General features: G+C 70.1%; 108 protein-coding genes and 2 pseudogenes (2 of these 110 cut by a window edge). 70 read left to right on the forward strand and 40 right to left on the reverse strand.

Annotated features, from left to right (window positions below):
- Both ACFY1U_RS08140 and ACFY1U_RS08145 read right to left on the reverse strand, forming a co-directional pair.
- Positions 1-1,492 carry the 5' portion of a DHA2 family efflux MFS transporter permease subunit gene (locus ACFY1U_RS08140; RefSeq protein ID WP_390693275.1) on the reverse strand. It extends 50 nt beyond the left edge of the window, so only the first 1,492 of its 1,542 coding nucleotides appear in the window; the start codon lies at positions 1,490-1,492; its stop codon lies beyond the left edge, outside the window.
- 101 nt (positions 1,493-1,593) lie between these two features.
- The gene (locus tag ACFY1U_RS08145) at positions 1,594-2,340 is read right to left on the reverse strand and encodes a hemolysin III family protein (RefSeq protein ID WP_390693276.1); all 747 of its coding nucleotides are present in this window, start codon (positions 2,338-2,340) and stop codon (positions 1,594-1,596) included.
- Between the two features lie 341 nt (positions 2,341-2,681).
- On the opposite strand from ACFY1U_RS08145, the gene ACFY1U_RS08150 reads away from it, so the two are divergent.
- Entirely contained in the window at positions 2,682-4,505 is a 1,824-nt protein-coding gene (locus ACFY1U_RS08150; RefSeq protein WP_390693277.1) for a phosphoenolpyruvate carboxykinase (GTP), read from the forward strand.
- A gap of 417 nt (positions 4,506-4,922) precedes the next feature.
- Here ACFY1U_RS08150 and ACFY1U_RS08155 read toward each other — a convergent pair whose 3' ends face one another.
- Both ACFY1U_RS08155 and ACFY1U_RS08160 read right to left on the reverse strand, forming a co-directional pair.
- Positions 4,923-5,339: a hypothetical protein gene (locus tag ACFY1U_RS08155; RefSeq protein ID WP_390693278.1), complete on the reverse strand. Its 417-nt coding sequence runs from the start codon at positions 5,337-5,339 to the stop codon at positions 4,923-4,925.
- Between the two features lie 47 nt (positions 5,340-5,386).
- Positions 5,387-6,598 (reverse strand): pyridoxal phosphate-dependent aminotransferase, encoded by a 1,212-nt coding sequence (locus ACFY1U_RS08160; RefSeq protein ID WP_389076436.1) that lies wholly within the window; start codon positions 6,596-6,598, stop codon positions 5,387-5,389.
- Positions 6,599-7,530: 932 nt separating this feature from the next.
- On the opposite strand from ACFY1U_RS08160, the gene ACFY1U_RS08165 reads away from it, so the two are divergent.
- Entirely contained in the window at positions 7,531-8,400 is an 870-nt protein-coding gene (locus ACFY1U_RS08165) for a serine protease (protein WP_390693279.1), read from the forward strand.
- Positions 8,401-8,409: 9 nt separating this feature from the next.
- On the opposite strand, the gene ACFY1U_RS08170 is transcribed toward ACFY1U_RS08165, so the two are convergent.
- Positions 8,410-10,041 (reverse strand): amidohydrolase family protein, encoded by a 1,632-nt coding sequence (locus ACFY1U_RS08170; protein WP_390693280.1) that lies wholly within the window; start codon positions 10,039-10,041, stop codon positions 8,410-8,412.
- Positions 10,042-10,051: 10 nt separating this feature from the next.
- Complete coding sequence (locus ACFY1U_RS08175; RefSeq protein WP_390693281.1) at positions 10,052-11,317, reverse strand: amino acid deaminase; 1,266 nt, start codon at positions 11,315-11,317, stop codon at positions 10,052-10,054.
- A 219-nt stretch (positions 11,318-11,536) separates the two neighbouring features.
- On the opposite strand from ACFY1U_RS08175, the gene ACFY1U_RS08180 reads away from it, so the two are divergent.
- The 5 genes from ACFY1U_RS08180 to ACFY1U_RS08200 all read left to right on the forward strand — a co-directional run bounded on the left by ACFY1U_RS08180 (position 11,537) and on the right by ACFY1U_RS08200 (position 16,247).
- Positions 11,537-12,763, forward strand: coding sequence for a sugar kinase (locus tag ACFY1U_RS08180; protein WP_390693674.1), 1,227 nt, complete (start codon positions 11,537-11,539; stop codon positions 12,761-12,763).
- Positions 12,760-13,521, forward strand: a complete 762-nt coding sequence (locus tag ACFY1U_RS08185) for an IclR family transcriptional regulator (RefSeq protein ID WP_390693282.1) — start codon at positions 12,760-12,762, stop codon at positions 13,519-13,521. Before ACFY1U_RS08180 ends, ACFY1U_RS08185 begins: the two co-directional genes overlap by 4 nt.
- 33 nt (positions 13,522-13,554) lie before the next feature.
- Positions 13,555-13,965, forward strand: a complete 411-nt coding sequence (locus ACFY1U_RS08190; RefSeq protein ID WP_351462226.1) for a RidA family protein — start codon at positions 13,555-13,557, stop codon at positions 13,963-13,965.
- Between the two features lie 151 nt (positions 13,966-14,116).
- Positions 14,117-15,598, forward strand: a complete 1,482-nt coding sequence (locus ACFY1U_RS08195; protein WP_390693283.1) for a GntP family permease — start codon at positions 14,117-14,119, stop codon at positions 15,596-15,598.
- Positions 15,599-15,662: 64 nt separating this feature from the next.
- Positions 15,663-16,247, forward strand: coding sequence for a hypothetical protein (locus ACFY1U_RS08200; protein WP_390693284.1), 585 nt, complete (start codon positions 15,663-15,665; stop codon positions 16,245-16,247).
- On the opposite strand, the pseudogene ACFY1U_RS08205 reads toward ACFY1U_RS08200, so the two are convergent.
- Positions 16,244-16,402: pseudogene (locus ACFY1U_RS08205) on the reverse strand (zinc carboxypeptidase); the annotation flags it as partial. The gene ACFY1U_RS08200 and the pseudogene ACFY1U_RS08205 overlap by 4 nt on opposite strands.
- A 171-nt stretch (positions 16,403-16,573) precedes the next feature.
- On the opposite strand from ACFY1U_RS08205, the gene ACFY1U_RS08210 reads away from it, so the two are divergent.
- From ACFY1U_RS08210 to ACFY1U_RS08220, 3 genes are all read left to right on the forward strand, one after another.
- The gene (locus ACFY1U_RS08210; protein WP_390693285.1) at positions 16,574-18,958 is read left to right on the forward strand and encodes an ATP-binding protein; all 2,385 of its coding nucleotides are present in this window, start codon (positions 16,574-16,576) and stop codon (positions 18,956-18,958) included.
- A 51-nt stretch (positions 18,959-19,009) separates the two neighbouring features.
- The gene (locus ACFY1U_RS08215) at positions 19,010-19,915 is read left to right on the forward strand and encodes an anti-sigma factor RsbA family regulatory protein (protein WP_390693286.1); all 906 of its coding nucleotides are present in this window, start codon (positions 19,010-19,012) and stop codon (positions 19,913-19,915) included.
- A 77-nt stretch (positions 19,916-19,992) separates the two neighbouring features.
- Positions 19,993-20,466, forward strand: a complete 474-nt coding sequence (locus ACFY1U_RS08220) for an ATP-binding protein (RefSeq protein WP_390693287.1) — start codon at positions 19,993-19,995, stop codon at positions 20,464-20,466.
- A 51-nt stretch (positions 20,467-20,517) separates the two neighbouring features.
- Here ACFY1U_RS08220 and ACFY1U_RS08225 read toward each other — a convergent pair whose 3' ends face one another.
- The 3 genes from ACFY1U_RS08225 to ACFY1U_RS08235 form a co-directional block, all read right to left on the reverse strand.
- A complete protein-coding gene (locus tag ACFY1U_RS08225) occupies positions 20,518-21,762 on the reverse strand; it encodes a hypothetical protein (RefSeq protein ID WP_390693288.1) in 1,245 nt (414 codons plus the stop codon).
- A 55-nt stretch (positions 21,763-21,817) separates the two neighbouring features.
- The gene (locus ACFY1U_RS08230; protein ID WP_390693289.1) at positions 21,818-22,324 is read right to left on the reverse strand and encodes a SigE family RNA polymerase sigma factor; all 507 of its coding nucleotides are present in this window, start codon (positions 22,322-22,324) and stop codon (positions 21,818-21,820) included.
- A gap of 82 nt (positions 22,325-22,406) precedes the next feature.
- Positions 22,407-24,119, reverse strand: a complete 1,713-nt coding sequence (locus ACFY1U_RS08235) for a chitinase (RefSeq protein ID WP_390693290.1) — start codon at positions 24,117-24,119, stop codon at positions 22,407-22,409.
- A 297-nt stretch (positions 24,120-24,416) separates the two neighbouring features.
- On the opposite strand from ACFY1U_RS08235, the gene ACFY1U_RS08240 reads away from it, so the two are divergent.
- The 14 genes from ACFY1U_RS08240 to ACFY1U_RS08305 all read left to right on the forward strand — a co-directional run bounded on the left by ACFY1U_RS08240 (position 24,417) and on the right by ACFY1U_RS08305 (position 36,119).
- Positions 24,417-25,238, forward strand: coding sequence for a hypothetical protein (locus tag ACFY1U_RS08240; RefSeq protein ID WP_390693675.1), 822 nt, complete (start codon positions 24,417-24,419; stop codon positions 25,236-25,238).
- An 84-nt stretch (positions 25,239-25,322) separates the two neighbouring features.
- On the forward strand, positions 25,323-26,030 hold the full coding sequence (gene cpaB, locus ACFY1U_RS08245) for a Flp pilus assembly protein CpaB (protein ID WP_390693291.1): 708 nt from the start codon (positions 25,323-25,325) through the stop codon (positions 26,028-26,030).
- A gap of 9 nt (positions 26,031-26,039) precedes the next feature.
- Positions 26,040-27,284, forward strand: a complete 1,245-nt coding sequence (locus ACFY1U_RS08250; RefSeq protein WP_390693292.1) for a CpaE family protein — start codon at positions 26,040-26,042, stop codon at positions 27,282-27,284.
- 5 nt (positions 27,285-27,289) lie between these two features.
- Positions 27,290-27,691, forward strand: a complete 402-nt coding sequence (locus ACFY1U_RS08255) for a pilus assembly protein (RefSeq protein WP_390693293.1) — start codon at positions 27,290-27,292, stop codon at positions 27,689-27,691.
- Position 27,692: 1 nt separating this feature from the next.
- Positions 27,693-28,064 (forward strand): TadE/TadG family type IV pilus assembly protein, encoded by a 372-nt coding sequence (locus ACFY1U_RS08260; protein WP_390693294.1) that lies wholly within the window; start codon positions 27,693-27,695, stop codon positions 28,062-28,064.
- A gap of 23 nt (positions 28,065-28,087) precedes the next feature.
- Positions 28,088-29,425: a CpaF family protein gene (locus ACFY1U_RS08265; protein ID WP_390693295.1), complete on the forward strand. Its 1,338-nt coding sequence runs from the start codon at positions 28,088-28,090 to the stop codon at positions 29,423-29,425.
- A gap of 10 nt (positions 29,426-29,435) precedes the next feature.
- Positions 29,436-30,380 (forward strand): type II secretion system F family protein, encoded by a 945-nt coding sequence (locus ACFY1U_RS08270; RefSeq protein WP_390693296.1) that lies wholly within the window; start codon positions 29,436-29,438, stop codon positions 30,378-30,380.
- 46 nt (positions 30,381-30,426) lie between these two features.
- On the forward strand, positions 30,427-31,314 hold the full coding sequence (locus tag ACFY1U_RS08275) for a DUF5936 domain-containing protein (protein WP_390693676.1): 888 nt from the start codon (positions 30,427-30,429) through the stop codon (positions 31,312-31,314).
- Positions 31,315-31,333: 19 nt separating this feature from the next.
- Positions 31,334-32,887, forward strand: coding sequence for a histidine kinase (locus ACFY1U_RS08280; RefSeq protein ID WP_390693297.1), 1,554 nt, complete (start codon positions 31,334-31,336; stop codon positions 32,885-32,887).
- Between the two features lie 49 nt (positions 32,888-32,936).
- Positions 32,937-33,878: a response regulator gene (locus ACFY1U_RS08285; RefSeq protein WP_390693298.1), complete on the forward strand. Its 942-nt coding sequence runs from the start codon at positions 32,937-32,939 to the stop codon at positions 33,876-33,878.
- A 160-nt stretch (positions 33,879-34,038) separates the two neighbouring features.
- Positions 34,039-34,236 carry a Flp family type IVb pilin gene (locus ACFY1U_RS08290; RefSeq protein ID WP_390693299.1) on the forward strand — a complete coding sequence of 66 codons (198 nt, stop codon included), beginning with the start codon at positions 34,039-34,041 and terminating at the stop codon, positions 34,234-34,236.
- The gene (locus ACFY1U_RS08295) at positions 34,236-34,835 is read left to right on the forward strand and encodes a pilus assembly protein TadG-related protein (RefSeq protein WP_390693300.1); all 600 of its coding nucleotides are present in this window, start codon (positions 34,236-34,238) and stop codon (positions 34,833-34,835) included. Before ACFY1U_RS08290 ends, ACFY1U_RS08295 begins: the two co-directional genes overlap by 1 nt.
- Before the next feature lie 34 nt (positions 34,836-34,869).
- Positions 34,870-35,451: a hypothetical protein gene (locus tag ACFY1U_RS08300; RefSeq protein ID WP_390693301.1), complete on the forward strand. Its 582-nt coding sequence runs from the start codon at positions 34,870-34,872 to the stop codon at positions 35,449-35,451.
- Positions 35,452-35,459: 8 nt separating this feature from the next.
- Positions 35,460-36,119, forward strand: a complete 660-nt coding sequence (locus ACFY1U_RS08305) for an OmpA family protein (protein ID WP_390693302.1) — start codon at positions 35,460-35,462, stop codon at positions 36,117-36,119.
- A gap of 95 nt (positions 36,120-36,214) precedes the next feature.
- Here ACFY1U_RS08305 and ACFY1U_RS08310 read toward each other — a convergent pair whose 3' ends face one another.
- Positions 36,215-36,493, reverse strand: a complete 279-nt coding sequence (locus ACFY1U_RS08310; protein ID WP_390693303.1) for a GntR family transcriptional regulator — start codon at positions 36,491-36,493, stop codon at positions 36,215-36,217.
- 193 nt (positions 36,494-36,686) lie between these two features.
- Between ACFY1U_RS08310 and ACFY1U_RS08315 the strand changes: the two genes are divergently transcribed.
- The 5 genes from ACFY1U_RS08315 (at position 36,687) to ACFY1U_RS08335 (ending at position 38,992) form a co-directional block, all read left to right on the forward strand.
- Positions 36,687-36,983, forward strand: coding sequence for a hypothetical protein (locus ACFY1U_RS08315; RefSeq protein ID WP_390693304.1), 297 nt, complete (start codon positions 36,687-36,689; stop codon positions 36,981-36,983).
- A gap of 98 nt (positions 36,984-37,081) precedes the next feature.
- The gene (locus ACFY1U_RS08320) at positions 37,082-37,219 is read left to right on the forward strand and encodes a hypothetical protein (RefSeq protein WP_390693305.1); all 138 of its coding nucleotides are present in this window, start codon (positions 37,082-37,084) and stop codon (positions 37,217-37,219) included.
- Complete coding sequence (locus ACFY1U_RS08325) at positions 37,216-37,410, forward strand: hypothetical protein (RefSeq protein WP_390693306.1); 195 nt, start codon at positions 37,216-37,218, stop codon at positions 37,408-37,410. Before ACFY1U_RS08320 ends, ACFY1U_RS08325 begins: the two co-directional genes overlap by 4 nt.
- A gap of 162 nt (positions 37,411-37,572) precedes the next feature.
- A complete protein-coding gene (locus tag ACFY1U_RS08330) occupies positions 37,573-38,109 on the forward strand; it encodes a Uma2 family endonuclease (RefSeq protein ID WP_390693307.1) in 537 nt (178 codons plus the stop codon).
- A 292-nt stretch (positions 38,110-38,401) separates the two neighbouring features.
- Positions 38,402-38,992 carry a GNAT family N-acetyltransferase gene (locus tag ACFY1U_RS08335; protein WP_390693308.1) on the forward strand — a complete coding sequence of 197 codons (591 nt, stop codon included), beginning with the start codon at positions 38,402-38,404 and terminating at the stop codon, positions 38,990-38,992.
- A gap of 177 nt (positions 38,993-39,169) precedes the next feature.
- Here the strand turns inward: ACFY1U_RS08335 and ACFY1U_RS08340 are convergent, their stop codons facing one another.
- Positions 39,170-39,895: an SDR family oxidoreductase gene (locus ACFY1U_RS08340; protein WP_390693309.1), complete on the reverse strand. Its 726-nt coding sequence runs from the start codon at positions 39,893-39,895 to the stop codon at positions 39,170-39,172.
- Positions 39,896-39,998: 103 nt separating this feature from the next.
- Between ACFY1U_RS08340 and ACFY1U_RS08345 the strand changes: the two genes are divergently transcribed.
- Positions 39,999-40,847 (forward strand): LysR family transcriptional regulator, encoded by an 849-nt coding sequence (locus ACFY1U_RS08345; RefSeq protein WP_390693310.1) that lies wholly within the window; start codon positions 39,999-40,001, stop codon positions 40,845-40,847.
- A gap of 28 nt (positions 40,848-40,875) precedes the next feature.
- Here the strand turns inward: ACFY1U_RS08345 and ACFY1U_RS08350 are convergent, their stop codons facing one another.
- Positions 40,876-41,250, reverse strand: coding sequence for a DUF192 domain-containing protein (locus ACFY1U_RS08350; protein WP_390693311.1), 375 nt, complete (start codon positions 41,248-41,250; stop codon positions 40,876-40,878).
- Between the two features lie 136 nt (positions 41,251-41,386).
- Between ACFY1U_RS08350 and ACFY1U_RS08355 the strand changes: the two genes are divergently transcribed.
- The 3 genes from ACFY1U_RS08355 (at position 41,387) to ACFY1U_RS08365 (ending at position 44,002) form a co-directional block, all read left to right on the forward strand.
- Positions 41,387-42,148, forward strand: a complete 762-nt coding sequence (locus tag ACFY1U_RS08355; protein ID WP_390693312.1) for a prepilin peptidase — start codon at positions 41,387-41,389, stop codon at positions 42,146-42,148.
- A 101-nt stretch (positions 42,149-42,249) separates the two neighbouring features.
- On the forward strand, positions 42,250-43,122 hold the full coding sequence (locus tag ACFY1U_RS08360; protein WP_390693313.1) for an LLM class flavin-dependent oxidoreductase: 873 nt from the start codon (positions 42,250-42,252) through the stop codon (positions 43,120-43,122).
- An 88-nt stretch (positions 43,123-43,210) separates the two neighbouring features.
- Complete coding sequence (locus ACFY1U_RS08365) at positions 43,211-44,002, forward strand: methyltransferase domain-containing protein (RefSeq protein ID WP_390693314.1); 792 nt, start codon at positions 43,211-43,213, stop codon at positions 44,000-44,002.
- Positions 44,003-44,005: 3 nt separating this feature from the next.
- On the opposite strand, the gene ACFY1U_RS08370 is transcribed toward ACFY1U_RS08365, so the two are convergent.
- Positions 44,006-45,160, reverse strand: a complete 1,155-nt coding sequence (locus tag ACFY1U_RS08370) for a winged helix DNA-binding domain-containing protein (protein WP_390693315.1) — start codon at positions 45,158-45,160, stop codon at positions 44,006-44,008.
- Positions 45,161-45,808: 648 nt separating this feature from the next.
- On the opposite strand from ACFY1U_RS08370, the gene ACFY1U_RS08375 reads away from it, so the two are divergent.
- The 7 genes from ACFY1U_RS08375 (at position 45,809) to ACFY1U_RS08405 (ending at position 52,702) form a co-directional block, all read left to right on the forward strand.
- The gene (locus ACFY1U_RS08375) at positions 45,809-46,582 is read left to right on the forward strand and encodes an isoprenyl transferase (RefSeq protein WP_390693316.1); all 774 of its coding nucleotides are present in this window, start codon (positions 45,809-45,811) and stop codon (positions 46,580-46,582) included.
- A 329-nt stretch (positions 46,583-46,911) separates the two neighbouring features.
- Complete coding sequence (locus ACFY1U_RS08380; protein ID WP_390693317.1) at positions 46,912-48,237, forward strand: PhoH family protein; 1,326 nt, start codon at positions 46,912-46,914, stop codon at positions 48,235-48,237.
- Between the two features lie 419 nt (positions 48,238-48,656).
- Complete coding sequence (locus ACFY1U_RS08385; protein ID WP_390693318.1) at positions 48,657-49,340, forward strand: transglycosylase SLT domain-containing protein; 684 nt, start codon at positions 48,657-48,659, stop codon at positions 49,338-49,340.
- Between the two features lie 159 nt (positions 49,341-49,499).
- Positions 49,500-50,855, forward strand: coding sequence for an AI-2E family transporter (locus ACFY1U_RS08390; protein WP_390693319.1), 1,356 nt, complete (start codon positions 49,500-49,502; stop codon positions 50,853-50,855).
- 138 nt (positions 50,856-50,993) lie between these two features.
- The gene (locus ACFY1U_RS08395; protein ID WP_390693320.1) at positions 50,994-51,818 is read left to right on the forward strand and encodes a MarR family transcriptional regulator; all 825 of its coding nucleotides are present in this window, start codon (positions 50,994-50,996) and stop codon (positions 51,816-51,818) included.
- A 58-nt stretch (positions 51,819-51,876) separates the two neighbouring features.
- Complete coding sequence (locus tag ACFY1U_RS08400) at positions 51,877-52,269, forward strand: roadblock/LC7 domain-containing protein (protein ID WP_390693321.1); 393 nt, start codon at positions 51,877-51,879, stop codon at positions 52,267-52,269.
- Positions 52,270-52,273: 4 nt separating this feature from the next.
- A complete protein-coding gene (locus tag ACFY1U_RS08405) occupies positions 52,274-52,702 on the forward strand; it encodes a hypothetical protein (protein WP_390693322.1) in 429 nt (142 codons plus the stop codon).
- A 44-nt stretch (positions 52,703-52,746) separates the two neighbouring features.
- Here the strand turns inward: ACFY1U_RS08405 and ACFY1U_RS08410 are convergent, their stop codons facing one another.
- The 5 genes from ACFY1U_RS08410 to ACFY1U_RS08430 form a co-directional block, all read right to left on the reverse strand.
- Positions 52,747-55,074: an ABC transporter permease gene (locus tag ACFY1U_RS08410; protein ID WP_390693323.1), complete on the reverse strand. Its 2,328-nt coding sequence runs from the start codon at positions 55,072-55,074 to the stop codon at positions 52,747-52,749.
- A complete protein-coding gene (locus ACFY1U_RS08415; protein ID WP_390693324.1) occupies positions 55,071-55,757 on the reverse strand; it encodes an ABC transporter ATP-binding protein in 687 nt (228 codons plus the stop codon). Before ACFY1U_RS08415 ends, ACFY1U_RS08410 begins: the two co-directional genes overlap by 4 nt.
- Positions 55,754-56,278 carry a PadR family transcriptional regulator gene (locus ACFY1U_RS08420; RefSeq protein ID WP_390693325.1) on the reverse strand — a complete coding sequence of 175 codons (525 nt, stop codon included), beginning with the start codon at positions 56,276-56,278 and terminating at the stop codon, positions 55,754-55,756. The genes ACFY1U_RS08415 and ACFY1U_RS08420 overlap by 4 nt, the downstream gene beginning before the upstream one ends.
- A gap of 256 nt (positions 56,279-56,534) precedes the next feature.
- On the reverse strand, positions 56,535-56,792 hold the full coding sequence (locus ACFY1U_RS08425; RefSeq protein ID WP_390693326.1) for a hypothetical protein: 258 nt from the start codon (positions 56,790-56,792) through the stop codon (positions 56,535-56,537).
- Positions 56,789-57,706 carry an SPFH domain-containing protein gene (locus ACFY1U_RS08430; protein WP_390693327.1) on the reverse strand — a complete coding sequence of 306 codons (918 nt, stop codon included), beginning with the start codon at positions 57,704-57,706 and terminating at the stop codon, positions 56,789-56,791. Before ACFY1U_RS08430 ends, ACFY1U_RS08425 begins: the two co-directional genes overlap by 4 nt.
- Before the next feature lie 274 nt (positions 57,707-57,980).
- On the opposite strand from ACFY1U_RS08430, the gene ACFY1U_RS08435 reads away from it, so the two are divergent.
- A complete protein-coding gene (locus ACFY1U_RS08435) occupies positions 57,981-60,359 on the forward strand; it encodes a transglycosylase domain-containing protein (RefSeq protein ID WP_390693328.1) in 2,379 nt (792 codons plus the stop codon).
- A gap of 58 nt (positions 60,360-60,417) precedes the next feature.
- Here ACFY1U_RS08435 and ACFY1U_RS08440 read toward each other — a convergent pair whose 3' ends face one another.
- The 6 genes from ACFY1U_RS08440 to ACFY1U_RS08465 form a co-directional block, all read right to left on the reverse strand.
- On the reverse strand, positions 60,418-62,514 hold the full coding sequence (locus ACFY1U_RS08440) for a SpoIIE family protein phosphatase (RefSeq protein ID WP_390693329.1): 2,097 nt from the start codon (positions 62,512-62,514) through the stop codon (positions 60,418-60,420).
- A gap of 307 nt (positions 62,515-62,821) precedes the next feature.
- The gene (locus ACFY1U_RS08445; RefSeq protein WP_390693330.1) at positions 62,822-63,505 is read right to left on the reverse strand and encodes a DUF402 domain-containing protein; all 684 of its coding nucleotides are present in this window, start codon (positions 63,503-63,505) and stop codon (positions 62,822-62,824) included.
- Between the two features lie 90 nt (positions 63,506-63,595).
- Positions 63,596-64,984, reverse strand: a complete 1,389-nt coding sequence (locus ACFY1U_RS08450; protein ID WP_390693331.1) for a class II fumarate hydratase — start codon at positions 64,982-64,984, stop codon at positions 63,596-63,598.
- A gap of 79 nt (positions 64,985-65,063) precedes the next feature.
- Positions 65,064-65,864, reverse strand: coding sequence for a DUF2690 domain-containing protein (locus ACFY1U_RS08455; protein WP_390693332.1), 801 nt, complete (start codon positions 65,862-65,864; stop codon positions 65,064-65,066).
- 233 nt (positions 65,865-66,097) lie between these two features.
- Positions 66,098-66,646 carry an SH3 domain-containing protein gene (locus tag ACFY1U_RS08460; RefSeq protein ID WP_390693333.1) on the reverse strand — a complete coding sequence of 183 codons (549 nt, stop codon included), beginning with the start codon at positions 66,644-66,646 and terminating at the stop codon, positions 66,098-66,100.
- A 226-nt stretch (positions 66,647-66,872) separates the two neighbouring features.
- The gene (locus ACFY1U_RS08465; protein ID WP_390693334.1) at positions 66,873-68,540 is read right to left on the reverse strand and encodes a fumarate hydratase; all 1,668 of its coding nucleotides are present in this window, start codon (positions 68,538-68,540) and stop codon (positions 66,873-66,875) included.
- A 180-nt stretch (positions 68,541-68,720) separates the two neighbouring features.
- Here ACFY1U_RS08465 and ACFY1U_RS08470 point away from each other — a divergent pair, with 180 nt between their 5' ends.
- On the forward strand, positions 68,721-69,422 hold the full coding sequence (locus ACFY1U_RS08470; protein ID WP_390693335.1) for a DUF1707 domain-containing protein: 702 nt from the start codon (positions 68,721-68,723) through the stop codon (positions 69,420-69,422).
- A gap of 174 nt (positions 69,423-69,596) precedes the next feature.
- On the forward strand, positions 69,597-69,974 hold the full coding sequence (locus ACFY1U_RS08475) for a WhiB family transcriptional regulator (RefSeq protein WP_115906155.1): 378 nt from the start codon (positions 69,597-69,599) through the stop codon (positions 69,972-69,974).
- 196 nt (positions 69,975-70,170) lie between these two features.
- Here the strand turns inward: ACFY1U_RS08475 and glpX are convergent, their stop codons facing one another.
- Entirely contained in the window at positions 70,171-71,205 is a 1,035-nt protein-coding gene (gene glpX / locus ACFY1U_RS08480; protein ID WP_390693336.1) for a class II fructose-bisphosphatase, read from the reverse strand.
- Positions 71,206-71,332: 127 nt separating this feature from the next.
- Here glpX and ACFY1U_RS08485 point away from each other — a divergent pair, with 127 nt between their 5' ends.
- Complete coding sequence (locus ACFY1U_RS08485; protein WP_390693337.1) at positions 71,333-71,854, forward strand: DUF4245 domain-containing protein; 522 nt, start codon at positions 71,333-71,335, stop codon at positions 71,852-71,854.
- 106 nt (positions 71,855-71,960) lie between these two features.
- Here the strand turns inward: ACFY1U_RS08485 and ACFY1U_RS08490 are convergent, their stop codons facing one another.
- From ACFY1U_RS08490 to xseA, 3 genes are all read right to left on the reverse strand, one after another.
- Positions 71,961-72,551, reverse strand: a complete 591-nt coding sequence (locus tag ACFY1U_RS08490) for a malonic semialdehyde reductase (protein WP_390693338.1) — start codon at positions 72,549-72,551, stop codon at positions 71,961-71,963.
- A gap of 160 nt (positions 72,552-72,711) precedes the next feature.
- Positions 72,712-72,942: an exodeoxyribonuclease VII small subunit gene (locus tag ACFY1U_RS08495; protein WP_390693339.1), complete on the reverse strand. Its 231-nt coding sequence runs from the start codon at positions 72,940-72,942 to the stop codon at positions 72,712-72,714.
- A gap of 47 nt (positions 72,943-72,989) precedes the next feature.
- Entirely contained in the window at positions 72,990-74,207 is a 1,218-nt protein-coding gene (gene xseA / locus ACFY1U_RS08500; protein WP_390693340.1) for an exodeoxyribonuclease VII large subunit, read from the reverse strand.
- A 105-nt stretch (positions 74,208-74,312) separates the two neighbouring features.
- Between xseA and ACFY1U_RS08505 the strand changes: the two genes are divergently transcribed.
- Together ACFY1U_RS08505 and ppgK are read left to right on the forward strand one after the other, a co-directional pair.
- Positions 74,313-75,323, forward strand: a complete 1,011-nt coding sequence (locus tag ACFY1U_RS08505; protein ID WP_390693341.1) for a 4-hydroxy-3-methylbut-2-enyl diphosphate reductase — start codon at positions 74,313-74,315, stop codon at positions 75,321-75,323.
- 29 nt (positions 75,324-75,352) lie between these two features.
- Positions 75,353-76,120 carry a polyphosphate--glucose phosphotransferase gene (gene ppgK, locus ACFY1U_RS08510; RefSeq protein WP_390693342.1) on the forward strand — a complete coding sequence of 256 codons (768 nt, stop codon included), beginning with the start codon at positions 75,353-75,355 and terminating at the stop codon, positions 76,118-76,120.
- Here ppgK and ACFY1U_RS08515 read toward each other — a convergent pair.
- Positions 76,117-76,707 (reverse strand): DUF6542 domain-containing protein, encoded by a 591-nt coding sequence (locus ACFY1U_RS08515; RefSeq protein WP_390693343.1) that lies wholly within the window; start codon positions 76,705-76,707, stop codon positions 76,117-76,119. The two genes, ppgK and ACFY1U_RS08515, sit on opposite strands and share 4 nt — an antisense overlap.
- A 199-nt stretch (positions 76,708-76,906) precedes the next feature.
- Between ACFY1U_RS08515 and ychF the strand changes: the two genes are divergently transcribed.
- Positions 76,907-77,995 (forward strand): redox-regulated ATPase YchF, encoded by a 1,089-nt coding sequence (gene ychF, locus ACFY1U_RS08520; protein ID WP_390693344.1) that lies wholly within the window; start codon positions 76,907-76,909, stop codon positions 77,993-77,995.
- A 75-nt stretch (positions 77,996-78,070) separates the two neighbouring features.
- On the opposite strand, the gene ACFY1U_RS08525 is transcribed toward ychF, so the two are convergent.
- A complete protein-coding gene (locus ACFY1U_RS08525) occupies positions 78,071-79,030 on the reverse strand; it encodes a LysR family transcriptional regulator (protein ID WP_390693678.1) in 960 nt (319 codons plus the stop codon).
- A gap of 112 nt (positions 79,031-79,142) precedes the next feature.
- Between ACFY1U_RS08525 and ACFY1U_RS08530 the strand changes: the two genes are divergently transcribed.
- A complete protein-coding gene (locus ACFY1U_RS08530; RefSeq protein WP_266959667.1) occupies positions 79,143-79,967 on the forward strand; it encodes an SDR family NAD(P)-dependent oxidoreductase in 825 nt (274 codons plus the stop codon).
- 233 nt (positions 79,968-80,200) lie between these two features.
- Here the strand turns inward: ACFY1U_RS08530 and ACFY1U_RS08535 are convergent, their stop codons facing one another.
- Entirely contained in the window at positions 80,201-81,181 is a 981-nt protein-coding gene (locus ACFY1U_RS08535) for an SMP-30/gluconolactonase/LRE family protein (protein WP_390693345.1), read from the reverse strand.
- Between the two features lie 142 nt (positions 81,182-81,323).
- On the opposite strand from ACFY1U_RS08535, the gene ACFY1U_RS08540 reads away from it, so the two are divergent.
- From ACFY1U_RS08540 to ACFY1U_RS08570, 7 genes are all read left to right on the forward strand, one after another.
- On the forward strand, positions 81,324-81,770 hold the full coding sequence (locus ACFY1U_RS08540) for a MarR family winged helix-turn-helix transcriptional regulator (RefSeq protein WP_390693346.1): 447 nt from the start codon (positions 81,324-81,326) through the stop codon (positions 81,768-81,770).
- Positions 81,771-81,883: 113 nt separating this feature from the next.
- On the forward strand, positions 81,884-83,002 hold the full coding sequence (locus ACFY1U_RS08545; protein WP_390693347.1) for a DUF4190 domain-containing protein: 1,119 nt from the start codon (positions 81,884-81,886) through the stop codon (positions 83,000-83,002).
- 147 nt (positions 83,003-83,149) lie between these two features.
- On the forward strand, positions 83,150-83,902 hold the full coding sequence (locus ACFY1U_RS08550) for a GntR family transcriptional regulator (protein WP_390693348.1): 753 nt from the start codon (positions 83,150-83,152) through the stop codon (positions 83,900-83,902).
- A gap of 352 nt (positions 83,903-84,254) precedes the next feature.
- Complete coding sequence (locus tag ACFY1U_RS08555; RefSeq protein WP_344405510.1) at positions 84,255-84,455, forward strand: SPOR domain-containing protein; 201 nt, start codon at positions 84,255-84,257, stop codon at positions 84,453-84,455.
- A 19-nt stretch (positions 84,456-84,474) separates the two neighbouring features.
- Entirely contained in the window at positions 84,475-84,885 is a 411-nt protein-coding gene (locus tag ACFY1U_RS08560; protein ID WP_390693349.1) for a (deoxy)nucleoside triphosphate pyrophosphohydrolase, read from the forward strand.
- A 213-nt stretch (positions 84,886-85,098) separates the two neighbouring features.
- Positions 85,099-85,506 carry an ATP-binding protein gene (locus tag ACFY1U_RS08565; RefSeq protein WP_390693350.1) on the forward strand — a complete coding sequence of 136 codons (408 nt, stop codon included), beginning with the start codon at positions 85,099-85,101 and terminating at the stop codon, positions 85,504-85,506.
- 273 nt (positions 85,507-85,779) lie between these two features.
- Positions 85,780-88,500 (forward strand): SpoIIE family protein phosphatase, encoded by a 2,721-nt coding sequence (locus ACFY1U_RS08570; RefSeq protein WP_390693351.1) that lies wholly within the window; start codon positions 85,780-85,782, stop codon positions 88,498-88,500.
- A gap of 176 nt (positions 88,501-88,676) precedes the next feature.
- Here the strand turns inward: ACFY1U_RS08570 and ACFY1U_RS08575 are convergent, their stop codons facing one another.
- Positions 88,677-90,245, reverse strand: a complete 1,569-nt coding sequence (locus ACFY1U_RS08575) for a hypothetical protein (protein ID WP_390693352.1) — start codon at positions 90,243-90,245, stop codon at positions 88,677-88,679.
- Positions 90,246-90,346: 101 nt separating this feature from the next.
- Here ACFY1U_RS08575 and ACFY1U_RS08580 point away from each other — a divergent pair, with 101 nt between their 5' ends.
- Positions 90,347-91,576: a hypothetical protein gene (locus ACFY1U_RS08580; protein WP_390693353.1), complete on the forward strand. Its 1,230-nt coding sequence runs from the start codon at positions 90,347-90,349 to the stop codon at positions 91,574-91,576.
- A gap of 40 nt (positions 91,577-91,616) precedes the next feature.
- On the forward strand, positions 91,617-91,937 hold the full coding sequence (locus ACFY1U_RS08585; protein ID WP_390693354.1) for a hypothetical protein: 321 nt from the start codon (positions 91,617-91,619) through the stop codon (positions 91,935-91,937).
- Here ACFY1U_RS08585 and ACFY1U_RS08590 read toward each other — a convergent pair.
- From ACFY1U_RS08590 to ACFY1U_RS08605, 4 genes are read right to left on the reverse strand one after another with little or no spacing between them, the layout of a single operon-like run.
- Positions 91,918-92,688 carry a succinate dehydrogenase/fumarate reductase iron-sulfur subunit gene (locus ACFY1U_RS08590; RefSeq protein ID WP_344405504.1) on the reverse strand — a complete coding sequence of 257 codons (771 nt, stop codon included), beginning with the start codon at positions 92,686-92,688 and terminating at the stop codon, positions 91,918-91,920. The genes ACFY1U_RS08585 and ACFY1U_RS08590 overlap by 20 nt on opposite strands.
- Positions 92,685-94,628 carry a fumarate reductase/succinate dehydrogenase flavoprotein subunit gene (locus tag ACFY1U_RS08595; protein WP_390693355.1) on the reverse strand — a complete coding sequence of 648 codons (1,944 nt, stop codon included), beginning with the start codon at positions 94,626-94,628 and terminating at the stop codon, positions 92,685-92,687. Before ACFY1U_RS08595 ends, ACFY1U_RS08590 begins: the two co-directional genes overlap by 4 nt.
- A 16-nt stretch (positions 94,629-94,644) precedes the next feature.
- Positions 94,645-95,466, reverse strand: a complete 822-nt coding sequence (locus ACFY1U_RS08600) for a hypothetical protein (RefSeq protein WP_390693356.1) — start codon at positions 95,464-95,466, stop codon at positions 94,645-94,647.
- A gap of 19 nt (positions 95,467-95,485) precedes the next feature.
- Positions 95,486-95,776, reverse strand: a complete 291-nt coding sequence (locus ACFY1U_RS08605; protein ID WP_390693357.1) for a hypothetical protein — start codon at positions 95,774-95,776, stop codon at positions 95,486-95,488.
- 332 nt (positions 95,777-96,108) lie between these two features.
- Between ACFY1U_RS08605 and ACFY1U_RS08610 the strand changes: the two genes are divergently transcribed.
- The 3 genes from ACFY1U_RS08610 to typA all read left to right on the forward strand — a co-directional run bounded on the left by ACFY1U_RS08610 (position 96,109) and on the right by typA (position 101,094).
- On the forward strand, positions 96,109-98,256 hold the full coding sequence (locus ACFY1U_RS08610) for an ABC transporter family substrate-binding protein (RefSeq protein ID WP_390693358.1): 2,148 nt from the start codon (positions 96,109-96,111) through the stop codon (positions 98,254-98,256).
- Between the two features lie 124 nt (positions 98,257-98,380).
- The gene (locus tag ACFY1U_RS08615) at positions 98,381-99,052 is read left to right on the forward strand and encodes a hypothetical protein (RefSeq protein WP_390693359.1); all 672 of its coding nucleotides are present in this window, start codon (positions 98,381-98,383) and stop codon (positions 99,050-99,052) included.
- A 134-nt stretch (positions 99,053-99,186) separates the two neighbouring features.
- Entirely contained in the window at positions 99,187-101,094 is a 1,908-nt protein-coding gene (gene typA / locus ACFY1U_RS08620; protein WP_390693360.1) for a translational GTPase TypA, read from the forward strand.
- 52 nt (positions 101,095-101,146) lie between these two features.
- On the opposite strand, the gene ACFY1U_RS08625 is transcribed toward typA, so the two are convergent.
- Together ACFY1U_RS08625 and ACFY1U_RS08630 are read right to left on the reverse strand one after the other, a co-directional pair.
- The gene (locus ACFY1U_RS08625; protein ID WP_390693361.1) at positions 101,147-101,347 is read right to left on the reverse strand and encodes a DUF397 domain-containing protein; all 201 of its coding nucleotides are present in this window, start codon (positions 101,345-101,347) and stop codon (positions 101,147-101,149) included.
- 7 nt (positions 101,348-101,354) lie between these two features.
- Positions 101,355-102,206 (reverse strand): helix-turn-helix domain-containing protein, encoded by an 852-nt coding sequence (locus ACFY1U_RS08630; protein ID WP_390693362.1) that lies wholly within the window; start codon positions 102,204-102,206, stop codon positions 101,355-101,357.
- A gap of 205 nt (positions 102,207-102,411) precedes the next feature.
- On the opposite strand from ACFY1U_RS08630, the gene ACFY1U_RS08635 reads away from it, so the two are divergent.
- The 10 genes and pseudogenes from ACFY1U_RS08635 to ACFY1U_RS08680 all read left to right on the forward strand — a co-directional run bounded on the left by ACFY1U_RS08635 (position 102,412) and on the right by ACFY1U_RS08680 (position 112,083).
- Positions 102,412-102,822, forward strand: a complete 411-nt coding sequence (locus ACFY1U_RS08635; RefSeq protein ID WP_390693363.1) for an ATP-binding protein — start codon at positions 102,412-102,414, stop codon at positions 102,820-102,822.
- A gap of 33 nt (positions 102,823-102,855) precedes the next feature.
- Positions 102,856-104,148, forward strand: coding sequence for an RNA-guided endonuclease InsQ/TnpB family protein (locus ACFY1U_RS08640; protein WP_390693364.1), 1,293 nt, complete (start codon positions 102,856-102,858; stop codon positions 104,146-104,148).
- 30 nt (positions 104,149-104,178) lie between these two features.
- Positions 104,179-104,868: pseudogene (locus tag ACFY1U_RS08645) on the forward strand (hypothetical protein); the annotation flags it as partial.
- A gap of 66 nt (positions 104,869-104,934) precedes the next feature.
- Positions 104,935-105,171, forward strand: coding sequence for a hypothetical protein (locus ACFY1U_RS08650; protein ID WP_390693679.1), 237 nt, complete (start codon positions 104,935-104,937; stop codon positions 105,169-105,171).
- Positions 105,172-105,780: 609 nt separating this feature from the next.
- On the forward strand, positions 105,781-107,406 hold the full coding sequence (locus ACFY1U_RS08655; RefSeq protein WP_390693365.1) for an ABC transporter substrate-binding protein: 1,626 nt from the start codon (positions 105,781-105,783) through the stop codon (positions 107,404-107,406).
- A gap of 138 nt (positions 107,407-107,544) precedes the next feature.
- Positions 107,545-108,477: an ABC transporter permease gene (locus ACFY1U_RS08660; protein WP_390693366.1), complete on the forward strand. Its 933-nt coding sequence runs from the start codon at positions 107,545-107,547 to the stop codon at positions 108,475-108,477.
- A complete protein-coding gene (locus ACFY1U_RS08665) occupies positions 108,470-109,420 on the forward strand; it encodes an ABC transporter permease (RefSeq protein ID WP_390693367.1) in 951 nt (316 codons plus the stop codon). The genes ACFY1U_RS08660 and ACFY1U_RS08665 overlap by 8 nt, the downstream gene beginning before the upstream one ends.
- Positions 109,421-109,431: 11 nt before the next feature.
- Positions 109,432-110,481 carry an ABC transporter ATP-binding protein gene (locus ACFY1U_RS08670; RefSeq protein WP_390693368.1) on the forward strand — a complete coding sequence of 350 codons (1,050 nt, stop codon included), beginning with the start codon at positions 109,432-109,434 and terminating at the stop codon, positions 110,479-110,481.
- The gene (locus ACFY1U_RS08675; RefSeq protein WP_390693369.1) at positions 110,474-111,622 is read left to right on the forward strand and encodes an ABC transporter ATP-binding protein; all 1,149 of its coding nucleotides are present in this window, start codon (positions 110,474-110,476) and stop codon (positions 111,620-111,622) included. The genes ACFY1U_RS08670 and ACFY1U_RS08675 overlap by 8 nt, the downstream gene beginning before the upstream one ends.
- An 80-nt stretch (positions 111,623-111,702) precedes the next feature.
- Positions 111,703-112,083 (forward strand): VOC family protein, encoded by a 381-nt coding sequence (locus ACFY1U_RS08680; RefSeq protein ID WP_390693370.1) that lies wholly within the window; start codon positions 111,703-111,705, stop codon positions 112,081-112,083.
- 1 nt (position 112,084) lies between these two features.
- On the opposite strand, the gene ACFY1U_RS08685 is transcribed toward ACFY1U_RS08680, so the two are convergent.
- Positions 112,085-112,761 carry the 3' portion of an ABC transporter ATP-binding protein gene (locus ACFY1U_RS08685; protein ID WP_390693371.1) on the reverse strand. The gene runs 316 nt beyond the window's last position, so the window shows 677 of its 993 coding nt (coding positions 317-993); its start codon lies off the right edge, out of view; its stop codon occupies positions 112,085-112,087.

Consider the following 112,761-nt stretch of genomic DNA (forward strand, 5'->3'; position numbering starts at 1 on the left):
GCCGTTCGGCCGTCCCCCGCGGCAGGAGGGCCGCTGCCAGCAGCGCGGAGACCAGGGCGGCGATGCCGCACACCAGCAGGACGACGCTCATGCCGTGGACGTACGCGCCGTTCGCGGAGGCGGCCAGGTGGGCGGAGTGCGCCTTCTCGGCGATGATGTGCGCGGCGACCACGGAGTTCCCGGCCGTGTCGGCCGCCTCGGCGGGCAGCCCGGTGACGTCGAGCCGGTCGCGGAAGACGCCGGAGAGCAGGCTGCCGAGCAGGGCGATGCCGATCGCGGCACCGACCTGGCGCAGCGTCATCAGCAGCCCCGATCCGCTGCCGGCCCGGTCGCGGGGCAGGGCGCCCAGAGCGCCGTCCATCGCGGGGACCACGGAGAAGCCGAAGCCGAGACCGGTGATCGACAGCCACAACGCGGTGAATCCGTAGCCGGAGTCGACCGTCGTACGGCTGCCCAGCAGCGCGGCGAAGGCCAGCACCACCAGACCGGCGCTCACCACCGCGCGCGAACCGAACCTGGCGACGACCGGCCCCGCACCGCGAGCGGCGATCACCAGGCCGCCCATCATCGGCAGCAGCCGCAGACCGGTGCCGAGGGCGTCGTGTCCGAGAACGGCCTGGAGGTACTGCGGGAGCACGAACAGCAGGCCCGAGAGGACGAACATCACCAGGGTCGCGGCGAGCGTGTTGAACAGGAAGCCGCGGTGGGCGAGCAGTGTCATGTCGAGCATCGGCCGCTCCGCACGCCGCTCGCGCAGCACCAGCGCGGCGATCAGCACCACCGCCACGATGAACATGACCAGTACCAGGGGGTCGCTCCAGCCGCGGTCGGGCGCCTCGATGATCGCGTAGATGAGGGCGCCGAGCCCGGTCGCGGTGAGCGCGGTGGACAGGACGCCGACCTTGGGAGAGGCGGGGTCGCTGGTCTCGGGGAGCAGGAAGACGCAGGCTGCGATGCCGAGGGCGGCCATCGGGACGTTGACCAGGAAGACCGAGCCCCACCAGAAGTGGCCCAGCAGCCAGCCGCCGATGATCGGGCCGAGCGGCAGTCCGAGCGCGGAGGCGGCGGAGATGATGCCCACGGCCTTGGTGCGCTCGTCGGGGCCGAACAGCGACGGCAGTACGGACAGGGCGAGCGGGGTGACCAGCGCGCCCCCGACGCCCATGAACGCGCGGGCCGCGACGACCCAGTCCACGTCCCCGGCGAGCGCGCCCACCAGCGAGCCGGCCAGGAAGATCCCGAGCCCGGTGATCAGCATCCGCCGCCGCCCGAACCGGTCGCCCAGCAGCCCGGCGGGGAGCATCAGCGCCGCGAAGACGACGACATACGCGTCCGCCATCCACTGCTGCTGGCCGGTGCTCGCGCCGAGATCGCCGGCCATCGTCGGCAGCGCCACGTTGAGGATCGTCATGTCGAAGCCGAGCGTCAGCATGCTCGCGACCAGAGCCCCGAGGGCCCACCAACGCCGAGGGTTCAAGGTGGCAGTAACCATGAAATGAGAGTAGCTCTCAAAATCTAGTTGCTGTCAATCGGTTTGGGCATGCAAAAAGGGCCACGGCTGTGAAGCCGTGGCCCCGGGGGCGCTGCGAGGTACTACCCGTGCTGGTACGCCACCAGCGAGATCCCCACGTAGTGGACGACGAACGCGGCCAGCGTGAACGAGTGGAAGACCTCGTGGAAGCCGAACCAGCGCGGTGACGGGTTCGGTCGCTTGATGCCGTAGATCACGCCGCCCGCGCTGTAGAGGAGACCGCCGACGATCACCAGGACCAGTACCGCGATGCCGCCCGTGCGCATGAAGTCCGGCAGGAAGAAGACGGCGGCCCACCCCATCGCGATGTAGCAGGGGGTGTAGAGCCAGCGCGGGGCGCCGACCCAGAAGACCCGGAAGACGATGCCCGCCGCCGCGGCACCCCAGATGCCCCACAGCAGCCACTGTCCCTTCGCGCCCGGCAGCAGCAGCATCGTCAGCGGTGTGTACGTGCCCGCGATGATCAGGAAGATGTTGGCGTGATCGAGTCTGCGCAGGACGCCGTCCATGCGCGGGCTCCAGTTGCCCCGGTGGTACAGCGCGCTCACGCCGAACAGCAGGCAGGCCGTCAGGGCGAAGATCCCGCAGGCGATGCGCCCTCTCGTCGAGTCCGCGAGGGCCGTGAGCACCAGGCCCGAGATGAGTGCGGCCGGGAACATGCCGAGATGCAGCCAGCCGCGGAGCTTCGGCTTGATCGGCTCGGCGAGTTGCTGGGCGTGCTGCTTGATCTGGTTCGGGATGGAGGGCGCGTCGGAACCGCGGCCGGCGGCCGCCGTGTCCATCGGCGTGTCGGGGACGGGCGCAGTCATGTCCCGCATCGTACCTACGGGACCGTAAGTTGCGGATGAGCGCGGGCCGAGAACGGGTCAAGAGTGGCCATCATCTCACGGCAGTCGGCGCCCCGGCCGACAGGCAAAAGAACCTTCAGATGAACTCAACGTGCACGCAAAAACACGCTTGGAAACACTCTCCCGCGTGACGATCCCCACTCCGCTCACCTGTGAGGCCCTCTGGACATATGGGCGCATCAGTCGGATGATCAAATGAGTGCGGTCGGCACCGGATGAGCGCTGAAGATCCAGCCACGAAGCATCCGGGCCGCAGCCCCCACGGGGCCTCCAAAACAAAAATCCCTCATTTAGGAGCAATCGTGGCGCGCGACAACGCGGCTCCCACCGTCATCCCCACCAAGCATCAGGAACTGATCTCGTGGGTGAACGAGATCGCAGCACTGACCCAGCCGGACAACGTGGTCTGGTGTGACGGATCCGAGGCCGAGTACGAGCGCCTGTGCGGGGAGCTCGTCGAAAAGGGCACCTTCAGGAAACTCGACCCGATCAAGCGCCCGAACTCCTACTACGCGGCCTCCGACCCGACCGACGTCGCGCGCGTCGAGGACCGCACCTTCATCTGCTCCGAGAAGGAGGAGGACGCGGGCCCGACCAACCACTGGAAGGCACCCGCGGAGATGCGGGAGATCTTCCAGGGCGAGAAGGGCGTCTTCCGCGGCTCGATGAAGGGCCGGACGATGTACGTCGTCCCGTTCTGCATGGGCCCCCTCGGCTCGGACCTCTCCGCGATCGGCGTCGAGATCACCGACTCCGCCTATGTCGCGGTCTCCATGCGCACGATGACGCGCATGGGCCGGCCGGTCCTCGACGAGCTCGGCTCCGACGGCTTCTTCGTCAAGGCCGTGCACACTCTCGGCGCACCTCTGGAGGACGGCGAGAAGGACGTTCCCTGGCCGTGCAACTCGACCAAGTACATCTCGCACTTCCCCGAGAGCCGCGAGATCTGGTCCTACGGCTCCGGCTACGGCGGCAACGCCCTGCTCGGCAAGAAGTGCTACGCCCTGCGCATCGCGTCGGTGATGGCGCGCGACGAGGGCTGGCTGGCCGAGCACATGCTGATCCTGAAGCTCACCCCGCCGACCGGTGCGTCCAAGTACGTCGCCGCAGCCTTCCCGAGCGCCTGCGGAAAGACGAACCTGGCCATGCTGGAGCCCACGGTCTCCGGCTGGACGGTCGAGACGATCGGCGACGACATCGCCTGGATGCGCTTCGGCGAGGACGGCCGCCTCTACGCCATCAACCCGGAGGCCGGCTTCTTCGGCGTCGCGCCCGGCACGGGTGAGCACACCAACGCCAACGCGATGAAGACGCTGTGGGGCAACTCCGTCTTCACCAACGTGGCGCTCACCGACGACAACGACGTGTGGTGGGAGGGCATGACGGAGGAGACTCCGGCCCATCTGACGGACTGGAAGGGCAACGACTGGACGCCGGCGTCCGAGACCCCTGCCGCGCACCCCAACGCCCGCTTCACCACCCCCGCCGCGCAGTGCCCGATCATCGCGCCGGAGTGGGAGGACCCGAAGGGTGTGCCGATCTCGGCGATCCTCTTCGGTGGCCGCCGCGCCACCGCGGTCCCGCTGGTGACGGAGTCCTTCGACTGGAACCACGGCGTCTTCCTCGGCGCCAACGTGGCCTCCGAGAAGACGGCCGCCGCCGAGGGCAAGGTCGGCGAGCTGCGCCGCGATCCGTTCGCCATGCTGCCGTTCTGCGGCTACAACATGGGCGACTACATGGGCCACTGGATCGACGTGGCCAAGGACAAGGACCAGTCCAAGCTGCCCAAGATCTACTACGTCAACTGGTTCCGCAAGAACGACCAGGGCAAGTTCGTCTGGCCCGGCTTCGGTGAGAACAGCCGCGTCCTGAAGTGGATCGTCGACCGCCTCGACGGCAAGGCGGAGGGCGTCGAGACCCCGATCGGCATCCTGCCGACCAGGGAGGCCCTCGACACGCGCGGCCTCGAACTCTCCGAGTCCGACCTGGAGTTCCTGCTCACGGTCGACAAGGAGGTCTGGCGCGAGGAGGCCGCGCTGGTCCCCGAGCACCTCAACACCTTCGGCGACCACACCCCGAAGGAACTCTGGGACGAGTACCGCGCGCTGGTGGAGCGCCTGGGCTGAGGCCCCCTCCGGGGAAAGCTCCGCGGCCGGTTGGGATGGGCCCTGACCAGTGATCGTCACGGCCGGCCGCGGTGAGTTGCGCGAGGCCGCGTACAAAGGCGTACGTGGCTCGGGCCTGCCGTGCCGCATCCGTCCGCCCCGACGGTAGCGGCCCGGCAGGCCTTCGCCGTTTACGGGTGCGGGTCCGTTGGGGCCGATCGCGCCTCGCGGCGGAGCCGCTGATCGACACAGCCCCGCGCCCCTTCAGGGGCGCGGGGAACTGCGCGAGCAACCACGACGAACCCGCAGCCGCCAAGCAGCATGGACCCCACGGCGAATAGGCGCACCGGGTCAAGCCAACGCAGTGCTGTGGCACCCGGTCCGCGCGACGCTGCGGGTAGCACGCGGACCGGGGCCGTCAAGGAGAGCCCTGAGGGCTCAGTGGGACGAGAGTTCGCGCGGCTCCAGAGCGGCCGCATGCACGTCCATCTGCTCGGCGGCAAGAATCGCCGCCGCCGTGTCCGCCCTGGACGCCGCCACGACGAGGGCGCGTCCGGCGAGAGCGTGGGCCCGCTCGTGCAGGGCCATGGGGTCCTCGTCCGACAAGGCCACGGACATGCGGACCGGCGTCATTCCGCCCCGCAGTCGGGCCACTTGCCCGGCGAGCCGCTCGGCCGCGGCGTCCAGCTCCTCCGAAGGGGAGGCCGCCCGAAGCTCGTCCGTGACGGCGAGCAGCGCCCCGAGATGACCCGCGAGCTGGATGTCCAGCTCCTCCTCACGGGAGCGGTGCGGAAAGTCGGAGGTGGTGCCGGCCATCGTGCTGTGGACCGACTTGGTGCGGATCGGTTCGTACATGGATGGCCTCCCGTGCTGTCAGGAAACCATCCTAGCTTAGATTTCGTCTAAAGTTGGCTGTAACCGTCGAGGAAGTTCCCGATCCGGGTGACCGCGTCCCGCAGATCCCCGACCGAAGGCAGCGTGACGACCCGGAAGTGGTCGGGTTCGGACCAGTTGAACCCGGTCCCCTGCACGACCATGATCTTCTCGCGCCGCAGCAGGTCCAGGACCATCCGCCGGTCGTCCCTGATCTTGAACACCTTGGGGTCGAGGCGCGGGAAGAGGTACAGCGCGCCTTTGGGCTTCACACAGGTCACGCCCGGGATCTGGGTGAGCAGCTCGTACGCGACGTCCCGCTGCTCCTTCAGCCGCCCGCCCGGCAGCACCAGGTCGTTGATGGTCTGCCGTCCGCTCAGGGCCGCGACCACGCCGTGCTGCCCCGGCATGTTCGCGCACAGACGCATGTTCGCCAGGATCGTCAGACCCTCGATGTACGAGTCCGCGTGGGCGCGCGGCCCGGAGATCGACATCCAGCCGACCCGGTAGCCCGCGACCCGGTACGCCTTCGACATGCCGTTGAAGGTGAGGGTCAGCAGGTCGGGGGCGACGGCGGCGGTCGGGGTGTGCGTGGCACCGTCGTAGAGGATCTTGTCGTAGATCTCGTCCGAGCAGACCAGCAGGTTGTGGCGGCGGGCGATGTCGGTCAGGCCCTTGACCATAGCCTCGTCGTACACCGCGCCCGTGGGGTTGTTGGGGTTGATGATGACGATCGCCTTGGTGCGGTCGGTGACCTTGCGTTCGACGTCCGCGAGGTCGGGCATCCAGTCGGACTGCTCGTCACAGCGGTAGTGCACGGCCGTGCCGCCGGAGAGGGACACGGCGGCGGTCCACAGGGGGTAGTCGGGCGACGGTACGAGGACCTCGTCGCCGTCGTCGAGCAGGCCCTGCATGGCCATCACGATCAGCTCGGAGACGCCGTTGCCGATGAAGACGTGCTCGACGTCGGTCTCGATGCCGAGGGTCTGGTTGTGCATGACGACCGCCCGGCGGGCGGCCAGCAGCCCCTTGGCGTCACCGTAGCCGTGCGCCGTCGACACGTTGCGGAGGATGTCCTCCAGGATCTCGGGCGGGCACTCGAAGCCGAACGCCGCCGGGTTTCCCGTGTTCAGCTTGAGGATGCGGTGACCGGCCGCCTCGAGCCGCATCGCCTCCTCGAGCACCGGGCCCCGGATCTCGTAACAGACGTTGGCGAGCTTGGTCGACTGGATCACCTGCATGTCTGGGAGCTTACGGCCCGGTAACGCGTCTTGGCCCGTGTTATCCGCCACGTGAGACATGGGGTTTTGGGCCGTTATCGCCGGTAGCTGTCCCACCAGTCCCGTCCGTCTCTAGAATGCGCGGTCATGTCCAGGCCACCCGAGTACGAATACGGGACACCTCAGGGTCCGCCGAACGTGTACCACCCGCAGCCGGAGCCGGCCCCCTCGTACGAGGAGTATGCCGATCCGGCCGTTGCGCATGGGTGGCTGAATGCGTATGACTCGACGCGGGAACTGCCTCTGGCGGTGGACGAGGGGGTTCGGCGGGCCGGGGTGGACAGGCCGTCCCGGCGGAAACGCTCCGCGGGAAGACGGGGGAATCGTCGTCGGGCGCCTGCAGGCCGGTGGGGGCTTGTCGCGCAGTTCCCCGCGCCCCTTAAGGGGGGTGTTGTGGCCGGTGGTGTCGTTGTTGCCCTGATTGTGGGGTTTTCTCTTGCCGGGTCTTCCTCCCCGCCCTCGGGTGGCGTGCAGGGCAAAGAGGCGAGTGCGGCGCCGACGGCCGGGGACTCCGTATCGCCCACGGCTTCGGAGGTCCCGGGTGGTGCTGTTGCCGGTCGGCCCGGCGGCGGGGCGGCATCGTCCCCGGCGGCTTCCCCGAGTCCGAGCGTCTCGCCGAGCCGGACCGCGTCCGGGGGTGTGACCCGGGAGCCGTCGGGCGGGGCGTCCACCGCGGGTGCCACGGCGACACCCACCCCCACCGCGAGGGCATCGGGCCCCGGCCGCTCCGGCAGCAACCCCGGACACGGTCAGGGCGGCACCAAGGGGCCCAAGCAGCCGTAGGGCTGGATACGTTCTTGCCCCACCACCCCTCTCCCTTCACAATGCACATGTCAAATCTATGGGCGGCCGGAAAATCTCCGGTCGCCCAAGTCGCAAGAGGGGACCCCCACATGAAGAAGCCTCTCCTCGCCGTGCTCTCGGCCCTGGTGATAACCGGGGCGGGCATGGCGCCCGCCGTCGCGGCGCCCCTGCTCGCGGACGGCGCGGCCACGAAGACGACGACGAAGACGGCCACGCCGACCATCAAGGCCGTCAACTTCGCCGGCACCGTGGCGCTCAGCAACTGTTCCGGCTCCGTCATCCGCTTCCCGAACTCCGCGGACACCGACCCGGCGCTCGTCCTGACCAACGGCCACTGCCTGGAGACCGGATTCCCGGCGGCGGGCGAGGTCATCGTCGACCAGGCCTCCAGCCGCAGCTTCAGCCTGCTCAACGCCTCGGCCACCAAGGTCGGGACGCTGCGCGCGAGCAAGGTCGCGTACTCGACGATGACGGACACGGACGTCACGATCTACCAGCTCACCACCACCTACGCGAAGATCAAGAGCACCTACGGCATCAGCCCGCTCACCGTGCAGGACACGCACCCGACCGCGGGCACCGCGATCACGGTCGTCTCCGGCTACTGGAAGAAGACGTACGCCTGCAACGTCGACGGCTTCGTCTACCGCCTCCAGGAGGGCGACTGGACCTGGAAGGACTCGCTCCGTTACACCTCCGCCTGCCAGACCATCGGCGGCACCTCGGGCTCGCCCGTCGTCGACAACGCCACCGGCAAGGTCGTCGCCGTCAACAACACCGGCAACGAGGACGGCGAGCGCTGCACCGAGAACAACCCGTGCGAGGTCGACGCGAGCGGCAATGTCACGGTCCGTCAGGGCATCAACTACGCCGAGGAGACCTACCAGATCCCGGCCTGCTTCGGAGCCGGCAACAAGCTGAACCTCAGCGCCGCCGGCTGCACCCTGCCCAAGCCGTAGTCCCGTAGCTCACCGCCGGGTGGCGTTCCGTCGCACGGGACTGCGACGGACCGCCCGACCCGCCAGTACGTCCGTCCGCCGGCCGTCCTCGATGACGAAGCGGCCGTCGACGAGGACGTACGGAATGCCCGTGGGTAGCGTGCGCGGATTCTCGTACGTCGAGCCCGCGGCCACCGTCCGCGGGTCGAACAGCACCAGGTCGGCCCGGTAGCCCTCGCGGACCAGACCCCGGTCCGGCAGCCGCAGCCGGGCGGCGGGCCTCGACGTGAGGTGGGCGACACACTCCTCCAGTGACAGCACCCCCAACTCCCGTACGTACCGGCCGAGATACTGCGGGAAGGTGCCGTAGGCGCGCGGGTGCGGCTTCGTGCCCTGGAGGATGCCGTCCGAGCCGCCGGTGTGGACGCGGTGCCGCATGATCGCCCGGACGTTCTCCTCGTGGCCCACGTGCTGCAGGATCGTCGAGCCCAGCCGGTCCGCCAGCAGCAGGTGACGGGCGGTGGCCCACGGGGCCTCGCCGCGCGCCTCGGCCGACCGCAGGATCGTACGGCCGACGAAATCGGCCAGCCCCGCGTCCGCCACGCCCGAGATCTCGATGGTGTCCCACTCGATGGGCACGCCGTGGCAGCCGTCCGCGCCCACGACCTCCATGTGGTGCCGGATCCGCTCCGCGGTCTCGTCGTCCGCGAGCCGTTTCAGGATTGCCTCGGGCCCTCCCTCGCTCGCCCAGCTCGGCAGCATCGCCACGAGGGTGGTGCAGCCGGGCGTGTAGGGGTACGTGTCGAGGCTGATGTCGGCCCCGGCGGCCAGCGCCTCGTCCAGCAGCGACAGCAGCTCCGGGGCCCGGCCCTCGTTCACGCCGAAGTTCATGGTGGCGTGGGCGAGATGGAGCGAGCAGCCCGCCCGACGGGTCAGGGCCACCATCTCCTCGTACGCCTCCAGGGCGCCCGCCCCGTACGAGCGGTGATGGGGGCAGTAGTAGCCGTCGTACTCGGCCACCACCCGGCACAGCTCGGTCAGTTCGGCGTCCTTGGCGTACATGCCGGGCGTGTAGGTCAGTCCGGACGACATGCCGACCGCGCCCTGCTCCAGGCCCTCCGCGACCAACTGCCGCATCCGGTCGAGCTCCTGCGGGGTCGCCTCGCGGTCCTCCCAGCCGACGGCGAGCATCCGGACCGTCCCCTGCGGGATCAGATAGGCGGCGTTCACCGCGATCCCCTGATCCAGCCGGTCCAGGTACTCGCCCACCGAACGCCAGTCGAAGTCGATGTCGTCGCCGTAACCGTTCCAGCCGGTGATCGCGCGGCGCACCTCGGCGAGCGTACGGTCGTCGACGGGGGCGTACGACAGTCCGTCCTGGCCCAGGACCTCCAGCGTGACGCCCTGCGCGGCCTTGGCACTGTGGTCGGGGTCGCGGAGCAGGGCCAGATCGCTGTGGGCGTGCATGTCGATGAAGCCGGGGGAGAGGACCAGCCCCTCCGCGTCCAGCTCCCGGCGCGCCTTGGGGCGTTGGCAGCCCGCGGCGGCCGCCTCCTTGACGATCGAGACGATCCTGCCGCCGTCGACCACCACGTCCGCCCGGTACGCGGGCTCACCGCTGCCGTCCACGACGTCCGCGTCCCGGATGACCAGCTCTTCCACGGCCTGGCTCCTAGAAGAAGGTACGGATGTAGTCGACCACCGTGCCGTCCGCCTCCGCCACCGGGATCAGCTGCCACTTGTCGAAGGACGTGCACGGGTGGGACAGGCCCATGCCCAGCCAGTCGCCGACCTCCAGATCCGCCTCGTCCGTCGTCCGCAGCCAGGCGTGCTGGTCGGACAGCGCGGTCACCGAGATGCCGGTCGCCGGGCGCTCGGCGCCGTCCCGCCGGACGACCTGCGCGAAGGGGAGGTCGAGGTCGTACGCCGCGTCCCGCTTGCCCGCGTTGACGAAGGCCTGGTCGGCGGTGGGCCGGGAGACGACCTGGGCCCAGAGACGGAAGGCGGGCTCCAGGGCACCCTCCTCCGGGACCCGGTTGAAGGGGGTGAGCTTGCGGTAGTGGCCGTCGTCGTGCGAGACGTAGGCGCCGGAGCGCAGCAACTTCAGGACGGGGGCGGAGAGTTCGGGGATCTCCGCGAACACGTCCGCCACCGCGTCGAACCAGGCGCTGCCGCCCGCGCTCACGACGATCTCGTCCAGGCCCGCGAACCGCCCCGCCTTGTCGAAGTCCACGGCCAGCGCGACCAGCCGCCGCAGCCAGGCGTGCACCCGCTCCGGGTCGGCCTGCGGGACCTCGCCCTCGTAACCCGCGACACCGACGAGCCGCAGCGTCCCCGTCCCGGCCACGGCATCGGCGACCGCCGCGCACTCCGCCTCCGTACGGACCCCGGTACGGGCGCCCTCACCGGCCGCCAGCTCGACCACGACGTCCAGCGGCCGGGCGGCACCCTGCAGCGCCGCGTCCATCAGCTCCACCCCGCGCACGGAGTCGACGTAGCAGACGAGACGGAACTCGGGGTCGGCGTCGAGCTCGGCCGAGATCCACCGCAGGCCGGCCGGGTCGACCAGCTCGTTGGCGAGGAAGACCCGCTGGGTTCCGAACGCCCGCGCCACGCGCACCTGGTGCGGCACCGCGAGGGTGATGCCCCAGGCGCCGCGCTCGATCTGCTGCCGGAACAGCTGGGGGGCCATGGTGGTCTTGCCGTGCGGGGCGAAGGCGAGGCCGTGGCGGGTCGCATACGTCTCCATCAGCGCGAGGTTGTGCTCCAGGCGCTCGGCGGACAGGGCGAGGACGGGGGTCGCGAAGCCGCCGGTGAAGAGGTTGCGGCGCTGGGCCGCGAGCTCGCCGACGGTCAGGCCGTCGGCGTCCGGCGGGAGGCCCTTGAACCGGTGGTCGACGCGTTCCCCGGCGAGCCGGGCGAGGTCTTCCGTGCCCATTGGGCCTCCCTGATCAGGTGTGTTGCAGTGCATGCAACGCTCATTGCGTATGTCGCTTACCGCTGTCTAACATCTCGGCCAACGCGGGGTCAACGACCGCCCGCTCACCCGACGCACCACCGAGGAGCTACGACGATCGTGACCGCGACCGGACCTTTCCATGCCCCCGACGGCGCCGGTGCCGTCGAGGTCGTCGATGTCGTCACGCTCGGCGAGTCCATGGTCACGTTCCTTCCCTCCCGTCCCGGCCGCCTCGCCGACGTCCCCTCCTTCGACCGCGCCATCGGCGGCGCGGAATCCAACGTGGCCTGCACCCTCGCCGCCGCCGGGCACTCCGCGCGCTGGGTGAGCAGGGTCGGCGCCGACGGCTTCGGCGACCACCTCGTCGAGGCGATCGGGGCGTACGGCGTCGACGTCACCGCCGTACGACGGGATGCGGCACGCCCGACCGGCATCTACTTCCGCACGGCCGGCGACCGGTCGACCGACGCCCACGAGGTGGCGTACTACAGGGCCGGATCCGCGGCCTCCGCGATGACGGTCGGCAACACCGACCTGGACGCGGTGTACGCGGGCCGGGTACTGCACCTGTCGGGGATCACGGCGGCGTTGTCGCAGGGGTGCCTGGGGCTGATGCGCGAGCTGACCGCGCCGCGGGCCGGGCGCCCGCTGATCTCCTTCGACGTCAACCACAGGCCGGGCCTGTGGCCGGACGCCCACGGGGCGGGGGTGCTGCTGGAACTGGCGCGCGGCGCCGACGTCGTGTTCGTGGGGGAGGACGAGGCGGAGGAGGCGTGGGGGGTGAGGGGCGGCCCGGAGGCGGTGCGCGCGGTGCTGCCGGAGCCGGGGGTGTTGGTGGTGAAGCAAGGAGGAGTGGGGGCTACCGCTTTCGTGTCGGCCGCGGGCAGTCGTGGGCCGATCGCGCCCACGCGGCGGAGCCGCACATGTCACAGTCCCGCGCCCCTAAATCCCACCGGTGGCCACGCCGTACCGCTCGCGGCCAGCCGCAACTCCGCCGAGCCTGCGGGCAGTCGTGCCGCTAGGGCGGCTCCCGACCCAAAGAAAGGCGGCACCCGGCCAGCGCCGGTCAGCGACACCTCCCCCCGCCCAGCCCCCACGCCGGGCACCTTTGTTCCCGCCCTCTCGGTGGACGTCGTAGCAACAGTCGGTGCCGGAGACGCCTTCGCCGCCGGTTTCCTGTCGGCAACCCTTCGGGGCCTGACGGCAGGGACCTGCCTGCGCCACGGCCACCTGACGGCGGCAGCCGCCCTCACCGCCCCCGGTGACCTGGCCCCACCCCCCACCCGTCACCACGCCGACCGCCTCGCCGCCCTCGACGACGACGCGTGGGGGAAACTTCGACTCGGCCCCGGCTGGACGCAAGCCGATGATCACGCCGTGGAGCGAGCCGTCGATCGGGCCGACGAGGAGGTACGTACGCCATGAGCCAGACCGTCGACCGCGCGCTCAGCATCCTGCCGCTGCTCGCCGAGGGCCCCGCCGACCTCGGCCAGGTCGCCGACCGCCTGGACGTGCACAAGTCCACGGCCCTCCGGCTGCTGCGCACGCTGCACGAGCACGGCCTCGTCTACCGCCAGTCCGACCAGCGCTACCGCCTCGGCGCCCGCCTCATCGCCCTCGCCCAGGAGGCCATGGAGAACCTCGACATCCGCGAGATCGCCCACCCCCACCTCGTACGCCTCAACGAGCAGTGCGGGCACACCGTCCATCTCGCCGTGTACGAGGAGTCCGAGGTCCTCTACATCGACAAGGTGGAGAGCCGGTACCCGGTCCGGATGTACTCACGGATCGGCAAGCCGGTCGCGATCACCGTCGCCGCGGTGGCGAAACTGCTCCTCGCCGACCTGCCCGAAGCGGAGCGCCGGGCGCTCGCCGACAAGCTCGACTACCCCATGTACACCTCCCGTTCCACCCCCAACGCGCCTGCTTTCCTACGGGAGCTGGACAAGGCGCGCGAACAGGGCTGGGCCACCGACCTCGGCGGCCACGAGGAGTCCATCAACTGCGTCGCCGCGCCGATCCGCGGTGCCGACGGCCGGGTCGTCGCCGCGATGTCGGTCTCCGCGCCGAACGTCGTCGTCACCGCCGAGGAACTCCTCACCCTGCTCCCCCTGGTACGCCGCACGGCCGACGCGATCAGCGGGGAGTACTCCGGAAGAACGCCCGTGAAGGACACCGTATGAAAGACACCGTATGAAAGACATGAAGGGCACCGCATGACCGAGAAGATCGCGCTCACCCCGAAGACCCACACCACCCCGCCCGCGAAGTTCTCCCACGGCGTCAAGAAGGGCAACATCCTCCAGGTCGCCGGCCAGGTCGGCTTCCTGCCCGCCGAGGAGGGCAAGCCCCCCACGCCCGCCGGCCCGACCCTGCGCGAACAGACCCTGCAGACCCTCGCCAACGTCAAGGCGATCCTGGAGGAGGGCGGCGCGAGCTGGGACGACGTGATGATGATCCGCGTCTACCTCACGGACGTCGACCACTTCGCCGAGATGAACGCCCTCTACAACACCTACTTCGAGGAACAGGGCCTCACCCAGCCGCCCGCCGCGCGCACGACGGTCTACGTCGGCCTGCCCGCGGGTCTCCTCATCGAGATCGACGCGCTGGCCGTACTCGGCTGACGACCTCTCAACTCCCGCACACCGTACGCACTCACGGCGCGGCGCCCGTCATCCCAAGGGGCGCCGTGCCGCGATCCCCCCTGCCCGGCCGCGCCTTCTGGGGGAAGACCCCCAGACCCCCTTGCCATGCACTTACGTAGAGGACCCCCCAATGTCCCTCCCGCTCGCCGCAACAGCCCCAGCCCCCGCGACCCCACCCCACACCGGAGGCCTGCTCCTCCTGGTCGACGGAACGGCCGGGCTCCTCACCGTCGCCGCCATCGGTATCGCCCTGCTCCTCTTCCTGATCATCAAGGTCAGACTCCAGCCGTTCGTCGCCCTGCTCGCCGTCTCCATAGCCGTCGGTCTGCTCGCCGGCCTCTCGGTCACCGAGCTCTTCGGCACGGTCCAGCGCTCGGACGCGGTGTCCACCATCGAGACCGGCATGGGCGGCATCCTCGGCCATGTAGCGATCATCATCGGCCTGGGCACGATGCTCGGCGCGATCCTCGAAGTCAGCGGCGGCGCCGAGGTGTTGGCGTCACGTCTGCTGGGCCTGTTCGGCGAGAAGCGGGCCCCGCTCGCGATGGGCCTGACGGGCCTCATCTTCGGCATCCCGGTCTTCTTCGACGTGGGCATCTTCGTCCTCGCGCCCCTCGTCTACGCCGCCGCCAAGCGCTCCGGCAAGTCGATCCTGCTGTACTGCCTGCCCCTCCTCGCGGGCCTGTCGATGACCCACGCCTTCCTGCCCCCGCACCCGGGCCCGGTGGCCGCGGCCGGTCTGCTCCATGTGCAGCTCGGCTGGGTCATCCTGATGGGCATCCTCTGCGGCATCCCGGCGGTACTGGCCGCCTGGGCGTTCTCCGCCTGGATCGGCCGCCGCATCTTCGTCGCCGTACCGCAGGACATGGTGGAGGCGGCGGCGGAGGCGAAGCTGGCGGTCATCAACGAGCAGCGTGAGCAGGGGGTCGAGCCGCGCGAGCACCCGGTGCCGCTGGGCACGGTGCTGGGCATCATCGGCACCCCGCTGATCCTCATCCTCGCGGCCACCTTCTCCTCCATCGCGCTGGACCCCTCCACCGGCCGCTCGGTGATCGAGTTCTTCGGCCACCCGTTCGTGGCCCTGACGATCGCGTTGCTGCTGGCGTACTACCTGCTGGGCATCCGCCGCGGCTGGTCCCGCAAGTCCCTGGAGACGGTGTCGACGGCCTCGCTGAAGCCGGTGGGCAACATCCTGCTGGTGGTCGGCGCGGGCGGTGTCTTCGGCGCGATCCTCAAGGCGAGCGGCGTCGCCCAGGCCCTCTCGGACACCTTCCACGACGTGGGCCTGCCGGTGCTCGTCCTCGCCTATCTGATCTCCGTGGTCCTGCGCGTGGCCCAGGGCTCGGCAACGGTGGCGATCGTCACGACAGCCGGCATCGTCGCCCCCCTCCTCACCGAGGGCCACCACTCCCAGGCCTTCGTCGCCCTCGTCATCATGGCCATCTCAGCAGGCTCCATCTTCGCCTCGCACGTCAACGACGGAGGCTTCTGGATGGTCGCCAAGTACTTCGGCATCAGCGAGCGGGACACCCTGAAGACCTGGACCGTGCTGGAGACGGTGCTGTCCGTGGTGGGGTTCGCGGTGGCGGCGGTGCTCAGCCTGTTCGTGTAGGCGTCTCATAACGAAGTTGGGGCTGGCTGTGTCCGCCACAGGATCTTCGACCATACTGCCCGCTGTGGAGCAGCGCATAGGATCGAGCAGCCAGCCCCTGAAGGGCGAGCCCGTGACCGGTGCCGGATTCGACCCGGCCTTCATCCCCGGGCTCACCTCACCCGTCTCCGAGAAGCCGGAGGAGGTCGAGGCGGAGGACACCGCGCCCGCCGAGCCAGAGCCCGAGCTCAAGGACGAGGACGCCGAGTCCGAGTCCGAGGAGCAGGAGCCGGTCGCGGAGGACGAGGACTCCGGGGACGGTGACGAGGACGAGGCCCCCGAAGGGCCCGTCTTCGAGGCCTCCGACCGGCGCGCGAAGATCGTCGCCGATCACAAGGGCGTCCGGCTCACCCTGGACGACCAGGAGTGCGAGTTCCGCTGGGACGAGATCGGCGCCGTGGAGACCGAGTCGCCCCGCTTCGGCAAGCGGTTCACCATCACCGTCCACACCCCTGACCGCCGCTGGTACCCGATCGAGATCGAGGCGACGGCCAGGGCACGCTTCAGCGAGTGGGACGAACAGCTGGACGCGGTCCTCGACGCGTACTTCGAAGACGGCGCAGAGGAAACCAAGGACACCGACGGCACCGAGGCCGAGGACGCCGACTAGCTGCAGTACTGGGCCGCCTTGCCGATGGACCGGTACCTACAGTCCGCGTTCTCCAGCAACTGCAGCACCGCGTCCTGGTTCCGTGACGTCTCCCGCTCGATGACCTCGTCGGGCGGGTAGAACCCACCTCCGGCACTGGACGTCGGATACCTCTCGGGTCATGGAATGGCATGGACAGGTCAAGCGAGCGGCAACCGGCCGGAGTGTACGCGCAGCCGTCACCGCAGAGGCGCCGTCCGGCGAAGTGCACTCGCGGGTGTGAGCGGAACGTGCATATATGCCGACTGCGGAGAAGAGTGAGGTTCCGTTTCAAGGGGAGGCTGATCATGGGCGGATCAGCGCCGCGACGAGACCGTCACCTGCCGGTCGAGACCACCAGCTTCGTCGACCGGCGCGGCGAACAGACCGAGGGCCGCGAACTGCTCGCCAGGGCACGCCTGGTCACGCTGACCGGACCGGGCGGCGTGGGCAAGACCCGCCTCGCCGCACGGATCGCGGCCCGCGTGGAACGGGCCTTCCCGGACGGTGTGCGGTTCGTGCACCTGGCCGGGCTGCACGACCCGGCGCTCGTCCCGCTCGCCGCAGCCGACGCGCTCGGCCTGCACGACCACTCCGCGCAGCCGCCACTGGACGCCCTGGTCGAGCAGGTACGGGACCGGCGCCTGCTGCTCGTCCTGGACAACTGCGAACACCTGCTGCAGGCGTGCGCCGAGCTCGCCGCCGCCCTGCTGCACGGGACCACCGGCGTCCGTGTCCTCGCCACCAGCCGGCACCGCCTCGCACTCACCGAGGAACACCTCCTGGAGGTACGGCCGTTACCCGTCCCGGACCCTGACGGCGACCTTTCGGCCGCCGACGGCTACCCGGCCCTCGCCCTCTTCGCCGACCGTGCCGCCGCCGTGGTCCCCGGCTTCCGGCTGACCGCCGGCAACCGCGCCGCCGTGGCCCGTCTCTGCCGCCGCCTGGACGGCCTTCCGCTCGCCATCGAGCTGGCCGCCGTACGGATGCGGGTCCTCGGTGTCGAACAGCTCCTGGAGCGCCTCGACGACCGCTACCGCCTTCTCACGGCCGGCAGCAGCGCGGCCCTGCCTCGCCACCAGACCCTGCGCGCCGCCGTCGACTGGAGTTACGGACTGTGCACCGCCGAGGAGCAGTTGGTGTGGGCGCGGGCCTCCGTCCTGCCCGGCGGCTTCGATCTGGAGACGGCGGAGGCGGTGTGCGCGGACGGCGAGCGAAGCGAGAGGGGGGTCCCCCCGGCCGGAGGCGGGGGAAGGGTGCGGCCGCAGGAGGTGCTGGAGGCGGTCGCGGGGCTCGTCGACAAGTCCGTGCTGGGGCGGGAGACGGGACCGGACGGCGTCCGCTACCGGCTGCTGGACACCCTGCGGCACTACGGCCTCGACCGGCTGCGGCAGCTGGAGGGCGAGGAGGACGCCACCCGGCGCCGGCAGCGGGACTGGATGCAGCGGCGGGCCGCCGACTGCGAACGCGCCTGGTTCGGGCCCGGGCAGCGGGAGATCGTCGCCCGGCTGCGGGCCGACCAGGACAGCCTGCGCGCCGCCCTCGACTTCGGCCTCACCGCCCCCGGCGAACGCCTCGCCGCCCTGCGCCTCGCGGGCACCCTGTGGTTCTACTGGCACGCCTGCGGAGCACCCCGCGAGGGCCGCTACTGGCTGGAGCGGGCCCTCGACGCCAACCCCGAACCGACCGTCGAGCGGGCTCGCGGACTGTGGGTGGCCGGCCTGCTGGCGGGCGCCACCCGGGACATGACCGGAGGCCTGCGCCGCGCACGGGACGCCCAGGCGCTGGCCGAGCACCTCGGCGACAAGGCAGAGGCCGCTCACGCCGCCTACGTCATCGGCGTCATCCGTCTGTTCGGCAACGAACTGCCCGCCGCCCTGGAGCACTTCGAGGCCTCCGTCGCCCGCGGCCCCGTCCCCGGCCAGCACCTCAGCCTGCACGGCCTCGACCAGGTCGAACTGGCCTGCGCCCTGGGCTTCCTGGGCGAGGCCGACCGCGCCGTCGAGGTCTGCGAGCGGGCGCGCCGGCTGTGCGAGGAGCACGGCGAGGAGTGGGTGCGCTCGTATGTGCTGCGGATGCTGGCCCTCGCCCACACCGTGAAGGAGGACTGGGACGAGGCCGGACGGCACGCCCGCGAGGCTTTGCGCCTCAAGCTCGCCGTCAACGACGTCACCGGCATCGCCCTCACCCTCGACCTGCTGGCCCACATCGCGACCCGGGCGGGCGCCCACGACCACGCGGCCGCCCTGCTCGGCGGCGCCGACCGCACCTGGGCCGACATCGACCGGGACCGCTGGGGCTCGACCTACCTGGGCGCCATCCGCCGCGACACCGGCGAGCAGGCGTCGGCCGCCCTGGGACGGGCCGCGTTCGAGCGGTCGTACGAGAAAGGAGGCGCCCTGGGACTCGCCGAACTCGTCGCGTATGCGACGGAGGACGAGGAACCCCGGCGCCCCGCACCGGCAAGGGAGACGAGTGGCCGCCGCAGATCCCGGCCCCCGCAGGACAGGACACTCACCCGCCGCGAGACCGAGGTCGCCGAACTCGTCGCGCAGGGCCTCGCCAACCAGCAGATCGCCGACCGGCTCGTCATCGCCCGGCGTACCGCCGAAGGCCATGTGGAACGCATCCTCAGCAAACTCGGCTTCAGCAACCGCAGCCAGATCGCGGCCTGGGTGACCGCCCAGACCTGAGCCCCGTCCAGGCTCCCCTCCAGGCCCCACACCCCCACAGAGAGGAGAACCATGCCCAGCACACCACCCGCCCCCACCCCGTTCGACCACCGCATGGCCGTGTACGGCGCGGACGACGAGTTCGTGGCCGCCGCGCTGCCGTTCCTCGTCGAAGGCCTTGGCGCCCTTGGCGAACCCCCGCCGGTGGCCATCGCCGCCCCCGACAAGCTGGACCTGCTGCGTGACGCCCTGGGCGGTGACACGAAGAGTGTCACCTTCGTCCCGCACACCGAGTGGTACACCGGCTCGGCCGCCAACGCCGTGGCCCAGGGCGCCGGTTACCTCGCCGCGCACGCGGGCCCCGGCGGCCGTATCCACCTCCTCATGGAACCCGTCTGGAACGGCCGCGCAGGACGCTCCGCCCGGGAGACCACCGAGTGGATCCGCTACGAGGCACTCGCCAACCTCCTCTTCGCACCGCTGGCGACCACGGCCCTGTGCGCCTACGACACCCGCACCGCCGGCGCGGCCATCATCGAGGCGGCCCGCCGCGCCCACCCCGACACGGCGGTCTACGAGGACCCGGTCCGCCTCACGGCCGAACTGGACTCCGTACCGCTGCCGTTGCCCCCGGCCACCGCGGAGCCGCTCAGGCAGCCGGACCCGGAGGCCGTACGCAGGGCGGCCGCCGCCCGTGGACTGGCGCCCGCGGACGCGGAGTTGTTCACGGAGGCCGTCACCGCCGCGGTCATCTGGCTCGGCTCCGTGACCGGCGCCCTGATGTGGGGCGAGGCACCCGCCTGCGTCTGTGAGCTGCGTGCACCCCACCGCCTCGACGACCCGCTGGCCGGCTTCGTCCCCCCGCCGGTCCCCGAACTGGAACCGGGACAGGGCCTGTGGTTCACCCGGCAGGTCTGCGCCTACGTCGACGTCCGTGACGACGGGACGGGGACGACCGTACGGCTGCAGTACGGGTAACCGCTTGCCCGTACGCAGGTAGGGAAACAGGTAGTCCTCCCCGTTTGCCGCGCCACCGGGGAGGACACCCTGAAACCATGCTGGATCTCTCCGGGACCCCCCACCCGGACTCGGACGCTCAGTTCGCCGCGTACCCTCAACCACCCCTGCGAGCAGGGCATTCGAGCGTGGAGTACGATCCCCGCCCGACCGCCGTCCGCGAGGCTCGCGCAGAGGTCCGAAGACAGCTGGAGGTCTGGGGGCTGGCCGACCGGGACGACCTGGTGGACGTCGCCGAACTCCTCGTCAGCGAACTGGCCACCAACGCCCTGCTGCACTCCGCGAGCCGCTTCCGGCTCACCCTCTCCGCCGCACACGGCGTCCTGCGCTGCGAGGTGCGGGACGGCGGCCGCCGCACCCCGCAGGTGCTTCAGGCGGGCGCCTCGGAGAGCGGCCGAGGGATGTTCCTGGTGAACGCGCTGGCCAGACGCTGGGGCTGCCACCAGGACGGACAGGGCAAGACGGTGTGGTTCGAGCTGGGCACGTGCGGGGCGGACGGCTGCGGCTCCTGACGGCCCTCATTCCCGCACTGCTGCCTCACGCCCCGGGACATGTCCGGCCGTTCACCGCCACCACTTGGGGCTGAGAGCGATCGTGCGCAGCTGTTTCATGGTCAGCGCGGGGGTCTTGCGGGTCGCGGCGGTGTCCTGGGCGCCGGAGTTGAAAGCACTGATCACCACTCGCCTCCCGTCGGTCCTGATGGTGTCGACGGTCCACATCACGACACCGGCGCCGCCCTTCTCGCCCGGCACCTGGTGCACGGCGACCTTTGTCCCGTCGGCGAGGACCTCGGCGTCGGAGCCGAAGAGGTCGCTCTCGGCGTCCGCCATATTGGGCTGGACGTTGACCTGGACGAGGCTCTTGCCCTTGCCGTCGTCGAGGACGAGGTAGCCGAACCCGGAGTCGTCACCGCTGCCTTCGGACACCTTGAACGCCCCCTTGGGAAGGAGGGACCTGAGGGTCGGAGCGACCGCCACGGAGGCGGCCGTCGCGGTGTCACTCGGCTGTGCGGTCGGCGTCCTCGTGTCCCGCGGCATCGCGTCGATGGCGTCCCGCCAGGCACCGGCGGCGGCGAGCTTCCTCAACTGGGCGGCTGACAAAGGTGGTTCGGTCCGGCTGACCGGCGCATCCTTCTCGGCCGCCGCGTTCCACTCGCTCACGCTGACATGCTGACCCTCCGGCGTGACGAGCTCGGCGCTCCACCACTTGGTGTCCACCCGCCGGTCCGGATACTCGTACCCCTGCAGCACCATGACCACCGAGGCGTCGGACAGCCGGGTCGTGCTGCAGGCGTCGTAGCGGACGAACACCTTCCCAGGGCACTCGGTGGTCTGGCGCGCCTCGTCACTGCCCGGCTCGACCCGCCCCAGGTTGACGCTGATGGCCGCCGGGCCCCTTCCGTCCTCGTACACGAGCTGCACATACGACCCGCGGGCTTCCGCCTTGCTGAACTTCCCCTTGGGCAGCAGCCTTTCGAGCGTGCTGATCATCTGGTCGCCGGAGACGGGCGAGGGGGTAGGTGTGGCGGCGGCGGTGTGCTTGCCGGTGCCGACCGAGGTCCCGTCCTGGTGCGGCGACGTGCCGCCCGGCAGCAGCACCGCCCCGCCCGCACCGACGAGGGCGAGCGAGGCGACGCCGCCCACGACGGCGGCCCGCCGCCGCAGCAGCAGGCGGCGCCGCCCCCGCAGCGCACCCGCGGCGGCGAGCGCGGCCCGGTCGGCGACGAAGGTTTCGCCGGCCTGCCGCAGATCCGCCGAGAACCGTTCCTCGAAGGGGCCGAGGGGATTGTCGTGCTGTTCGAAGGGCATGACGGACCACCGTTTCGCGATAAGGATCAAGAAGAGGTGAGGTGGAGGAGGCCGTTCAGGGGCGGGCGTACTCGCCGAGGTCCTCGCCGAGCAGCTCCCGCAACCGCCCAAGGGCCCGGACGCACCGCGTGCGCACCGCCGCCGAACTGGCGTTCATGGCCTGGGCGGTCTCCTCGATGGAGCGGTCCTCCCAGTACCGCAGGACGACCACGGCCCGGTCCTTGGCGGGCAGCTGGCCCAGGGCCTCCAGCAGGGTCAGCCGCAGCGGCATGTCGCGGCCGTCGTCGGGCATGTCGGGCAGCACGTCCGTGGCACGCTCGGTGCTGCTGCGCCTGCGCTGATGGGTGAGGAACGTCCGCATGAGAACGGTCTGCGCGTATCCCGCGGGGTTCCCCACGCGGGACACGCGCCTCCAGCTGACGTACAGCCGCCCGAGTGTCTCCTGCACCAGATCCTCGGCCAGATGTGTGTCACCGGCGGTCAGCAGACAGGCGGACCGGTAGAGATGCCCCGCACGCACCGCCGCGAACTGCGCGTACTCGTCCGCGCGTGCCTGTCTCATACCCGTTCCCCCTGTCCGCCGGCGCCGCCCTCACTTCATTGACGCGGTGGGCCCGGAGAAATGTTTCATGGCCGTTCGGCCGCTACGGCAGCCCATGCACATGCGCGCCGACGGAATTCGACCAAGAACCCCCCGCGGCCGCATCCCAGTTCGTCGACCACGTCATCGCGCCCCGCAGGTCGGGATACGTCTTCGACGGCTTGAAGGAACCGCAGTTCGTGCCGGCCGTCAGGCAGTCGAGGGCGTTGTTCACGACCGTCGGAGAGACATAGCCGCTGCCCGCCGCGCTCGTCGAAGCCGGCAGGCCCAGGCCCACCTGGGACGGGGCGAGGCCGCCCTGCAACTGGATGCAGGCCAGGGCCGTCAGGAAGTCGACCGAGCCCTGGCTGTAGACCTTGCCGTCGCAGCCCAGCATCGAACCGCTGTTGTAGTACTGCATGTTGACGACCGTCAGGATGTCCTTCACGTTCAGCGCGGTCTGGAAGTACGCGTTCGACGTCGACTGCATGTCGATCGTCTGCGGGGCCATCGTGATGATCAGGGACGAGCCCGCCTTTGACGACAGCGTCCGCAGCGCCTGTGACATGTACGTGGCGTTCAACCCGTTCTCCAGGTCGATGTCGACGCCGTCGAAGCCGTACGTCTGCATCAGGGAGTACACGGAGTTCGCGAAGTTCGTCGCCGACGTCGAGTCGCTCACCGACACCGTGCCGTTCTGGCCGCCGACCGAGATGATCACCTTCTTGCCGGCTGCGTGCTTCGCTGCGATGTCCGCCTTGAACTGGTCGACCGTGTAGCCGCCGAGCCCCGCCGAGTCCAGGTTGAAGGTCACCGCGCCCGGCGTGGTCGTGGCGTCGGCGAAGGCCACGGCGATGATGTCGTACTGCGACGAGACGTCGGAGATCTTCTGGACCGTGGCGCCGTTGTTGAAGTTCTGCCAGTACCCGGTGACCGCGTGCTTGGGAAGCGCGGTTCCACCGCCGCCCCCGGAGGACGCGGTCGTCGTGCCCGTCACCGCCGTCGACTTCGCCGACTCACCGGCCGAGTTGGTCGCCGTGACCTGGAAGGAGTACGACGTCGAGGCCGTGAGGCCGGTGACCGTCGCCGACGCTCCCGTCACCGCCGTCACCTTCGTGCCGTCGCGGTAGACGTTGTAACCCGTCGCGCCCGACACCGCGGTCCAGGACAAGGACACCGAGGAGGACGTCGTGCCGGACACCGACAGGCCACCCGGCGTGGACGGGACCGTCGGTGCCGGATCGCCGCCTCCGCCGCCGTCCGGGCCGTACACGGACACGTCGTCCGCGTAGTACGCCGCCTGGCCGTACCAGCCGTGCGTGTACACCGTCACGGAGGTCGTGGCCGAGCCCGTGGTGAAGCTCGTCGTCAGCTGCTTCCAGGAGGACGAGTCCGGGGTCCAGGTCGACACGTCCGTGGTGCCCGTGCCGGTCACGCCCAGGAAGGCGTAGCCGCCCTGTACCCAGGCGCTCAGCGAGTACGTCGAGTTCGGCTGCACCGCCACCGTCTGGCTGCACTGGGCGTCGTCCTGCCCGGCCGGGGTGGCCTTGAGCGCGGCGGCGCCGCCGTGCACGGGGGAGGAGACCGTCGTACCGCTGCTCGCGGAACAGGTCCAGTTGCCGAGGCCCGCCTCGAAGCCGGCGTTCCTGGCGTTGTTGACGTCCGCTGCGGACGCCTGGCCCGTGCCCGCGAAGGTGAGGGCGAGGGCGGCGGTGACGGCTCCTGACCAGAACCGTGCTGTCGAAAGCCGTGCCGTAGATCGTCTCTGTGGGGACATGACAATAAGTTGGTCCAGACCAATTCCCCTGTCAAGAGGTCCAGACCAAATGTGCCGCGGGCTCGCTCGCGGATCGGCGAGATGCTCGAACCTGCCCCGTTTTGACGCACCTTGTGAAACGCGAGTTGCTCATCAGCTACACAAACGCTGTTCTCCGGCCACAGAGGCGTGGATACAGTGCTGAGGTAGTCACGGAGTGAAGTCACCTCGGTGTCCCGGAGTTACGCGCCGGTCCGCCGACGGGCGTACCACGGGGAGCTGCGCGTGCCAACTGCCATCGCCGTGACCAGTGCCGACATGGCGCTGCCACCGCAGGACGAGCGGACCCTGCCTGCCGTCGTCCTGCAGGACCTGGACAAGCAGCCGCTGGAGCAGGCGCTGGCGGGTGTGCAGAGTCTGATCGACCAGCACGGCCATCTGATCGTCGTCTGCTCCCAGGCGGTCTCCGCGGAGACGGGTCGGCGGCTGCACACGATCCGCTCCCTGCTGGAAACCGACCGAATCGCCCTGTTCCGGCCCGCTCTGCCCCCGCTCGGACTGGCCGTCCTGGCCCGCCAGTTGAGGCAGCTGGCCTCCTGCGACCTCAGCCCCGGAGTCCTCGCCTCCGCCGGGCGCCTGCTCACCCATTACATCCACGCCGGAGCACTGCTCGGCTCGGTCGCCCGCCTCGACCGCGTACAGGTAGGCCTCAAGCAGCACGCCAAGTCCTGGGTGCCGGGCCAGCACTTCGCCGTACTCGCCCATCCCGAGCCGCAGTTGGTGAAGCTCGCCCCCGGTGCTTCCCTCCCGGGGCCGGAGTTCGGCACCTCCATGCTGGTCGCCAAGGGGCAGCTCCAGTCGGACTGGGTCACCGCGAGCCTCGTCCCGCAGTGGAACGCGCAGGGGCTGCGGGAGGCCGCGCTGCCGGCCGAGTCCGCGGTCTGGTGGGGGACGGGCAAGCTGATCGAGTTCGCCGCCTTCCTGCCCGACCTGTCCGTGCTGTACCAGCTGGTCACCTCGGTACGGCAGGGCTCCTGCCACTGGTGCGGCATCGACGTCATCGGCGACCGCTGTGTGTTCTGCTCCGCCGGACCGCCACCCCTTCTGGAGAACCAGCTCCCGGCGGGGAGAGGCTCCTGAACCGCCCGCCGGCTGCGCCGCAGACGTAACGCTCGCACGATCCCGTCCGCTCGACCGATATCCCCCAATGAGGTTGTACGGTTCATGAACTCCCGTCAGCGCCGTGGCGTGCTACTCCTGCTTCTGTCGGTCGTCTGCGCCCTCGGCGCGTTCGTCGGCGTCCTGTCCGTCATCAGTGACGTGAAGTCCCAGGTCGGGCCCAAGGTCACGGCGTACGAGGTCAAGAGCGACATCAAGCCGTACAGCAGCCTCAGCGCGTCGCAGTTCGAGAAGACCGAGATGCCCAAGCGGTGGCTGTCGGCGAACGCGGTCACCGATCTCGCCGGCCTCCGCGGCAAGGTCGCCGTGACGACCCTGAAGAAGGGCTCCCTGCTGCAGAGCGACATGATCGCCGATCAGCCCGCTCTGCAGCCCGGGCAGCAGGAGGTCGCCATCATGATCGATGCGGCGACCGGCGTCGCGGGCAAGATAACGCCGGACTCCAAGGTCAACGTCTACGCCACCTTCGAAGGACAGAAGCAGGGTGACCCCGACCTGTCCAAGATCATCGTGACGAACGCCAGGGTCCTCGACGTCGGCGACCTCACCTCGCTCCAGCCCGACGCCGACAACCGCACCGGCCAGTTCACCAAGGCCGTCCCCATCACCTTCGCGCTCTCCGCGCTCGACGCCCAGCGCCTGACGTACGCGGAGTCCTTCGCCAAGCGGGTCCGGCTCGCGCTGGTCGCGCCCAGCGAGACCGGCACCATCCCCGAGCAGGACCGCACGTACCAACTCGCCAAGGACAAGTGAGAGGCCACCATGCCCACGAGGATCCTCCCGGCAGTCGGTGACGTGGACGCGGTCCGGTCCATCACGACACTGCTCAGCCAGCTCCCGGACGCCGAGCCGGTGACCCCGGTCGTCGACTCGACCCAGCTGGTCGACACCCTCGCGCGGCTCGCCGCCGAGTCCGTCGACGAGCTGCCCGAGGTCGTGGTGGTGCACGAACGGATCGGCCCGGTCCCGGCGCTGGAGCTCATCCGCGAGGTGGCCCTGCGCTTTCCCGCGGTCGGGGTCATCCTCGTCACCTCGGACGCGAGCCCCGGCCTGTTCCAGGCGGCGATGGACTACGGCGCCCGGGGCCTGGTGGCCCTCCCGCTCAGCTACGAGGAGCTGGCCAGCCGCGTCCAGGCCGTGGCGCAGTGGTCGGTGGGCGTACGGCGCCATCTCGGCTCCGGCGGTGACGTCTTCACCGGCGTCGGCGGCACCGTCGTCACGGTGAGCGGCGCGAAGGGCGGTGTGGGTGCGACCCTGACCGCCATCCAACTGGCGCTGGCGGCACAGGCCTCGGGGCGCAGCACCGCGCTGGTGGACATGGATCTGCAGACGGGGGACGTGGCCTCGTACCTGGACGTCCAGTTCCGCCGGTCGGTGGTGGACCTGGCGGCCATCACCGACATCTCACCGCGGGTGCTCGCGGACGCGGTCTTCCGCCACGACACGGGCCTCGCGCTGCTGCTCGCGCCGGGGGAGGGCGAACGCGGCGAGGAGGTGACGGACCGGGCGGCCCGGCAGATCGTCAGCGCCCTGCGCTCCCGCTACGAGGTCGTCGTCGTCGACTGCGGCGCCCAGCTCGGCGGGGCGGGAGCGGCGGCGGTGGAGATGGCCGACACGGCCCTGCTGGTCACGACACCGGACGTGGTCGCGGTGCGCGGCGCCAAGCGGACCGTACGGATGTGGGACCGGCTGCAGATCCGCAAGGCCGAGGAGACGACGGTGGTCGTCAACCGGCACTCGCGCGGTACGGAGATCCAGCCGCCGCTGATCCAGAAGATCACCGGTACGGCGGTCGCCGGGACCGCGATCCCCGCCAACTTCAAGGAGCTGCAGGGGGCGGTGGACGCGGGCCGGGTCCACGAGCTGGACAGCAGGGGCGCGGTGAAGCAGGCGCTGTGGGCGCTGGCGGGGGAGCTGGGGCTGGTCAAGGCGGTCGAGGGGGCGCAGCGGGGCGGGCGGTTCCGGGGGGACCGCGGGTCGGTGAGTTTCCGGCGGCGCAGGGACTGAGGGGGATGCGGATGCGGGCGTTGCCGTCGTTGTCCCCGGGGGAGCGTGACCGGGGTCAGGTCACCATCGAGTTCCTGGGCATGATGCCGACGATCATCATCACGCTGGTGGTGCTGTGGCAGCTCGTGCTGGTGGGGTACGCGTTTGTCCTTGCGGGGAATGCTGCGGACGAGGCGGTACGGGCGGGGACGGCCGCGAAGTACGACCGTGACGGCAAGTGCCGGCAGGCGGGGCTCGACAAGCTGGGGGGCGCATGGAGCGACGGTGCCGAGGCGGGCTGCACGACCGGGAACGGCTATGTCAATGCCGACGTCAGCATCAACGTTCCCGTCCTCTTCCCGGGCGCGATCAGCCTTCCGTTCAAGGTGCGGGGCCACGCGGGTGCCGTAGAGGAGGCGAAGAACTGAGATGCCGTACGCCCGCACGCTCCGCGACCGCGGACAGGTCGCCATCGAATACCTGGGGTTCCTGCCCATCCTGCTGATCGTCGGCATGGCGGTCGTGCAGCTCGGGCTGATCGCCTACACCGCACAACAGGCTGGTACGGCGGCCCGCGCCGGGGCGCGGGCGGAATCTCTGCAGCCGGGGACCGCCCAGGAGGGCTGCGCGAACGCCGTCAGCGACTGGCTGTCCGTCACCTGTGTCGCCGCGCCGAACGGCGACACCGTCACCGTGACCGCCACCGTCCAGATCCCGCAGTTCGTCCCCGGCTGGCACTTCGACCCCGCCAGGAAGACCGCGACCATGCCGCTCGACTCGACCCACTCGACCACCGGCTGACGCGGGAACAAGGAGCACCGACGATGAGCCTGCGCGCACGCATCAACACCCCCGAGGAGAACGGCCACCGGGGCGAGGACGGCCATCTGGTCGCCTCCTACCGGGCCAAGCTCCTGGAGGAGATCGACCTCGCGGAGATGAGCGCGCTGGCCGCGGCCGAGCGCCGCGCCCGCCTGGAGCGGGTGCTCGGGCACATCATCAGCCGCGAGGGCCCGGTCCTGTCGACGGTCGAGCGCTCGCAGCTGATCCGCCGGGTGGTGGACGAGGCCCTGGGCCTCGGCATCCTGGAGCCGCTGCTCGAAGACGCGTCGATCACGGAGATCATGGTGAACGGCCCGGACGCGATCTTCGTCGAACGAGGCGGCCGGGTGGAGCAGTTGCCCCTGCGCTTCCCCTCCCACGACCAGTTGATGCAGACGATCGAGCGGATCGTGTCGACGGTCAACCGGCGCGTGGACGAATCGAACCCCATGGTCGACGCCCGCCTGCCGTCCGGCGAGCGCGTCAACGTGATCATCCCGCCGTTGTCCCTCACGGGCGCCACCCTCACCATCCGCCGCTTCCCGCGCTCCTTCACGCTCCAGGAGATGATCGGCTTCGGCTCGCTGGACGAGCCGATTCTGTATCTGCTGGCGGGGCTGGTGCAGGCGAAGTCCAACGTGATCGTGTCGGGCGCGACGGGCACGGGCAAGACGACACTGCTGAACGCGCTGTCGGGCCTGATCCCCGAGACCGAGCGCATCATCACCATCGAGGACTCGGCGGAACTCCAGCTGCAGCAGAGCCATGTGATCCGGCTGGAGTCCCGCCCCCCGAACGTCGAGGGCAAGGGCCAGGTCACCATCCGCGACCTGGTGCGCAACTCCCTGCGTATGCGCCCCGACCGCATCGTGGTCGGTGAGGTCCGCGGCGGAGAATCCCTCGACATGCTCCAGGCGATGTCGACGGGCCACGACGGATCGCTGGCCACGGTGCACGCGAACAGCGCGGAGGACGCGCTGATGCGACTGAAGACCCTGGCATCGATGTCCGAGGTCGAGGTCCCCTTCGAGGCGCTGCACGACCAGATCAACAGCGCCGTCGACGTGATCATCCAGCTCACCCGCTTCGCCGACGGCGCCCGCCGCATCACCGAGATCGCGATCCTGGACAGCCATGGCAGCGAGCCGTACCGCCTGGTGACGGTCGCCCGGTTCAACGCACAGCCGATGGCCGCCGACGGCCGCGTCTACGGCGCCTTCGAGTACTTCCCGCTCCCACGCCGCACCGCGGACCGCCTCTACTTGGCGAGCCAGCCGGTCCCGCAGGCGTTCGGCGTCGCGGAGTCCGCAGCCCAGCTCGCCATCCGAGAAGCCAGGTAGGAACCGTCCGATGGATCTGCACACCCTAGTCCTGCTCACCACCGGCATCACCCTGCTGACCTGCGTCCTGGCGGTCCTGGGCCTGCACTCCTACGCCACCGGCAAGGCCCAGCGCCAGGCACTCGTCGACCGCCTCTCGGCCGCCGGGCAGCTACCGGTGGGCGTCCGCCGCCGGCGCTTCCGCAACCTGGACCGCCGACTGCGGCGTACGAAGCTCGGCAAGAAGCTGGAACTGCGGCTGGCGGCAACCGGCCTGGACATCACGCCGGGCGAGTTCTTCGTGTACATGCTGGCGACGGTGGCGGGCCTGTGGCTCGTCGGCGAGGCGTCCCTGGCGCCCTTCTTCGGCCCGCTGGCCGGTCTGCTGGGCATCGGGGTGGCGCTGCAGTTCCTGAACTGGCAGCGGCAGAAGCGGATCGAGAAGTTCATCAACCAGCTGCCGGAGCTGGCCCGGATCATGGCCAACGCCACCCAGGCCGGACTGGCCCTGCGCACCGCGATCGGCATGGCGGCGGAGGAACTGGAGGCACCGGCCGGGGAGGAACTCGCCAAGGTCGCCAACCAGCTGGCACTCGGCGCGTCCATGGACGACGCACTGGGCGAACTGGCCGACCGGCTGCCGTCGCGCGAGCTCGTCGTCCTCGTGACGACACTGGTGCTGTCGAACCGGGCGGGCGGACAGGTGGTCACGGCACTGCGCAACCTCACGGACACGCTGGAGGAGCGCAAGGAGACGCGGCGCGAGGTCCGCACCCAGCTCTCCCAGGTCAACATGACCTCGTACGCCGTCCCCGTGCTCGGCGTGGGCTCCCTGTTCCTCATGAACGGCGTCAAGCACGGCGCCCTGGACCGTATGACGGGCTCCTCGCTCGGCCAGGCCGCGGTGATCATCGCCTTCGCGCTCTACGCGGTCGGCTTCATCCTCATCCGCCGACTGTCCCGCATCGACGTCTGAGACGCCCGAGCGCTTTGAGAACTCTGGAGGGAGGACGACCATGGGACTGGGACTTCTGCTGGCACTGGTGATGGGCCTCAGCGTCGCGGGCATCTTCGCCGGTATCCGCATGTACCGCGCGGACGCCAAACTGCCCGGCGACCTGCTGCTCGCCCTGGAGGTGGGCTCGACCCGCACGGGCGCGGTCGACTCGCTCATCGACCGCCTCGGCATGCGCTACGCGCCCGCGGTCCTGCGCCTGATGGGCCCGAAGCTGGTCGCCAGGTACCGTCGCAAGATCGACCTGGCGGGCAACCCCGGCGGCCTGACCATCGACCGCTATGCGGCGCGTCGCGCGGTCTACGGCTTCCTGGGCGGCCTCGGCTTCCTGGTGTTCCTGCTGAGGGGCCAGTTCATCGTCGCCCTGATCCTGCTGGCCTTCGGCGCGTTCTGGACGGAGGTCGGCATCTGGTCGGCGATCCGCATCCGCAAGGACGTCATCGAGCGCACCCTGCCGGACTTCCTCGACGTGCTGGCGGTCGTGGTGAGCGCGGGCCTCGGCTTCCGCCAGGCCCTGGACCGGGTGGCCTCGAAGTACGAGGGCCCCTGGGCGGACGAACTGCGCATCACCCTCCGCCAGATGGACCTCGGCATGAGCCGCCGCCAGGCCTTCGCGGAACTGCGCCGCCGCAACGACTCCGAACAGGTCGCGATGTTCGTGACGGCGCTGCAGCAGGGCGAGGAACTGGGCGCACCGATCGTCGACACCCTCGTGGCCCTGGCGAAGGACATGCGCCGCACGGACGCGCAGAACGCCCGGCGCAAGGCGGCCCGAGCGGTCCCCAAGGCCACCATGATGATCACCACCTTCATGGTCCCGGCCACGATGCTCCTCCTCGGGGCCGGCCTGATCCTCGGCTCCGGCACCGACTTCGGCTCACTCACGGGCAAGTAGGGACGGGGTGGCGAGGACGATGGCGACGACGGAGGAACGCGCGGGACGCGGGGAGCGCACACGGCTGCTACGACGACGTCCGAAGACCCCGGAGATCACCACCCCACCGGCGGGCACGGTCCTGCCGCCCCACGCCCGCACGGGCGCCCACGACGTCCCGGTGACGTCGGCGACACCGCAGCTGCCCCCGGGGTGGGAACGGACGGACGCGCCGCTGCCCGCGTTGCCGGCGCAGCCGCACGTCCTGGGGCCGGCAGCCGCCGGGAGTGCCGGTGGGAACCCCGGCCCGGCCGAAGGCCCCGTGCCCACCCACCCACCTGCGCCCGACGAGGCACCCGTGCCCAAAGGCGTCACCCTCACCCTCCAGGTCAACGCCCTCCAGGCCATGTGCCGGCAGGTCTTCGGCTTCCGCCTCGCCATGATCGCCCTGGCCGCCCCCGCCGCCCTCCTCCACGCGGCGCCGGGCCTGGCCACCCGCCTCGTGGGCGCGGCGGTCGTGGTCACCTTCATGGGCTCCTACGTCCTGTTCAGGGACTGGGAGCGCTTCGGCCCCCTGCTCCTGCGGCACCCCACGCTCCTCGCCGTGGACATGCTCTTCGGCTCCCTGCTCCTGATCTCCGCGGGCCCGGACACCCCCCTCGCCTACGTCAGCGTCTGCACCCCGCTCCTGGCCGGCATCGTCTACGGCTGGCGAGGAGCCGCGGTCTTCGCGTCGCTCCAGTCCCTGATCCTCTTCTTCGTGCACGCGGCGGCGCGGGACCTGCACTCCGGCCGCCCCGCGGAGACCCTGCTCCTCCCCGGCCTGTGCGTGATCGCGGGCGCGGTCGGCTCGGCCCTGCGCAACCTCATGTTCCGCTTCGGCGCCGCGACGCAGGCCCTGACCACGATGCAGGCCAGGCTGGCGGTGACGGAGGCGGTCAGCGCCGAACGGGCCCGTCTGGCGAGGGAGATGCACGACTCCGTGGCGAAGACCCTCCATGGCGTGGCCCTCGCCGCGGACGGCCTGGCAGGCTCGGCGGGCAGCCCTCACCTCGACCCGAAGCTGGTCAAGAAGCAAGCCGAACTGGTCGCCCGCTCGGCCCGCCGAGCCGCCGCCGAATCCCGCGAGCTGCTGGCCGACCTGCGCCGCGAATCAGACCCGGACCACACGACCGACATCCTGGCCGAACTCGCCGCCCGCACGCGGGACTTCGCCTCCCGCACCGGCGTGCAGGCCGCCTGCCGTCCCACCGGCGACGAGGCCGTCCCGCCCATGCCGCCGGCCGTGGCCCGGCAACTCCTCACCATCGTCTCGGAGGCGATGGAGAACGCCCACCGCCACGCGGCCCCGACCCGGGTGGACGTACAGGCAGGCGTCCACGGCGGCCTCCTCCGCATCAGCGTCCACGACGACGGCCGCGGCCTGCCCTCCGGAACCACCCTCGAACAACTCCGCCAGGCAGGCCACTTCGGCCTGGTCGGCATGGTCGAACGCGCGACGTCGGTGGGCGCCCGCATCAGCATCGGCCGCGGCGCCCACACCAAGGGCACGGAGGTCTGCCTGGAACTCCCGCTGGCGGCGGTGACGACGTAGACATCGCGCCCACCCCCCGTCCTTCCCCCTCCCGAGAGGAGGCCGCCCGATGCCGGACCCCACGACTCCCCACCCAGGTCCCCAACAGCAGCCACCCCACAGCCCGTTCGAGGCGTCCCCGGCGCCCGCGTCGCTCAAGGTCGTGGTGGCGGACGACAACCCGGTCGTCCGCGCAGGCCTGACGGCCCTCCTCTCCGGCCGCGCCGACATCACCGTGGTGGCGGAAGCGGCAGACGGCCGCCAGGCCTACGAAGCGGCCCGCCGACACCGCCCCGACGTCATCCTCCTGGACGTCCGCATGCCCGGCGTGGACGGCATCTCGGCGCTGCCGCACCTGGTGCAGATCGCCCCGGTCGTGATGCTCACGTACAGCAGGGAGTCGGAGATCGTCCAGGAGGCCCTGCGCCGGGGCGCCGGCGGCTACCTGGTCCACGGAGAGTTCACCGCGGACCAACTGGTCGCGGCGGTATGGGACATCAAGGAGGGCAGGGCCCACTTCACGCCGACGGCGGCGGGGGCGCTGCTCGCGCAGCTCCGCCGGGCACAGGAGGAACTCCCCCTCCCAGAAGGTCTGGGTAGTGCATCTGCATACGAAAATGACCCCCCCGAGCATGCGCATGCATCTACTCAAAAACCCGCCCCACCAGCTAATTTCAAGGTACCAGGCACTTCGGCCTCCACTATTTCTTCAAAAAACCTTTCGCAGGTGCAACCGGGTGTGGGACAGTCGTCGTCTGGATGGGCGAGTGGCCGTCCGGTGGCTGCTCCCGACAGGGCAAGGTTCCAACTGAGCACGAGGGAGGCGGAGATCATGCACCTCATCGCGTCCGGAATGAACAACCAGCAGATCGCCGCCACCTGCTTCATCAGCGAGAAGACGGTCAAGAACCACATCAACCGCATCTTCGCGAAACTCCACAGCACCAGCCGCGCCGAGGCAGCCGCCAAATGGCTGGGCACGGCGCCCGGTTCGGGCCGAGGGGTGGGGTGACCTGAGATGGCGGCAGGGGGGAACGGGAGGCCGCGAGGTCGTGGCCGGACCATGCTCTGGGCCCTTGATTGGGCCCTGGGACCCTTCAGCGGGAGGGGTGTTGCACCGTACGGTTCTCGTGCCGAGAGCGGCACGGAGATCCGACCCGGAGGGGAACACCATGAGCAACTGGATCAACACCACTGTCGCGTACCTGCAGACCCGCGCCGCCCACAACGACAAGGGGCAGACGGCGGTGGAGTATCTGGGGATCATCGCGGTGGTGGTGGCGATCGTGTTGGCGATCACTGGTACGGACATCGGTCAGACGATCTTCAACGCGATCACGGACAAGATCACCCAGGTTACTGGCGGCTGATGCGGCCCCACAGATACGACGATGCTGGGCAGGCTTTCCCCATCTACATCACGGTGGTGGCGGGCCTGCTCTTTCTTGCGTTCGCGTACCTTGCGGTCGGCCAGGCCGCGGCGACTCGGAACGGCGCCCAGACTGCCGCCGATGCGGCTGCCCTAGCAGCAGCCCAGGACACCCGGGATAAGCTCGCTGGACAGTGGTTGGACGTCGTAGGCGACCCCACGAAGTGGCAGGACATCCTTGACGGCAACGCGGCGCAACTCAACGGGTGCTGGCGTGCCTACCAGCTTGCAGAGCAGAACGACTCACATGTGCTCGACGGGCGTTGCGTCCCCCAGCCGTTGGATCTGAGCTACACGGTCGACGTCGAGACGAACAAGTCTGTCGGCAACTCCATCGTCCCCGGTACGGAGAGCCGGCATGCGAAGGCGACAGCCAAGGCTGTGATCGAGCCGCTCTGTCAGCTCCCCGGGGGTGATACCCAGGGCAACCCACTGCCGAAGCTCACCTGCAAGGGCAACAGGATCTGGGACCTGAACCCGGATGACCCCGCCGGCCTGCCGGGTCCCAAGGACCTCTTCGACGTCCATCTGGCCGACTGACAAGCGAACGACGAGTGATGAAGGAAGCGGAGTCATGAGCATTCGGTTCACTGCGAAGGCCCGTAGGGGGATGGTCGCGTTGACCGTTGCGGCCGGTCTGGCCATCGGGGTGGCCGGTTGCGGAAGCGGTGGTGGCGACGGCAAGAAGCCGGACACGACGGCGTCCGCTTCCAAGGGCAGTGGATCAAACGCGAGTGCTCAGGAGGGGCAGTCGGACGAGCCCCTGGCCGAATTGAAGGGACCGGATGGCCTATCGCTTCAGATCACCTCGGCCAAGCGGGACTCGGGTGGATTCGTCACGGTCAGCGGAGTCCTGAAGAACGACAGCGGCAAGACGCTCACCCTTCCCGCACAGCTGAGCGGCAACGAGACCGAGATCATCAGGAATGGCCGATCGCTCGGCGGAGCCACGTTGGTGGACTCCAAGGGGAAGAAGCGCTACTACGTCCTGCGTGACACGGATGGCCGCCCGCTGACGACGACGGGCATCACCTCCGTCAAGTCGGGTGAAACCGTGCCCGTGTTCATGCAGTTCCCCGCCCCGCCCACGGACACGACCCAAGTTTCCTTCCAGCTGCCCATGTTCGCTCCTGCTGACATCGCGATCTCTGGGTGAGGCCGGCCATGACCGTCACCCACACCCCAGCCCGAGCTGGCGCACCCCGCCTCGCTCTCACCCTCACCGCCGCCTCCCTCATGGTCGCCACCAACCTCTTCGGCGCCGTGACGGCCCACGCGGACGACACCCCGAGCGTCCCGCCCGGCACTGAACCCTCTGCCTCGGCCCCGGTCAAAGTCGACCCCAACGACCCCGACCTCAAACTCCCCGAGGGCGCCACCCTCGCCGCCCCCAAGGTCCTGGACATCAAGTCCGTCGTGGAGGACCAGGGCGGCGAGGAACGCCGCGAGGACACCAACACCAACGTGACATTCGCCCTCCAGGCCGAGGTCCTCTTCAGCAAGGACAGCGCGAAGCTGAGCGACGAGGCGAAGTCCCGTATCGCCGCGATCGCGGACGAGATCAAGAAGCAGAACGCGACAAAGGTCCGTGTCTTCGGCTTCACGGACAACCTGGGCTCGGCGGCCCACGGCGACGTCCTCTCCCGGCAACGCGCCAACGCCGTACAGGACGTCCTGGACCAGGAACTGCACGACCCGAACATCACCTTCGAGGTACGCGGCTACGGCGAGCAGTACCCGATCGCGGACAACTCGACGGAGGCGGGTCGGAGGAAGAACCGGCGGGTGGAGGTCACGTTCCCACGGAGTGAGAGTGGCAACTGACGCAAGCGCAGAGACGTACAGGAACGAGCCGGGGCCCGTCCCATGCCGTCACAGGCGAGGGGCGGGCCCCGGTTGCCGTATGTCTGCCGCGCTCGTCAGCCATCAGCTTCGTCGTCTGAGGACGGGCTGGAGGGCATGGCGATGACGAACACACCTTTGCCCTGGACTCCCTGAACGGTTCCCTCGGCTTGCAGTAGTTCGATGGCGGACTTGATGGTGCGGCGGCTGACCACGCCCCCGGTCTCCTGCTCCAGTTCGTTCTGGGAGGGAATGCGGCGGCCGACCGGAATTTCGCCGCGTCGAATCCGCTCGCGCAGGGCTGATGCCAGCTGCACGTACATCGGAGTGATGCTCTCCCGGTCGATCTCGATCATGTCTCGAAGCGTAAAAGGCCGATCAGGGTCAGCATAGGTCCAGTCAGAACGTCATGGCGCGTGCCAAGACGTACTAAGTTGCCTACAGTTGCTGCGAGAGCAGACCCCCGCGACGGATACGAGCCGTCCGGGGGCATTGGCCACCAACCCCATGGAGGTTGACGACAGTGAGCATTATCCATGCCATCGCCCGGTGGATCCTGGGCGTCCTCGCGCCCGGCACGGCACGCGCAGGGCGAGCGCACGCCCTGCCACCGCCCGCGCCCCACAGGCGCCCCGCCCCACCCCTGTACGGCTTCCCGCCCACCGTTCCCCGTACGGCCTGCCCGTATCTCTCGACGGCCGAGCGACCGCTCCGATCCGCCCCTACGTGCTGGCGGCCGAGCGGGAGCGGGAGTGCGCCCGGAGGCGCAGGATCGCCCTCGTCCTGGCGGCGGACTTCGGCATCGACCTCGACCGGCACGTGGTCGGCGCGGAGAGGGCGGCGTGATGGGGGCGCCAGACCCGGGCGCAGAGCCGGAGCCTGGTCCGACCAGCGCGCGGCAGACGGGAACGCGACCGCCCGTACGGATGTGCGTGCGCTGCCAAGTGACCACCGAAACCCCGGTCGTGGTCTGCGTGGTGCACCAGAACTCGGGCCCCGGTTTCACCGTGTACGCCTGCCAGGCGTGCGCCCCGCACTTCCCGCCTGCTGACGCGTCCGCCCGTGCCTGGGGCGAACGGTGACGGCGCGCGGCATGGAGGACGCGGGTTCGCTGTCGGCGGAGTGCGCCCTGGCAGGGCGGGCCGGGTACGAGGACGTGCACGGCGCCTGCCGTCAGCTGCGGGACGTGCTGCTGCCGCACAGTCCGGGGCTGCTGCTGGAGAACCGGTGCGGTTGCGGCTGTCATCCCCCGGACGGGGAGGGCGAGCGGTGACGGCCGGACCTCGCCCCAACCGGGCGCTTCCCGGATCACGCTGCGCGAGTCCATGGCCGTGCCCCGCACCGGAGAGTGGCTTTCGCCCCCTGGAGGAAGGGGCAGGGCGGCTCGTCTCCGGCCAGCCATAATGCTCGTAGGAGGTGAACTGCCGTGTCCATCATGAGCGACCTGATCGAGCGGGGCGGTATCCCCGAGGGCTTCAAGGTCGAGGTCTTCGACGGAAGGGTGATCATGACCCCGCAGAGCCCGGAGCAGGACTGGACTGTCTCTGACGTCAAGGATGCCGTGAAGGCTGCGGGCATCGCTCGTGAGCGGGTCTTCGGCGACGTACTCATCACGTTTCCCGGCGAGAACGACGCCGCGCCGGACCTGACGATCGTCGGATTCGACGCCGAGCGGCGGAAGAACAGCTACTCCTGCATCGACGTGCTGGCGGTGGTCGAGGTCCCGTCCGAGCCGGAGGACGAGAAGGACTACGTGCGGAACGTCCGGAAGTACGGGCGTTTCGGGATCGACTTCTACATGATCGCCGACCCGTTCAAGCAGACGGTCACGCTGATGTCGGAGCCGCACGCCTCGGGGTATGGGCGGGTCGTCGAGATCCCGTACGGGCAGCCGGTCGGTTTCACTCTGGCCACCGGGGAGCGTGTGAAGATCGACACCAGCACGTTTCCCACGCGTGCTGCAGATGGGTGATGACGTCGGGTTCACCCCGGGGCGGGTCAGTCGGTGACACTGCGATGCAGGCGATGTCTGCTCAAACGCTGACTCCGGAGCAGATCAGGGAGCGGGACAACCGTACTCGCGCCCTGCTTGCCGAGCGTTTCGGGCATTACGTGGCGGACGAGGAGTCCGCGGAGATGCGGCGCAGGATGCGGGAGGCCACCGTCGCTCACCGGGCTGCCCCGGCAGGCGCGGAAGTGTCCCATGGAACCTGGCCGGTCGCTCACGGCGGAACCGCACATCGAGCCAGGCACGTCGTCTGATCGTGACGACTTCCCAGACTCTGCTGCGGACTGCCGCCCTCGACGACCTGGACCGGATCACCGACCTGCACACTCAGGCACGCACCGCGTACTACCAGGCGGGTGGATTCTCGGATGCGGATCTCACCTCTCCCGAGGCGCGTTCCCGTCGCCGGGAGATGTGGATGCGTGCCCTCCAGAGTGACACCACGACGGTGCTGTGTGCCGTGCGCGGAGGCGACGAAACCGTTGGCATCCTGGCGATGGGACCGCCGCTGGACCCTGACGTGGACGCCGCAACTGCCGGTCAGCTCTACCAGATCCATGTCCACCCCGGGAGTTGGGGCGAGGGGATCGGCAGTCAACTGCACGCGGCATTCGTGCAGCGGCTTCGAGGTGCCTCCCTGACGACTGGCGTGCTCGAAGCCTGGGAGCGCAACGGCCGGGCCCAGGCCTTCTACGCCCGGCACGGATGGAAGCCCGACGGGCGCCATCGGCCCGGCCCGGGTGACGCGAACTATGTACGCATGCGCCTCGAGTTGAGTCGCCTGCCCCGGGTGAGCAGCACTGTTACGCGAGGGCGACGATCGAATTCCCGAACGTGCGCAACCTGATGTGGGCCGACCAGGGAACACCTCCGGCCGTCGACGCCTTCGGGGCCAAGGACTTCGGTGGTATCGATGCGCTCTTCTGGAATGGTTCGGTTTTCCATGTGGAGGGGGACTGGGGAGCGATTGACGTGGCGTCGGCTCCACCTGTCGTCAGGACTTGGCCGTAGGCGCCGCGTCACGTCACCACGGCACCTCCCCCGCGTCCTCGAAGAACCGACCCGTCGGGCCGTCGTCCGGCAGGGTCGCGAGGTGGATGGCGATCGCCGCGCCCTGTTGCGGGGTGCGGACGCCGCGGAAACCGTTGAGGTCGGTCGCGCAGTAGCCCGGACAGGCCGCGTTGATCAGGATGTTCGTGTCGCGCAGTTCCCGGGCGTACTGGACGGTGACGGCGTTCAGGAACGTCTTCGAGGGCGCGTAGGCAACGGCGATCGGGCCCGTTTCGGTGCCGGGAGTGGTCTGCCGGGTGAGGGAGCCGACGCTGCTGGACATGTTCACGATCCGCGGCGACGCCGACCGGCGCAGCAGAGGCAGCATCGCGTTGGTGACGCGGATGACGCCGATCACGTTCGTCTCCACGGCCGCCCGCACCGTGTCGAGGTCGACCGTGGTGGGCGTCTGCGGCATGCCGCCGGTGATCCCGGCGTTGTTGACGAGCACGTCGAGGCGTCCGGCGCGGTCCTCCAGCAGCTCGGCGGCGGCGGCCACGCTCGCGTCGTCGGTCACGTCGAGCGGTACGCCGAACGCGTCCACGCCGGCCGCGTGCAGCTTCGCCACGGCGGACTCGCACCGCTCCTCGTTCCGGGCGGCGACACCGACCCTCCAGCCGAGGGCACCCAGCCCGGCCGCGATCTCGTAGCCGATTCCCTTGTTCGCGCCGGTCACCAGCGCGATCGTCTGTTCGCTCATGCGTCAATCCTGTCCGGGCAGGGCGGGGGCAGGCCAACACCGATCGGGTGGGCAGCGATACCGCACGGGTATCGATCCCGTTCCCTGTCGGTACCCTTGCGGTGTGGAGACGCGTGAGCTGCGGTACTTCGTCGCCGTCGCCGAGGAGCTGCACTTCGGGAGGGCCGCACAGCGGCTCGGGATCGCACAGCCCCCGCTGTCGCGGACGATCCGCCAACTCGAACGGCGCCTCGGGGCGGATTTGCTGGAACGCACCAGCCGCACGGTCACCCTGACCGAGGCCGGATCGGTGCTCCTGCGGGAGGCCCGCGCGGCGCTGGACGCGGTAGAGGCCGCCGAGCGTCGCACCAGGCGCGCCGCCCTCGCCGCGGGCGGCCAGGCCGGAGTGGTCCTCGCCTCGAAGGCCGGAGCGTCCAGCGAGCTGCTGGCGAAACTGCTCGACACCTACGCCGCCGAGCCCGATGCGGCCCCCGTCGAGGTGCTCCTGTGCGGAATCGGCGAGCAGGAACGACTGCTGCGCGACGGCCGGGCGGACGTGGCCCTGCTGCACCTGCCGTTCGACGCGACGGCAGGGCTCGACACCGAAGAGCTCTGCACGGAACGACAGGTCGTGATCCTGCCGGCCGGGCATCCCCTCACCAGCCGGCCCCATGTGCAGATGGCCGACGTCACCGGGTTGCCCGATCTGCCGATGCCGCGCTGGCCCGGCCGGGACGGCAAGTACCCCGACGGACCGGGACCGCAGGCCCGGGACCACGCGCAGTTGTACCAGCTGATCGCGCTAGGCCGCGCCTGCTGGATCGCGCCGGAGTCGAGCCGGGCCCAGCTGCGCGACGACGTCGTCGCCGTGCCGGTGCTGGACGCGCCGAAGGTCACGACGGTCATCGCCTGGCCACCGCACAGCCGCTCCCGGGCCGTCGCGGGCCTCGTCCGGACCGCGACACGTCTCTAGCAGAACCGCCAGAAAGGCGCAGGCCCTCTCAGCCGCCGACCCGCACCTCCACCCGGGCCCCCACCCTGACCCCCCACCCCCGCATCGCCCCGGCCTCCGACTCCAGCACATGCCGCGCCCGGGCCCGGAGCAGCCCCAACCGCCAGGGCTTCATGGTGACCACGGCGACGACGGTCAGGTCGCGGTCGAGATAGGCGACGTCGATGGGCATCCGCATCCGGAACGTGTGCACGCTGTTGGCGGGGGAGAGCAGCATCGCCCCGTCGACCGAGTCCCGCCCCAACAACCCCTTCGTACGGGCGCGGTAGGAGGTGGCGATCTCCAGCGGAACGGCGACGGCACCCGCGCCACCCTCCGTACGTACGATCAACTTCCCTGGACCGTCGGCCCATTGCCGCCTCATCCCGAGGCCACCTCCCACCGCCGCCACCGTCTGCTGCCTGGAACAGAACGTATCCGCTCCGCTCCGCACGGGAGTAGGCCCCCATGGGGCCCAGGGACCCATGCCGCCCGGCCCGCGCCGGGCATAGGGTCCCGCCGTGCGCACACTCCTCACCCTCGTGGCGGCCCTGTGGGGCGCGGGAACGGGCCTGCTCCTGCCCCGCGCCGCCCACCGCTTCTCGGTCGGCCCGGAGCAGCCGTGGAGCGACCGCTGCCCCGGAGGCCACCGGATCACGGGCGCCTTCTCCGGCTGGCTGGGCAGGGCGGACTGCCGACAAACCGAAGCGGCGGAGGGGACAGAGGTGTGCGGTCCGTACGGCCCGAGCGCGGTGGCCGTCTCCACGGCAACCGCCCTCGCCTGTACGGCCCTTGCCGCGGCGGCCGGGCCCCACCCGGAGACGGCCGTATGGGTGCTCCTCACCCCCGTGGCGGTCCTGCTGACCCTGATCGATCACCGGGTCCATCGCCTCCCCGATGTTCTGACGCTGCCGCTGGCCGCCACGACCGCCGCCCTCCTGGGTGTCGCCGCCGCCCTCCCCTCCGCCACGGGATCCTGGCCGACGGCCCTCCTCGGCGGCCTGACCCTCGGCGCCGCCTACCTCGTCCTCTTCCTCGTCAACCCGTCCGGCATGGGCTTCGGCGACGTGAAACTCGCCCTCGCCCTGGGCACGGCCCTCGGCTGGTACGGCTGGCAGATCCTGCTGACGGGGGCTTTCGCGGGCCTTCTGTACGGCTCGGTGTACGGCTTCGGGATGGTTCTCGCGCGCCGCGCGGGCCGCAAGTCCGCCATTCCGCTCGGCCCGTTCATGATCGGCGGGGCGTTCACGGGGCTGCTGCTGGGCGCATTCGCGGTCTCCTGACGGCGGACCACCGTGCGGGTGAGTGTGCCGCGCGTACGGTGCAAAGGCGGCGGTGAATAAAGCAGTTGTCCGGTTCGCGCCCGCCCGGATAGGAAGAACGCATGACTGGACTCGGTGCCGTGTTCCGCCCCCAACTGCCTCCCGAGCGCCTCAGGGACGTCGCCCGCCTCGCGGACGAGAGCGGCCTCGAAGAGCTCTGGCTCTGGGAGGACTGCTTCCGGGAGGGCGGGATCTCCACCGCCGCTGCCGCCCTGGCCTGGACCGAGCGGCTCCGGGTGGGCGTAGGGCTGCTGCCCGTGCCGCTGCGCAACGTCGCCATCACCGCCATGGAGACCGCCGCGCTGCACCGGATGTTCCCGGGGCGCGCCGTCGTCGCCGTCGGGCACGGGGTGCAGGACTGGATGGGGCAGGTCGGGGCGCGGGTCGAGTCGCCCCTCACACTGCTCCGTGAACACCTTGTCGCGCTGCGGGCCCTGCTGGCCGGTGAGCGGGTGACGACCGAGGGGCGCTACGTCCGGCTCGACGACGTCGCGCTCGACTGGCCGCCCGCCGGACCCGTGCCCGTTCTGGCCGGCGCCACCGGGCCGCGTTCGCTGCGACTGGCGGGGGAGGCCGCCGACGGCACCCTCCTCACCGCGTCGACCACGGCCGACGGCGTACGGCGGGCCCGTCGCCTGATCGACGAGGGACGGGAGCCGGCCGGTCGGACCGACCCGCACCAGGTGGTCGTGTACCTCCTCACGGCAACCGGCCCCGACGCCGCCGCCCGGCTCCACGCCGAACTGGCCGAAGAGGGCCTCGACCCCGTCCCCGACCTGGGGGTCGCCGGAGACGCCGCGGCCGTGGCGAAGGCGGTACAGCGGCTGGCGGACGCAGGCGCCGACAGGGTGATCCTGCAGCCGACGGGCGACGAGCCCGACCCCGAGGGCTTCGTACGGTTCGCAGCAGAAGAGGTCAGACCGCTAGTTCCATGACCTCCGGGGGACGATGTCCGCTGCGGTTCGGCAGCGCCCCTTTCAGGGGCGCGGGGAACTGCGCGACCAGCCACGACGGAGCCGCAGAATGCACTGCAGAGAACCCCACCGATTCGAGGCCCTCCTGGCAGAAGGCGTAGCCGTACCCACCGAAGGTTGGGATTTCTCCTGGTTCAAGGGCCGCGCCACAGAGCAGCGGCCCTCCTGGGGCTACGCCGTCTCCCTGGCAGACCGCCTCACCGCGGCCACCGCCGCGCTGGACCTCCAGACCGGCGGAGGCGAGGTCCTGCACTTCGCCCTCGGCCGGGCCGAGAAGACCCCGGCGCTCCTCGCCGCGACCGAGGGCTGGCCGCCGAACGCCGCCAAGGCCACCGCCCTGCTCCGCCCCCACGGCACCGTGGTGGTCGCTGTGCCCGAGGACGCCCCGCTGCCCTTCGCGGACGGCGCCTTCGACCTGGTCAGCAGCCGGCATCCGGTCAGTCCCCCGTGGGCTGAGATCCAGCGCGTGCTGGAGCCCGGAGGCACGTACTTCGCCCAGCACGTGGGCCCACGCAGCGTCTTCGAACTCGTCGAGCAGTTCCTCGGCCCCCTGGGACCGGAGATCAGCGCCGACCGCCACCCCGACCACGAACGCGCCCGTGCCGAAGCCGCAGGCCTGGAGATCGTCGACCTGCGCGCCGAACGGCTCCGCGTCGAGTTCCACGACATCGCAGCCGTCGTCCACTTCCTCCGCAAGGTGATCTGGATGGTCCCGGACTTCACGGTCGAGGCGTACGAGGACCGGCTCCGCGCCCTGCACGAACAGATCGAGGCCGAGGGCCCGTTCGTCGCGCACAGCACCCGCCACCTCTTCGAGGCCCGCAAGCCGCACCACCGGTGAGCCCTATGCGTGCGCTCCCATCGTCACCTCCCCGATCACCAACTCGACTTCCGCCTCCAGCACTTCGCCGACCCGCTCCACCTGCTCGCCCAGCTCCCGCTCCTGCCGCGTCGTCAGCCGCCCGAGCGGCTCCACCGTGACGGTCGTACGACGTCCGCGGCGCCGCTGGTGCCACACCCCCGCCACCACACCGTCCACCAGCAGCAACGGATAGTTGCCCGCCTGGCCGCCCGCCAGCGCGCGTGCGTAGGCGGCCCCCGGGAACAGCAGCTCCCGGGGCTGCGCGGCGATGCCGTACGCGTCGAAGTACGGCAGCAGACGGACCCCGGGCACCCGCCCCTCCGGGAACTCCGTGTCGCCCGCCATGACCCAGCACCCCCTCGCCCCCTCGAAGACGACTTCCTCGATCTCCCCCGCCCCGGCGAGCGTGCCGAACAGCTTGACGGCCCAGCCCCCGGGCGCCGCCAGCCACTTGGCGAAGTTCTGCGGGGTCGCGGGGCCGTACGCGCGCAGGTAGCGGCGTACGAGCTCGCGCACCGCCTCGTCCGGCGGCAGCGGGGTGAAGCGCGGCGGGCGGGTGTACGTCACCTTGCGGCCGCGGTTCGGGCCGAAGCACAGGGCGCCGGACTGGCCGGACCGGTGCAGCACCTGCCGCCAGCGCGGCCACAGGTCCTGGAACGCGGGCATCACCCGGTCGCCGGCCCAGGAACCGGTACGGGCGACGACCTCCTCGCTCAGCTCGTCGATGGTCAGGGAGACTCCTTCCAGGGCGTCCCCGATCGCCGCCACGATCTGCTGCGCCTGCTCCTCGGTGACCCGTACTGCCGGCGCGAACGGGCTCGCGGCGGACGGTACGGCGGGCAAGGCCGAGCACCACAGGGGCAGTTCGCGCGCGGGCAGCAGATGTACCGTCCCGCGCGGGCCGTGCGTCTTCACCAGCGTCCGCTCCTCCCACAGCGCGGCGCGCACATCGGCCCGGGCCGTCCCGGCCGTCCGCACCCCCACCGACACCTCGGCCGCCGACGGCACCTGCGCATGCGCGGCGAGCATCGCGCCGACCACATCGGCGACCGCCGTGCCCGGCCCGGCAGGGTTGGCCAGGAACTGCCGTTCCAGTCGGCGGGCGCTCGCCTCGTTCCAGCTGATCCTCAGGGTCATGGGACGACCGTATGATCCAAGCAGGACAGTTTCTGTCCTAGATCGAGGCCCGGTGTGCGGAGGGGGGCGGTTTCCACATCGTTATCCCCTCGAGTCGATTCAAGTCCCATGGGTCACGTAAGTTCAGACCAAGGTAATTCGCGTGAGCAAAGCTGCGCGGCGGCACCGCGCAGTGGAGGGGGCTGCGCGGTGCCGTATCCACGTCAAATCGGCGTTCGCGGGCCGGGTCACCCGGCTGGGGGAAGCGAGGGACAACTCGCCGAACAGGGTCCAAGATGCGGCAAACCCTCCGGATCACTCCGGTTCCCGCACGTTTCCCCTGGAAATCCGCTGTGATCCGGCCATGAGCCCGCCATGAAAGTGCCTCTCCAAGGCCATCGGCGCGTCGTCGTTCGAATTCGGAGAGTAGTTGTGGCACGCCGATGCACCCAGCAGCACTTACGAAGGGTTATGGTGGAAACCCCCCCTCGGGCCGGTCCGTCTCCCCCCCACGGACCGGCCCGTTTTCTGTGCGCCCCACCACCCCTTGGGGGAGCCGTGGCGGAGCCGGGGGTAGGCTTCGCCTCCGGGGACCGCCATACGGACAGGATCGCCCTCCACACTCCTGGGCCGCGCCTGTCCGATCCGTACGGAGGGGCTGACAATCACGTGAACCTGCGCGACAAGCTGCGCGGCCTGCTGGTCAGGCTGTACGCACGCCGGGTGGAAGGCCACCTGGACCACGCTCAGGTGCCGGGGCACATCGGCGTCATCATGGACGGCAACCGACGCTGGGCGAAGGCCGCGGGCTCCTCCACCGAGCACGGCCACCGGGCCGGTGCCGAGAAGATCGAGGAGTTCCTCGGCTGGTGCAGCGAGACGGACGTCGAGGTCGTCACCCTCTGGCTGCTGTCGACGGACAACTTCGACCGGCCCCAGGAGGAACTCGGCCCACTGCTCGGCATCATCGAGGACGTCGTGAAGACCCTCGCCACCGACGGCCGCTGGCGGGTGCACCACGTCGGCACCCCCGACCTGCTCCCGCCGCAGATGCAGACCACCCTGAAGGAGGCCGAGGAGGCCACCGCCGGCATCGACGGGATACTGGTCAACGTCGCCATCGGATACGGCGGCCGCCAGGAGATCGCCGACGCGGTGCGCTCGATGCTCCTGGAGGCCCAGGACAACGGCACCTCGATGGAGGACCTCGCCGAGGCCGTCGACGTCGACATGATCGGCCGCCACCTCTACACCGGCGCCCAGCCCGACCCCGACCTGGTGATCCGTACCAGCGGTGAGCAGAGGTTGTCCGGATTCATGCTCTGGCAGACCGCGCACTCCGAGTACTACTTCTGTGAGGTCTTCTGGCCGGCCTTCCGCAAGGTCGACTTCCTGCGCGCCCTGCGTGACTACGCGGCGCGACACCGGCGTTACGGCGGCTGACACGCCGTACCCCTCCGAAGGGCGCGGGAGTACCCCGATTTGGGGCATCCGTAACAAGGAGTTCACCAGGGTGCCGTCATATGCGTCGGCATGGTGACGCATGTTCGAGGGCATAAGCCAGTCAGGTCGATGCCCGAACCACGGGTGTCGGATCTCAGCGGGCGGCACGGGGCCGTCCGCCCGGGAGGCCCTTTGCACCAGCCCGACCGTGCGGTTCCAGCACGGAAGACAAGGCGGAGGGCCGGTTTTCGGCCCGTGCATCGCGGCCGTCGACCGGCCCAGCTCCACTCCGTCGCTCCCCGACCTCATCCGAGGGGGTACGTCCTTCCGTGGTGACCAGCACAAAGCGCCACAAGCCAGACCGGCGCACCTATGTTCTCGACACCAGCGTCCTGCTGGCCGACCCGAACGCCCTGAGCCGCTTCGACGAGCACGAGGTAGTGCTCCCCATCGTCGTGGTCACGGAGCTGGAGGCCAAGCGGCACCATCCCGAACTCGGCTACTTCGCCCGGCAGGCCCTCAGGCTGCTGGACGAGTTTCGGGTGCGGCACGGCCGCCTCGATGCCCCCATCCCGATCGGGGAACTCGGCGGCACCGTACGTGTCGAGCTCAATCACTCGGACCCCAGCGTGCTGCCGACCGGCTACCGCCTGGGGGACAACGACTCCCGCATCCTCGCGGTCGCCCGCAATCTGCAGGCCGAGGGGTTCGACGTCACCGTCGTGTCGAAGGACCTGCCGCTCAGGATCAAGGCCTCGTCCGTCGGTCTCCTCGCCGAGGAGTACCGCGCCGAACTCGCCATCACGGACTCCTCCGGCTGGACCGGGATGTCCGAACTGACCCTGCCCGGCGAACAGGTGGACATCCTCTTCGAGGAAGGGCACGTGTATGTGCCCGAAGCGTCCGAGCTTCCCGTGCACACCGGGCTGACCATCCAGTCGGAGCGCGGCAAGGCGCTCGGCCGGGTCACCGCCGAGGGCAACATCCGCCTGGTGCGCGGCGACCGGGAGGCCTTCGGCATCAAGGGCAGGAGCGCGGAGCAGCGGATCGCGCTCGATCTGCTCCTCGACCCGGACGTCGGGATCGTGTCCATGGGCGGCCGGGCCGGCACCGGCAAGTCGGCGCTCGCGCTGTGCGCGGGACTCGAGGCGGTGCTGGAGCGGCGCCAGCACCAGAAGGTGATGGTCTTCCGTCCGCTGTACGCGGTCGGCGGGCAGGAACTCGGCTATCTCCCCGGCTCCGAGGCCGAGAAGATGAGCCCCTGGGCGCAGGCGGTCTTCGACACGCTGTCCGCGGTCACCAGCCGCGAGGTCATCGAGGAGGTCACCGCGCGCGGAATGCTGGAGGTCCTTCCGCTCACCCACATCCGCGGACGCTCGCTCCACGACGCCTTCGTGATCGTGGACGAGGCGCAGTCACTGGAACGGAATGTGCTGCTGACCGTTCTGTCCCGGATCGGCGCCAACTCACGGGTGGTTCTCACTCATGACGTGGCACAGCGGGACAATCTGCGCGTAGGCCGCTACGACGGTGTCGTCGCCGTGGTCGAGAAGCTGAAGGGGCATCCGCTCTTCGCGCATGTGACGCTGACCAGGTCCGAGAGGTCCCAGATCGCGGCGCTTGTGACCGAAATGCTCGAAGACGGACAGATCTGACGCGGACCGCCAAGTCTGCGGTGGTTCAAGGTCGGTTGGCGCCGTCCCGCAAAGGCTGTGAGCCTAGTGGGGCGGCGCCTTCGCGTGTTGCTGTTTCTCAAAATCCCCGGGGTCAAACGGGATGTGAGCTTTCACACGCAACTCAGAATTGCCACCCGGCGTCCGGTTACGGCAGAGTCTCACTCCTGTCAGGCCCCGCATACGACACACCTGTACCCCCAGCGGTACGGAACCACATGAGCACCACAGCTAACTCCACAGCGTCGTCGTATGCCGCCCGAGCACCACGCGGCACTTCCCTCGCGGGAGTTGCCCACCGGGCCCGCGCCTCCCGTGACCCCGTAGTTGGGAGGCCAGAGTCAGGGGCACGATTGCGTCCGCCAGGGTCACCGAAGCGGGCGATGCTGGAAGGAAACCGTGTGAGCCGGATTTCGGTCCGGGGATTCGCAGTGGCCTCGGCCACCGCGGTCACCGCCGTCGGAAGCGTTGTCGGAGTTGCCTCGGGCAGCACCGCCCAGCCCAACGACGCCGAGGCGACGGCAGCCGACACCACGCTGCTCGCGGACATACCCACGGGCCAGCAGGCCCAGGTTCAGACCGCCTCCCTGACGCAGCAGGCCGACGCCCAGGCCATCCAGGCCGACGCGAGCGCCAAGAAGGACGCCGAGGAGGCCGCCCGCAAGGCTGCCGCCGACACCGCGATCGCCAAGAAGGCCGCGGCGGAGAAGGCTGCCAAGGAGGCCAAGGAGCGCGCCGACGCCAAGGAGAAGGCCAGCCGCAGCGCCGGTGACTTCCCCATCCAGAGCTCGTACTCCGTCGCCGAGATCCAGGCGATGGCACGGCAGATGGTGCCCGGCGGCCAGTTCCAGTGCTTCAGCTACATCGTGGACCACGAGTCCAGCTGGAACTACCACGCGGTCAACGCCTCCTCCGGCGCCTACGGCCTCTTCCAGGCGCTGCCCGCCTCGAAGTACTCCTCGGCCGGCTCCGACTGGCAGACCAACCCGGCCACGCAGATCAAGTGGGGCCTGAACTACATGAACAGCCGCTACGGCAGCCCGTGCGCGGCGCAGTCCTTCTGGGCCGCGAACCACTGGTACTAGGCCCGGCGCGGAGCCGCCGAGACCCACGGTCTCGCCTCTCAACCTTGAACAGCCCCTCCCCGTCATAGGGGGAGGGGCTGTTGCCCTGTACGGTCGTTGCGACGACTCCAGGGGGGAGTGGTGTGGAGCACCCGGGGACGCGGGGGAAGAGGACGGATCATGTCGCGAGTGCCAGGGTGGCTCGGGCGCATCGGTGCCGGGCTGACCGAGGTGAGTGAGCGGTTGGACGAGCGCCGCGCCGAGGTGGAGCGGGAGAGCGCCGGGGACGACGTACCGCGCCCGCCCCGCAAGACCGCCGCTCAGGTTCCGCCGCCCCCGGACCACGTGACAGAGGCGCCGCCGCCCGCGCCCGTCGTGCGCCCCGACCCCGTGCAGGCCGTGCCGTGGAGCGTGCGCGTCGCCGCCGAGGCCGGCTGGCGGCTGCTGGTGCTCGCGGGCACCGTCTGGGTGCTGATGCGGATCATCAGCGCCGTACAACTCGTCGTCTTCGCCTTCGTCGTGGCGCTGCTCATCACGGCGCTGCTGCAGCCGACGGTGGCCCGCCTCAAGAGTCACGGCGTCCCGCGCGGCCCGGCCACCGCGCTCACCGCGATCCTCGGGTTCGTCGTGATGGGGCTGCTGGGCTGGTTCGTGACCTGGCAGATCATGGAGAACATCGACAACCTCTCCAACCAGATCCAGAACGGCATCGACGACCTGCGCAACTGGCTGCTGAAGAGCCCCTTCCACGTCACCGACAAGCAGATCAACCAGATCGCCAAGAACCTGCGGGAGGCGGTCGGCGCGAACACCGACCAGATCACGTCCTTCGGTCTGGAGGGCGTCCAGGTCGTCGTCGAGGCACTCACCGGCATCCTGCTGACCTTCTTCTCGACCCTCTTCCTCCTCTACGACGGCCGGCGCATCTGGGAGTGGACGCTGAAGCTGGTGCCGGCGGCGGCCCGCCCCGGCGTCGCGGGCGCGGGCCCGCGGGCCTGGCGCACGCTGACCGCCTATGTGCGCGGCACGGTGCTGGTGGCCCTGATCGACGCCATCTTCATCGGACTGGGCATCTACTTCCTCAACGTTCCCATGGCCGTCCCGCTGGCCGTGTTCATCTTCCTGTTCTCCTTCATCCCGCTCGTCGGCGCGGTGGCCTCCGGCGCGCTGGCGGTGGTCGTCGCGCTGGTCACCCAGGGCGTGTTCACGGCCGTGATGACGCTCCTCGTGGTCCTCGCGGTCCAGCAGATCGAGGGCCACATCCTGCAGCCCTTCATCCTCGGCCGTGCGGTACGCGTCCACCCCCTCGCGGTGGTCCTGTCGGTCGCGGCCGGCGGCATGGTCGCCGGCATCGGCGGCGCGGTGGTCGCCGTACCGCTGGTGGCGGTGACGAACACGGTGGTGGGGTACCTGAGGGCGTATTCGGCGGGACTGCTCCCTGCCGATCAGCAAGAACCAGCCCGTCCGGCGTTTGAGGACGAGGCCGTTCAGGCCGAAGCGGGGTCCGGGGGCGCAGCCCCCGCCGACGGCGCCTGAAAACGAGCCCCCGGCTCGATCAAATGCGCACCGAACAAAGCGATTTGAACGAGCCCCCGGCTCAACTTCCGTCACCTGAAGACAGCTCGGAAACCTGCACCCGGAATATGCGTTCGGACTGATACACCTTCCCGGGTGATGTCGGGCTACGACCTGCTGGCGCGGGCCCTCGCCGCCTGTGGGCGGGACGAGTGGACCGGTGTGCTGCGCGTGTCCGGGGCACCCGGCGGCGCCCTGTATCTCAGGGACGGGCTCGTCGTCGCCGCCGAGTCGCCCGGCGCGCCGGGCCCCGAGACACTGCTGCTGCGGTCCGGGCGGGTGAACGGCGAGCAGTGGGCCGCGCTGGTCCGGGAGGCCGGGGGCGCACGCTGGCCGGCCGCCGGGCTGATCGCCCACGGGTACGCCGGTGCCGCCCAGCTCAGGGTGGTGTGCGTGATGGCGCTGCAGGACGCGGCGTTCGCGATCCTCGCGGGCCGCGTCGACGGCTGCGAACGCGCCGCGGACGGCTCGGAACCGCCCGCCCCGGTCGCCGTGGGCGAGCCGCCCGCCCGGCTCCTTCAGGACGCGGCCCGCAAACTCGCCGCCCTCGCGGCCCTGCCCCGGCCCGTCCATCCCGACCGCGAACGGCCCGTGGCCGCCCCGTACTCCGGCGGCCCGCACACCGCGCTGCAACGCGCGCTGCTGGAGCACGCCGACGGCCGCCGTACCGCTCGCGACCTGGCCTTCCGCGCCGGGCGCGGCGTCTACACCGTCACCGTCGAGGTCGCGCGGATGCTCGGCCAGGGGCTGCTGGAGTGCCCTGCCGCGCCCGCGCCGATCCCGGTCCGCGCGGCCCCCGACGGCATCCGCCACCGGACCCCGCCACCGCCCGCGCCGCCCCCACCGCAACCGCCGACCCCCGTCGACCTGCCCCGGCGCAGACCGGGCGGCTTCTTCCGCCTGCGGAACGGAACCCCGAAATGAATCAGCCGAGCAGCCGCGAAACACCAGAAACGCGAAGAGAAATAGGGGAGTTGAACATATGGATCACGAAGCTCTGGCGCTCGAAATGCGTGGCCTGAGGGAGCAGGTGACCGGAATCACCGACACCGCGGTCGCGGCGGCCGACGGACTGCTGATCGCGGCCGACACCGCCGACTCCATCGACCCGGAAGGCCTTGCCGCCCTCGCCGCGGCCGGCCTCGGCCTCGCCCGCCGCACCGCCCAGGCGACCGCCCGCGGCACGCTGCGCCGGACCGTGACGTACGGCAGCCACGGCTGTGCCGCCTTCTACGCCGTCGGCGACACGGCGCTGATGGTCGTGGTGGGCGACGAGGGCATGGACGTCGACCGACTGCACCGGGTGACTCAGCCCGCCCTGGACCGCATCGGCTCGATCCTCACGCACCAGAACAAGACAGCAGAAGGAGTCTGAAGGGATGGCGACGAAGCGTATGACCCCAGGTTTCTCCGACCAGGTGATGGGCCTGGTCAAGTCCCTCCGCACCGACGCCCCCGACTGTCTCGCCTCGGGCGTCGTCGACATGTCCACCGGCATGCTGCTGTCGTACGAGACCGTCGACAACCACCCGCCGGAGGTCCTCGACCTGCTGGCCGGCGCGACCCTCGACCTGTTCCAGGGACGCACGGTCGTGATGATCGAGGACGTCTTCAAGGAGCGCCGTGGGATCCAGAGCGACAACCACTTCTTCCAGGAGATCCTCGTCAACAGCGAGAACCTCACCCACCTGTTCGTGCGCATGAACGAGCAGCAGGACGTCGTCGCCGTCGTCGTCTGCCGCAAGTCGGTCAATGTGGGGATGCTGTTCGCGCAGGTACGGCGGGTGGTGCGGGAGTACGGCCTGTGAACGGACAGGGCCCCTCCCCGTGCCGGGGAGGGGCCCTGGGCCGGCTACTCGGTGCGCAGCCCGTCGGGGCGCATCAGCCGCAGCAGCGGGGGCAGGCTGAGCAGGGTCACGGCGAGGACGACACTCGCGCCGATGGCCGTCATCGACAGGACGCTCGCCCAGTCCACGGTCACCGTCTCGCCGGTCATCCGCAGCAGCACCGCGCCCAGCGTCAGCCCGACCACCGAGGCCAGCAGCAGGCCCAGCGCGATCGGGATCGCCGTCTGCCACAGCACCGACAGGCTCAGCGTGCGGCGCCGGGTGCCGAAGGCGACCAGCGAGGACAGCAGCTTCCTGCGCTCCCTCAGCTGCTCCAGCTGGGACACCAGCAGGCTCGCGCCGATCAGCAGCAGCACGCAGGTCGCGCCGACGAACAGGCCGTTGCGGATGGCGCGGAACTGCAGGTCCACCTTGCCGGACGTCAGGGCGTACACGTCCGCCAGCGGATCCAGCCGCGCGACGGTGTTGCGCGCGTACTCGCGGGCGTCCGGCACCGAGGGATCCAGCGCGACGAACACCTCCTGGCTCAGGCCGGCCACCGTCGCCGGGGGCAGCGCGCCCGAGGCGAACAGCAGTCCGCCGCGCTCGTAACCGGTCGGGTCCTCGCGCTGGGCGGCCGTCTTGATCCCGGCGGGCACCTTCCAGGCCGCGGTGCGGGTCTCGCTCCCGCCGTCGAACCAGAGGGTGGTGCCCGGCTTCGCGAGCTTCTTGGTGTCGCCGTCGTACCCGGTGCCGAGGATCTGGAAGACGTCGCCTTCCCGGCAGGACGGCAGCTGCGCCACCTCGCGCAGTTCCCTGCAGCTGCCGACGGCGACCTCCGTCGAGTTCTGCGGTTCCTTCGCCTTGTTCCCGGCCGAGCCCGTGGCCAGACCCAGCGCACTGCGTACGCCCTTCGTCCGGGCGAGCTGCCCGCGGACCTGGTCCGGGGCGACCCGGCCCTGCACGTCCACCTGGAGCTGGGCCCGGCGCAGATCGCTGTCGGCGGCCTTGATGTAGTCGTGCTGAACACCCGAGAACAGCATCTGCAGCGCGATCGCCCCCGCCACCGCGACCGCGATGCCGTTGACCATGCGGGCGGCCGAACCACTGCTCAACTGCAGCCTGCGGACGGCCAGTTGCCAGGAGACCGAGCCGGAGTTCAGCCGGGCCACCGTGGCCTCGACGATCCACGGCAGCAGCGCGGTGACACCGATCAGCAGCAGCACGGTGCCGCTGATCACCATCCATTCGTTGAAGTTCCCGTTGGTGCGGCCCTGCCCGATCATCGGGTACAGCAGCGCGAGACCGCCCAGCGGCAGCAGCAGCCGCCACCACAGCCTGCGGCGTGGCGGCTTCGCCGTACGGACCACGCCGAGCGGTTCGATGACCACCCCGCGCAGCGCGAACAGCGTGACCACAACGGCCGCGGCCGGTACGGCGACGGCGACGAGCGCGACGAGCAGGGGCGACGGGTTGAGATCGCTGGGGAACACACTGATGTCCCGTACCACCAGCAGCCCCGCCGACTGCCGCCCGGCCAGGAAGAAGAGGGTGCCGAGGACGAGCCCGAGCAGCGCCCCCGCGAGCGCCTCGCCGCCCGCGACCCGGCGCGCCATCCGGCCGTCCGCCCCGACCAGCCTGAGCGCCGCCAGCCGGCGGTCGCGCCGCTCGCCGCCGAAGCGCACGGCGGCCGCGATGAACACGCCGACGGGCAGCAGCAGCACCACGAAGATGATCATGACGAGCAGGAGCAGGATCGGGTCGAGCCCGTCCTGCTGGTGCCCGGGGGAGGGGCCGAAGTAGGTGATCCGCTCGACGGAGCCGCTCGACAGATGGTGCTCCAGCCCGGTCGCCCCCGCGTAGTAGGCGAGTTCGGCGGGCCCGATGACCCCGGAGTGCCCGATCGTCCCGACGACGCGATAGGGCAGCCGCTCGCGCAGCAGCTTGCCGGAACCGGACTTCAGCAGGTCCCGCAGCGCGGGCGAGACGACCATCTCCCCCTTGCCCGGGAACTTGGCGACGCCCGGCGGCAACGGTGCCTTCACGCCCTCGGGCTCCAGCAGCCGGCCCCGGACGTCCGTACTGCGGAAAATCGTGTCGGCCCTGCCGATGATCAGCGTGTCGGCCTTCTTCGGCAGCACCTTCCCGCTGTACGTGAAGTCGTCCCGGGCGGTGCTGCGCTTGTCCCGCGCGGACAGGGCGTTGGGTATCGCCGTGGTGAGCAGCAGCAACGCCACCCCGAGCCCGACGCCCACGGCCGTCAGCAGGGCCCGGGTCCACCCCTCACGCCCACCGGCGAAGGCGAACCGCACCCCCATGGCCAGATCCCTGGCCCACTGCCCCCGCACCTTCATACGATGCGCTCCATGTCCCGGGACTTCCCGTCCCGTACGACGATCTCGCGGTCCGAGTACGCGGCCACCCGTGCCTCGTGCGTGACGAGGACGACGGCGGCGTTGGTGGACCGGGCGGCGTCCGTGAGCAGATCCATCACGCGCTCGCCGTTGAGCGAGTCGAGCGCACCGGTGGGCTCGTCCGCGAACAGCACACGGGGGCTGGTGACCAGCGCCCGGGCGACGGCGACGCGCTGCCCCTGACCGCCGGAGACCTCACCGGGCCGCTTCTTGGCGAGGTCGTCGACCTCCAGCCGCTCCATCCACGTCAGGGCGGTCCGCTCGGCCTCCTTGCGGGAGGTGCCGTTCAGCCTGAGCGGCAGGGCGACGTTCTCGACGCAGGTCAACTCCGGTACGAGCTGGCCGAACTGGAACACGAAGCCGAACTCGGAGCGCCTGAGCGCACTGCGCTCCGCATCGGTCATCGTCGCCATCTCGCGCCCGGCGTACAGGATCGACCCCGAGTCGGGCGTCACGATCCCCGCGAGACAGTGCAGCAGCGTCGACTTGCCGGACCCGGAGGGACCCATCACGGCGACGACCTCACCGGGGTGGATGGAGAACTCGGCGCCGTCGAGCGCGGTGGTCGGCCCGTACGACTTGCGCAGCTCGTCGGCGACGAGCAGAGAACCTGCGGGAGTCACTTGGCGACCACCTCCGCGAGCTTGTCGAGGCGCGCGGCGGTGAGCTCCAGCCAGCGCAGGTCGGCCTCGAGATGGAACAGGGCGTGATCGCAGATGAGCTGGTCGGCCAGATCACCCCTGCGCTTGCGGTCGGTGAGGATCCGCATCATCCGCAGATGCTCGGAGCGCTGCGTGTCGAGGATGTCGGCCGCGTTGCGGTGGGTGAGCAGCGCCAGGACGATCTTGGTGTACAGCGTGGACTGCAGATACGGCTCGGGCGCCTCCGGCGTCGCGAGCCACCGCTCCACGTCGGTGATCCCGGCGTCGGTGATCGCGTACCGCTTGCGCTCGGGCCCGCCGCCCGCCTCGATGCCGTCGACCTCGACGAGCCCGTTCTTCAGCAGGCGGGACATCGTCGAGTAGACCTGGCCGTAGTGCAGCGGCCGGTCGTGACCGAACTTCTCGTCGAAGGCCCGCTTCAGGTCGTAGCCGTGGCGGGGCCCGGACTCCAGGAGCCCTAGAAGGGTGTGACCGATGGACATGTCCACGACTCTACACACCGTGTATACGCCTCATGTATACGCCCGGTGTTTAGATCATGGCGGGGCGTACAGCCGACTCACAGCTTCGCAGGTGGGGACCGATTGTCATGGTTCAGTAACGACTCCGGGGCGGGCCTCATCCAGCCTGTTCGGCGTGTACGGACAGGCGGCCTCGGCCTCATCCAGCCCGTCCGGCGTGCACGGACACGGCTCCCTCAGCCATATCCAGCCCCCCGGCGTTTGAGGACGAGGCCGTTCAGGCCGACGGGGGTCCGGGGGTGGAGCCCCCGGGTGGCCGCCCACGACGGGGGATCGGCCCCGCCTCCCCGGGCAGCCTCCCGGCCTCCGCGAGAGCGCGCCTCAACAAGAACTCGATCTGGGCGTTCGCAGAACGCAGTTCGTCGCCGGCCCACCGGGCCAGCGCCTCGTAGACGGACGGGTCCAGCCGCAGCAGCACCTGCTTGCGCTGCTGCGGCCGGCGCCGGGGCGAGGTCCCCTCGGAAGGGTCCGTCACTGGTAGAGGGTCCCGGTGTTGAGCACGGGCTGCGGGGCGCGGTCCCCGCACAGCACCACCATCAGGTTGGACACCATCGCCGCCTTCCGCTCCTCGTCCAGTTCCACGATGTCCTGCTCGGCGATCCGGGCGAGCGCGGCCTCGACCATCCCCACCGCTCCGTCCACGATCTGCCGCCGGGCCGCGACGACCGCCCCCGCCTGCTGCCGCTGAAGCATCGCCGAGGCGATCTCGGGAGCGTACGCGAGATGTGTGAAGCGCGACTCGATGATCTGCACCCCGGCCGCCTCCACGCGCGCGTGCAGCTCTGCGGCGAGCTTCTCGGTGATTTCCTCCGCGTTGCCGCGCAGCGAAAGACCGCCCTCGTCATGGGCGTCGTAGGGGTATTCGATGGCGATGTGGCGTACGGCCGCCTCGGTCTGCGTGGCGACGAACTCCAGGTAGTTGTCCACCTCGAAGGTGGCCTGCGCGGTGTCGCGCACCTTCCAGACCACGACCGCGGCGAGCTCGATGGGGTTGCCGTAGGCGTCGTTGACCTTGAGGACGGCGGTCTCGTGGTTGCGCACCCGGGTGGAGATCTTCGTGCGCGAGGTGAAGGGGTTCACCCAGCGCAGGCCGTCCTGCCGGATCGTCCCCCGATAGCGCCCGAAGAGCTGGACGACCCGAGCCTCGCCCGGCGCCACGGTGTTGAGGCCGCGCAGCGAGATCAACGCCGCGACGAGGACGACGGCACCGCCGGCCGCGAAGGCCGGATTTGCCTGCGCGGCCGCGAACAGGGCGCCGGCGACCAGGAGTCCGAGCAGCCCGAGCAGCAGCGCGAGCGCGCCGCCGATGCTGTGTGCGGTGAACTCGCGGACGCGGGGCGCGGGCATCTCCGGTATGTCGGCGTCGGGAGCGTTGTCGTGTATGGGCATGGGTGGTCCCCGTTGTCATGGTGCGGTCAGGTTGCGGTGCCTTCAAGCGAAAGCACTCACTTAGCTAAGTGATATCACTTTACCCCTCGGAGGCAACCCTGAACCCTTCTCGGCCGTCGGTTCCATCGGGGCGGGTGCTGATTGTCACGTCCGCAAAAGAGCGGATCCACCGGCCTTTGTCACATCTCCCGGTGTTAGCTTTCTGAGCTGACCTGTGCGGGCGAACCTGTGTGACAGATGAGCACACATGAACGAAGCGGAGCGGAACGGACCCATGGGACGAGCGGAAGAGAGACGAGCGCGACAGCGTGGTGGCCGCCGCGCGGCGCCCCCGACGCGCTCGTCCGGTACGGCGGGACCGACTGACCTCTCCGGGCCCGAGCCCACGGTCATAGGCGGCCGTGCCGCGGCGCGCAGGGCCGCCAAGGGCAAGGCGGGCCGCGGCACGGCGGGCAAGGGCAACGGCAAGGACGGCAAGAGCTTCATACGCCGGCTGTTCACCTGGAAGAAGATCGTCGGAACCTTCTTCGCGCTCTGCCTGCTCGGCATGGGCGCCTTCGTCGCGCTGTACATGATGATCAAAGTCCCCGAGGGCGGCAACCTCGACGCGACGCTGCAGAGCAACGTCTACAAGTACAGCGACGGCTCGCTGCTGACGCGCGACGGCGAGAAGAACCGCGAGATCGTCGACCTGTCCAAGGTCCCCAAGCCCGTCCAGCACACCTTCGTCGCCGCCGAGAACAAGACCTTCTACGAGGACAACGGCGTCGACCTCAAGGGCACCGCCCGAGGCATCCTCAACACGCTCTCCGGCAAGGGCGCGCAGGGCGGTTCGACGATCACCCAGCAGTACGTCAAGAACTACTACCTGACGCAGAACCAGACCATCTCGCGCAAGCTGAAGGAACTGGTCATCTCGCTGAAGCTGGACCGGACCAAGACCAAGGACTTCATCCTCGCCGGCTACATCAACACCAGCTACTACGGCCGCGGCGCGTACGGCATCCAGGCCGCCGCGCAGGCCTACTACCACGTCGACGCCCAGAAGCTCTCGGTCCAGCAGGGTGCCTACCTCGCGGCCCTCCTCCAGGCGCCCAACCAGTACGACTGGGCGATCGCGACCGACACCGGCAAGAAGCTGGTGCAGGCGCGCTGGAACTACGTCCTCGACAACATGGTCGAGAAGAACTGGCTGGACAAGTCCAAGCGGGACGAGATGAAGTTCCCGATCCCCAAGGCCCCCAAGGCCGCGCCCGGCATGGGCGGCCAGACCGGCTACCTGGTGGACGCGGCCAACAACCAGCTGGCCAAGCGGCTGGTGACCCAGGGCACGGCCGACAACTTCAACGACGCCATGAACATGGTCAAGGCCGGCGGCTGGACCATCACGCTCAACATCGACAAGAAGAAGCAGGCGGCGCTGGAGCAGGCCGCCAAGTCGCAGCTGACCAGCAAGCTCGACCCGAAGAAGCGCTCGGTCGACGGTGAGGTCCAGGCGGGTGCGGCGTCCGTGAACCCGAAGACGGGCGCGGTCGTGGCGATGTACGGCGGACAGGACTACTACAAGCACTACCGCAACAACGCGACCCGCACGGACTACCAGCCCGCGTCGACGTTCAAGCCGGTCATCCTCGCCGCCGCCCTGGACGAGGCCGCCCAGACGCAGAAGGGCCAGGCCATCGGCGCGAACACGATCTACGACGGCACCAGCAAGCGCCAGGTCGTGGACAGCAACGGCAACAAGGTCGGCTTCGCCCCCTCGAACGAGGACGACCAGAGCTACGGCCCCATCACCGTCCAGACGGCGATGAACCAGTCCGTGAACTCCGTCTTCGCGCAGATGGGCGTCGACGTCGGCATGAAAAAGGTGCTCAAGGTCGCGAGCCAGCTCGGCATGGACACGGCCGGCCTCAATCCGGTGCCCGCGCAGACCCTCGGCACCATGGGCGCGAGCCCGCTGCAGATGGCCGGGGTCTACGCGACCCTCGACAACCACGGCAAGCAGGTCACCCCGACCATCCTCAAGTCCGTGGAGAACAGCAGGCATTCGGTGACCCTGCCGGACCCGATCGGCGCCCAGGTCATCAGCCCCGAGGCCGCCGACACGGTCACCTCGGTGCTGACCGGCGTGGTCAACGACGGTACGGCCCAGAAGTCGGTCGAGGCCAACCCCAACCGCGACGGCCGCAAGGTCGCCGGCAAGACGGGTACGTCCGACGAGAACCGTTCCGCCTGGTTCAGCGGTTACACGCCCGACCTGGTCACCTCGGTCGGCCTGTTCGGCGAGTCCAAGAGCGGCGCCCAGGTCTCGATGTACCACGCGGGCGGACTGCCCCGCGTCAACGGTGGCACCTTCCCGGCGCAGATCTGGGCGGCGTACACCTTCGGCGTCTCCGCCACGGGGCTCAAGTTCGACCTGAACACCACGCAGGGCGCTGCGGTCCAGCCGTCCTGGACACCGTCGCCCACGCTGTCGCCGAGCCGGACACCCAGCGCGACACCGACGACCAAGAAGCCGACCCAGACGCCGACGCAGACCCCCACGCAGACGCCGACCCAGACGCCCACGCAGACGCCGACGCAGACCCCCACGCAGACGCCGACGCAGACGCCGACGAACCCGGCGGACCCGCTCAACCCGAACGGTCAGTAGCAGCGGCCGAAAGCGAAGGGCGCCCGGTGGTCACCGGGCGCCCTTTCGCGTACCACGCTCAGTTCTGGTTCAGCTCGAACCAGACCACCTTCCCGGTGCTCAGCCGCGTCGCCCCCCACCGCCGGGCCAGCTTGTTCACCAGGTACAGCCCACGACCGCCCTCGTCCGTCGCCCGCGCCTGCCGCAGTCGCGGCAGCTGCGGTACGTCGTCGCCGACCTCGCAGCGCAGTACGTCGGTGCGCAGGAGTCGCAGCGTGACCGGCCTGGACGCGTACCGCACGGCGTTCGTGACGACCTCGCTGACGAGGAGTTCCACGGAGTCGCTGAGGTCCTCCATGCCCCAGCGGGACAGTGCCCGCCGGGCCAGTCGGCGGGCGCGGCCGGGTGCCGCGTCCTCCGGCTCCAGGAACCAGTACGCCACGTCGCTCGGGGCGATCCCGTCGAAGCGGGCGGCGAGCAGCGCGATGTCGTCGTCCCGGTCGCCCGGGCCGAGCATGTCGAGCACCTCGTCGCAGAGCGCTTCCAGCGGCGGCGGATGGTCGGGCCCGGTCAGTTGTGCGGTCGCGGCGAGCTTCTCGCGCAGCTGCTCTATGCCGGTCCACACGTCCCGCAGCCGGGACTCGACCAGGCCGTCGGTGTACAGGAGCAGCGTCGCCCCGGCCGGTGCGTCCAGTTCCACGGCCTCGAAGTCGACGCCGCCCACACCGATCGGCGCACCCGGCGGCACCCGCAGCACCTCGGCGCGGCCGCCCAGATGCAGCAGGACCGGCGGCGGATGGCCGGCGTTGGCGATGGTGATGCGGTGCGAGACCGGGTCGTAGACGGCGTACAGGCAGGTCGCCATGCGGTCGGTGCCCAGGCGCTGGGCCTGTTCGTCGAGGTGGTGCAGGACCTCCTGCGGGGGCAGGTCGAGGCCGGCCAGGGTCTGGGCCGTGGTGCGCAGCTGGCCCATGATGGCCGCGGACGTCATGGAGTGACCCATCACGTCCCCCACCACCAGCGCGACCCGGCTGCCGGGCAGCGGGATGGCGTCGTACCAGTCGCCGCCCACCCGCGCGGTCTCCGCGGCCGGCAGATAACGGGACGCCAGCCGCACGCCGGTGGGCCGCGGGAGGGTCTCCGGCAGCATGGTCCGCTGCAGCTCGTCGGCGATGTACGCCTCGCGCCCGTACAGCACCGCCTTGTCGATGCCGAGGGCGCTGTGCGTGGCGAGCTGGGCGGCGACCAGGAGGTCGTCGGCCTCGAAGGCCATGCGCTCCGGGCGGCGCAGGAAGAGCGCGGCGCCGATCACCCGGCGGCGGCCGCGCAGCGGGGCGAGGATCGCGCGCTGTCCGCCGGGCACGGCGAACTCAGTTCCGTCGCCCAGGAGTTCGGGCAGGGCGGCACGGGCGGCGGGCGCGTCCGTGAAGACCGGGCGGACCCCGCGCAGCACCTCGGCGAGGGCGCTGCCCGGCCGTACCTCGCACAGTTCGGCGCCGACCGCGTCGAACCCCGTCATCTCCGGCGGCTCCGGCTGCAGGGCGGGCGAGAAGCCGCCCTCGGTGTCCCGCTCCGCGGGGATCCGGTCGGTGCGCCGCAGACGCAGCAGGAGCGGGCCGGTGGGCCGCTCGTCGCCGACGGGCAGCGGGTCGCGCAGATAGACGAGGATCGCGTCGGAGAAGGTCGGCACGGTGGCCCGGCACAGACCCATGACGATCTCGTCGAGGTCGATGCCGCGGGCGATCCGCCGGGTCGCGGCGCCGACGAACCGCAGCCGGTCGCCGTCCCGCCGCATCGGCGTGGGCTGCCCGGGCGTCGTGATTCCCTGCCCGGTACGGCGCTCCTGGGCGCCGGACCCCTGCGGCCGGTCCTGCGTGCCGTCCGGCTGGTCCGGGATGGTCTCGGGCACGGGGCGCGGGCGGTGCGTGCCGGGTTCCACGGCTTCTGCGGCGGCGGGCTGCGAGTGCTCGGGGCCGGTGGTGTCGGAGGGGGGCGAGACCGGGTCCTTTCCCTGGCTTCCTTTGCTGCACGGTGTGGCCGTACCCGGCGTCGACGGGGTCTCCCCGGTGCGCGCCTGTGCGGGTAAAGCGGCCGTGGGGGAGGGCGTCTGGGTGTGCAGGAGCGCCCCGCGGGGGTCCGCGGGGTCGGCGCCCGGCTGCGGGCGCTCGAAGGACATGGGGTGCTCCGTCACGCGTGTCGAATCCGTCCGTCCGGGGCTGCGCATCGCGAGCGCAGTTGGTCCCGCAGGAATCCCGATACCCGGAATACGTGTCCCCGGAACGGAATTCCCGCGTGGTCAGAGGCTGTTGTCGTGCCACCAGAGAACCGTTCACCGGCCGTTCCGGTGTTGCCCTCGTACCCCTCGCTCACGTCCTGCCGCCCCTCGGTGACGATCGGTCAAGCCCAGCGCATGCTCCGGCAGTTGCCACTGCACCTTGCGGAGGACGATCCTACGGTTGTGGACCGGGGGCGCATCAAGAGTCTCACGTGGACACATGCGCGGGCGTACGATCCCAGTCCTCCGGCAAAGACGGTACAGCCCAGGACGGGTCAGGGCGCCAGTGCTGCCAGCCGTCGCTGAACGGCGGACCCCAGGCGCGGATCAGTTCGACCGCGGACCGGCCCGCCCTGCGCACCTGTTCGGCGGCCGACGCGTCCATCAGCCCGTCCTGCTGGGCCTGCGCGAACTCGTCCTCGTCACGCCAGTGCCAACTGCGGTCGGGGTGGACGGAGATGTCCAGGAAGTGGTCCTCGGAGTCGACCCCGCCGTCCCAACGCACCAGTGGCGATTCAAGATTCACGTACCAGTTCTTGAACCGCCAGCCCGGCTCCCAGAACAGCCACACCGACCAGGGCTCACCGGGGCGGGCCAGCTTCAGCACGCCGGTGCCGAACCAGTGGTCGAGCTGGACGGTACGGGGCTTGGTGTAGCGGGACCGGAGGGGTTCGACGTGCACCGGGGTGCCGTCGGCGAGGACGGGCTTCACGCACTCGGTGCCGGGTGCCAGCCAGACGGCGAGCAGTTCGTCGTCGTCCCGGACGACGGTGACGGGGCGTGCGATGTGGAAGCGCTCGCCGGCGTTCTCCCGGTAGCGCCACAGGACCTGGGTCCCGGGGGTCCAAAAGCCGCTGCGCACCGCCGCAGCCGCGTCCGCTTCCGCTCTCATCGCTCCACCCTCTGCCATGCACAGATATTAGGTGCCCAGGGCATACGACGCTGCGGCGCGCGTCACGGTTCGCGACGGTGCGACGATTGGTTACGGATGCGTCATCCGCAGGACATCCAGGGCCTCGTCGAGCTGCTCCGCCGTGAGGTCCCCGCGCTCCACGTACCCGCTCTCCAGGACGACTTCACGGATCGTCTTCTGCTCCGCGAGAGCCTTCTTGGCGACCTTGGCGGCCTCCTCGTACCCGATGTACTTGTTGAGCGGAGTGACCACGGAGGGTGAGGACTCGGCGTACTCGCGGGCCCGTTCCCGGTTCGCGGTGATCCCGTCCACGGTCCGGTCGGCGAGCAGCCGGGAGACATTGGCCAGCAGCCGGACCGACTCCAGGACGTTCCTGGCGATGACCGGCAGCATCACATTGAGCTCGAAGTTGCCCGCGGCTCCGGCGGCGGCGACGGTGGCGTCGTTGCCGGTGACCTGGGCGGCGACCATGAGCACGGCCTCCGGGATCACCGGGTTGACCTTGCCGGGCATGATCGACGAGCCGGGCTGGAGGTCGGGCAGGGTGATCTCGGCTAGGCCGGTCCGCGGCCCGGACGCCATCCACCGCAGATCGTTGGCGATCTTGGTCAGTCCGACGGCGACCGTCCGCAGCTGTCCGCTGGTCTCGACGATCCCGTCCCGCGCCCCCTGCGCCTCGAAGTGGTTGCGCGCCTCGGTGAGCGGCAGCCCCGTGACGCGGGCGACCTCCTCGATGACGGCGGCGGAGAAGCCGGGCGGGGTGTTGATGCCGGTGCCGACCGCCGTCCCGCCGAGGGGCAGCTCGGCGAGGCGGGGGAGCGCGGCGTGCAGCCGCTCGACGCCGTAGCGGATCTGGGCCGCGTAGCCGCCGAACTCCTGCCCCAGGGTCACCGGCGTGGCGTCCATCAGATGCGTCCGCCCGGACTTCACTACGTCGGCGAACTCCTCGGACTTGCGGGTGAGGGCGTCGGCGAGGTGTTCCAGGGCGGGGATCAGGTCGTGGGTGACGGCGGCGGTGGCGGCGATGTGGATGGAGGACGGGAAGACGTCGTTGGACGACTGGGAGGCGTTCACATGGTCGTTGGGGTGTACGTCCCTGCCGAGCCGCTCGGTCGCGAGGGTGGCGATGACCTCGTTGGTGTTCATGTTCGACGAGGTGCCGGAACCGGTCTGGAAGACGTCGATCGGGAAGTGCTCGTCCCAGTCACCCCGGGCGACCTCCTCGGCCGCCTCCTGGATCGCCTCGGCGATGTCCTTGTCGAGCACCCCCAGCCGCGCGTTCACCTTCGCCGCGGCGCCCTTGATGCGGGCCAGGGCCTCGATGTGGGCGCGCTCGATGCGCTGGCCGGAGATCGGGAAGTTCTCGACGGCACGCTGTGTCTGGGCCCGCCACTTGGCGTCGGCGGGGACGCGGACCTCGCCCATGGAGTCGTGCTCGATGCGGTAGTCGTCGCTCATGCCCGTATAGCGATCGGAGAGGCGGGGATGTTCCGCACCTTGAGCCGGCCGGGGGTTGTCACGCGGGCTGGTTTCGCCGTCAGCGGCCCGGCATGCCGAAGCGCCCGGTGCATACGGGCTTTTCGGCCACCTCGGCGCAGGCCTGGGCTCCGCGCGGGTCCGGCGCGGCCAGCATCGGGCTGCTGTATCCGTCCGACTTGTCGCCCTGGTACTCCGCGGACAGCTCGTCCTCGCCCGCCCTGATCCAGATCTCCCGCGCGCCGCCGGTCCGGGTGCGCAGCTCGGACCAGACCGTGGCGCAGGACGGCGAGAACCTGAGCAGCACCACCTCGGCGGGCCTGGCGACCGTGCTCTCGGTGCGCGCGTCCCGGGCGCAGGTCTCGGAGGTGGGGAGTTCCCCCTGGCAGTCGCTGCCGTGGCAGGAGGCGGCCGTCCGGGGCGCCGCCGTGTGGCCGGGGTCCAGTACGTCCGCGGCGGCCGCGGTGACCGCCACGGTGGCGGCCATGGTGGCGAGCGCGACGACGGCGCGACTCGGCCGCGGGATGCGGCGGCGCCGCGGGGTGACGGGCGGCACGGACGGGTCCGGCTGCCGCTTGGCGACGGACGCCCCGTCGGCCTGCGCCTGTGCGGCGGAGTCCCAGAGAGCGAGCAGGGGGCCGGGGTCGGCGTCGGCGAGCCGTACGAGCGCCACGACCGCGGCCCGGGGCGGGAACTGATCGCCGTTCAGATAGCGGTGCCAGGTCGACTTGCTGAACGGGGTGACGCCGGCCAGTGCGGCCAGGCTCAGTCCCGTCCGCTGCTTGAGGGCACGCAGCCGCTCCGTCAGGAGCCGCCCGTCGTCCTGCGACGCGTCGGGCAGCGGCTGCCTCTGGACCGTCACGTGGCTCTCCATCTCGCTCCCTCGCCATGCCGGGGTGACCGCCCTGATGTGTTCCCGGCGGCGGCGCCCGGCCATACCGCGATCACCGGAATATGAAGGGGAGTTGACTGAGTTGACCTGCGATTACGCCGAGTGGGGGTGTGATCGGCGGATTACCTCACGGCATCTCCCGGCGGGCCTGCGCGGCCCGCCGGGAGGTACCGGGAATCACGACCGGTGCGGTCGAGGGGGCGTCAGCACCAGCGGACGGTGGCGAGGTTGTGCACGTAGCGGGCGGAGACCCAGCCCCTGTGGTGGGCGAGCCGGTACCAGCGGTGGTTGCCGCGGACGCCGGAACCCCGCACCTTGCAGGTGAGGGCCACGCTGGAGCCCACGGACCGCGAGCCGACGACGCGGTAGCCGGTGCCCGGCCCGGACCGGACGTTCAGCGGCAGACGGTGGGTGGCGACATAGCCCCAGGCGTGGTTCCTGGTGATGCGCCGGACGCCGTGGACGTGCCGGACGTGCCGGATGTGCTGGTGGTGGCGTGCGGCGCGGCCCTTCGCGTGGTGGCGGCCGTGGTGGCACTTCGGCGCCTTGGGAACTGCGGGCGCCTTCGGCCTGGCGGGCAGCGTGGACGGCGCGGGGGCCGGCTGCCACGCGGGCACGGAGATCTGCGGGGGAGTGGAGTTCAGCGCATGGGCCTGCGCGGCCGGCCCGGCGGAGGCGACGGCCGCCACCGGGAAGACGGCGACGACCGCGAACGCGGCCAAGAGGCCGTTGCGCAGTGAGCGTCGGATCATGGGTTGTCCCTCCGAGATGACCTGCGGATCACGGGCTGTGATCCAGTCAGCACGGAGCGTTTCCGGCGAAGTTCCCAAAGATGCCGTCCCACCCGTTCCTGGGACGAACTGGGACGCCGTGCAGGCGCTCTGCGATGCGGTACGGCCATTCCGACGGCGTCCCGGGACACCACGACGCGCGGCGGGGTGCGGGGGCGAGATCCGTCCCCCGCCGCACCCCCGGGAGCTACGCCAGCCCGGGCCCCCGCACCGGGATCGACGTGAACGTCGGCGCCGGCGCCGGGTCCTGGAAGAAGTCGTTGCCCTTGTCGTCCACCACGATGAACGCCGGGAAGTCCTCCACCTCGATCTTCCAGACCGCCTCCATGCCGAGCTCCTCGTACTCGACGACCTCGACCTTCTTGATGCAGTCCTGGGCGAGGCGGGCGGCCGGGCCGCCGATGGAGCCGAGATAGAAGCCGCCGTGCGCGTCGCACGCGTCCGTGACCTGCTTGCTGCGGTTGCCCTTGGCGAGCATCACCTTGGAGCCGCCCGCCGCCTGGAACTGCTCGACGTAGCTGTCCATACGGCCGGCCGTGGTCGGGCCGAAGGAACCGGACGCGTATCCCTCGGGGGTCTTCGCCGGGCCCGCGTAGTACACCGGGTGGTCCTTGAGGTACTGCGGCATCTCCTCGCCCGCGTCCAGCCGCTCCTTGATCTTGGCGTGCGCGATGTCGCGCGCCACCACCAGCGGACCGGTGAGCGAGAGCCGGGTCTTGACCGGGTACTTGGTCAGCTCGGCGAGGATCGACTCCATCGGCTGGTTCAGGTCGATCTTGACGACGTCCCCGTCCTGCTCCAGGTGCTCGTCCGTCGTCTCCGGCAGAAACCGCGCCGGGTCCGTCTCCAGCTGCTCCAGGAAGACACCCTCCGCCGTGATCTTCGCGAGGGCCTGGCGGTCGGCCGAACAGGACACGGCGATCGCGACGGGGCACGAGGCGCCGTGCCGCGGCAGCCGCACCACGCGCACGTCGTGGCAGAAGTACTTGCCGCCGAACTGCGCGCCGATCCCGATCTTCTGCGTCAGCTCGAAGACCTTCTCCTCCAGCTCCTTGTCGCGGAAGCCGTGCCCGAGCTCCGAGCCCTCGGCCGGGATCTCGTCCAGGTAGTGCGCGGAGGCGTACTTCGCGGTCTTCAGCGCGTACTCGGCGGACGTACCGCCGACCACGATCGCCAGGTGGTACGGCGGGCAGGCGGCCGTGCCCAGCGAACGGATCTTCTCCTCCAGGAACTTCATCATGGAGGCCTCGTTCAGGACGGCCTTCGTCTCCTGGTACAGGAACGACTTGTTGGCGGAGCCGCCGCCCTTCGCCATGAACAGGAACTTGTACGCGCCGCCGTCGGTGGCGTACAGCTCGATCTGCGCCGGCAGGTTGGAGCCGGTGTTCTTCTCGTCCCACATGGTCAGCGGGGCCATCTGCGAGTACCGCAGGTTGAGGTTGAGGTACGCGTCGTAGATGCCCTTCGACAGCGCCGCCTCGTCACCGCCCTCGGTGAGCACGTTCTGTCCGCGCTTGCCCATGACGATCGCCGTGCCGGTGTCCTGGCACATGGGGAGCACGCCCGCGGCCGCGATGTTCGCGTTCTTCAGCAGGTCCAGCGCCACGAACTTGTCGTTGCTGGACGCCTCGGGGTCGTCGATGATGCGCCGCAGCTGGGCCAGGTGCGCGGGCCGCAGGTAGTGCTGGATGTCGTGGATGGCCTCCTCGGCGAGCTTGCGCAGTGCCTCCGGCTCCACCTTGAGGAACGTCCGCCCGTCGGCCTCGAAGGTGGACACACCTTCGGAGGTCACCAGCCGGTACGGGGTGGTGTCCTCTCCCATGGGGAGCAGATCGGTGTACGCGAACTCAGGCATCTCAGCCCATTCCTCACTCGACAGACGGCGCCCGCCGTCATTGGCGGGCGCTCACCAGCGTAGAACCTGCCGCTGACACGGAGCTTGTGAGGTAGGGCTCAGTTCGAGAACCGTACGGGTTTTCCACAGGTCTCGATGAGGGGGTAGTCGCGATCTATCGCGTTTGGGTACGCTGCTGTCGTGGACCTTCAGAAGAGCGAACGACACCAGGACACGGCCCCGCGGGTTTCCGAACTGCGCGCCTCGGACGCCGACCGTGACCGCATCGCCGACCTCCTGCGCGACGCCCTCGCCGAGGGTCGCCTGACCGCCGACGAGCATGCCGAGCGCGTCGAGGGCGTGCTCGCCGCCAAGACGGTCGGCGAACTGGAGGTCTTCATACGGGACCTGCCCGCCGCCCATCAGCACCGCGCGGCCCCCGCCTTCGCCGCCGCCCCGAGCCGCCCCCCGGTGGGCGCGATCCCGGCCGACCCCGACGACAACGTGGTGGCGGTGTTCAGCAGCGCCGTCCGCAAGGGCCGCTGGCGGGCGGGGCGCCGCATCCACGCGTACGCGATCTTCGGCAGCGTGGAGATAGACCTCAGCGAGGCCCTCTTCGAGTATCAGCAGGTCGCGATCAAGACGTTCTCGTTCTGCGGCAGCGTCGAGGTCCGCGTCCCGGAGAACGTGTCGCTGCGCGGCACCGGCGGCGGTGTGCTCGGCAGCTTCGAGGTCGACAACCTCGACTCGACCGATGCGAACGCCCCGGTGGTCTACGTCGACGGCTGGGCCGTGCTGGGCAGCGTCGAGGCGCGGCCGAAGCGGGGCAAGCTCGTCGCGGACATCCTCGACCGCGTCCAGCACAAGGTCGACAAGACTTTGCGCAAACACCTGAATCGTTGACGGTTGCTAATCCGGGCGCGCCCGCAGGGTATTGGTCCACCCGCGGTCGCGCGCCCGAGGCGCTCACGGGCACGCGAAATCCAGCGGTTCGGAACTCAGTGCATAGGCTCGCGCACAGCGGGTAGGCCTTGCTGCATCGTCGCTCGCTCGCGAAGCCGTCGTCAGGAGTAGACCGTGCTGCAACCGCCGCATTCGTCCCTGCAGGTAGCTGCCGTTCCGGCCCAGCGGGTGCCAGTGCGGGACAGGGACCAAGACGCTCCATGGCACACCGAGGCGGTGTGCCGGCGCGACGAGGCCGGCCTGTTCTTCGCACCTTCCAAGGAACCCACCGCCGCCCGGCTCTCCCGCGAGGAGGCGGCCAAGCGCGTCTGCGCCCGCTGTCCCGTCATGGTCGAGTGCCGCGAGCACGCGCTGCTGCAACCGGAGCCCTACGGCGTCTGGGGCGGCCTTACCGCCGCCGAACGCCGCGTGGTCCTGGCGCGCAGGCGCCGCCGCGAGATGGAACTCAAGAAGACGGCACGCGCGCAGGGCCGCATAGCAGCGGCGGGTTGACCGCCCAGCGCACACACGCCGATGGGGCGCCCCTCCGCACCGGGGCGCCCCATCGCTGTTATGTCTGCCGGCGCTGTTGGGCCAGGCGGGGCTGCAGCGTTTTGGGGGCGCGGGGCTGTGTCGAATTGCGGCTCCGCCGCGTGGGCGCGATCAACCACGACTCACCCGCACCCGCCAACGCTCAAGTGCCCCCGAGCTATTTGGCGCGATCAAAATCAATCGCGCTGTAAGCGCGCAGCTTGCTGAGCCGATGCTCGGAGTTGATCTGCCGCACCGTCCCCGACTTCGACCGCATGACGATCGACTCGGTGGTGGCGGTCTCCGACCGGTACCGAACCCCCCGCAGCAACTCCCCGTCCGTGATCCCGGTCGCCACGAAGAACACGTTCTCGCCGGCGACGAGGTCGTCGGTGGTGAGCACCCGGTCAAGATCGTGCCCGGCCTCGATCGCCCGCGCCCGCTCCTCGTCGTCCTTGGGCCACAGCTTGCCCTGGATCGTCCCGCCCAGACACTTCACGGCGCACGCGGAGATGATCCCCTCCGGCGTACCACCGACCCCGAGCAGCATGTCGACGCCGGTGCCCTCGCGCAGCGCGTAGATCGAACCGGCGACGTCACCGTCGGAGATCAGCTTGATGCGCGCCCCGGCCTCCCGGATCTCCTTGATGATCCCCTCGTGCCGCGGCCGGTCGAGGATCACCACCGTCACGTCCTCCGGCGTGGAGCGCTTGGCCTTGGCGACACGGCGGATGTTCACGGACACCGGCGCGTCGATGTCGACGAAGTCGGCGGCCTCGGGCCCGGTGACCAGCTTGTCCATGTAGAAGACGGCGGACGGGTCGAACATCGACCCGCGGTCCGCGGCCGCCAGCACGGCGATCGCGTTCGGCATGCCCTTGGCCGTCAGGGTGGTGCCGTCGATCGGGTCGACGGCGATGTCGCACTCCGGCCCGGTCCCGTCGCCCACGCGCTCCCCGTTGAAGAGCATCGGGGCCTCGTCCTTCTCGCCCTCGCCGATGACGACCACGCCGTTCATCGACACGGTGGAGACGAGGGTCCGCATGGCGCGCACCGCTGCGCCGTCGGCGCCGTTCTTGTCGCCCCGCCCGACCCAGCGGCCCGCGGCCATCGCGGCGGCTTCGGTCACCCGGACGAGTTCGAGGGCGAGGTTGCGGTCGGGGGCTTCGCTGGGAACTTCGAGCTCGGACGGCAAGTGATGATGCTCGGTCATCGAGGCGCACCTTTCTGATACGACGACGGCCGGATGAGGGTTCGACCCTCGACTCTATCCTCAGTCCGACAAAATGAGCAGGGGACCCCACGGATGAGCGGGCCGGGCACCTGCGACGATAGGGGACGTGGCAGGTTCGAACGGCAAGCAGAAGACGGTCCGGGACATGATCCTCTCCCTGGGCCTCATCGGGATCGCGGCGGCACTCATCTACGTGTTCATCCCGCACGACGACTCGCCTCCGGATCTCCCGCGGGTCGACTACCGCGTGGAACTGCTCACGGCGCGCCGCGCCGCCGCCTACCCGGTGGCCGCGCCCGAGGGCCTGTCCAAGGACTGGAAGGCGACCTCGGTCCGCTTCCAGGGCGACCAGTTCGACGCCTGGCACCTGGGCTTCCACACACCCGACGGCCAGTACGTGCAGATCGAGCAGTCGACTCAGAAGCCGTCGACGTTCATCGACCAGGCCACCCAGGGGGCGGACGCGACGAAGGCCACCGAGGAGATCGCCGGCCGCACCTGGACCCGCTACACCGGCGGCCGCTACGACGCCCTCGTGCTCCCGGGCAAGGGCTCCACGACGGTGGTCGCGGGCACGGGCTCGTTCCAGCAGCTGACGGAGATGGCGCGGGCGCTGAAACTGGCGTAGCCGCCCGCGCACGGGCGAGTACGAGACGCGAGACGCGCACGGGAAAGGCCCCCGGCTTCCTGGCCGGGGGCCTCTTCCGTGCGGGGTCGCTCGGACCGTCGTTCGCTCAGACCGTCGTGACGACCTCGTCGTACGCGAGGCGCGGGGAGCGCGGGAACCAGGCGTCCTCGCCCGGCTTGCCGATGTTGACGACCATCAGCGGGGTGTGGTCGTCGTCCAGGAACTCCTTCTGGACGCCCGCGAAGTCGAGGCCGGTCATCGGGCCGGCGGCGAGACCGGCGGCGCGGACGCCGATGATGAAGTAGGCGGCCTGCAGCGCGGCGTTCAGACCCGCGGCACCCTCGCGGGCCTGGCGCTCGGAGAAGAAGACGTCCTTGGCGGCCGGGAAGTGCGGGAAGAGGGTCGGCAGCTCCTCGTGGAACTCGTTGTCCGCGGAGAGGATCGCGACCAGCGGCGCGGTGGCGGTCTTGGGCTGGTTGCCCTCGGCCATGTGCTTGACCAGGCGCTCACGGGCCTCGGCGGAGCGGACCAGGGTGACGCGCAGCGGCGACTGGTTGAAGGCGGTCGGGCCGTACTTGACCAGGTCGTAGATCGCCTGGACCTGCTCGTCGGTCACCGGCTCGTCGGTGAAGGTGTTCGCGGTACGGGCCTCACGGAAGAGCAGGTCCTGGGCGGCGGGGTCAAGAACGAGAGACATGCGGGAACTTCCTCGGGGTGGCGCCGGGATCCGATTCGGACCGTGGTCCGGATCGACTGACGAGACCGACGGTACGCGAAGGAAGGTTCAAGGTTCAACAATAATCGGGATGTGGTGATCCGCTTCACAGCAGACCGCCACCACCGCCCCTTGTCGTGCGCTACTCGCCCTCGGCCTCTTCCGCGGCCTCTTCCTCCGCGAGGGCCGCGTCCAGCCGGGCGCGTGCCCCGTCCAGCCAGCGCCGGCACACCTTGGCCAGCTCCTCGCCCCGCTCCCAGAGCGCCAGGGACTCCTCCAGCGTCGTACCGCCCGCCTCGAGGCGTCGTACGACCTCGATCAGCTCGTCCCGTGCCTGCTCGTAGCCGAGCGCCTCATCCACCTTGCTGGTCATCCGCCCACCCTATGCATCGACTCGAACCGTGCCGTCATCCCGTGTTCTCAGCGTTCTCGGTCGGCCCGGACCACCGTGAACTCGCCCTCGGCCACCCGCGCCCGCAGTGTCTCGTCCGCCCCCACCTCGTCCGGGGCGCGGACGACATGCCCGTCGGACTTCTGCAGCACGGCGTAACCGCGCTTCAGGGTGGCGGCGGGGGAGAGGGCCACCACGCGCGCGTGCGTGTGCGTCAGCTCCGAGGCGGCGCGGTCGAGGAGATGCCCGAGCGTGCGCCGCGAACGGTCGACCAGCGAGGCGACATGATCGGCCCGCTCGTCGATCATCCGGTGCGGATCCTGTATCGAGGGCCGGGCGAGCGCCTGGGCGAGCCCGCGCTCCTCCCGCTCGACGAGCGCCGCGACGCACCGCCGCGCCCGGTTCCGCAACTGCTGCACGCGCTCGTACTCCTCCCCGACGTCCGGTACGACCTTCTTGGCGGCGTCGGTGGGGGTGGAGGCCCGCAGGTCGGCCACGTAGTCGAGGAGCGGGTTGTCGGGCTCGTGCCCGATCGCCGACACGACCGGGGTACGGCACGCTGCGACGGCGCGCACGAGCTGCTCGTCGGAGAACGGAAGGAGGTCCTCCACGCTCCCGCCCCCGCGTGCGACGATGATGACGTCCACCTCGCCGGCCTCGTCGAGCTCCTTGACCGCCTGCACGACCTGCGGGACGGCGTGCACGCCCTGCACGGCGACGTTGCGCACCTCGAAGCGGACGGCGGGCCAGCGGTGCCGGGCGTTCTCCAGGACGTCCCGCTCGGCGGCCGACGCACGGCCGCAGACCAGCCCGATGAGCTGCGGCAGGAACGGCAGGGCCTTCTTCCGCTCGGGCGCGAACAGCCCCTCGGCGGCGAGGGACTTCTTCAACTGCTCCAGGCGCGCGAGGAGTTCACCGACTCCCACGGGCCTTATCTCGGCGGCCCGCAGGGACAGCTGCCCCCGCGGCGCATACCACTCAGGCTTCGCGAGTACGACGACCCGCGCACCCTCGCTCACCACATCGGCGACGGCGTCGAACACCTGCCGGTAGCAGGTGACGCTGACCGAGATGTCGTACGACGGATCCCGCAGGGTCAGGAACACCACCCCGGCGCCCGGCCGCCGCGAGAGCTGGGTGATCTGCCCCTCGACCCAGACGGCCCCCAGCCGGTCGATCCACCCACCGATGAGCCGCGACACCTCACCGACGGGCAGGGGCGCTTCTGCGGACGTGTTGAGAGCCATGCGGCGAGCGTAACGGCCCCGACTGACAACTCCGGGCAGTCCCTTCCAGGCCGCCCGGGCAGTGTCCTTCAGCCCGTCCGGACGCCCCCCGGCCCCGGCCTTACGATGGACCGCATGACTGCTTCGCCTGGCCGCCGTGTCCTGCTCGCCGCCCCCCGTGGCTACTGCGCGGGTGTGGACCGCGCCGTGATCGCCGTCGAGAAAGCCCTGGAGCAGTACGGGGCTCCGATCTATGTCCGGCACGAGATCGTGCACAACAAGTACGTCGTGCAGACCCTGGAGAAGAAGGGCGCCATCTTCGTCGAGCGCACGGAGGAGGTCCCCGAGGGGAACATCGTGATGTTCTCCGCGCACGGCGTGGCCCCCGTCGTCCACGAGGAGGCCGCCCGCGGCAAGCTCGCCACCATCGACGCCACCTGCCCGCTCGTCACCAAGGTCCACAAGGAAGCCGTCCGTTTCGCGGGCGAGGACTACGACATCCTCCTCATCGGGCACGAGGGCCACGAGGAGGTCATCGGCACCTCCGGCGAGGCCCCCGACCACATCACGCTCGTCGACGGGCCGGAAGACGTCGCCAAGGTCGAGGTCCGTGACGAGTCGAAGGTCGTCTGGCTCTCCCAGACCACGCTCTCCGTCGACGAGACCATGGAGACCGTCGACGCCCTGAAGGAGAAGTTCCCGCAGCTCATCTCCCCGCCCAGCGACGACATCTGCTACGCCACGCAGAACCGCCAGCTCGCGGTGAAGCAGATGGGCGCCGAGGCCGAGCTGGTGATCGTCGTCGGCTCCCGCAACTCCTCCAACTCCAAGCGGCTCGTCGAGGTCGCCAAGCTGGCGGGCTCGCGCGAGGCCTATCTCGTGGACTTCGCCGACGAGATCGACGAGGCCTGGCTGGAGGGCGTGTCCACGGTCGGCGTCACCTCCGGGGCATCCGTCCCCGAGGTCCTGGTCGAGCAGGTCCTGGAGTGGCTCGCGCAGCGCGGCTTCGAGGACGTCGAGATCGTCAAGGCGGCCGAGGAGTCCATCACGTTCTCGCTGCCCAAGGAGCTCCGCCGGGATCTGCGGGACGAGGCGGCGGCGCTGATCGCGGAGCGAACCGGCACCTCGCCGGAGTGACTGTCAGTCGTCCGTCGTAACGTAGAGCCATGCAGATCTTCGGTGTGGACATCGGTGGATCCGGGATCAAGGGCGCCCCTGTGGACCTGGACAAGGGCGACCTGGCGGAGGAGCGCTGCAAGGTGCTCACTCCGCACCCGGCGACGCCCGACGGCGTGGCGGACGGCGTGCGGCAGGTCGTCGAGCACTTCGGCTGGACCGGCCCGGTCGGCCTCACCTTCCCCGGCGTGGTCACCGGCGGATCCACCATCCGTACGGCGGCCAACGTCGACAAGAGCTGGATCGACATGGACGCACGCGCGTTGTTCGGCTCCCGCCTGGGCGGCCTGCCGGTGACGGTGGTCAACGACGCGGACGCGGCGGGCGTCGCCGAGATGCACTTCGGCGCGGGCCGAGACCGCCGGGGCACGGTCATGCTGCTGACCTTCGGCACCGGCATCGGCAGTGCCCTGTTCGTCGACGGCACCCTGGTGCCCAACACCGAGCTGGGCCACCTGGAGCTGCACGGCCACGACGCGGAGAAGCGCGCCTCCAGCAAGGCCAAGGAGGACGGCGAGCTGACCTGGGAGCACTGGGCGCACCGCGTGCAGAAGTACCTCGCCCACGTCGAGATGCTGTTCTCACCCGACCTGTTCATCATCGGCGGCGGCGTCAGCCGCAAGTCCGAGAAGTTCCTGCCCTTCATCGAGGGCATCAAGGCGGAGATCGTCCCGGCGCAGCTGCAGAACAACGCAGGCATCGTCGGCGCGGCGATGCACGCCGCGGAGAGTCAGGGCCGGGCTTCGGTCAGGCCCTAGTACCGGGGCGGACGGCGGCCGCCGGTGCGCCGGCGTCGCATCAGGGCCGCCTTCCGTCCCGTGACGATCAGGCCCGCGACGAGGGTTCCCCCGTACAGCCACCCGGCCTGGGTGGCCAGCGCCGTCACCAGGCCCATCAGCCGGCCGAGCAGCCCGCCGCTGCCGTCGGCCACCGGGAGCAGGCCCGCCGCGAAGGCGATCGGTACGACGACGGGCGCGGTCGCCAGGTCGCTCTTGCGCACCCAGACCGCGGTCAGCAGGCACACCGGCAGGAACAGCACGCCGTACAGGGTCAGCGACGCCCCGAACAGCAGCTGGTCGAGACAGCCGAGCGTGAACATCGCCGCCCCGCAGAACAGGCCGCTGCCCAGCCCGGTCAGCCGCGGGTTGGGCAGCCGCCGTACGGCCTCGGCCGGCGGCGGGCCGGGCTGCCGGGGCGCCGGGCGGGTCGCGGGACGGCGCTGTCCGGCAGGTCGCCCACCACCGCCCGCACCCCCGCCGCTTCCGCCGCGCTTCGCCTGCGGGGGCAGCGGGGGCGTGCCGCGTCGTGCTCCGTTGTGCGGTGGTCCCGACCCGTGTTGCTCCACCGGACCAACTTAGGTCGGTTTATGTGTGCAATCGGCCATCAGACACGCCGAGGGGCGGAGCCTGGCCAAGCGTTCGACGGGGCGCCGGGGCGGGGACGGGTACGCCGTAGACTGGTGGATCGGCCCGCCCGTGCACCGAAGAAGGACCGGGCCCACCGCCCCAGTCCCCTGATGTCTCTCACGTACGGGAAGTCGCAACGTGTCGCTCACGATCGGAATCGTCGGTCTGCCGAATGTCGGCAAGTCGACCCTGTTCAACGCCCTGACCAAGAACGACGTGCTCGCGGCCAACTACCCGTTCGCCACGATCGAGCCCAACGTGGGTGTCGTCGGCGTCCCCGACGCCCGGCTGACGAAACTGGCCGAAATCTTCTCTTCGCAGCGCATCCTCCCGGCGACCGTCGACTTCGTCGACATCGCGGGCATCGTGAAGGGCGCGTCCGAGGGCGAGGGCCTGGGCAACAAGTTCCTCGCGAACATCCGTGAGTCCGACGCGATCTGCCAGGTCATCCGCGCCTTCAAGGACGAGAACGTCGTGCATGTCGACGGCAAGGTCTCGCCGAAGGACGACATCGAGACGATCAACACCGAGCTGATCCTCGCCGACCTCCAGACCATCGAGAAGGTCCTGCCGCGCCTCCAGAAGGAGTCGCGCATCAAGAAGGACGTGGCTCCCAAGGTGGCGGCGGTCGAGGCGGCGAAGGAGATCCTGGAGAAGGGCGACACGCTGTTCTCGGCGGGCATCGCCCAGGGCTCCGGCAACGAGGAGCTCCTCCACGACCTCCACCTCCTGACCACGAAGCCCTTCCTCTACGTCTTCAACGTCGACGAGGACGAACTGGTCGACGAGGACTTCAAGGCCGAGCAGCGCGCCCTGGTCGCCCCCGCCGAGGCGATCTTCCTCAACGCCAAGCTCGAGGCGGACCTCGCCGAGCTCGACGAGGAGGACGCCATGGAGCTCCTGGAGTCCGTCGGCGCCGAGGAGCCGGGCCTCACCACTCTCGCCCGCGTGGGCTTCAACACCCTGGGCCTGCAGACCTACCTCACGGCCGGCCCCAAGGAATCCCGCGCCTGGACCATCAAGAAGGGCGCCACCGCCCCCGAGGCCGCCGGTGTCATCCACACCGACTTCCAGAAGGGCTTCATCAAGGCGGAGGTCATCTCCTTCGAGGACCTGGTGGAGACGGGCTCGGTCGCCGAGGCCCGCGCGAAGGGCAAGGCGCGGATGGAGGGCAAGGACTACGTGATGCAGGACGGGGACGTGGTGGAGTTCCGCTTCAACGTCTAGCCGGTCCTGGGCCGCCGCAGAAGGCCGCGGCTCACCACCGCGGTCGTGATCCCGGCCCGCTCGACCGGTGCAGGCTCACGTGCCGTCGTCGTGGCCGTTCGTGTGCGTCTCCGACGGGTGGCCGGGCCGCCCGCGGGACCGCTCCGTCACCTGTCGGCAAGCCTCCGCGTACGCCCGTACCAGTGGCCTGCGGTCCCCTTTTCGCCAGGCCAGCACATACCGGCTGGGTGCGAGGCCGCGGACCGGTCGGGTCACCACGCCGCCCAGGGTGATCAGCGGGACGTTGCCCGCCGCCACCAGGCAGACGCCGAGGCCTGCGACCAGGGCCTCGTAGGTCTCCTCCGTGCTGGCGATCTCCGCGCCGATGCGGGGGAGGCGCCCGTCGCGTTCCTCGGCCGCCAGCCAGTAGTCCCGCAGCGGGCCCGCGCTGTTCGGGAGGGCCAGGAAGGGCTCCTCGGCCAGGTCCGTGAAGTCGATCTCGGGTCGGGAGGCGAGCGGGTGGGTGTCGGGGAGGGCTACCAGGCGGGGTTCCTCGGCGACGACCGTCCAGGCGTAGCGGTCCTGGCCGGGCAGGGGCAGCCAGACGAAGGCCATGTCCGTGTCGCCGTCCGCCAGGCCCGCGGACGGGTCGTCCCAGCTCACCTGGCGCAGACGGACCGCGGCCTCGGGATGTGAGGCCGTGAAGCGGGAGCGGATCGCGGGCAGCAGACCGCCTCGGCCGGGGCTGGTGCTCATGCCCACCACCAGGGTGCTGCGCTGCGCGGCCCGCGCCTGAGCCATCACGGACGCACCCTGCGCCCAGGCGTCCAGCACCCGCCGGGCGTGCGGCAGCAGCGCCGCGCCCTCCGCGGTGAGCGCCACGCCGTGCCGGTCGCGCCGCAGCAGCTCCACCCCCAACTGCCGCTCCAGCGCCCGGATCTGCTTGCTCAGCGCGGGCTGCGAGACGTACAAGCGCTCGGCCGCGCGGGTGAAGTGCAGCTCCTCGGCGACCGTGACGAAGTACCGCAGATCCCGCACATGAACGTCCGTGGTCATAGCCATCGGTTGTCACCGTAGGTCTTGGACGGACAACTCGCCACAGGAGCAGCCTGGTTCAGGAGTTGCCCAGGGAGGCACTCGCGGCGTTGCTCGGAGAGGGTGGGTTGTCGTGAACAAGGTGTGGCTGATCACCGGTGCCAGCAGCGGACTCGGGCGGGCCATCGCCGAGGCGGCCGTCGCCGACGGTGACGTCGTGGTGGGCGCCGCGCGGCGGCCCGAGGGGCTGGACGACCTCGTGGCCGCCCACCCCGACCAGGTCGAGGCGCTGCGCCTGGACGTCGCCGACACGGCCGCCGCCGAACCGGCGGTACGGGACGTGGTGGCACGGCACGGGCGGATCGACGTCCTGGTCAACAACGCCGGCCGCGGCCATGTCGGTGCCTTCGAGGAGACCACCGAGGACGAGCTGCGCGCCCTGTTCGACGTGCATGTCTTCGGCCCGGCGGCCCTGGTGCGCGCCGTACTGCCGTACATGCGCTCGCGCCGCTCGGGCGCGATCGTGCAGATGAGCAGCATGGGCGGGCAGACGTCCTACCCCGGCTTCTCGGCGTACAGCGGGACGAAGTTCGCCCTGGAGGGCATGTCCGAGGCGCTCGCGGGCGAGGTCGCCGAGTACGGCATCAAGGTCCTCGTCGTCGAGCCGGGCGCCTTCCGTACGTCGCTGTACGACGGGACGCAGGCCAGCGCCGACGGCGGGGCGTACGCCACCGTGGGCGGCACGCGCGCGATGGTCGACGCCGGCTTCGACGACCGGGCCGGCGACCCGGCCAAGGCGGCGGCGCTCATCCTGGCCGCGCTGGAGGCGGGACAGACCCCGCTGCGCCTGCCGCTCGGCGACGACGGCGTGAGCGCGGTCCTCGACCACCTCGACCAGGTACGCGACGACGTCCTCGCCTGGGAGAAGCGCACCCGCCGCACGGGCTTCCGCGACTGAACCGTCTCCTCCCGGCGCCCGCCCCGCTGAGCCGCGAACCCGCCGCCGGGCAGTCGGGATCCCTCCCGGTCGCCCGCCTCGGCGGCGCCACCGAGGGGCGGCTGCGGCTGGGCCGTCGAGGCCGCCCAGTGCGCCTCGCGCGGGCCGTGCACGAGGCGAGCCGGTGCGAGCTGCGGCAATGATCCGGTGCCGTCCCGAAAACCGGCCGCCCGACCGGGCCGCCGGGCCGGCCCTCAGATCCCGTCCACCCACGCCACCGTGAACGGCTCCTCGGGCACCCCCGGCCCCATCGGCCCGCCCTTGTCGAACTGCGAGCGGACGACCAGCAGCCGGCCGTGGGTGCGGGCGAGGGTGGTCGGTATCTGCAGGGCGGTGTCGGTGAACTGCCGCTCCAGGCGGGCCGAGGTGCCGTCCGGGGACAGCCGCCAGCGGCTGAGGGCGTTGGTGGCGTTGTGCGCGGCCCACAGCGTGCCGTGCGCCAGCTCCAGACCGTCGCCGTGTTTCAAGTCACCGCCGTGCAAGGCCACTTGGCGTACCGATCCGGAGACCGTTTCCACCCGGTACAGGCCGCCGTCCGTCATGCCGACGGCGAGCAGGTGCCGGCCCGACGGGTCGACCACTATGCCGTTGAGGAAGAGTCCGTCGGACGGGGCCACGGCGCTCAGGTCGTAGGCGGCGTCGAGCGTCGCGCCGCCGCCTCGGGCGCGGCCCAGGTCGGCCGGGGTGACGCGGTAGACCACCGGGCGGTAGCTGTCGGTGAGGTAGGCCGTGCCGTCAGGCCCGAGCGCCAGGTCGTTGACGAAGGAGGGGTCGCTGCCGGGGACGGTGAAGCGCGCGAGCAGGGCACGGGTGCGCAGGTCGTAGACGTCCACCCCGGCGGTGGAGTCGATGACCCACAGACGGCCGGCCAGGTCGACCTTCAGGCCGTTGGCGGTGGTACGGCCGTCGGTGCCGGACGGGAGGAAGACCTCGGCCGCACGGCTGCCGCGCGCGGCCCGGTACACCGCACCCGTCGTGTACGAGCCGACATAGGCGTCGCCGGTGCGCGCGTCCAGCGCGATGCCTTCGGGATAGGCGCGGTCCTCGGGAAGCGTGAAGGCCGTGCTGATGCGGGGCGCGGCGGCGGCGCGGGCGGCCGTCGCCGGAAGCGCCACGGCGCCCGCCAGCGCGGCGGCCGTGGTCAGAAACGTACGGCGGTGGATCGAACGGGACACGGCGGTGCCTCTCGTCTCGGGTGGGATCGGTTGGGTACTCACTCTCTTGTGTGCATGAACGTAGATTAGAACTCTAATGCTCGTCAATGCATTAACGAATGGTTGCATGCTGATCGTCGAAAGGGGCCGCTACCATGCGGAGATGACGTCCATGCCCGTGTCCGAGCGCCTCGGCTCCCACCTCAAGCGGGCCGAACAGGCTCTCAGTGCGACCAAGGCGGCCGTCCTCAAACCGGCCGGTGTGACGGTGGCGCAGTACTCGGCGCTGCTCCACCTCTCCGAGAACCCGGGCATCTCGGCCGCGGCGCTGGCCCGTCTGTGCGGCGTCACCCCGCCGACGATGAACACGGTCCTGAACAACCTCCAGGACCGCGCCCTGATCGAGCGCACCCCCCACGAGTGGCACAAGAACGTCCTCGAGACCCGTCTCACCGACGAGGGCCGCGCGGTGATGGCCGACGCGGACGCCCGCGCCGTACGGGTCGAGCGGGCCCTGGCCGCCGAGTTCACGGACGAGGAACGCGAGGCGCTGGCCGCGCTGCTGGGACGGTGCGTGGCACTGCTGGAGACGGAGCGCGGGCGGGCGTAACGGAGGAGGGGGGTCCTCTTTTCCTCACCGCACGCCTACCATGCGCCCAGTCGTACGTCAGTTCCGTACGCCAGTTCTGTGCGTCAGTCGTCCGAACCAGGAGCACGGCAGCCGTGTCCACACCACCCCCGCCTCCCGGGCCGTACCCGTATCAGCCCTGGGGGCAGGGCTACCGCCCGTACAACACGCCTGCGCCGGTCAACGGGGTCGCCGTCGCCGCCCTGGTCCTCGGCATCCTCTGCTTTCTTCCGGCCCTCGGGCTGCTGCTGGGGCTGGTAGCGCTGCGTCAGATGAGGAGGACCGGTGAGCGGGGCAGGGCGATGGCCGTCACCGGTGCGGTCCTCTCGGGCCTCGGGCTCGTGCTGTGGGTGGCGGTGCCGGTCGGCGGCGCCGCGCTCGGCGGCTGGGGGAAGGGCGCCGCGCGCGACCACGGCAGCGCCTACTCCCTCACCAAGGGCGAGTGCTTCGACTCCCCGAGCGGTTCCCTGGAGGGCGTGGCCTACGACATCGACAAGGTGCCCTGCACCGGCCTGCACGACGCCGAGGTCTTCGCCACCTTCCGGATGCCGGGCGGCGCCGCCTATCCCGGCGACGGCGAGATCACGGACGCCGCCGACACCAGGTGCTACGCGCTGCGCTACGGCTACGCCATGGACGTCTGGGCCGTGCCCGACGACGTCGACGTGTACTACCTGACGCCGAGCCGGCAGAGCTGGCGCTACGGCGACCGCGAGGTCACCTGTCTGTTCGGCAACACCGACGAGAAGGCCGGGATCAAGGGTTCGCTGCGCAACGACGAGCGGACCCTGGGCGCCGACCGGGCGGCCTACCTCAAGGCCGTCGACGTCGAGAACGCCGCCCTTGACGGGCAGCCCACGGACAGCCCCGACGACGATCTGCGGGCCAACCGCCAGTGGGCCGGGCGGATGTCGGCCGCGCTCACCGAGGAGGCCCGGATGCTGCACGGCCATTCCTGGCCGGCCGGTGCGCGGACGCCGGTCGCGAAGGTCGCCGAGGAGGTCGCGGCGCGACAGCAGGAGTGGGCGCACGCCGCGAAGGCCGGCGACGCGGACGGCTTCTACGAGCACTACGACCTCGTCATGGCGCTCTCGACACCCGACCGCGCCGTCACCGCCCGCAAGGCTCTGGGCCTGGACGCCACGCCCCCCGAATCCCGGGACGCGGACGACGACGGCAACGGCACCGGAGGCACCTCCGAGTTCGAGGTGTGACCACGGCTATAGCGGGGAGAAAGCGCCTGCGTAAAGCCCTCCGCGGACACATGTCATCACATCGAGTGATTCTCTGGCCTTTGCTTGCATGGCACAACCCACGGTTGCCACGCTGTTGCTGTCTGTACAACCTGATGGGAGCGGCCAGTGACTTTCGGTGAGCAGCCGGCGTACCTGCGTGTCGCGGGTGATCTCCGCAAGAAGATCGTCAATGGTTCGCTGCCGCCGCACACCCGACTGCCGTCCCAGGCCAGGATCCGCGAGGAGTACGGCGTCTCGGACACCGTCGCGCTGGAGGCGCGCAAGGTGCTGATGGCGGAGGGCCTGGTCGAGGGCCGCTCCGGGTCGGGCACATATGTCCGCGAGCGCCCGGTGCCCCGCAGCGTGGCCCGCTCCGGCTTCCGCCCGGCCGGCGGCGCGACCCCCTTCCGCCAGGAGCAGGCCGACGGCGAGGGGCGCGGCACCTGGGAGTCCAGCAGCGCCCAGGCCGAGGCCGGCAGCTCCGTCGCGGAGCGGCTCGACATCAAGCCCGGCGACCGCGTGATGTGTACGAGGTACGTCTTCCGCGAGGCCGGCGAGGCGATGATGCTCTCCACCTCCTGGGAGCCCCTCGCCGTCACCGGCCGCACCCCGGTGATGCTCCCCGAGGAGGGCCCGCTCGGCGGCATGGGCGTCGTCGAGCGCATGGCGGCGATCGACGTGATCGTGGACAACGTCACGGAGGAGGTCGGCGCCCGTCCCGGCCTCGCCGAGGAACTCGTGACCCTTGGCGGTGTCCCCGGTCATGTCGTCCTGGTCATCCAGCGCACCTTCTTCGCCTCGGGCCGTCCCGTGGAGACGGCCGACGTGGTCATCCCCGCCGATCGCTACCGCGTGGCGTACCACCTCCCAGTGAAGTAGCGCACACCTTTACGGCAGTTGACCCGGCCGCCGCCTCGCCGGGACCCCCTCCGCGCGCCCTCGGAACCTGTCCGTCCGCCGCTGGAATCTGGCCGTTCTCGCAGGTCGCCCCACGCGTGCCCGCCATGCCGCTGACCGGATGCGTCGACGCCCGCGCGCGGCGCATTCGATTCCGTGCGCCCCCCTCGTTCTGGCCGGTTGCGTACCTCTTTGTGAAAAGGCGTGTTCGCTGCGTAAAGGTAAGGCGTAGGCTCGGGCATATGCGGATTGCGGTTTCCTTAGAGGGTGGGGCACGGCACGAACCGCGGGCGAGGAGCGGTCGGGCCGGGGTGGGAAGGAGTGGTGGGGCGCGATGAACGACGGCACGATCACGCTTCCCTGGCTCGTCATTCGGCAGGACGACAACGGCAATCGCTACCGCGTGGGCCGGTACGCGACCCGCGCCGAGGCCCAGAAGATCGCGGACAGCCTCGACGACCGCGGGCACAAGCAGCTCTACTGGGTCGAGCGCATAGGCCAGAACGGGCAGAACGGATCAGCCGCGGCCAACTGACTCCCGTAGGCTCCCGCGCATGACGGAACGGATCGTGGTGGTGGGTGCCGCCCTGTTCGACGGCGGCCGCCTCCTCGCCGCACGCCGTAGCGCGCCTCCCGAACTGGCCGGCCGCTGGGAACTCCCGGGCGGCAAGGTCGAACGCGGCGAGACCCCCGAGGGGGCCCTCGTACGCGAACTGCACGAAGAACTCGGCGTGGACGCCGACCCCGTGGCCCGCGTACCGGGCGAGTGGCCCCTGAAGCACCCGTACGTCCTTCAGGTGTGGACAGCCCGTCTGCGCCCGGAGTCCGCCGCCCCCAAACCCCTGCAGGACCACGACGAACTGCGCTGGCTCGCACCGGATGAGCTGTGGACGGTCCCTTGGCTGGACCAGGACGTCGAAGCGGTCCGTGAGCTGGCCGCCCTCCAGGGGCGCGGGGCTGTGTAGATATGCGGCTCCGCCGCGGGGGCGCGACTGGCCACAACGGACCCGCAGTCGCAACGTGACCCGTACCCCCGAGCTCATAGGCGCTCGGCGCCACCAGCGGAGCACACCCCCACCGGAGCAAGCTCCCGCCGCGGACGGTACTGCACCCTAGATATCGGGTATGCCCCCATTAACCCCACGAAACCGGACAATGGTGGGCTCCTGGCCTGGGAAGTGATCGGCGTGATCGACACTGAAGGCGACTGCGCCGAGTGGAGCTTCCCCGCGGAACCGGGAACCGCCCGCAGCGCCCGCGCCGCCGTCCGCGGCCAACTGCGCACGTGGGAGCTCGACGTCCTCGGAGATCTCACGGCCCTGCTGGTCAGTGAACTGGTGACCAACTCCCTGCGGCACGCCACCGGACCCATCGGCGTACGCCTCGTGCGGCCCGCGGGCCTGGAGGACGTGCTGCTGGTGGAGGTCTCCGACCCGCTGCCCGACCCGCCGCGCGAACGCGTCGCCCGTCCCGAGGACGAGAGCGGCCGCGGACTGCAACTCGTCGCCCACTCCTCGCGCCGCTGGGGCACCCGGCCCGGCGAGGCGGGCAAGACGGTGTGGTTCGAACTCGCCCTGCCCGGCTGACCCGGTGCCCGATCCGGCCCTTCGGACGCTGTACGCGAACACCCGCCCTGTAGACCGACCGGATCAGGCCGGTGGCAGTGTCCGGCGAGCGGGATTCGACGAGGTGTCGGCTGGTTAGAAGACTGGAAGTGTTGTCGCAGCCGGGACCGAAAACCGTCGGGACCGTGCTGTGATCGTGAACACCGTGTTGTGCGGCGCCGTAGTGCTGGATACTGCGGGCAGCCGCCCCCGGTGACCGGTACCGGACGCGGTGAGCTGGAGGGGACGGTTCGCGTGAGCGAGATACCAGCGAAGGCCACGGAGTCCGAGGACCCGTCGGACGGCGCGAGGGCAAAGGCCGCGGGTGATGCCGCGGCCGATGTGACGAGCGGGGCGGCGGGCGGGGCGGGCCTGTCCTCCTTCGACGGGAGCGACGCAGCACCTCACGGTGACGCCATGTGGCAGAGCAGTCCGCCCGGCTCCATCTACGACTACATCAAGGTCGCGTCCTTCTCCATCGGCCCGGACGGTCTCGTCGACCAGTGGAGTCTGCGCGCCGAGCAGCTCTTCGGGATCCCCGCCGAGCGCGCGGTCGGCATGGACCCCATCGAGGCGTTCATCGACCCCGACTTGCGGGAGCAGGGTCAGCGCAAGATGGCCGAGATCCTCGACGGGCGGGAGTGGACCGGAGTGGTCCCGTTCCGTCAGCCCGGTGCGGCGGCGGGGGAGACCGGGCGGGAGGGGCTCGCCGAGGTCTATGTGATGCCGACGCGGACCGAGGAGGGTGAGAAGGCCGCCGTCTGCATCGTGGTCGACGTACGCACCCTGCGCAGCATCGAGACCGACCTTGCCGCCTCGCAGTCGATTTTCGGTCAATCTCCTTTCGGTTTCCTCCTGATCGACCCCGACCTGCGGGTCCGCCGCGTCAACGAGCAGTTCGCGAACACCTTCGGCGGCACGCCCGACGACCACCGCGGCCGCGGCGTGCACGACTATCTGCAGCGGCCCGAGGCCGAGCGGGTCGCGGCCACCCTGCGCCGGGTCCTGGAGACCGGCAACTCCATCACGGACATGCATGTCACGGGCTTCGTGCCGGGTTCCGAGGACCGCCGGCACTGGTCCATCAACCTGTATCGCGTACACAGCGGCTCCGGCCGTCCCATCGGCGTCGCGTGGCTCGGAACCGACATCACCTCCCGCCGTGCCGCGGCCCGTGAGGCCGCTGCCGCGCGGCGCAATCTCGCCCTCCTCAACGAGGCGGGCGCCCGCATCGGCAACTCCCTCGACCTGGAGACCACGGCCCGCGAACTCCTCGACGTCGTCGTCCCCGGCTTCTGCGACCTCGCCACGGTCGACCTCTACCAGGGGCTGCTGGCGGGCGACGAGACCCCGCCGGGTCTCGCCGACGGCAGCGCGGAGCTGCGCCGGGTCGCCTTCGCCAGCGCGGTCTCCGACGCACCGTTCGTCGGGGGCGGTGCGCCCGTCGCCGTCGGGGCGGTCCACCACTACCCCTTCAACTCCCCTTGTGCGGACGCCCTGCGCACCGCCCGTCCCCGGATCGTCCCCGCCGTGGAGGGCGGCCTCGTCCAGTCCACGCTGGCCGTGCCGATGGTCGCCCACGACACCGTCGTGGGACTCGCGCAGTTCGCCCGTACGAAGGGCAGTGAGCCGTTCGGGGACCGGGACCGGGATCTGGCGGTGGAGCTCGCGGCGCGCGCGGCCGTGTGTATCGACAACGCGCGCCTGTACCGCCGAGAGCACGAACGGGCCCTGATACTGCAGCGGTCGCTGCTCCCGCCGGGCGACCCGGTCGCCTCCGGCCTGGACATCGCCTGCCGCTATCTGCCGGGCAACTCCTCCGCCGACCGCCCGAGCGAGGTCGGCGGCGACTGGTTCGACGTGATCGAACTGCCGGGCCACCGTACGGCGTTGGTGGTCGGGGACGTGATGGGCCGTGGCCTGCGCGCCGCGGTGGCGATGGGCGAACTCCGCTCGGCGGTACGGACACTGGCGCTCCTCGACCTCGAACCCGCCGAGGTGCTGAGCGCGTTGGACGAGATCGCCCGGGGTCTCGGCGCGCCCGGCGGTGTCCAGCAGGCCACCCGCGCGGCCCGCCGCCCCCGCGAGGCGGACCTCTCCGAGGTGTACCTGGCCACCTGCGTCTACGCGGTCTACGACTCCGTCACGCGTCGCTGCACGTTCGCCAACGCGGGGCATCTGCCGCCCGTCCTGGTCGAACCGGGCGAGGACGCGCTGATGCTCGACGTGCCGCCGGGGATGCCGCTGGGCGTCGGCGGGGAGCCCTTCGAGGAGGTGGAGGTCGAACTACCCGAAGGCGCACTGTTGGCGCTCTACACGGATGGACTGGTCGAAAGCCGCGACCACCCCCTGGACGAGGGCCTCCAGGCCTTCGTAGGAGCGCTCACCGACCCGGCCCACCCGTCGCCCGACCACCACCCCTCAACGACGGCGCTGCGCGCCGACACCTATCGAAACCTGGAGGACGTCTGCGACCACGTCCTCAACACCCTCGACACCCATCACGGCGAGGACGACATCGCCCTGCTGATGGCCCGCGTCCAGGGGCTGCCCGCCGATTCCGTGGGCGACTGGACGCTGCCGAGGGAGCCGCGCAGTGTGGGCAGGGCCCGGGAGTACGCCCGCGGGCAGCTGCTGGCCTGGGACCTCGAACCCCTCGTCGACACAACGGAGTTGCTGGTCAGCGAGCTGGTCACGAATGCCCTCCGGTACGGCGAGGGTGAGATAAGACTACGGCTGCTGCTGGACCGCACCCTGGTCTGCGAGGTCTGGGACTCCGGTCTCGTCCAGCCCCGCCGTCGCCGCGCCCGTGACACCGACGAGGGCGGCCGCGGCCTCCAGCTGGTCGGCCTCCTGAGCGCGGCGTGGGGCTCCCGCCGTACGCCGCGCGGCAAGACGGTGTGGTTCGAACTGCCGCTGCCGGACGGGGAGACGGGGCTGACGGATCCGGCGGAGGCGCTGCTGAGTCTGTTTTGAGCGGGGGCGCCTATTGGGGGTGGGGTTCCTGTTGTCGGGCGACTGCCGGTGCGTTTGCGGCTGGTCGCGCCCACGCGGCGGAGCCGCATATCCATGCAGCCCCGCGCCCCTTTGGGGCGCGGTCCACTGGTCGCGTCCGCGCGGCGGAGCCGCATGTCGACACAGCCCGCGCCCCTTCAGGGCGGGGTCGTGGCCCGCCGGGCCTGAGTGCGGGGTCCGCCGAAGCTCGATGGTGAGCCATCGCTCAACAGCACCCCACCGAGAACCGCCCCCGCGACGCCGCTCTCGTGCTCGGCAGCTCCGGCCGTCGGGGTGCCGTGGACTCGTACGTCGCGTTCGGCGAGTTCGCGTGCCCGGCGGGCCAGGGCGTCGGCGGTGAGGAGGTCCGGTGGCTCCTCGGCGAGCAGCCGCTTCGCCTCCGCCAGCCGGGTGCGTGCCGTGCTGCCGACGGCTCCGCGGTGCGTCGTGACGAAGGCGTCGGCCCCGGCCACGGCACTGCGGGCGACCAGCGACGCGGCGGCCGCCAGCACTCCGGCCCGCCCCACACCCACCGGCGCAAGGCCCCGTACCAGCAGCCGGAGGGCGTCGAGCGGGTCGTAGGGCCCGGCGGTCAGCTCTTCTCGTACGGCCGTCAGGACGAGGTCGGCGTGCGCGGCGCGGGCGTGCAGCTCACCGGCGGGGACGTCCCCCGCCCTCGTCCGCGCGCCCGCGAGCTCCGCCTCCGCCCCGGTGAGCGCGGCCGGTACCCACTCCGCGGCCGAGGCCAGGTCGGCGGCGAGCCGCTCGATGCCGGCCACGAACACCTCGGCCTGCGCTGTCGCCCCCTCGGCGGCCCGCAGATGCCGTGCCGCGTCCGCCGCGTCCCCCATGTCGGCCGCCTGGCGGGCCTGGTTCAGCCGGGTCGTGGCGAACACCAGGCGGTCCTTGGCCTGTTCGGCATGCCCGGTGACGGCGTCGACCGCGGCGGACCCGTACCGCCCGGCGAGAGCGGCCAGTGTCGCTCCGGCGCTCCCGGTACGGGCGGCCAGCGCCCGGAACCGGTCCTCCGCGACCTCCAGCGCCTCGCCCAGCCCCTCCGCCGTCTCCAGCGCGCGCAGCAGATCGAACCCGGCGGCCTCCGCGTCCAGCCGCCGCCCCGCCTCCTGGCACCGCCCGATCATCCCGGCGAGCGCGTGCCGCCGGGCCGCCTCGTCCTCCGGGACACCGTCGTCGTACTGCTGCCGCATCCGATACGCCGCGGACAGCTCGGCCTCGGCGTCCCGCACGGCCCGTACGAACGGCGCCACGGAATCCGCCCCGGACCGCGCCTCGGCGAAGTCGAGTTCCTCCCGGCTGGTGCGCACCCAGTCGTCGGCCCGGGCCAGCAAGAGCCGTACCCGTTCGTCGAGTTCGGAGAGCGGCGGTGCGGCAGGCCCGGCAGGGGCCACGCCTCCACCGGGCGTCGTACGCGTCCGGGCGCGCCGTGTGCGCCGCACATACCCGTACCCCGCGACCACCACCACCGCGCCCGCCGCGACGAGCGGCAGCACCAGATCGGCGGCCGACGTCCCGGCCTGCTCCGGCGCGGCGGCGCTCGCGGCGGCCGGATGCGCACGGGCCGGAACCGGCGCCTCACTGTTGATCGTCACCCATGGCAACACCAGCCACACCACCGCGGCCAGCCCGCCCACCACGGTGTGCAGCACCCGCACGGATATGTGAGAGGTGGCCCGCCGCGGCCGGCCCCGAATCAAGGGTGACGTCACATTTCGGAGCGTATGAGCAGGAATGCGGCCGCGCGACCGGGGTGGGTCAGGGGTGGGGGAGGTGGGGCGGGACGGGACGGGATCGACTAGGGGGAGCTGCGATGGAGCGCACGGGGAACGGGACCGGGACCCACAAGGGCAGCGGTCCGGAGGAAACCACCCTGCCGGACCCGCCGGGGACCACGCACACCCCCGCAGCCGCCGACGGGGAGAACCCCCCGCAGGGGCCACCCGCACCCGACGACGAAGGTGGTACGGGTGGTACGGGTGGTACGGGTGGTGCGGATGGGAACGAAAAAGCCGATGGCGAAGCCGAGGCGACAAAGCCGCCCTCCCGCCGATGGCGACACCTCGGCCTCGCCCTCGTCCTGGCCCTCCTCGTCCCTCTCCTCGCCGCCGAATCCGCCCTCCGCCTGAACTACACCGGCGACCCCGAGGAGGGCACGTACACCAGGAACCGCGACGCCATCTGGCTGGGCCACGCCTGGGTCGACGGCCGCAAGACCGACGCCGACGTCACAGCCCTCGCCGACCGCCTGAAATCCACCGGCGTCCGTGACCTGTACGTCCACGCGGGCCCCCTGGAACACAACGGCACCCTCCCCAAGTCCGCGTACGGCAAGGCGACGTGGCTCATAAGAACCCTGCACGGCCGAGCGCCGCGCCTCCGCGTCCAGGCCTGGCTCGGCGATGTACTCGCGACCGAGGGCCCGACGGGGATGCGCCTGGAGCGGCCGGCGACCCGCGCGGCCGTCGTCGCCTCCACCCGCGAGATCCTGACGGCCGGCTTCGACGGCGTCCACTTCGACCTCGAGCCCCTCCACTCCGGCGACCGGAACTACCTCACCCTCCTCGACTCCCTCCGCTCCGTCACCCGCGCGCACCACGCCCTGCTGTCCGTCGCCGCCCACCAGATCGACCCGCTCCCCGGCTTCCACGCCTTCTGGGGCACGGTCGCGGGCCATCCGAAGTGGTGGTCGCAGAGGTTCTTCGGCCAGGTCGCACGCAGGGTCGACCAGATCGCCGTGATGTCGTACGACACCATGCAGCCGCTGCAGAGCCTGTACGGCGGCTATGTCGCCCAGCAGACCTCGCTCGCCCTGGAGGTCACCCCGCCCTCCACCGACCTGCTGATGGGCCTGCCCTTCTACCACGAGAACCGGTTCGGCCACTGGAACCACGCCGAGACCGCATCGGCCGCCGTCCGCGGTGTGCGCCTGGGCTTGTCCCGCACGGACGCGGACCGACCCCGCTTCGGCGTCGCGCTCTACGTCGACTTCGCGGCCACGGAGGCGGACTGGAGGGCGTACCGGGGCGGCTGGGTGCGCTGAAGCCGGTACAGGCCCAGCCCCTCGTGGAATCCTGACCGTCATGCACATGTTCTTGGTGGCGTTCGGTGCTCTGTGCGTGACGCTCATGGCGGCGACCGGCATCGCGGCCCTCGCGACCGGCTGGGTGATGCCGCGGGCCCGCTCCAAGGTCCTGCAACCGAGGCTGTGGGGCTGCGGAGCGCTGACCTGCGCGGTCGGCTGGGGGCTGTTCACATTCCTCGGCCCGTTCTCCGGGCCCCCGCACGGTGCGCAAGCGGTCGTCGCATGGTGCGGCTGGGTCGCGTTCATGGGAGGACTGGGGGTCCAGTTCCTCGCTCAGCGCCCCGGCCGCACCCAGCGGCCTACGAGGACCGTCGCCTGATCTTCGACCCCAGCCACACCAACGGGTCGTACTTCCGGTCGACCGCCCGTTCCTTCAAGGGAATCAGCGCATTATCCGTGATCTTGATGCCCTCGGGGCAGACCTCCGTGCAGCACTTGGTGATGTTGCAGTAGCCGAGGCCGTGTTCGTCCTGGGCCGTCTTCTTGCGGTCCAGTCCGGTCTCGGCCGCCGCGTCCAGCGGATGCATGTCCAGCTCCGCCACGCGCATCAGGAAACGGGGCCCCGCGAACGCCGTCTTGTTCTCCTCGTGGTCCCGCACCACATGGCAGGTGTCCTGGCACAGGAAGCACTCGATGCACTTGCGGAACTCCTGCGAGCGGTCCACGTCCTCCTGCATCATCCGGTACTCGCCGGGCCCCACACCCTCCGGCGGCACGAACGCGGGCACCTCGCGCGCCTTGGTGTAGTTGAACCCCACGTCGGTCACCAGATCCCGTACGACCGGGAAGGCACGCAGGGGCGTGACGGTGATCGTCTCCTCCCGCGTGAACACCGACATCCGCGTCATGCACATCAGCCGCGGCCGCCCGTTGATCTCGGCGGAGCACGAACCGCATTTGCCCGCCTTGCAGTTCCAGCGGACCGCCAGATCAGGGGCCTGGGTGGCCTGGAGGCGGTGGATGATGTCGAGCACCACCTCGCCCTCGTTGACTTCGACCTTGAAGTCCTCCAGGCCGCCGCCCTTGACATCGCCCCGCCACACCTTGAAGCGGGCCTCGTAGCTGCTCACTCGTACAGCTCCTCTTCGGCGAGGTACTTGACCAGCTCCTCCTTGTCGAAGAGGGCGAGCAGGTCGGCGCGGATGGGTTCGGTGGTCTCACGGGAGAGGGCGATCTGGCCCTGCACGGGGTCCGTCGCCGCAAGGCCGCCCGTGGGGTCGATCAGCTCGCACAGCAGGTTGATGTTGCGCCACTTGCGGTCCATCGTCGGGTGGTCCTCGCGGGTGTGGCCGCCGCGGGACTCCGTGCGCTCCAGGGCCGCCCGGGCCACGCACTCGCTGACCAGCAGCATGTTCCGCAGGTCGAGCGCGAGATGCCAGCCGGGGTTGAACTGGCGGTGCCCCTCGACACCGGCCCGGCGGGCCCGTACCCGCAGGTCCGCCAGCTTCTGAAGCGCCTGCTCCATCTCTCCCTCGCGGCGGATGATGCCGACGAGGTCGTTCATGGTCTGCTGGAGTTCCTGGTGCAGGGTGTACGGGTTCTCCGGCGGGCGGCCGTCGTCCGCGCCCGGCGCGGGGCCCTCGGCGGAGAAGGGGCGCAGCGCCTCAGCGGCAGCCGTGTCGACCTGGACCTCGTCGACGGCGGGACGCTCGAAGGCCAGGGCCGCCGCGTACTCGGCCGCGTGCCAGCCCGCCCGCCGTCCGAACACCAGCAGGTCGGACAGCGAGTTCCCGCCGAGCCGGTTGGAGCCGTGCATACCGCCGGCCACTTCCCCGGCCGCGTACAGCCCGGGCACCCCGCGCGCGGCGGCCGTGTCGGACTCGACCGCGATGCCGCCCATCACGTAGTGACAGGTCGGCCCGACCTCCATCGCCTCCGCGGTGATGTCGACGTCCGCCAGCTCCTTGAACTGGTGGTACATGGACGGCAGTCGGCGCCGGATGACCTCGGCGGGCATACGCGTCGACACGTCCAGGAAGACACCGCCGTGCGGGGAGCCGCGGCCCGCCTTCACCTCGGAGTTGATCGCGCGGGCGACCTCGTCGCGGGGGAGCAGCTCGGGTGGACGCCGGTTGTTGTCCGGGTCCTCGTACCAGCGGTCGCCCTCCTCCTCCGACTCCGCGTACTTCTCCTTGAAGACGTCGGGGATGTAGTCGAACATGAAGCGTTTTCCGTCGGAGTTCCTGAGCACCCCGCCGTCGCCGCGGACCGACTCGGTGACGAGGATGCCCTTCACCGACGGCGGCCAGACCATCCCTGTCGGGTGGAACTGCACGAACTCCATGTTCAGCAGGGGCGCGCCCGCCAGCAGCGCCAGCGCGTGGCCGTCGCCCGTGTACTCCCACGAGTTCGACGTCACCTTGAAGGACTTGCCGATGCCGCCCGTCGCGATCACCACGGCAGGGGCTTCCAGGACGAAGAAACGGCCGCTCTCGCGCTCGTAGGCGAAGACACCGGAGACCCGGCTGCCGTCCTTGAGGACCCTGGTGACCGTGCACTCCTGGAAGACCTTCAGCCGGGACTCGTAGTCGCCGGTCTCGCGGTGGTCCTCCTGCTGGAGGGAGACGATCTTCTGCTGGAGCGTGCGGATCAGTTCGAGCCCCGTACGGTCGCCGACGTGCGCGAGGCGCGGGTACTCGTGGCCGCCGAAGTTGCGCTGGGAGATCTTCCCCTGCTTCGTACGGTCGAAGAGGGCGCCCCAGGTCTCCAGCTCCCACACCCGGTCCGGGGCCTCCTGCGCGTGCAGCTCGGCCATCCGCCACTGGTTGAGGAACTTGCCGCCGCGCATGGTGTCGCGGAAGTGGACCTGCCAGTTGTCGTGCTCGTTGACATTGGCCATCGCCGCCGCGATGCCGCCCTCGGCCATCACCGTGTGCGCCTTGCCGAACAATGACTTGCAGATGACTGCCGTGCGGGCGCCTCGCTCGCGCGCCTCGATGGCGGCACGCAGCCCGGCGCCTCCGGCGCCGACCACGACCACGTCCCACTCCTGGCGGTCGACCACGGACATCAGAAGGCACCCCTCATCAGAAGAATCGCGGATCGTCGAAGGCGCCGGACGCCAGCAGATAGACGTAGAAGTCGGCGAGCGCCACGCTCACCAGCGAGGCCCAGGCGAGCAGCATGTGACGGGCATTCAGCTTCCCCACGAACTGCCACGCCTTGTAGCGCACGGGATGCCTGGAGAAGTGTTTGAGCTTGCCGCCGACGATGTGCCGGCAGGAGTGGCAGGAGATCGTGTAGGCCCAGATCAGCGTGATGTTGACCAGGAACACGACCGTGCCGAGGCCCATGTGGCCCCAGTTCTCGTGCGTGTCGCGGAAGGACAGCACCGTGTCGTACGTCAGCACGCCCGCGACCAGGATCGCCGCGTAGAAGAAGTACCGGTGGATGTTCTGCAGGATCAGCGGGAAGCGGGTCTCGCCGGTGTACTTCTTGTGCGGCTCGGCCACCGCGCAGGCCGGGGGAGAGGCCCAGAAGCCCCGGTAGTAGGCCTTGCGGTAGTAGTAGCAGGTCAGGCGGAAGCCGAGCGGGAAGATCAGAATGATGATGGCGGGGGAGATGCCCCACCAGCTCCCGAAGAGGTCGGCGTTCGGGCCCGACGGCATGTTCTTGCAGTTCTCCGCAAGACACGGCGAGTAGAACGGGGAGACATACGGCGCCGAGTAGTAGTCCGCGTTCGCGAAGGCCCGCCACGTCGAGTACACGATGAAGGCCAGCAACCCGGCCGCGGTGGCGGCCGGAGCCAGCCACCAGCGGTCGGTCCGCAGATGCGGGGCGTCGATCGCGGCGCGTGTACCGGTGCGTACACCGCCGCTGTTCAGATGTGGTTCCGTACCAGTGGCCAACTCATGACTCCGGTCGGGTTCAGGGGGCGTGGCGGTCGCGGGCGCCGAGTCCTTCGTCGTCCGTGTCGATCCACAGCGAGGGGTCGTACGGGGTGTCGGGGATGGTGACGAGTTCCGGCTTGCGCGGTGTGCTCGGACTCGACGCCGTCTCGCGCAGGAGCGCGACGCTCTCCCGCAGGTGATCGGCGTCGGCGCGGACCCGGCGCATGTCCAGGCCGCCGCTGCCCAGCTGCTTCTCCAGCCGGCCCACGGACCGGGACAGGTCGTCCAGGCAGCGCTGCATTGTCGTCAGGTCGTCTTGCACGGACATGACGTGACCTCACTTCCATGGGCCCTCGGGCCCCAGGTGGCAACGTTCATGCGCCTGCGAGTGTTGCGCGTCACACCTGTCGGTGGGAAGGGATGTGCAGCGATTGGCGGATTGCACGCCTCCAGTGCACGCCTGCAAGCGCTCTGTGTGCGCCGGGGGCGCACATTGGGCCGTACGAGTGGGGTTGCCCGGCTCTGCCGCCGTGTCACCCCCGGTGGACGAACCCTTTCCTCTTCAGTGGTGCCGTAGATCTGATCAACTCCAAAATACGCCCAAATGTGATCAGACCCCCACCCGTGTCACCGGCTGGAGCGGCCTCGGAGGTAGCGAAGATGTCCCACGACGGGAGACTGAGGACCAGGCCCGGTGCGGTCGCGCGTTCGGTCGCCTTCCTCGCCGCGGGCGCGCTCGTGGTGCCCGTGCTCGCGGGCTGTGCCTCCGAGGACAAGGCGGGCAAGCCCCTTGCGGGGCCGGACATCGCGCCCGCCGGCCGGGACCTGATCGCCGACGGCGGCACCCTGCGGTGGGCCGTGGACGACGTCCCGGAGACCCTGAACACGTTCCAGTCGGACGCCGACGCGGTCACGAACCGTGTCGCGCAGGCCGTCCTGCCGTCCCTGTACCGGCTGGACCGGAACGGGCGGCCGCAGCGCAACTCCGACTACCTGGAGTCCGCCAAGGTCGTCCAGACCGAGCCCAAGCAGGTCGTCCTCTACAAGATCGCCCAGCAGGCCGTCTGGAGCGACGGCCGCGAGATCGGCGCCGCCGACTTCGCCGCCCAGTGGCGCGCCCTGTCCGGCAGGGACACCGCGTACTGGACCGCCCGCAACGCCGGCTACGACCGCATCGAGAAGATCGAGCGCGGTGCGAACGACCTCGAGGTCAAGGTCACCTTCGCACGGCCCTACGCCGACTGGCAGTCGCTGTTCTCGCCGCTGTACCCCAAGGACGTCATGGGGACGCCGGACTCCTTCAACGACGGGGCGCGCAGGACGCTCAAGGTCACCGCCGGGCCCTTCGCCCTGAAGGCGGTCGACCACAAGAACAACCAGGTCAGCCTGGTCCGCAACCCGCGCTGGTGGGGGCAGCCCGCCAAGCTCTCCGAGATCGACCTGAAGGCCGTACCGCTCGACAAGCGGCCCGCCGCGCTCGCCGACGGCGAGATCGACCTGGCCGAGATCGACCCGTCCGGCGCCCAGCGCATCGCCCCGGCCGCCGGGGCCAAGGGCTCCGCCGCGCTGCCGGGCCCGGAGGCCCGCCGCGCCGCCGCCAAGACCCTGCCCGCCGACGCCGAGGGCCTGAGCGGTTTCGAGGTCCGCAAGTCGCTGGAGCCGGTCTACACCCAGCTCGCCCTCAACGGCGCCGAGGGCCCCCTCGCCGACGAGCGCGTCCGCCGCGCGGTGGCCCGCGCCCTCGACCGCAAGGCGCTCGCCGAGGCCGTACTCAAACCGCTCGGGCTGCCCGCCGTGCCCGTCGGCAGCCATCTCGCGCTGTCCGGGCAGGCCGCCTACGCCGACAACAGCGGCGCGATCGGCGGCCAGGACACCGGCGAGGCGCAGGCGCTGCTCGCGGACGCCGGGTGGGTGCGCGGCGGTCCGGTCAAGGAGGAGAAGAAGAAGCAGAAGGCCGAGAAGGCCGCCGGGGCCCAGGGCCGGAAGGCCGACGAGTCCGAGGGCGGCGACGACGGGACGTACATCGTCGGCGAGGACGACAACGGCGACGGCAAGAGCGGCCACGACAAGGATCCCAAGGACCACAGCAAGAAGGACGAGAAGGCCAAGGGCGGCGAGCGGTCCGGCACGCACCTCGCGGACGGCAAGTACGCCGGACAGCAGCCGCAGCACGGCGGCGCGCCCGGCGCCTACGCCCCCAAGGGCACCGCGGCCCCGGCCGGCGCCGCCACAGCGATGCTGGCCAAGGACGGCAAGCCGCTCACCCTGCGTTTCGTCCTTCCGTCGGGACCGGGCTCGCAGGCCCTGCGGACCGTGGCCGACCGGATCGGCGCCATGCTGCAGCGGGTCGGCATCGGCACCCGGATCACGAAGGTCTCCGACGACAGCTACTTCAAGGACCACATCGCGTCCGGGGAGTTCGACCTCGCCCTGTACTCCTGGCCCGTCTCCGCCTTCCCGGCCACCGACGCCCGGCCCATCTACGCCAAGCCGCTCCCGGCCGCCGACGGCTCCCTCGACGTCGAGCAGAACTACACCCGCGTCGGCACCGACCAGGTCGACCACCTCTTCGACCAGGCGGCCGCCACCCTCGACACCGACGAGAACCTCTCCCTGATCCGCAAGGCCGACTCCCGCATCTGGGCCGCCGCCGGCTCCATCCCGCTGTACCAGCGCCCCCAGCTGACGGCCGCGGCCAAGAACCTGGTGAACGCCGGATCCTTCGGTTTCCAGACCCCGGTCTACGAGGACATGGGCTTCCTGAAGAAGGGGGCGAAGCCGTCGGCGAGCGCGAAGTCGGACGGCTGAGGGGACCGTAGCTCAGGAACAGCTCAAAACGCTTGCCGTACCCGCCCGGCGCCCACAGCATGAGTCGACCATTGATCATGCCGCGGGCGCCGGGCGCCCGTGCGCGGGGGAAACGGGGCGGCACATGCGGGGCGTCACACGGGGGTGGGCTGTGGCGCTGACCGCGGTGACGGTGGCGGCGGGGCTCGCGGGGTGCACCGGTAGCGGGGACGGCGACGGCAAGGCCGCCACCAGGAGCAGCGCACCGGCCGTGGCGAAGGCCTGCGCGAACGGGAGCTTCACCTGGACCGGCGTGAAGAAGACGGACCGGCTGACCGGTGTGTCCGCGCCGGAGCCGAGCAGGGGCCGCACCATCAGGACGACGAACCCGATCGAGCGGGTGTACACCCCGAAGCCGTCGGTACGGACCGAGGGACCGGCCCTGCCCCCGGCCGAGGTCCTCTTCTCGCTCGGCAAGAAGATCGGCGAGATCGACTCCGACGCCGCCACTCTGGCCGACGTGAACGGCGACACCTGGGCCTTCACGGACGTGCACCAGAAGGCGCCGAACCTGGACAGCCGCTTCTCCGAGGTGTCCGACCCGGGCGAAACCGTGCAGTACGCCGGAGTCCGGGAATGGGAGGGGGACTTCCGCCACACCTGCCCCGGCGGCCGGACCACGACGGGCCACGCACGGAACTGGACGGTCGACCTGCAAGGCATCCTCTCCTGCGACGAGTACGTCGACAGCGGGATCGCCCGTCAGGCTGCCCGGCTCTCCTGCGAACCCGGCTCCCCGGCCACCCGGAACACCTGACCCCGGTCGCCCGGCGAGCCGCCGCCGCGGCGGCCCCGTACCATGGTGTAAGGCCGTGGCGTGTTCAGCCCGGCAGGGTCCGCGTAACACAGACGTACGCGTCGGCCTTCCTCACACTCCAGGAGTACGCCTTCATGGCCACGCGCCACGACATCCGCAACGTCGCCATCGTCGCCCACGTCGACCACGGCAAGACGACCCTCGTCGACGCCATGCTGAAGCAGGCCGGTGCCTTCGCCGCGCACGCCGCCGAGTCGCTCGACGACCGAATGATGGATTCGAACGACCTGGAGCGTGAGAAGGGCATCACGATCCTGGCCAAGAACACGGCCGTGAAGTACCACCCGAAGGATGGCGGCGACGTCATCACCATCAACATCATCGACACCCCGGGCCACGCCGACTTCGGTGGCGAGGTCGAGCGCGGTCTGTCGATGGTGGACGCGGTGGTCCTGCTGGTCGACGCCTCCGAGGGCCCGCTTCCGCAGACCCGCTTCGTCCTGCGCAAGGCCCTCCAGCAGCGCCTGCCCGTCATCCTGTGCATCAACAAGACGGACCGCCCGGACTCCCGGATCGACGAGGTGGTCAACGAGACCTACGACCTCTTCCTCGACCTGGACGCCGACGAGGACCAGATCGAGTTCCCGATCGTCTACGCGTGTGCGCGTGACGGTGTGGCCTCGCTGACCAAGCCGGAGGACGGCACCGTCCCGCAGGACAGCGACAGCCTGGAGCCGTTCTTCTCCACGATCCTGTCCCACGTCCCGGCTCCGGAGTACGACGAGGCCGCCCCGCTCCAGGCGCACGTCACCAACCTGGACGCCGACAACTTCCTCGGCCGTATCGCGCTGCTCCGCGTCGAGCAGGGCGAGCTGCGCAAGGGCCAGACCGTCACGTGGATCAAGCGTGACGGCACGATGTCCAATGTGCGCATCACCGAGCTGCTGATGACCGAGGCGCTCACCCGCAAGCCCGCCGAGAAGGCCGGCCCCGGTGACATCTGCGCCGTCGCCGGTATCTCGGACATCATGATCGGCGAGACCCTGGCCGACCCGGAGAACCCGATTCCGCTGCCGCTGATCACGGTCGACGAGCCCGCGATCTCCATGGTCATCGGTACCAACACCTCACCGCTGGTCGGCCGTGGCGGCACCGGCAAGGGCGCCGACGCCAAGTCGGCGGTCAAGGACCGCAAGGTGACCGCCCGTCAGGTCAAGGACCGCCTCGACCGCGAGCTGATCGGTAACGTCTCCCTCCGCGTGCTCGACACCGAGCGCCCGGACGCCTGGGAGGTCCAGGGCCGCGGTGAGCTGGCGCTCGCCATCCTGGTCGAGCAGATGCGCCGCGAGGGCTTCGAGCTGACCATCGGCAAGCCGCAGGTCGTCACCAAGGACGTCGACGGCAAGGTCTACGAGCCGGTCGAGCGCATGACGATCGACGTGCCCGAGGAGCACATGGGCGCGGTCACCCAGCTGATGGGCGTCCGCAAGGGCCGCATGGACAACATGTCCAACCACGGCTCGGGCTGGGTCCGCATGGAGTTCGTGGTCCCGTCCCGCGGTCTCATCGGCTTCCGTACCGAGTTCCTGACCCAGACCCGCGGCACGGGCATCGGCCACTCCATCCACGAGGGCCACGAGCCCTGGTTCGGCACACTTCAGACCCGTAACAACGGCTCGCTGGTCGCCGACCGCGCCGGTGCCGTCACCGCCTTCGCGATGACGAACCTCCAGGAGCGCGGCGTGCTCTTCGTCGAGCCTGGCACCGAGGTGTACGAGGGCATGATCGTCGGCGAGAACTCGCGCTCCGACGACATGGACGTGAACATCACCAAGGAGAAGAAGCTCACCAACATGCGGTCGTCCTCGGCCGACACGTTCGAGGCGATCGTCCCGCCGCGCAAGCTCTCCCTGGAGCAGTCCCTGGAGTTCTGCCGCGACGACGAGTGCGTGGAGGTCACCCCGGAGGCGGTCCGCATCCGCAAGGTGAACCTGGACGCCCGCGAGCGCGCCCGCGCGGCGAGCCGCGCCAAGCACGGCTGACGGCAGGTCATTTGATGCCCGGGTGCCCCCAGCTTGGGGGCACCCGGGCATCTCAGTTTGCCGTGGGCGCTGAGCGCTTCAGGGCTTCGATGAACGGGGTGAAGGCTTCGGCGGGGAAGGCGAGGGTGCCGATGGCCGGGGCCTTGGAGTCACGGATGGCTATGTGGGTGGGGCGGGTGCAGATCTCCACGCAGGCGTTCCCCTCGCCGCCACCGGAGTAGGACGACTTACGCCAGTGGTCGCGGGTGGCCATGAGCGCCTCACAGTTCCTTCGCCAGTCCGTGGATGAAGTCGCGCGAACGGCCGGGCTCGAGCGACACCGCTTCCAGCTTACGGAAGAGTTTTCGAAATCGGCTGAGTTGTGCTTCGGCGTGGATGAACCCGGTCCCGTGGGGTGCGTCGCGTACCACCGTGTCCAACTTGGGGACAGGGCCGCCCGCATACACCATGGCGCTTCCGGCTCCGGCGAAGTCGTCCAGGTCGAACGGGATGAGGCGTACGGTGACGTGGTCGGCTTCGGAGAGTTCCAGGATGCGGGTGAGCTGGGCCCGCACTGCGGCACGGCCGCCCACCCTGATACGCAGCGCCGCTTCGTGGATCACGGCCTCGTACGGAATCGGGTCAGGACGCTCGATGATGACGCGTCGTTTCATCCGGTGCTCAACCCACAGCTCCATATCGCTCTTCGAGTGCTCCGGGTTCATGTAGGAGAAGAGTGCTCGGGCGTAATCCTCCGTCTGTAAAAGACCTGGGACGTGCAGGAAATCCACGTCCCACCGGTAGTTGGCATGGTGTTCCAGCTCGGACAGGTCGAGGAAGGGCGTTGCCAGGCGGCCCCGGTATTCCTCCCACCAGCCGCGTGTGCGGTCCGTCGCCATGGCTACCAGGGCATCGATCAACGCGTCGTCGGAGCAGGCATAGTTGGCCGCGAGCTGTCGCAACCGCCGTTCGCTCACACCGGTGATCCCCGCCTCGACCTGGCTCATCTGGACGGAGCTCGCCCCGAGCATGCTCGCCACCTCGGTTGCCTTGAGCCCTGCGGCTTCGCGAAGTTTGCGCAGCTCAGCGCCCAGCCGTACCTGGCGTGCTGTCGGGTGCCGTCGTGCTGGCACGGCGTCCTACTTTCTTTCAACTGCCCTGGTGAGAACGACTCGTTCGCGGGTCAGACTACGCGATCGGCTTGCACCGACTGAAATTTATGGCCTACCGTCAGTGATGCGACGTGCACGGTGCGGAAGCGCACTGCTCCGTCCTGCCATGACGGCTGCGGCAATGCCACCGCACGCGAAATCCCCTCCCTCTGAACGGAGCTGACGCATGCCCGAAAGCGAACCGTGGGACTACACCCTCTACATCCCCAACGACCTCAGAGCCGTCACCGTCTGCCGCCGCACCCTGCGTCTGATCCTGACCAAGCACGGGCTGATCGGGCTGGTGGACACGGCCGAACTCCTCGCGACGGAGCTGATCGCCAACGCCGTACGGCACACCAAGGGGCCCGCCGCTCTCCGGGTGCGTCGATCCCTGGAGGGAGCCGTGTGGATCGGGGCGTGGGACACCGACCCCGAACCGCCGGAGCCGCCACGGCCGTTGGACCAGGTCACGGATCGGGAGGAGGGCCGGGGACTCGGCCTGGTCGCGGCCTGCGCGGAGAACTGGGGGTGGCAACGGTCGGCCCGCTTCGGCGACCGAGGGAAGTTCGTCTGGTGTGACCTGGCCGTCTCGTAGCTCGTTGACCACGCCGGAAAGAAAGGAGAGCCGATGGTCAGCTCGTCGGGATCGGGAGGGATGTTGAAGCGTCAGCGTGGCCACAAGGCTCGGCTCTGCCTCACCCCCGCTCAGACACTGGCGGCTGAGGATCAAGGGCATGCGGCCCGCACGATGTGGAATCTCCTGCATGACTGGTGGACGATGCTCCCCAAAGAGCGCCGCAGCCCTGCCGCCGCCGACGAGGCGATCCGGCAGGGCCGCAAGGATCTCCCCTGGCTCGGCGTCCTCCCCGCCCAGGCGGCGCAGGCCGTACTGAAGACTTACTTCCAGGCATGGAAGAACTGCTGGGACGGCCGCGCCCAGGCCCCGACCTTCAAGGGTCGCTTTAGCTCCCGCATGGCCATCGACATCCCGCAGGGCCGTGACCTCCAGATCGTCAGGCTGAACCGGCGGTGGGGACGTATGTGGGCTCCGAAGATCGGGCACGTTCTGTTTCGCTGGACCAAAGATCTCCCGGTCGGTAGGCGAGCCGACAAAGGCAACCGGGTCACCGGAGCCCGGCTCGTGAAGGAAGCGGACGGATGGCACGTTGTCTTCCGCGTCCGGAGCCAGGTGCCCGAACCCGCGGAACACACCGGCCCCACAGTCGGCATCGACCGAGGCATCGCCAAGCCCCTCGCCCTGTCGGACGGCACTTTTCGCAACCACGGCCCCTGGCTCACCAAGGGCGAAGCCGGACGACTGCGCCGACTGGAGAAGACCAAGGAACGAAAGCGTCACGCCCGCAAGCCCGGCGAGAAGAACTCCCGTCGCCTGACACGCACCTACGACCAGATCGCCCAGCTCCGCGCAACAGCCAAGCGCCGAGCGATCGACTGGCAGCACAAGACCACCACCGGCATCGCCGAGACATTTTCGCGGATCGGGGTGGAAGATCTGGCCATCACCAACATGGTCAAATCCGCCAAGGGAACGGTGGAAGCCCCCGGCACGGGCGTCCGTCAGAAGGCAGGGCTCAACCGGGCGATCGCTGCAGAAGCGTGGGGCCGCACCGTGACCATGCTGGAGTACAAGAGCGCCGACCGTGGCGGCATCGTGGTCAAGGTTCCCGCCCCCAACACCTCCCGACGCTGCTCCGCCTGCGGCTTCATCACTCCCGGAAGCCGCCAGACCCAGGCTCGCTTCGTGTGCAAGAACCCCGACTGCGGGTTCGAGGCCAACGCGGACACCAATGCAGGACGCAACATCGATCACGCCGCCGGGCAGGCGGTGTCAGGACGTGGAGACCTCGGGGATACCCAGTCTGCGAAGCGTCAACCCCCCACCCGGCCGCACGCGGCCTGAGAAGGGATCCCGCCCCGTTTACGGGGCGGAGGATGTCAACTTCTGGTCGTCGAGTCGCGGCGGTAGAAGGACGAGGCCGAGCATGGCAGTTGGCCGTACTACCTCTCATACCTGCACGAGAAGTACCGCTGCGAGCCCGTGCTCATCGTCACCACGCAGTGCAGCTCCACGGCCCGCTGGGCGGCCGAGCCGATCCATGTCGGTGTGCCCGGCCAGCCCTCCTTGACGGTACGGCCGCTCGTGCTCGGACCGGACAACGTGCCAGTGATCGCCGATGTAGGGGAGGCCGAACGGGACGTACCACTTGCGGTGCTCTCGGCCATGACGCATGGCAAGGGGCCGAAGGCCGCCGCCATACTGGAATCGCTGGCAGCCGCCCTGAAGACCATCGACGCGGACAGCGCCGGGGCCTTCGCGCAGTTCGTCGAATCATGCCTGGCCGACCCCCAGGTGAAACAGATGTGGAGGGACCTGATGACGGCGATGCAGTACTTCTTCCGGCATCCGCTGGCGGAGCAGGTGCGGGAGCAGGGTCGGGAGGAAGGCCGTATCCAGGACCGCATGCAGATGATCCTCCGCATCCTGGAATGGCGCAGCATCCCCGTGCCCGACGCCGTCCGGGAGCGGGTGGAAGCCTGCACGGACCTGGACCAGCTGGAGGTCTGGGCGCAGCGGGCCGTGCACGCGACGGATGCGGCGGAGTTGTTCGTCGATGAGTGACCGGGGGCTGACGGGGCAAGCGGGTCCGGCAAACGCAATCCGCTGTGGGGGGACCTGAAGGTGGCGATGCAGTACTTCTTCCGGCATCCGCTGGCCGAGCAGGTGCGTGAAGAGGGCCGGCTAGAGGGCCGCGTAGAGGTGGGCATCGAGATGGTCCTGAGCATCCTCGAATGGCGCGGCATCCCCGTGCCTGCCGCCGTCCGTAAGCGGGTGAGGGCCTGTCCGGACCGGGATCAGCTCACGGCCTGGGCCCAGCGCGCCGTGCACGCGACGGATGCCGCGGAGTTGTTCTTGGAGGGGTGACCCCCGACCCCCGGATGTGACGAGGCTCGCGCCTGGAGAGGTGCGGGCCTCGTGGTGTGGTCGGCCCGAGGCCAGGCCCCCGGTGCGGCACAGGGTTAGGGAAAACCCTTGTTCTCGTTCTGGATCCGTCAAGGCCGGATCACACGGCACTACGCTGCTGCCAGCGTGGGCCCTGACCGTCATCTGCGAGGGCCCGGCGAGCGGCCCTGTGACGCAGGCCCGCTGGCTGAAAGTGGTGGGCCGTGCACTCCTGCACAGGCGCCACGATTCCGCAACTGAATTTTCATGCCGCTCGCGTTCGGTATACGGACATTCGAGCCCGATAGATGTGTAACAAGTCCGTTTCGCAGGGATCTTTCGGCAAACCCTTTGTCCGGATTTTGGAAGATGTACGCGTCAGGTGTGATCGAACCGAGACCTTTTGAGTGTGGTTCGGTCATGGCGCATGGCAGATAGTTAGGCGCGTAGAGCTCGGAACAACGGGTCACGCGCTGCTGGCGGCGCCGACTCACGAGCGCGGGGGCACTTGACCATTTCAGGCACCGGTGACGGTGATGCGTCCTGTGCCCCTCCATGCGGTGAACCAATGGACTCATGAGGAGGAGCCCCATGCGTGGTGCCAAGAGCGCCAAGTGGGTTGCGATAGCTGCGGTTGTGGCGCTGGGGGCCACTGCGTGTGGCGGTGGCGGTGGCAGTAAGGGCGACAGCAAGGCCGCGGTTGACCCCAACGGGATCTACTCGGTCGAGTCCGGTGAGCCGCAGAACCCGCTGCAGCCGGCCAACACCATGGAGTCCTACGGCAGCATCGTCATCAAGTCGCTGTTCTCGCAGCTGGTCAGCTACGACTCCGCGGGCAAGATCGTCATGGTCAACGCCCAGTCGGTGGACAGCAAGGACAACAAGACCTTCACGGTCAAGCTGAAGTCCGGCTGGAAGTTCCACGACGGCACCCCGGTCACCGCCGACTCCTACGTCAAGGCGTGGAACTGGGCCGCCGCCCCGGCGAACAAGCAGACCAACAGCTTCTGGTTCTCCGACATCCAGGGCTACGACGACGTCGCGCCGGCCAAGGGCAAGCCGAAGGCCACCACGATGTCCGGCCTGAAGGTCGTCGACAACGACACCTTCACCATCACGCTGTCCAAGCCGATGCCGTACTTCGTGTACAAGCTCGGCTACGAGGTCTTCTCGCCGCTGCCGGAGTCCTTCTACAAGGACCCGAAGGCCGCGGGCCAGCACCCGATCGGCAACGGCCCGTACAAGTTCGTCAGCTGGCAGCACAAGAAGCAGATCCAGGTCGCCAAGTTCGCCGACTACAAGGGCCCGAACGCGGCCAAGAACGGCGGCGTGATCTTCAAGAACTACGCCAGCCCCGAGACGGCGTACGAGGACCTGAAGTCCGGCAACGTCGACGTCCTGACGCTGATCGCCCCCAAGGACCTGCCCGTCTACAAGCAGGACCTCGGCAGCCGCGCGATCGACCAGTCGTTCTCCGGCGTCCAGACGATCGCCGTGGCGTACTACACCAAGCAGTGGAAGAACATCAACCCCAAGGTCATCCAGGGTCTGTCGATGGCGATCGACCGCCCCACGATCACCAAGACCGTCCTCAACGGCACCCGTGAGCCCGCAACCGGCTGGGTCGCCAAGGGCGTGCTGGGCTACAAGCCGAACGTCGCCGGTGACGTCACCACGTACAACCCGACGAAGGCCAAGCAGCTCATCAAGGAAGGCGGCGGCGTTCCGGGCAACCAGATCTACATCCAGTTCAACGCCGACGGCGGTCACAAGGACTGGGTGGACGCGGTCTGCAACTCCATCACCAACGCGACCGGAGTGAAGTGCGCCGGCGACTCCAAGGCCGACTTCCAGGCCGACCTGAACGCGCGTGACGCGCACCAGGTCAAGTCGCTGTACCGCTCGGGCTGGGTGCTGGACTACCCCTTCATCTCCAACTTCATCCGGGACCTGTACGGCTCCAAGTCGGACGGCAACCAGGGCGGCTTCTCCAACCCGAAGATCGACCAGGAGATCGCCGCGGCCGACAGCGCGAGCACGCTGGAGGAGTCGGAGCAGAAGTACCAGGCGATCGAGGCGCAGCTCAAGGACTACATGCCGAGCATTCCGCTCTGGTACTACAAGGTCAACGCGGGCTACTCGGAGAAGGTCTCGAACGTCAAGTTCAACCAGACCGGCGACCCGATCGTCACTGACGTCCAGGTCCTGAAGAAGTAACCACAAGCCCGTACCCGGGGTGCGCAAGGACGCACCCCGGGCAACGGCAGTGGCTGGGGGGCCCTTTCCGCACGCATCAATCAACGGTGCGCGGGGAAAGGGCCCGTCGGCTGCCGCTGTGACTGACATGGAGGCACGATGGGGCGCTACGTCGCACGACGACTGCTCCAGATGATCCCGGTCTTCATCGGGACAACCCTGCTGATCTTCCTCATGGTCTACGCCCTGCCCGGTGACCCCGTGCGTGGACTCTTCGGCGACAAGGGCGGCAGCCCGCAGGTGATCGCCCAGCTGAGACATCAGTACGGCCTGGACCAGCCGATCCTGGTCCAGTACTGGCATTACATGAAGGGCATGATCGTGCACGCCGACTTCGGCACGCAGATCGCGAGTGGCCGCCCGGTCACGGATGTCCTCGGCGATGCCTTTCCCGTCACCCTGCGCCTGGCCGGCCTCGCCTTCCTCATCGAGATGGTCTTCGGGATCGCTCTCGGTATCGCCGCGGGCCTGCGCGCCGGACGGCTTGCCGACAACGGGATCCTGGTGTTCACGCTGCTGCTGATCTCGGTGCCCGTGTTCGTCCTCGGTTACATCCTCAAGGTCGTCTTCGCCTTCGACCTCAACTGGCTGCCGCCGAACGTCAACGACTCGACGAACTACAACGAGTTGCTGATGCCGGCCATCGTGCTGGCGACGGCGTCACTGGCGTACGTCACCCGGCTCACCCGCACCTCGATCGCCGAGAACCTGCGCGCCGACTACATCCGCACGGCCATCGCCAAGGGCCTGCCGAAGCGGCGTGTGGTGGGCGTGCACCTGATGCGCAACTCGCTGATCCCGGTGGTCACCTACCTGGGCACCGACATCGGCGCCCTCATGGGCGGTGCCGTCGTCACCGAAGGCCTGTTCAACATCCAGGGCATCGGAGGCACGATCTACCAGTCGATCGTGCGCCGCGAGGGCACGACCCTCGTCGGCCTCGTGACCATCCTGGTCCTCGTGTACCTGCTCGCCAACCTGCTCGTCGACCTGCTTTACGCGGTCCTTGACCCGAGGATTCGCTATGCCTGACGTGACCAAGACCGTTCCCGAGGCCGCAGCCGAGGACGCTGCCGTCGCGGCGGCCGGCGGGACGCTGCCCGAGCCGAAGCCGGAGAAGACCCGCAGTCTCTGGGGCGACGCCTGGCAGGACCTGCGGCGCAGCTGGATCTTCATAGTCTCGGCCGGCCTGATCGTCCTGCTGCTGACGATCACCTTCTTCCCCGGCTGGTTCACCGGTGCCAACCCGACCTCCGGCGACCTGGCCAAGCACTTCCTGCAGCATCCCAAGCTCGGCAATGTCTTCTCGGCGGACTGGCTGGGCTACGACCAGCAGGGCCGCAGCGTCTACGCCCGTGTCATCTACGGCGCCCGTGCCTCCATCGCGGTCGGCTTCGGCACGACCATCGCGGTCACCGTCGTGGGCGGCCTGGTCGGCATGATCGCCGGCTACTTCGGCGGCATCGTCGACTCGGTCCTGTCCCGGCTGACGGACGTCTTCTTCGGCATCCCGTTCCTGCTGGGCACCATGGTCTTCCTCACCTCCTTCCAGGACCGGACCACCTGGGTCGTCATCGGCGCGCTGAGCTTCTTCGGCTGGACGCAGATCGCCCGCGTGATGCGCGGCGCGGTGATCACCACCAAGCAGTCCGACTACGTGCACGCGGCCCAGGCGCTGGGCGCGAGCACACCGCGCATCCTCTTCCGGCACATCCTGCCGAACACCCTCGCCCCGGTGATCGTCGTCGCCACCATCTCGCTCGGCGTCTACATCTCCGCCGAGGCGACCCTGTCGTACCTGGGCCTCGGCCTGAACGGCGTGTCCTGGGGCAATGACATCTCCGACGGCGGCAACCAGATCCGAGTGGCACAGTGGATCATGCTGTACCCGTCGATCATGCTCGTCGTCACCGTGCTGGCGTTCATCATGCTCGGTGAGGCCGTGCGCAACGCCCTTGACCCGAAGATGCGCTGAGGGAGGCGTACGTGACCATCATCGAAGAAGTTCCCGTGCCCTCGCCGCAGGACGGCGAAGGCGGCCCGCTCCTCGAAGTGCGTGACCTGCACGTCGAGTTCCACACCCGCGAGGGTGTCGTCAAGGCGGTCAACGGCGTCAACTACAGCGTCGGCGCGGGCGAGACGCTCGCCGTTCTCGGCGAGTCGGGTTCCGGCAAGTCCGTGACCGCGCAGGCCATCATGGGCATCCTCGACATGCCGCCGGCGAAGATCCCCCAGGGCGAGATCCGCTTCCTCGGCCAGGACATGCTCACGATGTCCGCCGAGGACCGCCGCAAGATCCGCGGCCGGCGCATCGCCATGATCTTCCAGGACGCGCTCAGCTCGCTGAACCCGGTGCTGTCCGTCGGCTACCAGCTCGGCGAGATGTTCCGCGTCCACCACGGCATGTCCAAGAAGGACGCCAAGGCCAAGGCGATCGAGCTGATGGACCGGGTGAAGATCCCGGCCGCCGCGGCCCGCGTCGACGACTACCCGCACCAGTTCTCGGGCGGTATGCGTCAGCGCATCATGATCGCGATGGCGCTGGCCCTGGAGCCGGAGCTGATCATCGCCGACGAGCCGACCACGGCCCTCGACGTGACGGTCCAGGCCCAGGTGATGGACCTGCTCGCGGAGTTGCAGCGCGAGTACAACATGGGCCTGATCCTGATCACCCACGACCTGGGCGTGGTCGCCGATGTCGCGGACAAGATCGCCGTGATGTACGCGGGCCGGATCGTCGAGACGGCCCCGGTCCACGAGCTGTACAAGCGGCCCGCGCACCCCTACACCCGCGGTCTGCTGGACTCGATCCCGCGCCTGGACCAGAAGGGCCAGGAGCTGTACGCGATCAAGGGTCTGCCGCCCAACCTGCTGCGCATCCCGACCGGTTGCGCCTTCAACCCGCGCTGCCCCAAGGCTCAGGACGTCTGCCGCTCGGATGTCCCGGCGCTGCTGCCGGTCACCGAGCAGGACGGCGGCGAGCTGGTGGGCCGCGCCTCGGCCTGCCACTTCTGGAAGGAGACGCTCCATGGCTGAGCTCAGCAAGAACGACGAGCCGCAGGACGCCACGCCGAATGTCTCCGAGGTGGACGTGGTCGACGCAGCCTCCGAGGCCGAGGCCGTCGCCGTCATCGAGGCGCCGGCGGAGCGGGGTGAGCCGATCCTCCAGGTGCGCAACCTGGTCAAGCACTTCCCGCTGACCCTGGGCATCCTGTTCAAGAAGCAGATCGGTGCGGTCAAGGCCGTCGACGGTATCTCCTTCGACCTTCACCAGGGCGAGACCCTGGGCATCGTGGGCGAGTCCGGCTGTGGCAAGTCCACGGTGGCCAAGCTCCTGATGAACCTGGAGCGGGCGACGGCCGGCGAGATCTTCTACAAGGGCCAGGACATCACCAAGCTGTCCGGGCGTGCGCTGAAGGCCGTCCGCCGCAACATCCAGATGGTCTTCCAGGACCCGTACACCTCGCTCAACCCGCGTATGACGGTGGGCGACATCATCGGGGAGCCCTTCGAGATCCACCCGGAGGCCGCCCCGAAGGGCGACCGGCGCCGCAAGGTGCAGGAGCTGCTGGACGTCGTCGGCCTCAACCCCGAGTACATCAACCGCTACCCGCACCAGTTCTCCGGCGGTCAGCGCCAGCGCATCGGCATCGCCCGCGGCCTCGCGCTCAACCCGGAGATCATCATCTGCGACGAGCCGGTCTCGGCACTGGACGTCTCCGTCCAGGCGCAGGTCATCAACCTGATGGAGCGACTGCAGGACGAGTTCAACCTCTCCTACATCTTCATCGCGCACGACCTGTCGATCGTCCGGCACATCTCGGACCGGGTCGGCGTGATGTACCTCGGCAAGATGGCCGAGATCGGCACCGACGAGCAGATCTACGAGCACCCGACGCACCCCTACACGCAGGCGCTGCTGTCGGCGGTCCCGGTGCCGGACCCGGAGGCCCGCGAGCACCGCGAGCGGATCATCCTGACCGGTGACGTGCCCTCCCCGGCCAACCCGCCCTCGGGCTGCCGCTTCCGCACGCGCTGCTGGAAGGCCGAGGACAAGTGCGCCAAGGAGGTTCCGCTGCTGGCGATTCCCGAGCGCTTCAAGGGATCGGACTCCCCGGCGGCCCACGAGTCGGCCTGCCACTTCGCGGAGGAGAAGGACATCGTCCACGCGGGCTGACGTCCGCGGCGACAGCGCCACCGTTCCCGGCACCCTCGCGAGGGTGCCGGGAACCCGCGTTTGCGCACAGGGAGAGCGAGTTGCTGCATCACATCGAACTGTGGGTTCCCGACCTCGCCCGTGCCTGCGACGAATGGGGCTGGCTTCTGGGCCGGCTCGGATATCTCCCGTACCAGGAGTGGGCGGCCGGCCGCAGCTGGCGGCTCGGGCCCACCTATCTCGTCGTGGAGCAGTCTCCGGCGATGAGCTCCGGCACCCATGACCGGATGCGTCCCGGTCTCAACCACCTGGCGTTCCACGCCGGATCCCCGGCGCACGTCGACGAGTTGGCGGAGGCGGCTCCCGCGCACGGCTGGTCGCCGCTGTTCGCAGAGCGCTACCCGCACGCCGGCGGCCCGCAGCACCATGCGGCCTACCTCGCCAACTCCGACGGCTTCGAGGTCGAGCTGGTGGCCGACTAGATCAGGTGGACACCCGAGCCCGAGCCCAGTGGCAGGCGACCTGGGCCTCGTCCCTGCCGTTGAGGATCTCCAGGTCCTCCGTACGGCATCGGTCCGCCACCCCCGCCCGCTCCGCCTCGCCGCTCGCCAGTACCTGGCAGCGGGCATGGAACCGGCACCCGGCCGGGATGCGGGACGGATCCGGCGGCTCGCCCGTCAGCACCACGGGATCGCCCTGGGCCTCCGGCAGCACCGACAACAACGCCTGGGTGTACGGGTGGCGGGGAGCGGTCAGCACCTGCTCGACATCCCCCGTCTCCACGATCCGGCCCAGGTACATCACCGCCACCCGGTCGGCGATGTTCCAGGCCAGGCCCAGGTCGTGGGTGACCACCAGCGCGGACAGGCCCAGTTCGGTGCGCAGCCGCAGCAGGAGGGCGAGGATCTCGCCGCGCACGGAGGCGTCGAGCGAGGCCACCGGCTCGTCGGCGACGATGAGTTCGGGTTCCAGGACCAGCGCGCCCGCGATCACGACCCGCTGCCGCTGGCCGCCGGACAGTTCGTGCGGGTAGCGCAGGAAGAACCGCTCCGGGGGGCGCAGTCCCGCGTGGGCGAGGGCCTCGGCGACGGCCGCCCGCTCGTTCCCCGTACGGCCGTGGATGCGCAGGCCCTCGGCGACCGCGTCGTACACCGTGTGCC

It is taken from the genome of Streptomyces sp. NPDC001351 (assembly GCF_042896045.1).
Lineage (GTDB): Bacteria > Actinomycetota > Actinomycetes > Streptomycetales > Streptomycetaceae > Streptomyces.

What these genes read in the sequence shown, in the direction of transcription:
- ACFY1U_RS08145 (WP_390693276.1), bottom strand. Translation starts at nt 2,340, where the DNA reads ATGACTGCGCCCGTCCCCGACACGCCGATGGACACGGCGGCCGCCGGC.
- ACFY1U_RS08155 (WP_390693278.1), bottom strand. Translation starts at nt 5,339, where the DNA reads ATGTACGAACCGATCCGCACCAAGTCGGTCCACAGCACGATGGCCGGC.
- ACFY1U_RS08160 (WP_389076436.1), bottom strand. Translation starts at nt 6,598, where the DNA reads ATGCAGGTGATCCAGTCGACCAAGCTCGCCAACGTCTGTTACGAGATC.
- ACFY1U_RS08165 (WP_390693279.1), top strand. Translation starts at nt 7,531, where the DNA reads ATGAAGAAGCCTCTCCTCGCCGTGCTCTCGGCCCTGGTGATAACCGGG.
- ACFY1U_RS08175 (WP_390693281.1), bottom strand. Translation starts at nt 11,317, where the DNA reads ATGGGCACGGAAGACCTCGCCCGGCTCGCCGGGGAACGCGTCGACCAC.
- ACFY1U_RS08180 (WP_390693674.1), top strand. Translation starts at nt 11,537, where the DNA reads ATGGTCACGTTCCTTCCCTCCCGTCCCGGCCGCCTCGCCGACGTCCCC.
- ACFY1U_RS08185 (WP_390693282.1), top strand. Translation starts at nt 12,760, where the DNA reads ATGAGCCAGACCGTCGACCGCGCGCTCAGCATCCTGCCGCTGCTCGCC.
- ACFY1U_RS08190 (WP_351462226.1), top strand. Translation starts at nt 13,555, where the DNA reads ATGACCGAGAAGATCGCGCTCACCCCGAAGACCCACACCACCCCGCCC.
- ACFY1U_RS08195 (WP_390693283.1), top strand. Translation starts at nt 14,117, where the DNA reads ATGTCCCTCCCGCTCGCCGCAACAGCCCCAGCCCCCGCGACCCCACCC.
- ACFY1U_RS08210 (WP_390693285.1), top strand. Translation starts at nt 16,574, where the DNA reads ATGGGCGGATCAGCGCCGCGACGAGACCGTCACCTGCCGGTCGAGACC.
- ACFY1U_RS08215 (WP_390693286.1), top strand. Translation starts at nt 19,010, where the DNA reads ATGCCCAGCACACCACCCGCCCCCACCCCGTTCGACCACCGCATGGCC.
- ACFY1U_RS08220 (WP_390693287.1), top strand. Translation starts at nt 19,993, where the DNA reads ATGCTGGATCTCTCCGGGACCCCCCACCCGGACTCGGACGCTCAGTTC.
- ACFY1U_RS08225 (WP_390693288.1), bottom strand. Translation starts at nt 21,762, where the DNA reads ATGCCCTTCGAACAGCACGACAATCCCCTCGGCCCCTTCGAGGAACGG.
- ACFY1U_RS08230 (WP_390693289.1), bottom strand. Translation starts at nt 22,324, where the DNA reads ATGAGACAGGCACGCGCGGACGAGTACGCGCAGTTCGCGGCGGTGCGT.
- ACFY1U_RS08235 (WP_390693290.1), bottom strand. Translation starts at nt 24,119, where the DNA reads ATGTCCCCACAGAGACGATCTACGGCACGGCTTTCGACAGCACGGTTC.
- ACFY1U_RS08240 (WP_390693675.1), top strand. Translation starts at nt 24,417, where the DNA reads ATGGCGCTGCCACCGCAGGACGAGCGGACCCTGCCTGCCGTCGTCCTG.
- cpaB (WP_390693291.1), top strand. Translation starts at nt 25,323, where the DNA reads ATGAACTCCCGTCAGCGCCGTGGCGTGCTACTCCTGCTTCTGTCGGTC.
- ACFY1U_RS08250 (WP_390693292.1), top strand. Translation starts at nt 26,040, where the DNA reads ATGCCCACGAGGATCCTCCCGGCAGTCGGTGACGTGGACGCGGTCCGG.
- ACFY1U_RS08255 (WP_390693293.1), top strand. Translation starts at nt 27,290, where the DNA reads ATGCGGATGCGGGCGTTGCCGTCGTTGTCCCCGGGGGAGCGTGACCGG.
- ACFY1U_RS08260 (WP_390693294.1), top strand. Translation starts at nt 27,693, where the DNA reads ATGCCGTACGCCCGCACGCTCCGCGACCGCGGACAGGTCGCCATCGAA.
- ACFY1U_RS08265 (WP_390693295.1), top strand. Translation starts at nt 28,088, where the DNA reads ATGAGCCTGCGCGCACGCATCAACACCCCCGAGGAGAACGGCCACCGG.
- ACFY1U_RS08270 (WP_390693296.1), top strand. Translation starts at nt 29,436, where the DNA reads ATGGATCTGCACACCCTAGTCCTGCTCACCACCGGCATCACCCTGCTG.
- ACFY1U_RS08280 (WP_390693297.1), top strand. Translation starts at nt 31,334, where the DNA reads ATGGCGACGACGGAGGAACGCGCGGGACGCGGGGAGCGCACACGGCTG.
- ACFY1U_RS08285 (WP_390693298.1), top strand. Translation starts at nt 32,937, where the DNA reads ATGCCGGACCCCACGACTCCCCACCCAGGTCCCCAACAGCAGCCACCC.
- ACFY1U_RS08290 (WP_390693299.1), top strand. Translation starts at nt 34,039, where the DNA reads ATGAGCAACTGGATCAACACCACTGTCGCGTACCTGCAGACCCGCGCC.
- ACFY1U_RS08295 (WP_390693300.1), top strand. Translation starts at nt 34,236, where the DNA reads ATGCGGCCCCACAGATACGACGATGCTGGGCAGGCTTTCCCCATCTAC.
- ACFY1U_RS08300 (WP_390693301.1), top strand. Translation starts at nt 34,870, where the DNA reads ATGAGCATTCGGTTCACTGCGAAGGCCCGTAGGGGGATGGTCGCGTTG.
- ACFY1U_RS08305 (WP_390693302.1), top strand. Translation starts at nt 35,460, where the DNA reads ATGACCGTCACCCACACCCCAGCCCGAGCTGGCGCACCCCGCCTCGCT.
- ACFY1U_RS08310 (WP_390693303.1), bottom strand. Translation starts at nt 36,493, where the DNA reads ATGATCGAGATCGACCGGGAGAGCATCACTCCGATGTACGTGCAGCTG.
- ACFY1U_RS08330 (WP_390693307.1), top strand. Translation starts at nt 37,573, where the DNA reads ATGAGCGACCTGATCGAGCGGGGCGGTATCCCCGAGGGCTTCAAGGTC.
- ACFY1U_RS08340 (WP_390693309.1), bottom strand. Translation starts at nt 39,895, where the DNA reads ATGAGCGAACAGACGATCGCGCTGGTGACCGGCGCGAACAAGGGAATC.
- ACFY1U_RS08350 (WP_390693311.1), bottom strand. Translation starts at nt 41,250, where the DNA reads ATGAGGCGGCAATGGGCCGACGGTCCAGGGAAGTTGATCGTACGTACG.
- ACFY1U_RS08360 (WP_390693313.1), top strand. Translation starts at nt 42,250, where the DNA reads ATGACTGGACTCGGTGCCGTGTTCCGCCCCCAACTGCCTCCCGAGCGC.
- ACFY1U_RS08365 (WP_390693314.1), top strand. Translation starts at nt 43,211, where the DNA reads ATGCACTGCAGAGAACCCCACCGATTCGAGGCCCTCCTGGCAGAAGGC.
- ACFY1U_RS08370 (WP_390693315.1), bottom strand. Translation starts at nt 45,160, where the DNA reads ATGACCCTGAGGATCAGCTGGAACGAGGCGAGCGCCCGCCGACTGGAA.
- ACFY1U_RS08390 (WP_390693319.1), top strand. Translation starts at nt 49,500, where the DNA reads ATGTCGCGAGTGCCAGGGTGGCTCGGGCGCATCGGTGCCGGGCTGACC.
- ACFY1U_RS08395 (WP_390693320.1), top strand. Translation starts at nt 50,994, where the DNA reads ATGTCGGGCTACGACCTGCTGGCGCGGGCCCTCGCCGCCTGTGGGCGG.
- ACFY1U_RS08400 (WP_390693321.1), top strand. Translation starts at nt 51,877, where the DNA reads ATGGATCACGAAGCTCTGGCGCTCGAAATGCGTGGCCTGAGGGAGCAG.
- ACFY1U_RS08405 (WP_390693322.1), top strand. Translation starts at nt 52,274, where the DNA reads ATGGCGACGAAGCGTATGACCCCAGGTTTCTCCGACCAGGTGATGGGC.
- ACFY1U_RS08410 (WP_390693323.1), bottom strand. Translation starts at nt 55,074, where the DNA reads ATGAAGGTGCGGGGGCAGTGGGCCAGGGATCTGGCCATGGGGGTGCGG.
- ACFY1U_RS08420 (WP_390693325.1), bottom strand. Translation starts at nt 56,278, where the DNA reads ATGTCCATCGGTCACACCCTTCTAGGGCTCCTGGAGTCCGGGCCCCGC.
- ACFY1U_RS08430 (WP_390693327.1), bottom strand. Translation starts at nt 57,706, where the DNA reads ATGCCCATACACGACAACGCTCCCGACGCCGACATACCGGAGATGCCC.
- ACFY1U_RS08435 (WP_390693328.1), top strand. Translation starts at nt 57,981, where the DNA reads ATGGGACGAGCGGAAGAGAGACGAGCGCGACAGCGTGGTGGCCGCCGC.
- ACFY1U_RS08440 (WP_390693329.1), bottom strand. Translation starts at nt 62,514, where the DNA reads ATGTCCTTCGAGCGCCCGCAGCCGGGCGCCGACCCCGCGGACCCCCGC.
- ACFY1U_RS08445 (WP_390693330.1), bottom strand. Translation starts at nt 63,505, where the DNA reads ATGAGAGCGGAAGCGGACGCGGCTGCGGCGGTGCGCAGCGGCTTTTGG.
- ACFY1U_RS08450 (WP_390693331.1), bottom strand. Translation starts at nt 64,984, where the DNA reads ATGAGCGACGACTACCGCATCGAGCACGACTCCATGGGCGAGGTCCGC.
- ACFY1U_RS08460 (WP_390693333.1), bottom strand. Translation starts at nt 66,646, where the DNA reads ATGATCCGACGCTCACTGCGCAACGGCCTCTTGGCCGCGTTCGCGGTC.
- ACFY1U_RS08465 (WP_390693334.1), bottom strand. Translation starts at nt 68,540, where the DNA reads ATGCCTGAGTTCGCGTACACCGATCTGCTCCCCATGGGAGAGGACACC.
- glpX (WP_390693336.1), bottom strand. Translation starts at nt 71,205, where the DNA reads ATGACCGAGCATCATCACTTGCCGTCCGAGCTCGAAGTTCCCAGCGAA.
- ACFY1U_RS08490 (WP_390693338.1), bottom strand. Translation starts at nt 72,551, where the DNA reads ATGTCTCTCGTTCTTGACCCCGCCGCCCAGGACCTGCTCTTCCGTGAG.
- ACFY1U_RS08495 (WP_390693339.1), bottom strand. Translation starts at nt 72,942, where the DNA reads ATGACCAGCAAGGTGGATGAGGCGCTCGGCTACGAGCAGGCACGGGAC.
- xseA (WP_390693340.1), bottom strand. Translation starts at nt 74,207, where the DNA reads ATGGCTCTCAACACGTCCGCAGAAGCGCCCCTGCCCGTCGGTGAGGTG.
- ACFY1U_RS08505 (WP_390693341.1), top strand. Translation starts at nt 74,313, where the DNA reads ATGGACCGCATGACTGCTTCGCCTGGCCGCCGTGTCCTGCTCGCCGCC.
- ppgK (WP_390693342.1), top strand. Translation starts at nt 75,353, where the DNA reads ATGCAGATCTTCGGTGTGGACATCGGTGGATCCGGGATCAAGGGCGCC.
- ACFY1U_RS08525 (WP_390693678.1), bottom strand. Translation starts at nt 79,030, where the DNA reads ATGACCACGGACGTTCATGTGCGGGATCTGCGGTACTTCGTCACGGTC.
- ACFY1U_RS08540 (WP_390693346.1), top strand. Translation starts at nt 81,324, where the DNA reads ATGACGTCCATGCCCGTGTCCGAGCGCCTCGGCTCCCACCTCAAGCGG.
- ACFY1U_RS08555 (WP_344405510.1), top strand. Translation starts at nt 84,255, where the DNA reads ATGAACGACGGCACGATCACGCTTCCCTGGCTCGTCATTCGGCAGGAC.
- ACFY1U_RS08560 (WP_390693349.1), top strand. Translation starts at nt 84,475, where the DNA reads ATGACGGAACGGATCGTGGTGGTGGGTGCCGCCCTGTTCGACGGCGGC.
- ACFY1U_RS08580 (WP_390693353.1), top strand. Translation starts at nt 90,347, where the DNA reads ATGGAGCGCACGGGGAACGGGACCGGGACCCACAAGGGCAGCGGTCCG.
- ACFY1U_RS08585 (WP_390693354.1), top strand. Translation starts at nt 91,617, where the DNA reads ATGCACATGTTCTTGGTGGCGTTCGGTGCTCTGTGCGTGACGCTCATG.
- ACFY1U_RS08595 (WP_390693355.1), bottom strand. Translation starts at nt 94,628, where the DNA reads ATGTCCGTGGTCGACCGCCAGGAGTGGGACGTGGTCGTGGTCGGCGCC.
- ACFY1U_RS08605 (WP_390693357.1), bottom strand. Translation starts at nt 95,776, where the DNA reads ATGTCCGTGCAAGACGACCTGACGACAATGCAGCGCTGCCTGGACGAC.
- ACFY1U_RS08610 (WP_390693358.1), top strand. Translation starts at nt 96,109, where the DNA reads ATGTCCCACGACGGGAGACTGAGGACCAGGCCCGGTGCGGTCGCGCGT.
- ACFY1U_RS08615 (WP_390693359.1), top strand. Translation starts at nt 98,381, where the DNA reads ATGCGGGGCGTCACACGGGGGTGGGCTGTGGCGCTGACCGCGGTGACG.
- typA (WP_390693360.1), top strand. Translation starts at nt 99,187, where the DNA reads ATGGCCACGCGCCACGACATCCGCAACGTCGCCATCGTCGCCCACGTC.
- ACFY1U_RS08625 (WP_390693361.1), bottom strand. Translation starts at nt 101,347, where the DNA reads ATGGCCACCCGCGACCACTGGCGTAAGTCGTCCTACTCCGGTGGCGGC.
- ACFY1U_RS08635 (WP_390693363.1), top strand. Translation starts at nt 102,412, where the DNA reads ATGCCCGAAAGCGAACCGTGGGACTACACCCTCTACATCCCCAACGAC.
- ACFY1U_RS08640 (WP_390693364.1), top strand. Translation starts at nt 102,856, where the DNA reads ATGGTCAGCTCGTCGGGATCGGGAGGGATGTTGAAGCGTCAGCGTGGC.
- ACFY1U_RS08650 (WP_390693679.1), top strand. Translation starts at nt 104,935, where the DNA reads ATGCAGTACTTCTTCCGGCATCCGCTGGCCGAGCAGGTGCGTGAAGAG.
- ACFY1U_RS08655 (WP_390693365.1), top strand. Translation starts at nt 105,781, where the DNA reads ATGCGTGGTGCCAAGAGCGCCAAGTGGGTTGCGATAGCTGCGGTTGTG.
- ACFY1U_RS08660 (WP_390693366.1), top strand. Translation starts at nt 107,545, where the DNA reads ATGGGGCGCTACGTCGCACGACGACTGCTCCAGATGATCCCGGTCTTC.
- ACFY1U_RS08665 (WP_390693367.1), top strand. Translation starts at nt 108,470, where the DNA reads ATGCCTGACGTGACCAAGACCGTTCCCGAGGCCGCAGCCGAGGACGCT.
- ACFY1U_RS08675 (WP_390693369.1), top strand. Translation starts at nt 110,474, where the DNA reads ATGGCTGAGCTCAGCAAGAACGACGAGCCGCAGGACGCCACGCCGAAT.